The sequence below is a fragment of the Delftia sp. PX-1 genome (assembly GCF_055797465.1).
Window position 1 is genome coordinate 5,595,766 of the sequence record NZ_CP184763.1, and the last position, 112,218, is coordinate 5,707,983.

Here is a 112,218-nt window from a genome sequence, read left to right on the forward strand (position 1 = left end):
CATCGCAATGGCCTTGAGCAGCGAGCCCGAAGCCAGCACCACGGCGCCGATCAGGCCCAGGGTCATCAGCGAGAAGTACTCGGCAGGGCCGAACTTGAAGGCCACTTCCGTCAGCGGAGGCGCGAAGGCGGCCAGGATCACGGTGCCCACGCAGCCTGCGAAGAACGAGCCGAGTCCTGCGGCAGCGAGAGCGGGTCCCGCTCGCCCCTTTCTGGCCATCTGGTAGCCGTCGATCACGGTCACCACGGACGAGGATTCACCCGGCAGGTTCACCAAAATGGCGGTGGTCGAGCCACCGTACTGCGCACCGTAGTAGATACCGGCCAGCATGATCAGCGCCGCCACCGGAGGCAGGGCGTAGGTCGCTGGCAGCAGCATGGCGATCGTTGCCACGGGGCCGATGCCTGGAAGCACGCCGATGAGCGTACCGAGCAGACAGCCGACGAAGCAGTAGATCAGGTTCTGGAAAGTGAAGGCGACGCCGAAGCCGGTCGCCAGGTTCTGAAAAAGTTCCACGGACGATGCTCCTGCTTAGCCGGTGATGAAGCTGGGCCAGACGGGGAACTGCAGATTCAGTGCCCACACGAAGGCCACATAGCTGCCTACGGCAAGGACGGTGGCCAGAATTGCCACTTCCTTGAAGTTGAAGCTATGGCCGCCCAGGCTGGCGATGAACACCAGCGCGTAGATGGCGACGATCAGACCGAACTGGGGAATGCCCAGATTGGGAACGCCGACCAGCAGGATGCCGAAGGCAAAGTTCGCGGCCAGGATGAAGAACACCTGCTTCCACGCCCACTTGCCGATTTTGTCACCGCCGGAGGGTCCCTTGGTCAGGCCGGAGAAGCAGATGGCCGTGCCCAGAATGGACATCAGCACACCCAGGATCAGCGGGAAGTAGCCCGGGCCCATGCGGGCACCGGTGCCGACGGTGTAGTTGGTTGCGCCGATCGCAAAAGCGAGGCCGACAACCAAAAACATCACGCCGGAAAAAAAGTCTTTCTGACTCTTGATTTTCACGAGAATGTCTCCTTACGGAATCACGACCCGGCGATTTTGCGTTCAGAAAAACTGTGTCCGAATGTGGATTCCACCTACAAAGGGCATACCCTCATGTCCTACCCGCATGAGGAAAAAAGGGTGCCCATGCCAGGCACCCCATCCATCATTGGCAACGGCCTGCGCAAGAGCAGGCACTTACGTTTTTATCCGCCAGTCAGCCCAGCAGGGGCGTGCTGGCCATGACCTCTTGCAGCGTGGTCACGCCTTCGGCCACGCGCAGGGCTCCGGCCAGGCGCAGCGGACGCATGCCGTCCTGCACGGCCTGGCGGCGCAGCGCATCCATGGACGGCGAGGTGTGGATCTGCTGCTTGAGCGCCTCGCTCACGGTCAGCAGCTCGTACAGGCCCATGCGCCCGCGAAAGCCCGTCATGCGGCAATCCACGCAGCCCACGGGCTTGTAGGGCTGGTAGCTGCCTGACAGTTTCCAGGGCCGCACGGCCTCGGCCAGCGTGGCGGCCGAAGTCTCCTCGTCGCGCTGCTTGCATTGCGGGCACAGCGTGCGCACCAGGCGCTGGGCCAGCACGCCCAGCAGCGTGGCGTTGATCAGGTAGGGCGGCACGCCCAGCTCCATCAGCCGGCTCACGGCGCTGGGCGCATCGTTGGTGTGCAGCGTGGAGAACACCAGGTGGCCGGTCAGCGCGGCCTGCACGGCCATCTCGGCCGTGGCCAGGTCACGGATTTCGCCCACCATGATGATGTCCGGGTCCTGGCGCATCAGCGAACGCAGTCCCTCGGTGAAGCCGAAGTCCAGCTGCGTCTGCACCTGGGTCTGGTTGAAGCTGGGCTCGATCATTTCGATCGGGTCCTCCACGGTGCTGACGTTGACCTCCTCCGTGGCCACGCGCTTGAGCGTGGAGTACAGCGTGGTGGTCTTGCCCGAGCCCGTGGGACCGGTCACGAGGATGATGCCGTGCGGGCGGCGCACCAGCTCGTTCCAGCGCTGGGCGTCATGGCTGGTGAAGCCCAGGGCGTCCAGGTCCTTGACCGTGTTGTCGGGGTCGAAGATCCGCATCACCAGCTTTTCGCCAAAGGCCGTGGGCAGCGTGGACAGGCGCATTTCCACCTCGTCGCCGCGCGGGTTGCGGGTCTTGATGCGCCCATCCTGGGGACGGCGCTTTTCCACCACGTCCATGCGCCCTAGCAGCTTCACGCGCGAGACCATGGCGTTGAGCACGCCCATGGGCACCTGGTAGACCGGATGCAGCACGCCGTCGATGCGAAAGCGGATCACGCCCTGGTCGCGCCGGGGCTCCATGTGGATGTCGCTGGCGCGCTGGTCGAAGGCGTATTGCCACAGCCAGTCCACCACGCGCACCACGCCCTGGTCGTTGGCATCGAGCTGCTTGCTGCTGTTGCCCAGCTCCACCAGTTGCTCGAAGCTGGCCGCGCTGGCCGCACCGCCGGCCTTCTCGGCAGCGCGCACCGACTTGGCCAAGGCGAAGAACTCGCCCGTGTAGCGCTTGAGGTCCACCGGACTGGCCAGCACGCGGCGCACCTTGCGGCGCGCCTGGCGCTCGACCTCGGCCACCCAGTCGTCAATGAAGGGCTCGGCCGTGGCCACCACCACTTCCTGCGGCGACACCTGCACGGGCAGCACCTTGTGGCGCTCGGCATAGCTGGCGCTCATGATTTCGCCCACGCGGCCCGCATCCACGCGCAGCGGGTCGATGCGCAGGTAGGCCAGGCCGCTGCGGCTCGCCAGGTACTGGGTCAGCTCCTCGATGTCCAGCGCGCGCCCGTCACCGGCCCGGGCCACGCCCACGTTGGCCAGCCGGACCAGCGGGTGCTGAGTGCTCTCGGCCTGCGAGCAGCGCGCCACGGTGCGCTGGGCCTCTTCGGCCGTGATCACGCCGTCGGCCTGCAGCCACTGCACCAGCCTGCGCCAGTCCAGGGGCCCCGAAGGATTGCGCGGAGCGACGGCGGTTGTGGGCTGTGCGGTGGAGGTCGGGTCGGACATGGCGTTGGGCCGGAAGCTGAACTGCGCCCTATGGTAAGCCTGCCGGCCTCCCTGCCCGGCCAGCCCGCTCTACCAGGGCCGCACGAAGATCTTGGGCCAGCGCGTGGTGGGCAGGTCCCAGCGGGCCTGCACCTGGGCGCTGGCGGCCTGCAGCGCTGCGGGGTCGAGCGCGCGCGGGGTGCGCTGGGCCAGCACCACGGTGTTGCCTTCGCGCGTGGGGCGGAAGGCCCACATGGCCTCTTCGCCAAAGGCTTCGGCCATGCGTGCCAGGCTGCGCTCGTAGCTGGAGGTGCGGCCGAACAGGTTGACGGTCATGATGCCGTCCTCGGTCAGCAGATTGCGGCAATCGGCATAGAACTCGGCGCTGTCCAGCACGGGCGCGGCCGCATCGTGGTCATAGAGATCCACGGCCAGCGCATCGACCGTGCCCAGCCACTGGCTCTTGCGGATTTCCTGGGCCGCATCGGCCAGCACCACGCGCAGCGTGTCGCTGTCGGGCGGCAGCTTGAACCAGCTGCGGCACACGGCCAGCACCTGCGGGTTCAGCTCGATGGCCGTGGTGCGCATGCGCAGCTTCTTGTGGCAGAACTTGGTGATGGCCGCGGCGCCCAGGCCCAGCTGCATGGCATGGCGGCCGGCCACGCTGGCGGGTTCCATGAACAGCAGCCAGCCCATCATGCGCTGCACGTACTCCAGCTCGATCTCGAAGGGCTCGCGTATGCGCATGGAGCCCTGTATCCAGGGCGTGCCCAGGTGCAGGTGGCGCACATCGCCATCGTCGGAGACGCTGACTTCGGGCAGCTCGGCGTCTGCGGCGTTGGCGGGAGAGGAAGGGGCGGCCTTGGCGGCGCCACGGGTCTTGCGTATCACGTCGGGAAAAATGGAAAGATTCAGAGCAGTTGATGGAGAGCCAGCGCCTCGCGCCAGGCCTGGACCTTGCGTTCGAAACGCCAGCTCGCGTTGGCCGGGCTGGTCGATGGCAGCTTCACGGCAGCCAGGCCCAGGGCCTGCGTGCGGCCGGCGTGCTTGTAGCTCTCGCCACCGTTGTGCAAGGCCAGCGTCAACTGCGGGCAGTGCGTGCGCAGCCCAGCGAAGTCGTTCACCTCGGCAGCGCGGATGGCGCTGTCCAGGCTGCCTTCGCGCTCGCAGCTGGCGTACACATCCCACAGCCCCAGGCCCCGGGCCAGCAGCCATTCGCAGCGGCCCGCATAGTCGTCGCGGCCGGGCTGCGGATACTCGGGCCACAAGGCCTGGAGCAGGGGCCAGAACTGGTTTTGCGGATGGGCATAGTACTGCTGCAATTGCAGCGATCGCAGGCCCGGAAAGCTACCCAGCACCAGGGCCCGGGTCCGCGCATCGGCCACCGGCGCCAGGCCCTGCCAGCGCAGGGTGCCGGGGGGCGGCAGGTCGGGAACGGTCAAGGACATGGCCGGCATTGTCGCCCAGCGGTCGCCGGGCTGCTGGCAGCGGGCGGCAAGACCGCTCAGGTTCAGGTTCCGCTCAAGCCTGGTTCAGGCCATGGCGGGCAGGCCTCGCAGCGCGGCACGCGCGTTGCGGCCCGTGGCCTCGGCCAGGGCCTGGGGCGTAATGCCGCGCAGTTGCGCAATCACATCCGCAATGCGTGCCAGCTCGGCCGGCGTGTTGCGGCCCTGGGCCTGGCCCTGGGCACGCTGCCCGGCCGTGGTGTAGAGCCAGTGCGGCGGAATGTCGGGAGCGTCGGTTTCCAGCACCAGCGCGTCCAGCGGCAAGCTGGCTGCCAGCTCGCGCAGCCTGAGCGCGCGGTCATAGGTCACGGCGCCGCCGAAGCCCAGCTTGAAACCCAGGTCGATGAAGGCCTGGGCCTGCTGCACGCTGCCGTTGAAGGCATGGGCAATGCCACCCGCCACAGGCCGCGCGCGCAGGGTCTTGAGCAGCCGGTCGCTGGACTTGCGCACATGCAGGATGACCGGGAGATCGAACTCGCGCGCCAGCGCGATCTGCTGCTCGTAGAACCAGACCTGCCGCTGTGCGTCCAGCCCCGGCACGAAGAAGTCCAGCCCGATCTCGCCCACGGCCACCAGTTGGGGATCGCCACGCAGCCGGTCCAGCGTCTCGCGCAATGCGGCAATGTCCTGCTCGCGGGCATTGGGCGTGTACAGCGGATGGATGCCCAGCGCATAGCTGTCGCCATGGCGCCGCGCCAGCGCCACCACGGTGTCCCAGTGCTCGCGCGCCACGGCCGGAATCACCAGATGCGCAACGCCTGTCTCGGCCGCCTGCGCGCGCACGGCATCGCGGTCGGCGTCGAATTCGGGGGCATCGAGGTGGCAGTGGGTGTCTATCCAGGCGGGCATGGCCGCATCATGCCACCGGCCCGGGCGGCGCCCGTCCAAGGGGCAGACGAGGCCCGGAGCAAGGGCAAACCCTTGGCTTATTGCGAGTCGGCTCCGTTTGACAAAATCAATACACGAATGGCTTGCGCCTCCATAAAAATACATAAAGTAACACTTGCACCCCGCATCGGGCTCCCGCATCACCGGCCGGCATGCTTTGGAGAGAGGAATTCCCATGAAGCGCTCAGCATGGAGTCGAATCCTGGACCTCGGTGGCGCACGCCGCAAGGCGGAGCTTGACGGGCAATTGGCCGCCATACACAAGTCCCAGGCGGTGATCGAGTTCGACCTGCAAGGCCATGTGCTGGCTGCCAACCAGAACTTCCTGGACACCATGGGCTACGAGGAGCACGAGGTCATCGGCCAGCACCACCGCATGTTCGTGGACAGCCAGGTCAGCGAATCCCCCGAATACGCCCGGTTCTGGCAGCGCCTGGGCAGCGGCATCCACGATGCGGGGCGCTACCGGCGCATCGCCAGGGATGGGCGCGATGTCTGGCTGCAGGCCAGCTACAACCCCATCTTCGACCGGCATGGCCGGCCCTTCAAGGTGGTGAAGTACGCCACCGACATCACCGAGCAGCAGCGCCGCAACGCCGATGCCGAAGGCCAGCTGGCGGCCATCTCCAAGGTGCAGGCCATCATCGAGTTCGACCTGGACGGCAACATCCTCCATGCCAACCGCCTGTTCCTGCAGGCCATGGGCTACACGCTGGACGAGGTCGTCGGGCGGCACCACAGCATGTTCGTCCAGCCCCATGAGCGCCAAAGCGCCGAATACGCGCAGTTCTGGCGCAAGCTGGGCAGCGGCCAGCACGATGCAGGCCAGTACCTGCGCATCGGCAAGCACGGCCGCCAGGTCTGGATCGAGGCCAGCTACAACCCCATCCTCGACGCCGATGGCCGGCCCTTCAAGGTGGTCAAGTACGCCCGCGATATCACGCGCCGCTTCACGGCCGCGCAGACCCTGGGCGAGGCCATGCAGGGCCTGAGCGAAAGCGCCGAGCACGCAGGCCAGGCCAATGAACTGGCCCGCCAGGCCTGCCGGGTGGCCGAGCAGGGCGGGCGCACGGTGCACGAGGTCATGGGCACCATGGAGTCCATCAGCGCCAGCTCGCGCAAGATCAACGACATCATCGGCGTGATGGACGGCATCGCCTTCCAGACCAATATCCTGGCGCTGAACGCCGCCGTGGAGGCGGCCCGCGCCGGCGAGCAGGGCCGGGGCTTTGCCGTGGTGGCCGGCGAGGTGCGGGCACTGGCGCAGAACAGTGCCGCCGCCGCCAAGGAGATCAAGCAGCTCATCCACACCTCGGTGGAGCAGGTGGCTCTGGGCGCCGAGCAGGTGCGACAGGCCGGCGGGACCATGCAGGAAATCGTGGATTCCTCCCACCAGGTCACGGCCATCATGGGCGACGTGGTGCAGGCCTCCATGGCGCAGTCTGCGCGGCTGCGCGAGGTCACGGCCGACCTGACGGCCCAGAGCGTAAACATCGGCGACACGCCCCGCGCGCAACCCGTGCGCAAGTCGCTGCCGGCGGCCATGGTTCCCGAGGCCCCGCAGATCAAGGCGGCGCCAGCGCCCACCGTGGTGCCTGTGCGCACGCCGCACATGGGCGGCAAGCTGCTGCGCATGGCCTGACGCCGGAGCGCGCAGGACGGCGCACGCAGGACCCAGTACAGGGTCAGGCCAGCTGTCCCTGCACCAGGCGCACCATGCGGTCGCAGCGCGCCGCGAGCTGCTCGTCGTGCGTGACCATCACAAAGGCCGTGCCATGGCTGCGCGCCAGCTCCAGCATCAGGCGGAACACGGTGTCGGCCGTGCTGCGGTCCAGGTTGCCGGTGGGCTCGTCGGCCAGCACGCAGGCAGGCTGCGTGACCAGGGCGCGGGCAATGGCCACGCGCTGGCGCTCGCCCCCCGACAGCTCGGCCGGCCGGTGCAGCATGCGTTCGCCCAGGCCCACGGCCGCCAGCATGCGTGCGGCGCGCTCCATGCACTCGGCCCTGTCGTCGCGGCGTATGCGCAGCGGCATGGCCACGTTGTCCTGGGCGCTGAATTCGGGCAGCAGATGGTGGAACTGGTAGATGAATCCCAGGTGCCTGTTGCGCAGCGCACCCTGCTTCTGGGCGCTGAGTTCATGCAGGGGCTCGCCCTTGAGGGTGACGCTGCCGCTGGTGGGGGCATCCAGCCCGCCCAGCAGGTGCAGCAGCGTGCTCTTGCCCGAGCCCGAGGCGCCGACAATGGCCAGCGTCTCGCCCGCACGCACCTGCAGGTCGACACCTGCCAGCACCTGCACGTTGAGCCGTCCTTCGGCGAAGCGCTTGGTCAGGCCGCGCGCATCGAGGACCACGGCGCCCTGCTGGGACACTTCGAAACCGGGCATCACATTCACTTCATTCATAGCGCAGCGCCTCGGCGGGGTTCACGCGGCTGGCGCGCCAGCTGGGATAGATGGTGGCGACAAAGGCCAGGACCAGGGAGATCACGGCGATGGGCATGATGTCGCTGTACTGCGGATCGCTGGGCATCTTGCTGATCAGGTAGATGTCCTTGGGCAGGAAGTTGGCATGCAGCAGGCGCTCGATGGCCGGCACGATGACATCGATGTTGAAGGCGATGCCCAGGCCCAGCAGCAAGCCCGCGAAGGTGCCGATGACGCCGACCATGGCGCCCTGCACCATGAAGATTCCCATGATGCTGGACGGCGAGGCGCCCAGCGTGCGCAGGATGGCGATGTCGGCGCGCTTGTCGGTCACCGTCATCACCAGCGTGGACACGAGGTTGAACGCAGCCACGGCCACGATGAGCGTGAGGATGATGAACATCATGCGTTTTTCCAGCTGCACGGCCGCGAACCAGGTGCGGTTCTGCTGGGTCCAGTCGCGGATCAGCAGGCGGTCGGTGATGGTGTGGGCCAGTTCCATGGCCACGCGCGGTGCCTCATGCAGGTCCTTGAGCTTCAGGCGGATGCCGGTCGGCCCTTCCAGGCGGAACAGGCGCTGCGCGTCCTCGTAATGCATCATCACCAGGGCCGAGTCGTATTCGTAGTGGCCGGAGTCGAAGGTGCCGGCCACATGCATCTGCTTGAGGCGGGGCACCACGCCGGCCGGCGTGACCTGGCCGCCCGGGGCGATCAGCGTGACCATGTCGCCCTGGCGCACGCCCAGCGAGCGCGCCAGCTCCACGCCCAGCACCACGTTGAACTCGCCAGGCACCAGGCGCTGGAGCACCTCGGCATTGGTGGCGGCCACGTCGGTGACCTCCCCCTCGCGCGCCGGATCGATGCCGCGCACCAGCGTGCCCTTCATGTCCTCGCCGCGTGCCAGCAGCGCCTGGGCCGCGACGAAGGGTGCGGCGCCCAGCACGTCGGGGTTGGCGCGCGCCTCGCGCATGGTGCGCTCCAGATCGGGCAGCGCCGCACCCTGGGGCGCGAAGATCTCGATGTGCGAGACCACGCTGAGCATGCGGTCGCGCACTTCCTTCTGGAAGCCGTTCATCACGCTGAGCACGATGATCAGCGCCGCGACACCGAGGGCGATGCCCAGCATGGAGACGCCGGAGATGAACGAGATGAAGCCGTTGCGGCGCGTGGCGCGCCCGGCCCGGGTGTAGCGCCAGCCGACGGCCAGTTCGTAGGGAAATTGCATGGGCATGCATTGTGTCATCGCCCGCAGGCCCTGCATGGCGGCAGGCTTTGCCGTCGGCGTGTCAGCGCCGGTGCCGTCCGCGGTCCACGCGCGGCAGGGCGTCGTAGCGACCCTCTGCCTCCAGCGTCAGCGCATGGCGCTGCAGCCTGGCCAGCAAGGTGTCGAATTGTTCAAGTTCCTCGTCGCTGAGCACGGACACCAGGTCCAGGTGGATCTGGGCCATGCGCGGCAGGATCAGGCCGTACATGCGCCGCCCCTCGGCGGTCAGCGACACGGCCACGCGGCGGCGGTCGCCGGGCAGGGGGCTGCGCTGCACCCAGCCCTTTTCCTCCAGCCCGCTGAGGGCGCGCGAGGTGCGTGCGCGGTCCAGCTGCGCGCGTTCAGCCAGCTCCGACGACAGCAGGCCCTCGTTGGCAGCCACCGTGGCCATCACGCCCCACTCGCGGCGCGTGATGCCGAAATGCGCCTCGCACATGCGCATGGCCACGCCGCCGGCCGCACCAAAGTAGCGGTTGATGCGAAACAGCAGCATCTGCTGGATGGACGTGGGGGCTGGACGGGTATTCACGGGGAACAGTTGATTAGATCAATTGCTGCAGGGACTTCTACAGTGGCCCCGTCCGGAAAGGAGACAACGGGAGCCACCGTCCGGAGCCGGCCTGGGGATTCTCGCAAAGCCCGGCGCCCCCGCAGCGCAGAAAGTTCGCCACCATGTTTTCCCTGTTCCAAGCCACCCATGCCACCCATGCCTTGCGCGGCCCGCTGCTGCGGGCCGGCCTGGCCCTTCTGCTGGGCCTGGGCTCCGGCGCTGGCGCCCGGGCCGATGCGGCCGCCGATGCTGCCGCCTGGCCCGCCAAACCCGTGCGCATCGTCGTCGCCTTCGCGCCCGCTGGCGCCGCCGACATTCTTGCGCGCAGCCTGGGCGAGGTACTGCAGCGTGAACTCAAACAGCCCTTCGTCGTGGACAACCGGCCCGGCGCGGGCGGCAACATCGGCACCGACAACGCGGCCAAGGCGCCCGGCGACGGCTACACGCTGCTGGTCGGCATCGACACGACCTTCACCGTCAATCCCTTCATCTACAAGAGCATGCCGTTCAAGGGCACGGACCTGCGTCCCGTGATGATGATCGCCTCGCAGGGAATGATGGTGGCCGTGAATCCCCGCACCGGCCTCAGGACGCTGGACCAGTTCATCGCCCAGGGCAAGAAAAGCGGCCTGACGCTGGGCTCGGCCGGCTACGGCACGCCGGGCCACCTGGCCTCGGCCATCCTCACCCATGCCACGGGCGCCAAGGTCAGCCACGTGCCCTACAAGGGCAACGCCCCGGCCAGCACGGCCGTGCTGGCCGGCGAGGTGGAGGGCGGCATCATCAGCTCCTCGGCCATGCTGGGCCAAGTGGCGGCCGGCAAGGTCGTGCCGCTGGCCGTGACCACGCGCCAGCGCAACCCGCTGGTGCCCGGCGTGCCCACCGTGGGCGAGCTGGGCCACAAGGACCTGGAGCAGGAAGTGCTGTTCGCCCTGTGGGTGCCGGCCGCCACGCCCGAGCCGCTGGTCGCCAGGATCCAGTCCGCGCTGGAAAAGGCCATGAAGGATGCGGCGCTGCGCGAGCGCATGCGCGCCAACGACCTGTTCTACGAAGGCCTGACCGGCCCGGCCGCCGCCGAACGCATACAGGCGCTGGCCGACCGCTACCGGACCGTGATCCAGTCCACCGGAATGAAGATGGAATGAGCGCCGCCGCTTCCCGTCCACAACCCTGCACAGAGCGCATGTCCATGTCCCGTCCCAATATCCTCTTCATCGTGGCCGACGACCTCGGCTATGCCGACCTCGGCTGCTACGGCGGCCGGGCGGCCGACTTCGGCCCGGTATCGCCCGTGCTCGACCGACTGGCCGCCGGTGGCCTCAGGCTCACCCAGGGCTATGCCAACTCGCCCGTGTGCTCTCCCACGCGCTTTGCCCTGGCCACGGCGCGCTACCAGTACCGCCTGCGCGGTGCGGCCGAGGAACCCATCAACAGCAAGACACGCGGCACGCCGCTGGGCGAGAAGCTGGGCCTGCCGCCGGACATGCCCACCGTGGCCTCCATGCTCAGGGATGCGGGCTACCGCACGGCGCTGATCGGCAAATGGCACCTGGGCTACCCGCCGCACTTCGGCCCGCTGCGCTCGGGCTACGAGGAATACTTCGGCCCCATGTCGGGCGGCGTGGACTACTTCACCCACCTGAGCAGCTCGGGCCAGCACGACTTGTGGGTGGGCGAGGAGGAACACCATGACGAGGGCTACCTGACCGACCTGCTGTCGCAGCGCAGCGTGGACTTCGTCCACCGCATGGCCCAAGGCGATGCGCCCTTCTTCCTGAGCCTGCACTACACGGCGCCGCACTGGCCCTGGGAAACGCGCGAGGACCGCAGCACGGCCGAGGCACTGGGCGCAGGCATTGCCCACCTGGACGGCGGCAACATCCACCAGTACCGCCGCATGATCCACCACATGGACGAAGGCATAGGCTGGATCGTCGAGGCGCTGCGCGCCAACGGGCAGCTGGACAACACCCTCATCGTCTTCACCAGCGACAACGGCGGCGAACGCTTCTCCGACAACTGGCCCCTGGTCGGCGGCAAGATGGACCTGACCGAGGGCGGCATACGCGTGCCCTGGATCGCGCACTGGCCGGCCGTGATCGCGCCGGGCCGCAGCAGCCCCCAGCACTGCATGAGCATGGACTGGTCGGCCACGGTGCTGGATGCCGCCGGCGTGCAGGCGCCAGAGGGCCATGCGCTGGACGGCATCTCGCTGCTGCCCGTGCTGCGCGCCGAAGATGCCGAATTCCCACGCACCCTGCACTGGCGCATGAAGCACCGCGGCCAACGTGCCCTGCGCGATGGCGACTGGAAGTACCTGCGCGTGGACGGCATCGACTACCTGTTCGACCTTGCCGCCGACGAGCGCGAGCGCGCCAACCAGGCAGTGCGCGCGCCCGAGAGACTGGCCGCCATGCGCAGCGCCTGGGAAGACTGGAACCAGGGCATGCCACCCATCCCCGAGGACGCCACGGTCAGCCTGGTCTCTTCGGCCCGCGACATGCCCCAGCGCTGAACCGCGCTCCAAGGGGAAAAACGAAGGCGCCGGCATTGCGGCAACCCATGCCCGACAATAGCGGCCATGCTTTTGACTGCGCCCCTGGTGTCCTCCACCCAAGCCCCGCTGGAGGAAACGACCGAATGGATCATTCCCTATGCCGGCGGTCCGTCCTCGGATGCAGCGGATGACGCTGCCGTCGCGGCCGTCTGGGGCGGCCTGGAGCTGCCCCATCTCCAATCGCTGCTGGCGCTGATGCAGCCCGCGCCCGCACAGACCGGCACGGAGATGGATTTTTCTCCCCCCCACGAACGCGCCCTGGCGCACTCGCTGGGCCTGCCCGATACACCGGGCCTGATTGCCTGGGCCGCCTGGCAGGCCGGTGAGACGGCACAGGCCTGCGCCTATGTCACGCCCTGCCACTGGCACATAGGCGCAGACCAGGTGCACCAGAGCGATCCCGCCACCACACCCCTCAGCGATGAGGAATCCCGCCAGCTGCTGGCCCTGCTGGCGCCCTGGTTCGCCGACGACGGCATCGTGCTGGAGTACCAGCAGCCGCAGCGCTGGCTGGCGCGCGGTGCGCTGTTCGATGACCTGGCCACGGCCTCCATGGACCGCGTCATCGGCCGCGACGTGCGGCCCTGGCTGCCCGATGCGCAGCAGGCGCGCGCCCTGCACCGCCTGCAAAGCGAGGTGCAGATGCTGCTCTACACCCATGTCTTCAACGACGCCCGCGCCGCGCGCGGCCAGGTGCCCATCAACGCCTTCTGGGTCCACGGCGCCGGGCGCCTGCAGCCCGGCACGGCCACCGGCGCCAAGGCCGCCGTGCAATGCCTGGACGACCTTCACGCCGCAGCCCTGCAGGGCAACCCCGCTGCGTGGCGCGAGGCCTGGAAGGCGCTGGACGCCGGGCTCATCGCCCGCCTGCTGGAGCGCGTGCGCGCAGGCCACCCGCTCACGCTGACGCTGTGCGGCGAACGCCATGCCATCGCATGGAGCAGCCGCCCGCCGCGCTGGCTGGACAGGCTGACGGGCCTTTTCGGCCCCCGCGCCCTGCCCGACCTGGGCCGCATGCTCTGACACACTGCCCATGAAAATCATTCCCCGCGAGATCCCTGCGCAGCAGGCCTGGGCACTGCGCCAGGCCGGTGTCCACCCGCTGCTGGCCCAGCTCTACGCCGCACGCGGCGTGTGCTCCGCCGACGAACTGGACGACACGCCCGCGCGCCTGCTGGCCCCCTCGGGCCTGCTGGGCATGGACGCCGCCGTGCGGCTGCTGGCCGATGCCATAGAGCGCGGCCTGCGCCTGTGCATCGTGGCCGACTACGACTGCGACGGTGCCACCGCCTGCGCCGTGGGCTGGCGCGGCCTGCGCATGCTGGGCGCGACCGAGGTCGGCTACCTGGTGCCCGACCGCGTGGTGGACGGCTACGGCCTGACACCCCCCATCGCGCGCCGTGTCAAGGAAACCGGCGCCGACGTGATGGTCACCGTGGACAACGGCATTGCCAGCGTCGAAGGCGTGGCCGAGGCCAAGTCCCTGGGCCTGCAGGTGGTCGTCACCGACCACCACCTGCCCGGCAACCACCTGCCGCTGGCCGATGCCATCGTCAACCCCAACCAGCCCGGCTGCAGCTTCGAGAGCAAGTCCATGGCCGGTGTCGGCGTGATGTTCTACGTGCTGCTGGCCCTGCGAGCCGAACTGCGCGCGCGCGGCCGCTTCGACAAGGCCAGCCAACCCCGGCTGGAGGCCCTGCTGCCCCTGGTCGCCCTGGGCACGGTGGCCGACGTGGTCCGGCTGGACGCCAACAACCGCCGCCTGGTCGCCCTGGGCCTCAAGCAGATACGCCGGGGCCAGATGCAGCCGGGCCTGCAGGCCTTGTTCGACGCGGCCGGCCGCAAGGCCTTTGCGGCCACCACGTTCGACTTCGGCTTTGCCCTGGGCCCGCGCATCAATGCAGCAGGCCGGCTGTCCGACATGACCATCGGCATCGAGTGCCTGACCACAGACGATGCGGGCCGCGCCGCCAACCTGGCCCAGATGCTGGACGCCATCAACCGCGAGCGCCGCGAGCTGGAAGGCGGCATGCGCGAGCAGGCCCTGCTCATGGCCGAGGGCCTGTGCACGGACGGCATGACGCCGCCGGCCGCCATCAGCGTGTTCGACCCCGATTTCCACGAAGGCGTGGTCGGCATCGTGGCCTCGCGCATCAAGGACCGCATGCACCGGCCCAGCTTCGTCTTCGCAGCCAGCGGCGCGCCGGGGCACGAGCATGAACTCAAGGGCTCGGGCCGCTCCATTCCCGGCTTTCACCTGCGCGACGCGCTGGACCTGGTATCCAAGCGCCACCCTGGCCTGCTGCTGCGCTTCGGCGGCCACGCCATGGCGGCCGGCTGCACCATTGCCGAAGCCGGATTCGCCGTGTTCGAGAAGGCCCTGGCCCAGGTGGCCCAGGAATGGCTGGACGCGGCCACGCTGACGCGGCGCATAGAAACCGACGGGCCTCTGGACCCGGATTTCCGCAAGCCGGAAATGGTCGAGCAGCTCAATCTCGCGGTCTGGGGCCAGGGCTTTGCGCCTCCCACCTTCAGTGAACAGCTGGAAGTGCTGTCACAGCGCCTGGTCGGGGAAAAGCACCTGAAACTGCAATTGCGCCATCAGGGCGAAACCGTGGACGGCATCTGGTTCGGCCATACCGACCCGCTGCCGTCATCGGCCTGCATTGCATTTCGCATGGACATCAATGAATGGCGCGGAGAGCGCAAGGTGCAATTCCTGATCGAGGGCGTTCATTCGGACGTTTCCTAGAGATTCCACCGGCCCTTCACGGCGCCGCTCGGTTAATATCCCCGGTTTTTTGCAACAATTTATTGCAAATTCATTCCAAGAAAACCGGGGAAAAACTCATGACTTCTCGCCTGTGGCCTTGCACGGCCATTGCCATCACCCTGGCCGCCGGCCTTTCCGGCTGCGCCACCACCGAGCAATCGCGCACGCTTGAAACGGCCAAACCCGCTTCTGCATACAGCGCCTATCAAGGCCCGCGCAGCCCCATTTCCGTGGGCAAGTTCGACAACCGCTCCAGCTTCCAGCGCGGCATTTTCTCGGACGGAGTCGACCGCCTCGGTGGCCAGGCCAGAACCATCTTGGTAACCCACCTGCAGCAAAGCGGCCGATTCAGCGTGCTGGACCGCGACAACATGTCCGAGACCCGCCAGGAAGCGGGCTTCAACCGGCAGGAGCAGGCGATCAAGGGCGCCACCTACGTCGTGACCGGCGACGTGAGCGAGTTCGGCCGCAAGGTGGTCGGGGACCGCCAGTTCTTCGGCGTGCTCGGCCGTGGCAAGGAGCAGGTGGCCTATGCCAAGGTCAGCCTGAACATCGTCCGGGTGCAGACCTCCGAAGTCGTCTATTCGGTACAGGGTGCGGGCGAATACAGCCTGTCGAACCGCGAAATCGTGGGATTCGGCAGCACGGCCGGCTATGACTCCACACTCAATGGCAAGGTGCTGGATCTGGCCATCCGCGAAGCCGTGGACAAGCTGGCGGCCGGCATGGACAGTGGTGCATGGAAGCCCGCCCAATGAAGCAGATTCCCCATTCGGCCGCAACCCTGGCTGCACTGGCCATTTGCGCCTCGTTGGCCGGCTGCGCCGCACCGCGCCAGCCGCTGTATGCCTGGAACGATTACCAGCCCCAGGTCTATCAATACCTCAAGGATGACGGAAGCACAGGCGCCGAGGACCAATTGCTCAAGCTGGAAGAAACCCGCCTGAAGGTGCAGGCCGAGGGAAAGGCTTTGCCCCCCGGCTATCGCGCCCATATGGCCATGCTGTATTCCCGGACCGGCAACAACGAAAAGACGGTGCAGCAATTGGCAGAGGAAAAGCAGCATTTCCCCGAATCCGCCAAGTTCATGGACACGCTGCTGCAAACCTTCACGGCCCGCAAGGATTGAGATGCGCCTGAGCACACACATCAAGACCCTGGCCCTGGCCATGACCGTCGCACTGACCGGGTGCGCCACCACTGCGCCCTATGACTATTCGGCACTGCGGGCATCCAAGCCTGCATCCATCCTGGTCATGCCCGCGCTGAACCAGTCGCCGGAAGTGAATGCGCCGGCCGGCGTGCTGTCGCAGATCACGCTGCCGCTGGCAGAGGCTGGCTACTACGTCCTGCCCGTGGCGGTCACCGAGGAAATGTTCCGCCAGAACGGCATCGTCAGCGCCGACGATGCGCAGGAACTGCCCGTGGCCAAGCTCCGTGAAATCTTTGGCGCCGATGCGGCCCTGTACCTGAACATCCGCAACTACGGCACCAGCTATGCGGTGATCAGCAGCGCCTCGGTGGTCACGCTGGACGCCAAACTGGTGGACCTGCGTACCGGCACACAGCTGTGGGACGGCAGCGCCACGGCCTCCAGTGCCGAAGGCCAAAGCTCGGGCGGCGGACTGGTCGGCATTCTGGTGACGGCACTGCTCAACCAGATCCTGGACACCATGAACGACCGCAGCGTGCAGATCGCCTCCATCGCCAACCAGCGCCTGCTGTCGCCCATGGCGCAGCGCGGACTGCTGCCGGGCCCGCGCTCGCCCGACTACGGCAAACCGCGCAACTGACGAAGGCCTGCAGGCCGGCGCACATGCACGCGCCGGCCTGCATCCCCGCTCCTCCCGCTAGAAGGTCTCCCAGTCGTCGTCCGCGCCGGCCTTGGCAGGTGCCCGGGCGGGCGCCTTGGCCACAGGAGGCTGGATCTGGGGCGCCGGTGCATTGCGCACGGCGGCAGCCGGGCGTGCCGCGGGCGCGGGACGTGCCGCCGCTGCAGGGGCTGCTGCCGGTCGGCGCGCCACGGCGGCTGAACTGGCGGGCGCCTGCGCCCGGGCCGGTGCCAGCGCACTGCCTTCCTGCCCCAGCTTGAACACCGCCACCACCTCGGACAGGCGCCGCGCCTGGTCCTGCATGGCCAGCGCAGCCGCGCTGGATTCCTCGACCAGGGCCGCATTCTGCTGCGTCATCTGGTCGAGCTGGCTCACGGCCTGGTTGACCTGGCCAATGCCGTCGCGCTGCTCGGTGGACGAGGCGGTGATCTCGCCGATGAGGTCGCTGACGCGGCGCACGCTGGAGACGATTTCCTCCATGGAGCGCCCCGCCTGCTCCACCTGCTGCGAGCCCGACTGCACGTTGTCCACGCTGGTGGTGATCAGCAGCTTGATCTCCTTGGCGGCCTCGGCACTGCGCTGCGCCAGCGAACGCACCTCGCCGGCCACCACGGCAAAGCCCCGGCCCTGCTCGCCTGCGCGGGCCGCTTCCACGGCGGCGTTGAGCGCCAGGATGTTGGTCTGGAAGGCAATGCCGTCGATCACGCCGATGATGTCGGCGATCTTGCGGCTGCTGTCCGTGATCTGCTGCATGCTGGTGACCACCTGGGCCACCACGGCGCCACCCTGCTCGGCCGCCTGCGCGGCCGTGGCGGCCAGCTGGTTGGCCTGGCGCGCCGTATCGGCCGACTGGGTGACGGTGGCCGTCAGCTCCTCCATGCTGGCCGCCGTCTCCTCCAGATTCGCCGCCGTCTGCTCGGTACGCGAGGACAGGTCCTGGTTGCCGCTGGCGATCTGGTTGGAGGCCGTGGACACGGACTCCACGCCCGAACGCACCTCGCCCACCACGCCGCGCAGCCGCTGGGCCATGCCGTTGAGCGCCTGCAGCAGATGGCCCAGCTCATCGCCCCGGTTGCTTTGCACCGACCCCGTGAGGTCGCCTGCGGCAATGCCGTCGGCCAGCGCCACGGCCTGGTCCAGCGGCCGTGTGATGGAACGCATGATGGCCATGCCCATGAACAGGCCCAGGGCCACGATGAGCGCGCTGGCCAGGGCGCCGATCCAGTAGGCCCGGGTGCGGTGGGCGACGCCCTCCTCGCGCGCCAGCTCGCTTTGGCGCTCCTGCTGCTGCACAAAGGCTTCCTGCGCCGTGTTGTAGCGCTCGGCCGCCGGGCGCAGCTGCTTTTCCACGATGTCGAAGGTGGAGGCGAAGTCGCTGGCCTTGCGCGCATCCTGGGCCGCCGAGTTGGCCTTGAGCGTTTCCCGGCGCTCGGCCGCCACGGCCTCCAGCGCCTGCTTGCCCTTGGCATCGAGCTGCAGCTCGCCCACCTGCTTTTGCAGCACGTTGATGCGTTCTATGCCCTTGCTCATCAGCGCGCGCTGCTGCGCGGCCAGCGTCTCGTCGGGCGACATGGCCGCGACGATGGAGCGCTCCACGCTCATCTGGGTCAGATGCCGCCACTCGCGCGCCAGCGTGGCGCCGCGCTGCGCGGTCATCACGTCGGTGTTGATCTTCTCGTTGACTCCGTGCAGATAGAACAGGATGCCGCCGTTGACCGCCAGCATACTCACCAGCAGTCCCAGCACCAGGGCCCAGAGTTTCTGGGCGACGGTGATTTGATTCAGATTCATGGAAAAACCGATCTTTTTTCTAACAATGCCGGAGCCTGGCCATGGCGCCCCGCCGACCTTCGCTCCGGGCAATCATTCTTGTCCACCCTTGACGGCGCCTGGCTGATCATCGTCATGCCGCTGTCACTATTGAGGGCGGTAAACCCGCACTCAGGGAAGTCCCCAGCCGCAGCGCCAGGCTCGGAAAAGGACCGACACCTACAATGGGCCGGTGCCCAAGTCCTATCTGAATGCCGATCTGCACAGCCACTCCGTGGTCTCGGATGGAACGCTGACGCCTGAACAACTGGCCGAACGTGCCGCGGCCCGCGGCGTACAGCTGTGGGCGCTGACCGACCACGACGAGGTCGGCGGCCAGCACCGCGCAGCCGCCGCAGCGCGCGCCTGCGGCCTGGACTACCTGACGGGCGCAGAGATCTCGGTGAGCTTTGCAGGCACCACGGTGCACATCGTGGGCCTGGGCTTTGACGCAGACGACCCGGCCCTGGTCGAAGGCCTGCATGCCACGCGCGACGGACGCGGTCCCCGCGCCCGCGAGATGGCCCGCCAGCTGGAGCTGGCCGGCATTGAAGGCAGCTACGAAGGCGCGCTGCGCTTTGCCGGCAATCCCGCGCTGATCTCGCGCACGCATTTCGCGCGCTTTCTCGTGGAATCCGGCCGCTGCCGCGACACCGGCGAGGTGTTCCGCCACTACCTGACCGAAGGCCATCCCGGCTACGTGCCCCATACCTGGGCGCGCCTGGCCGACGCCGTGCGCTGGATCACGCAGGCCGGCGGCGTGGCGGTGATCGCCCACCCGGCCCGCTATGCGCTGACGGCCAACGAGGAGTACGCGCTGTTTTCCGAATTCAAGGCCCATGGGGGCCAGGGCGTGGAGGTCGTCACCGGCAGCCACCGCCCCAGCGAGTACGCCGTCTATGCCGACATGGCCCGCGAGTTCGGCCTGGCCGCCTCGCGCGGCAGCGACTTCCACAGCCCCGAGGAGTCGCATACCGACCTGGGCGACCTGCCCTACCTGCCGGGCCAGCTGACGCCGGTATGGGAACTGCTGGGCGAGCGCATTCAGCCGGCCTGAGCCCTTCCCGCAAACAACGCACACCATGGTCCTACGCTTCGAAGCCCACCCCGACAATCCCCAGCCCCGTCTCATCAAGCAGGCCGCCGACATGCTGCGCCAGGGCGCCATCCTGGCCATTCCCACGGACTCCAGCTATGCCCTGGTCTGCCATCTGGACGACCGCCCTGCGGTGGAGCGGCTTCGCCGCATCCGCCAGATCAACGACAAGCACCACCTCACGCTGCTGTGCCGCGACCTGTCGGAGCTGTCCAGCCATGCGCGCGTGGACAACCGCCAGTACCGGCTGTTGAAGCTGGCCACGCCGGGCCCCTACACCTTCATCCTGGAAGCCTCCAAGGAAGTGCCCAAGCGCCTGAGCCACCCCTCGCGCAAGACCATCGGCCTGCGCGTGCCGGACCGCAAGGGCACGCAGCTGCTGCTGGAGCAGCTGGGCGAGCCGCTGATCGCCACCACGCTGATCCCGCCCGGAGAGACCGAGGCCCTGCATGACGCGGATGCCATCCTGGAGCGCTTTCCCCACGAGCTCGATGCCATCGTCGATGCAGGTGCCTGCCCCTCGGAGCCGACCACGGTGATCGACCTGGTGCCCATGGCCCTGGGCAATCCGCCCACCGTGGTGCGGCAAGGCCGGGGCAGCCTGGAGGCCCTGGGCCTGGAAATGACCTGAATCACCCCACCCCCCGCACAAGCATCAACGCCGGGCATGCCCGGCGTCTGTTTTTGCAGCTTGATCCTGAAAGGCGTTCAGTGCTGCGCCCACTCCAGGGGCCGGGGTGCAGCAGCCGGCACGCGCTGCAACGGCCTCGTCACAGCGGCGGACAAGACTGCGGCGGGAGCCATCGACGGCTTCTGCGGCTGCACCCGCACGCCAGCGCCAGCATCCTGCGGCTCGTCATCGAGCTTGAAGGCGCCCACGGCCTGCTCCAGCTCCTGGGCGCGCTCGCTCAGCGCCGAGGCCGCACGCGAGGCCTGATGCACCAGGGCCGCGTTCTCCTGGGTGGCGCTGTCCATGTGGCCCACGGCGGCGTTGACCTGGGCAATGCCTTCGCTTTGCTCGCGCAGGGCCTGCGACATTTCGCCGAGCAGGCCCGAGACCTGGCCCACGGCGCCGACAATCTCCTGCATGGTGGCCCCCGCCTGGTTGACCAGGCCCGCGCCGCTTTCCACCTGGCGCACGCTGGTGGTGATCAGTTCCTTGATCTGCTTGGCAGCCTCGGCCGAACGGCCGGCCAGGCTGCGCACCTCGCTGGCCACCACGGCGAAGCCCCGGCCCTGTTCGCCCGCGCGTGCCGCCTCCACGGCCGCGTTCAGCGCAAGGATATTGGTCTGGAAGGCAATGCCTTCGATGACCTGGATGATGTCCACGATCTTGCGCGAGCTGCCGCTGATGGCCTCCATGGTCTGCACCACCTCGCCCACCACGGCCCCCCCGCGTCTGGCCGTGGACGATGCATCGACGGCCAGGCCGCTGGCCGAATGCGCGCGCTCCGCGTTCTGGCGCACGGTGGCCGTGAGCTGCTCCATGCTGGCCGCCGTCTGGGCCAGCGCCGAGACCTGGGCCTCGGTGCGGCGCGACAGGTCGGTGTTGCCGGCGTCGATCTCACCGGCCGACAGGCCGATGGAATCCGTGGACTGCTTGATGCGGCCGACCAGCTCGGTCAGCGTGTCTTCCATGGTGCCCAGCGCGCCCAGCAGGCGGCCGAAGTCGCCCTGCAGCTCGGTCGAAAACTCCTGGCTCAGGTCGCCGGCGGCCACCGTTTCGGCAATCAGGATGGCCTGGCCCAGCGGCTGCACGATGCCGCGCCGCAGGCTGAACCAGGCCACCAGGGCCAGTGTGCAGACGGCCGCCCCCAGGCCCAGCACCCACCAGCGCGTGTGCACCAGCGCCTGCTCGGCCACCGTGGTCGCCCCGCCGGCCGCCAGCGCCTGCTCGGCCTGCCCCAGCGAGAGCACCGTGACCGCCATCATCGTGAACACCAGCAGATTGATACCGCCGAACGCAATCACCAGCCGCCAGCCTATCGGCAGCCTGCCCAAGCCCAGTACGCCCACGTGCCACCTCTTGTCCATATGGCCCGAGGGCCTTGGTGAAAAACCTGTTGATTCGCCCATCGCATTGCTGTTTCATTTTGCAACACAGAGGCGGCTGTTGCCAATCCGCGGGAAACCACCATATCCGGTCGGCCGCAGCGCTGCGCACGGGCTCTGGCGGTGCCCAGCGGCAAGGGTGGCCGCCGTCTGAGACAATGCCCGCCGTGGACATCTCCAACCTCATCCAGACCGTACTCATCTATGCCCTGCCCGTGCTCTTCGCGATCACGGTGCACGAGGCTGCCCACGGCTATGCCGCACGCCACTTCGGCGACAACACGGCCGCCATGATGGGACGCATCACGCTCAACCCCATCAAGCACATCGACCCCATCGGCACCATCCTGATGCCGCTGCTGCTGTATTTCGCCACCTCGGGCGCCTTCCTGTTCGGCTACGCCAAGCCCGTGCCCGTGCGCTTCGACCAGTTGCGCAACCCCAAGCGCGACATGATCTGGGTGGCCCTGGCGGGCCCGGCCTCCAATTTCGTGCAGGCGCTGATGTGGGGCGTGCTGCTCGTGGTTCTGGTCGGATCGGGAGTGGGCGAGCGCTTCTTCATTGAAATGTGCCGCGCTGGCATCCTGGTCAATCTGGTGATGTGGGCCTTCAACCTCTTCCCGCTGCCGCCGCTGGACGGCGGGCGCATCCTCGTCGGCCTGCTGCCCTGGCGCCAGGCGCAATGGGTGGCGCGAATCGAACCCTGGGGATTCTTCATCGTCATGGGACTGGTCATCGCCGGCGTGGTCGGCAGCCTGTGGCTACGGCCGCTGATGGATCTCGGCTATGCCGTGATCGATCTCGCGTTGACGCCGCTGATCGCGCTGCTGCGCTGAACGCGCGGCAGACCCGCCCAGCCTGCCCGTCAGATTCCCTTCTTTTCTCTCTATTGCCTGTCGCAGTCTCCCGTCATGAGCACCATCCGTTTCCTCACCGGCATCACTCCCAGCGGAACCCCGCACCTCGGCAACTATGCCGGCATGCTGCGCCCGGCCATCGCGGCCAGCCGCTCGCGCGAGGTGGAGAACTTCTACTTCCTGGCCGACTACCACGCACTGATCAAGTGCCAGGACCCGGCGCGCGTGCAGCGCTCCACCATCGAGATCGCGGCCAGCTGGCTGGCGGCGGGGCTGGACCCCGAGCATGTGACCTTCTACCGCCAGTCCGACATCCCCGAGATCCCCGAGCTGTGCTGGCTGCTGACCTGCGTGACCGGCAAGGGCCTGCTCAACCGCGCCCACGCCTACAAGGCGGCCGTGGACAAGAACCACGCGGACGGCGCCGAGACCGATGACGGCGTGACTGCCGGCCTGTTCATGTACCCCGTGCTGATGGCTGCCGACATCCTGGCCTTCAACGCCCACAAGGTGCCCGTGGGCCGCGACCAGGTCCAGCACATCGAGATGGCGCGCGACATGGCCTCCAGCTTCAACCACATCTATGGCGGCGAGTTCTTCACGCTGCCCGAGGCACAGGTCGAGGACAACGTGGCCACGCTGCCCGGCCTGGACGGCCGCAAGATGAGCAAGAGCTACAACAACACCATCCCGCTGTTCTCCACGCGCGAGCAGCTGCGCAAGCTCATCGGCAGCATCACCACCGATTCGCGCACGCCCGGCGAGCCCAAGGAAGTCGAGGGCTCGGCCCTGTTCCAGATCTACCAGGGCTTTGCCAGCGAGGAAGAAACCGAGGCGCTGCGCCACCAGTACGCCGAAGGCATTGCCTGGGGCGACGCCAAGCAGCAGCTGTTCGAGCGCATCGACCGCGAGCTGGGCCCCATGCGCGAGCGCTACGAGCACCTGGTGGCCCATCCGGGCGAACTGGAGGACATCCTGCAGGCCGGCGCCACCAAGGCCCGCCGCGAGACCCTGCCCCTGATCCGCGAACTGCGCTCGGCCGTCGGCCTGCGCAGCCTGGCCCAGGCCCCCGTGGCCGCCAAGGCCAAGGCCGCGAAGCAGGCCCTGCCCCAGTTCAAGCAATACCGCGAAGCCGACGGCAAGTTCTACTTCAAGCTCGTGGCTGCCGACGGCCAGCTGCTGCTGCAAAGCCTGGGCTTCGACGCCCCCAAGGAAGCCGGCCAGGCCATCGGCCAACTGCAAAGGGAAGGCGAGGCGGCCCTGTCCGCACTGCAGTCCCGGCTGCAGCCCGCCGACGCGCAGTTGGTGCTGGCCGCCCTGCAGCAACTGCGCGATGCTTCGGAGTAAGGGTAAGCTTCGCTTGAGAAACCGCATATTCGCGGGCAGTCTTGCCCGCAAGCCCTGCGCCCGGGATTCTGGCGCTTGCGTGAAAGGACATTGGGATGCGTATCGCTGCTCTGGACGATGATCCGCTGCAACTGGAGATGCTGCGTCAGGTTGCGCTGGAGACGGGCCACAGCTGCCACACCTACCAGACGGGCTCGGCCCTGCAGTTGGAACTGCGCCGCGAGAGCTTCGACCTTCTGATCGTGGACTGGCACCTTCCGGACATGGAAGGAACGGACCTGGTGCGGTGGACGCGCGGCCATGTGAGCCGCGAGCTGCCCATCCTCATCATCACCCACCGCAGCGAAGAGGCCGACATCGTCGAAGGCCTGTCCTGCGGCGCAGACGATTTCATGGTCAAGCCCGTGCGCCACGGCGAGCTGCGCGCGCGCATGGCCGCCCTGCTGCGCCGCGCCTATCCGGTGAATACGCAAAGCGTGCTGGAGTTCGGCCCCTTCCGGTTCCTCACCACCACCAACAGCCTGGAAATGAATGGCCAGCCCATCGAGGTGACGCACCGCGAGTACACGCTGGCCCTGACGCTGTTCCAGAACCAGGGCCGCCTGCTGTCGCGCGAACACCTGCGCGAAGCCGTGTGGGGCCACAACGCCGAAGTGCAGTCGCGCTCGCTGGACACACATATCTCGCGCCTGCGCGCGCTGCTGAACCTGCGCGCCGGTCAGCCCTACGCCATCAGCGCCGTGTACGGCTACGGCTACCGCCTGGACGTGCCTGACGAGGCATTGCAGGCGGCACCTCAAACACCATGAACAGACTCTTGCTCGCCGCCAGCCTGCGCGGGCCCGTCGCGCGGGCCTGCCTGCTGGCAAGCCTGGCCCTGCTGGGCGCTGCCGCCACACAGGCCCAGATCAAACCCGCCGCCAGCGGCGGCGACATGCTCGCCCACCGCGTGGCCACAGGCGACACCCTGGAACAGCTGGCCAGCCGCTACCTGGGCGATGCACGCCAGTGGACCCAGCTGCAGCAGCACAACGGCGTGGCCAACCCGTACCGCCTGCGGCCCGGCTCCGTGCTGGAGATTCCCGTGCGCCTGCTGCGCGCCGCCGTGGCCTCCGTGGAATTCGTGCAGGGCGATGCGCGCAGCACACGCGCGCTCGACCATCTGGCCGACACGCAAAGCGGCTCGGCCGAAGACGCAGGCCAGGTCCTGCGCAGGGGACAGACGTTGCAGGAAGGCGATCGACTGCAGCTTGCGCCGGACGCCTTTGTGGCCGTGCGCCTGGCCGATGGCTCTTTGGTGCGCGTGCAGTCGCAGTCCGATGTCCTGCTGCGCCAGATGCGCCGCAAGGGCCGGGCCGGCAGCCTGCAGTCCGTGATCGACCTGCGAGAAGGCAGCGTGGAGGCCTCGGTCCCCCCCGAGCAGGGCAATGCCCAGCGCCGCTTCGAAGTGCGCACGCCTGTGGCATCGACCAGCGTGCGGGGCACGCGTTTCCTGGTGCAGACCGATGCGGCAGGCAGGACAGCGGCCGCCGTCGATGAAGGCACGGTCGCCGTGGGCTCGGACGCCTCTGGCGCACCTTCCGGCGATGCGCTGCTGCACCCCGGCCAGGGCGTGGCCGTGGCGGCAGACGGCCGCGTCGGCCAACCCCGCCCCATGCTGGGCGCACCCGACATCACCGCCTGGCCCGCCTTGGCGGAAGACGCCAACTGGATCAGCCTGCCCCTGCCGGCCTTGCCCGGCGCCGTGCGTTACCAGCTGCAGCTGTCGCGCGACGCGGACATGACCCAGGTGCTGCGCAGCGCCAGCTTCCAGGCCACGGCCTCACCGCTGCGCCTGGCAGGCGTGGACGATGGCGACTATGTACTGTCCCTGCGCGGCATCGACGCCCAGGGCATTCCGGGTGCAGCCAGCCGGCGCGCCCTGCGCGTCAAGGCCCATCCCGTGCCGCCGCTGTACGAATCACCGCAGGCCGACGCCACCGTGGGCCTGGGCCGCGCCGGCCTGCAGTGCACCAAGGTGGTGGGCGCCGTGCGCTACCGCATCCAGGTCGTTTCTGCCGATGCCCAGGCCGGCTTTGCCGAACCCGCCATCGACGCGCGCGACCTGAACGACTGCACATTGCACGCAGCCGCGCTGGCCCGGCTGCCGGCCGGCCGCTATCTTTGGCGCGCCGCCAGCATCCGCACGCTGGCCGACGGCAAGCCCGACCAGGGCCCGTTCGCCGCAGCCCAGGCCATGCAGCTGGCGGCCGTGCCGCCCCAGCCCTCGGCCAGCGCGCTGCAGATGGGCGACGGCCCCGCCGAGGGCAGCCGCCAGATCCGCTGGAGTGGCGAGCCCGGCCAGCGCTACCACGTGATGGTGGCGCGCGACCAGGAGTTCACCGCGCCGCTGGTTGACCTCTGGACCGACCAGCCGCAATGGAGCACCGAGGACCTGCCCGCAGGCAGCTACTACCTACGGCTGCAGATCGAGGACGCCAACGGCCTGCGCAGCGATTTCTCGGCCGCACGCCAGTTCCGCACCGGCAGCTGGATCGTCGATGCCAGCGGCGAGATGATGCAATCGGGCAGCGGAGAGCGCCTGCAGCGCCAGTAACCGCACCCGTTCAATCCTTGACCACGCTTGTCCACCCTGCCGCCTTCGCCTGACAGTCCCGCCACGCCGGCGCAGCAGGTGCAGCCGGCGCCCGCGCGTGGCCGGGGGCTGCGGCGGGACTGGCTGCTGCTGGCGGCGGGACTGCTGTCCCTGGTGTTCTGGCTCAGCGGTGACGGGCAGCTGGAGCGCATCAACGGACTGGTGCAGGACACGGCCAGCTGGCTGCACCGCCCCAAGGCATCTCAGGACATCGTCATCGTGGCCATCGACGATGCCAGCATCGACGCCATAGGCCGCTGGCCCTGGAGGCGTGCCTTGCACGCGGGCCTGCTGGAGCGCATCAGCCAGGCCCCGCCGCGCGCCATCGGCCTGGACGTGATGCTCAGCGAAGAAGATCTGGACTATCCAGGCGATGATCTGCTGCTGGCGCGCGTCCTGCAGCGCAGCGGCCGCACCGCCTTGCCCGTGGCGCCGGGCACGGATCCGCTGCCGGCCTTTGCACAGGCTGCGGCAGCGCTGGGCCACACCCAGCTGCCCGTGGATTCCGACGGCGCCGTGCGCAGCTTCCATGCCATTGAAGGCAGCGCGCAGCAGCCCTGGTGGCACATGGCGCTGGCCCTGCACTGCGTGGGCCAGCACGGCCGCCCATGCGCCCGCCCCGAACCCGTGCCGCCGCTGGACCCCGGCACACCCGCATGGCAGCGCCGCCAGCGGGAGATCATTGCCTTCGCACAGGCCAGGCCCGAGCAGGGCGCGCGTGACCGCTCGCCCTTCACCACCTATTCGTACATCGACGTGCTGCGCGGCCGCATTCCTGCTGCGGCATTTCGCGGCAAATACGTGCTCATAGGAACGACGGCCGCCGGACTGGGAGCGCAGTTCACCGCACCGCTGGGTGCCAGCGCGCGCCCCATCTCCAGCGTGGAAATGCTGGCCCATGTGCTCAACGGCAGCCTGCAGGGCTCGCACGTACACCGCGCTTCGGCGGGGCTGGACCGTGCGCTCAACACCGCAGCCGTGCTGCTGGCCCTGCTGGCCCTGGCCTGGCTGGGCCCTTCGGGCGGCATGCTGGCCTGCGCGCTGCTGGCCCTGGCCTGCCTGTCGCTGGCCGGGCTGGCACCACGCATCTGGCAGGTGCAGACGGCCCCTGCCGCAGCCCTGCTGGGCCTGGCCCTGGCCTATCCGCTGTGGAGCTGGCTGCGCCTGCGCGCCGCCGCCCGCTTTCTGGCGCTGGAACTGCGAGACCTGCAGGGCCAGGGCCTGCCCACCGCGCTGCGCCTGGGCGGCGACCTGCTGGACCAGCGCATTGCCGCCGTCGAGCAGGCTTCGCGGCAACTGCGCGCCCTGCACCATTTCGTCAGCGAAAGCCTGCGCCAGCTGCCCTCGCCCACCTTTGTCTGCGACCGCCAGGGCCATGTGCTGCTGGCCAATGCCGCGGCCCATGCCTATGCGCGCAGCCTGGATCACGACCTGCGCGCTGGCGACTCCCTTCCCAGGCTGCTCGATGGCCTGCAGGCGCTGGACACGGCGCCCGGCCCGCAAGCCGGCAGCCCGCTGCTCACGGCCAGGGCGCTTGCCGCCGGCGGCCTGCCGCTCAGCAGCGAGGGGCGCGACGGTCGCGGCCGCAGCCTGATGCTGCTGGTCCAGGCCTTCGAGGCTCCGCCCACCGCAGGCTGGCTGATCACCCTGGTCGATATCAGCGATCTGCGCAGCGCCCAGGCCCAGCGCGACCAGGCCATGCAGTTCATCTCGCACGACATCCGGGCGCCCGTGGCATCCATCATCACCTTGCTGGAGATGCAGCGTGGTTCCGTACAAGCGCCCGACCTGGGCATGCTGCTCCCGCGCATCGAAGGCTATGCCCAGGCCTCCCTGCAGCTGGCCGACGATTTCGTGCACCTGGCTCGTGCCCAGCAGCAGGCGCTGCGCCAGCAGCAGCTGGACCTGGGCCTGGTGCTGGACCAGGCCGTGGAAAGCTGCTGGGCCCAGGCCAGCGCCGCCCATGTGCAGCTGGAATTCAGCCTGCCCGAGCAGGAATGCCCCGTGCTGGGCGACCCGGGCATGCTCCACCGCGCAGCCGTCAACCTGATCGGCAACGCCATCAAGTACGGAGCGCACGGGCAACCGGCAAGCGGCGCCACGGTGCAATGCCTGCTGCTGCAGGACGCCGGCCATTGCCGCATCGCCATCCGGGACCACGGACCCGGCATGGATGCGCAGGCCGTCGCCCGCCTGAGCCAGCCCTTCGAGCGCCTGGACCACCATCAGCACCTGGACGGCGCAGGCCTTGGGCTGGCCTTTGTCCGCACCGTGGCTGCCCGCCATGGCGGGCAGCTGCAGATAGAAAGCGCGCCAGGCCAGGGAAGCACCTTCAGCATCGTGCTGCCGAAGGCGCAGCAAGCCTGACCGGGGGTGTCATCCCAGCGGATCCCAGCGGATGGCCCGTGAAAACGAAAAAGCCCTGAAGTCTTTCAACTTCAGGGCTTTGCGTTTTTTGGTGCGGCTGGCAGGAATCGAACCCACGACCCCTTGGTTCGTAGCCAAGTACTCTATCCAGCTGAGCTACAGCCGCAACGCTTCGCATTGTAGCAGCGGGTTTTGGAGCTTCCAGGCAAAAGCGCCATATTTCTGCAAAAAACCTGGAAGTCGCATTCAATGGCAGCCAGGCGCAGCCATGCCAGCCGGCAGCGTCGCTCCCAGCAAAAAAGCCTGCCGCCCGGAAAGGCGGCAGGCTTTTTCATACCAATGGATGGTAGGGCCTCCCAGAGTCGAACTGGGCACCAACGGATTATGAGTCCGCTGCTCTAACCAAGCATGAGCTAAGGCCCCTGATTCACCAAGGCAGCACGGATGCAGTCCATGGCAAACAACTATTGTAGAGCCTAACCCGCAGGACTCAGCGCTTGTGACTCAGCGCATTGCTGACGAGCTTGGAGGTGATGTCCACGATCTGGATCATGCGGTCATAGTGCATGCGGGTGGGCCCGATCACGCCCAGCGTGCCCACCACCTTGCCATCGAGCTCGTAGGGCGCGCTGACCACGGACAGCTCCTCGAAGGGCACGACCTGGCTTTCGCCCCCGATGTAGATGCGCACACCTTCGGCCTGGCTGGAGAAATCCAGCAGTCTGAGGATCTGGGTCTTTTGCTCGAACAGGTCGAAGGCGCGGCGCAGATTGCCCATGTCGCTGGAGAAATCGCTGACCGACAGCAGGTTGCGCTCGCCCGCGATGACCACGTCCTCCTGGGCACTGGTCATGGCCTCCGTGCCCACGTTGACGGCTGCCTGCATGAGGGTGGCCACCTCGCCGCGCAAAAGCTCGACCTCGCCCTTGAGGCGCTCGCGCACCTCTTCCATGGCCAGGCCTGCGTAGTGGCTGTTGAGAAAGTTCGATGCCTCGATCAGCTGAGAGGCCGAGTAATCCACGTCGGTGAAGATGACGCGGTTTTGCACGTCACCGTCGGGCGAGACGATGATGACCAGAAAGCGCCGCTCCGACAGTCGCACGAATTCGATGTGCTTGAACACCGAGGTGCGGCGAGGCACCAGCACCACGCCCACGAACTGGGAAAGGCTGGACAGCAGATTGGCGGCGTTGGCGATGACTTTCTGCGGCTGCTCGGGCACGAGCTCGGGCGTCACGATATCTGCACGGTCCGCCGTGAGCATGGTGTCCACGAACAGCCGGTAGCCCCGGGCGGTCGGAATGCGGCCGGCCGAGGTGTGCGGACTGATGATCAACCCCAGGTCTTCGAGGTCAGCCATCACATTGCGTATCGTGGCAGGCGACAATTCAAGCCCCGACGCACGCGACAGGGTCCGCGAGCCCACAGGCTGGCCGTCAGCGATGTAACGCTCGATCAGCGCTTTGAGCAACAACTTGGCACGTTCGTCGAGCATGTGATGATTTTAATGATGTAATTTCCAGAAATGACGTCCACGTTTCGCCACGTTGCCTTGATCGGGAAGTACCACGCTCCCAGCGCAAGCGCCCCGTCCGAGAATGCCAGCAACGCGCTCGAGCGCATTGCGGACTTCCTCAGGCGCCAGGGCTGCGAAGTCGTGCTTGATACCCAATCGGCCCTGCACGCAGGGCTCACAGACTACCCCACCCTCGATGTCGATGGCCTGGGCAGGCATTGCGACCTGGGCCTGGTCGTCGGCGGCGACGGCACCATGCTCGGCGTGAGCCGGCACCTGGCGCAATACGGAACGCCCCTGATCGGGGTGAACCAGGGCCGCCTGGGCTTTGTCACCGACATCGCGCTGGAGGACTTCGAGGCCACGCTCACCCCCATGCTGCAGGGCGAGTACGAAGAGGACCTGCGTCCCCTGATGTGCGCCCGCGTGATCCGCGAGGGCGAATGCGTGTTCGAGGCCCTGGCCATGAACGACGTGGTGGTCAACCGCGGCGGCACCTCCGGCATGGTGGAGTTGCGCATCGAGGTCGGCGGCCGCTTTGTCTCCAACCAGCGCGCCGACGGCCTGATCGTGGCAACGCCCACGGGCTCCACGGCCTATGCGCTGTCCGCCGGCGGGCCGATGATGCATCCGTCCATCCCCGCCTGGGTGATGGCACCCATTGCGCCGCACAACCTGTCCAATCGCCCCATCGTGCTGTCCGATGCCAACGAGGTCACGATCGAAGTCGTGGCCGGGCGCGATGTCAGCGCCAATTTCGACATGCAGTCGCTGGCCTCGCTGCAGCACGGCGACCGCATCCTCGTGAGCCGCGCCCACCACAGCGTGCGCTTTCTGCACCCCAAGGGCTGGAACTACTTCGCCACGCTGCGCAAGAAACTGGGCTGGAACGAGGGAGGCGCCTGACCATGGCGCTCAAGCGCATCGTGCTGCGCGACTTCGTGATCGTGCAGGCCCTGGATCTGGACTGGCATGCGGGCTTCACCGTGCTGACCGGCGAGACCGGCGCCGGCAAATCCATCCTGATCGATGCATTGCAGCTGGCCCTGGGCGCCCGCGCCGACGCCGACGTGGTGCGCGAAGGCTGCCCCCAGGCCGATATCTGCGTGGAGTTCGACGGCTGCGCGCGGCTGCGCCCCTGGCTGGAGGCGGCAGGCCTGGCCTGCGAGGACAACAGCCTGCTGCTGCGGCGCACGGTGGACACCCAGGGCCGCAGCCGCGCCTGGATCAACGGCACGCCGGCCACGGCCACGCAGCTGCGCGCCCTGGGCGAGCAGCTGATCGACATCCACGGCCAGCATGCCTGGCAAAGCCTCACGCGACCCGACGCAGCACGCGCGCTGCTGGACGCCTATGCAGGCATAGACAGCCGCGAGGTCCAGGCCTGCTGGAGCCGCTGGAGCCAGGCACGACAAGCCCTGCAGCATGCGCAATCCGCCCAGGACAGCCTGCAGCGCGAACGCGAACGGCTGCAGTGGCAGATCACCGAACTCGACAAGCTGGCCCCGCAGGCCGACGAGTGGGACGAGCTCAATGCCCAGCACACGCGCCTGTCGCATGCCCAGACCCTGATAGACACCGCCCAGACCACGCTGCAGATGCTGGAGGACGACGAGGCCGGCGTGATCACTCCGCTGGGCCGCGCCAGCCATCTGATACAGAACCAGGAACACCTGGAGCCCGAGTTCCAGAACATCGCCGACGTGCTGGCCTCGTGCACGGCCCAGGTGCAGGATGCGCGCCATTCGCTGCAGGCCTATCTGCGCCGCGCCGACCTGGACCCCGAACGCCTGGCCGAGCTGGATGCACGCCTGTCGCTGTGGATGCAGCTGGCGCGCCGCTACCGCCGCACGCCCGATGAGCTGCCGGCACTGCTGGCCGGCTGGCGCCAGGAGCTGCAGCAGCTGGACGCCGCCGTGGACATCGAGGCCCTGCACGCTGCAGAGCAATCCGCGCAGCAGCACTACCAGGCCAGCGCCCGGGTGCTGTCGCAGCAACGCGCCCTGGCTGCGCCGCGCCTGTCGCGCGCCATCACCCAGGCCATGCAGGGCCTGGGCATGGAAGGCGGCCTGTTCGAGGCCGCCCTGTCCACGGCCGACTCCCCTGGTGCCTTTGGCGTGGACAGCGTGGCCTTCCTGGTCGCCGGCCATCCTGGAGCCAGCCCCAAGCCGATTGCCAAGGTGGCGTCGGGCGGCGAGCTGTCGCGCATTTCGCTGGCCATTGCCGTGACCACCAGCGAGCTGGGCGAGGCCGGCACGCTGATCTTCGACGAGGTGGACTCGGGCGTGGGCGGCGCCGTCGCCGAGACCGTGGGCCGCCTCATGCACGCACTGGGCCGATCGCGGCAGGTGCTGTCCGTCACCCATCTGCCGCAGGTTGCCGCCTGCGCCGACCAGCACTACCTGGTGGCCAAGCAGCGCGCCAGGCAAGGCACGCTCAGCACCGTGCAGCCGCTGGACAGCGCCGCACGCGAGGCCGAGCTGGCGCGCATGCTCGGTGGCGAGCGCCAGTCCGAAACCACGATGGCCCATGCCCGCGAAATGCTGGCCATGGCGCGCCAGGCACCCCCGCCCCGCCCGGCGCCGCGCAGGCCCGGCCGGCAGCGGCCGCAGGCCGACGCGCAGCGTACCCGGCCCAAGCCGGGCCGTGCGGCCAACGGCGCGCGCAACACCAATGGAGGCTGATGCCATGTCGCTTGAGATCGTGCTGATCACCGGGATGTCCGGATCGGGCAAATCCGTCGCCCTGCATGCGCTGGAGGATGCCGGCTACTACTGCGTGGACAACCTGCCTCCCGAGTTGCTGTCCGCCTTCGTCGAACTGGAGCACGGCCGCCACAGCAACAAGGTGGCCATCGCCATGGATGCGCGCAGCGCCGGGGGATTGCCCCACCTGCCCGGGCAGCTGGAGCGGCTGCAGCGCCAGGGTGTCGTGCCCCACCTGGTCTTTCTGGACGCCACCACGGGCACCCTGGTGCGGCGCTTCTCCGAAACGCGGCGCCGCCATCCTCTGTCGCAAGGGCCTGTCGCCGAGGGCCGCCGCGCCCTGGTGCAGGACATAGAAACCGAGCGCGAACTGCTGGGCGAATTGCGCGAGAAATCGCATGTCATCGACACCAGCCACCTGCGCTCGTCCCAGCTGCAAAGCTATATCAAGGAGCTGATTGCGGCCCCGGTGGGCCAGATGACCCTGGTCTTCCAGTCCTTCGGCTTCAAGCACGGCCTGCCCTCGGATTCCGACTATGTATTCGATGTGCGCATGCTGCCCAATCCGCACTACGAACCCCAGCTGCGCCCTCTGACCGGCATGGATGCGCCCGTGGCCGAGTTCCTGCGCCAGCAGCCCGGCGTGGACCAGATGCGCCGAGACATCCAGCAGTTCCTGGAATCCTGGCTGGACATGATGGCCAGCAACCACCGCAGCTATGTCACCGTGGCCATCGGCTGCACGGGGGGCCAGCACCGCTCGGTCTTCCTGGTCGAGGAACTGGCGCGGCACTTCGCCCCGCGCTGGCCCACGCTGTGCCGGCACCGCTCGCTGGACAGCCGGCCCACGCTCAAGCCTGCCGACCTGCTTGCGCACGACATCTGAAGCGCCAGGGTCCGCTCCCGGAGTACTGCGATGCAAGGCATGCCGATGACGAACGCCCCGCGCGTGTTGCTGGTGGAGGACGATCCCGCCATCGCGCGCACCGTCTGCTATGCGCTGGAGCGTGACGGCATCGCCGTGCGCCACTGCCTGCAGCTGGCCGATGCACGCGCGCAATGGCAGGCGCAGCCGCCCGATGCCCTGCTGCTGGACGTGGGCCTGCCCGATGGCAACGGCCTGGACTGGTGCCGCGAGCTGCGCCAGGCAGGCGCCGCCGTGCCGCTGCTGGTGCTCAGCGCACGCGGCGAGGAAATGGACCGCGTGCTGGGCCTGGAGCTGGGCGCCGACGACTACCTGACCAAGCCCTTCAGCCCGCGCGAGCTGGTGGCCCGCACCCGCGCCCTGCTGCGCCGTGCGCAGCGCCTGCAGCCCGCGCCCACAGCCAGCACAGCGCCGCCGGCAGATGCCCTGTTCAGCATCGATACGCAAGGCCAGCGCGTGCGCATGCAGGGCGTGCCCCTGGAGCTGACGCGGCGCGAGTACCAGCTGCTGCGCTGCCTGCTGGAGCGCCCCGGACGCATCCTGAGCCGCGAGTTCCTGCTCGACAGCATCTGGGGCCAGGACAGCGACAGCACGGACCGCACCGTGGACACCCACGTCAAGACCCTGCGCGCCAAGCTGCGTGCCCAGGTGCCGCAGCAGGACTTCATCATCACCCACCGCGGCATGGGCTACAGCCTGACGCTGCCGGACTGACACGCCGCCGCACGCCATGCGCCTCGGACTGCGGCTGTTCTTCGCCTTTTTCGTCATCAACGGCCTGGCCGCATTCTTCGTGCTGCGCGTCTTCATGGTCGAGGTCAAGCCCAGCGTGCGCAAGGTGACCGAGGACACGCTGGTCGAAACCGCCTACGCCCTGGCCGCGCTGGCCAGCGACGACATGGCCAGCGGCGTGCTGCAGCAAAGCCCCGCGGACAGCCGCTTCGCGCACCACATGCAGGCCTATGCCAACCAGACCGTCAAGGTCTGGATCTGGGACACGCGCAAGACCAGCCTGGACATGCGCGTCACCATCACCGACCAGCAAGGCCTGGTGCTGTTCGACTCGGCCGGCCTGGACCAGGGCGCCGACTACTCGCGCTGGCGCGACGTGTACCGCACGCTGCGCGGCGAATACGGCGCACGCACCACGCGCGAGGTGCAGAACGACGAGGCCAGCAGCGTCATGTATGTGTCGGCACCCATCATGGTGGAAGGCCGCATTGCGGGCGTGCTCACGGCCTCCAAGCCCGCGCACTCGGTGCAGAAGATCGTGGACAGCGCGGAAAGCAAGATGCTGCGCGGCGGCCTGCTGTTCCTCGTGCTGTCGGCCGGGGTGGGCTTTGCCGTGACCTGGTGGCTGGTCATCCATGTGCGGCGCCTGCGCAGCTATGCCCAGCAGGTACAGGCGCCCACGCTCAACGAGGCCGCCTCCCCCACCACCGCCCCGCCCATGCCCGAGGCGCCACGCATGCCCGGCGAGCTGGGCGAACTGGCCCGTGCCATGGAGAACATGCGCAGCCGCCTGGAGGGGCGCGACTACATCGAGGGCTATGTGCGCGCCCTCACGCACGAACTCAAGAGCCCCGTGGCCGCCATCCGTGGCGCAGGCGAGCTGCTGCAGGAAGACCTGCCCGCCGCCGACCGCGAGCTGTTCGCGCGCCAGGTGGTGGACCAGTGCCAGCGCCTGCAAAACCTCGTGGACCAGTTGCTGCGCCTGAGCCAGCTGGAGCAGCGCCGCGCCCTGCACGCGCACACGGCCTGCAGCCTGCAGGCCTGTGCCGAACAGGCCATGGCGCAAGTGCACAGCGCTGCGCACCAGCGCCGCATCCAGCTGGTGCTGCAAGGCCAAGACAGCAGCGGCCCCTGGGAGCAGGACCTGGTGGTGCTGGCCCTCAGCAACCTGCTGAGCAACGCCATCGACTTCGCCCCCGAAGGCAGCAGCATCCACGTGGACCTGGAGCCCGGCCGCGTCAGCGTGCGCGACCACGGCCCCGGTGTGCCCGAGGCGCTACTCGGCCGGCTGGGCGAACGCTTTTTCACCACCCCCCGCCCCAACGGGGAGCGCAGCGGCACGGGACTGGGCCTGTCCATCGTGCTGCGCATCATGCTGCTACACGGCGGCAGCATGCAGGCCACCAACGCCCAGCCCGGGCTGCGTGTCACGCTGAACTGGCCACTGCGGGCACCCTGACCGCCAGGGCCTGCTCACTCGGATTTGGAGGCGCGAATCCGACTTCACCTTCACTTCACAGACTTCATTCCGGCCACACAGCCCCCGCCCAGACTGCGTCCACGATCAACGAACGGGATGTGGAATGAAGAACCGACTTCTTGCCAAAGGCGTGGCCCTGCTGGTCATGCTGGGCCTTTTGATGCTGGGCCTGGGCCTGGTACATGACGTGGTGCGCGACCGCATACGCAACCGCGACAACGCCGTGCAGGGCGTGGTCGCCAGCCTGGCCGGACGCCAGACGCTGATGGGACCGGTGCTGGTGCAAAACTGCACCGAGACCACCGGCATAGAAAAGGGCAGCAAGACGGAATGGACCACGCGCCAGTTCCAGCGCATGCTGCTGCCCGACCAACTGCGCCATGAGGCAACGGCACGCATGGAAGAGCGCTCGCGCGGCCTGCACCAGGTCAGCACCTACGCCATGCAGGACAGCATCAGCGCCAGCTTCACCCATGCCGCACAGTACCTGGAAAAGCCGTCCATCGAAGCGACAGCCAACCAGGCCGTGCGCTGCGGCGCACTGCGCGTGGCGCTGTCGCTGACCGATCCGCGCGGCATACGCTCGGCCACCATCGAGGCCGGCGGCAAGAGCCTGGACGTGGGACCCGGCACCTCGCTGGAACGCTACTCGCAAGGCCTGCAGGCGGAGCTGGCGCCTGCCCTGCTCAAGAAGGACGAGCCCCTTGAGCTGAAGATTGCCCTGGAACTGGTGGGCACCGAAAAGCTGGCCTTCGTGCCGCTGGGCAGCCACAGCCAGGTCCAGCTGTCGGCCGATTGGCCCCACCCCTCATTCGGCGGCAGCTTCCTGCCCAACCGGCGTGAAGTCAGCGACAAGGGATTCAACGCCAGCTGGAATCTCTCGGCACTGGCCTCTTCGGCGCGCCAGGCCTTCACCGACCAGCAGCCGCTGTGCCAGCCAGGCCGCCGCGACATGGAGGAATACGCCGCCACGGCGCACGCGCCCAGCAGCGGCCCCTGCCTGGAGTCGCTGGACACCGACTTCGTGGACCCCATCAACGCCTACTCGCTGAGCGACCGGGCCACCAAGTACGGCCTGCTCTTCGTGGTGCTGACCTTTGTGGCCGTCGGCCTGTTCGAGGTGCTCAAGCAATTGCGCGTGCACCCCATCCAGTACCTGCTGGTGGGATCGGCGCTGTGCAGCTTCTTCCTGCTGCTGATCAGCCTGTCGGAGCACATGGGATTTGCCAGCGCCTACGGCATTGCTGCCTCGGCCTGCGTGCTGCTGCTGGCCTACTACGCCAGCCACATCCTGGGCAGCCTGCAGCGCGGCCTGCCGTTTGCTGCGGGAATCGCCTCGCTCTACGGCCTGCTGTATGTGCTGCTGCAGCTGGAGCAAAGCGCGCTCATCGTGGGCTCCATCGCGCTGTTCGCCGTGCTGGCCCTGATCATGGTCTGCACACGGCATGTGGACTGGTATGCCTTTGGCCGGCAGGATGGCGACCGCGGCGATGCAGACGCAGGCACCCGCCCAACCGTGGGAGCGCTGCAGCCATGAACGTCCTCACCGACACCCCTGGCACGGCCGATGTGCCCGGCGTGCGCAGCCCGCTCGATCAGGCGCTGGAACGCCAGCGCTGCGAGCAGGCCTGGCACCAGGCGGTGCAAAGGGGCGACCGCCAGGCCCTGTTCAGCCTGCGTCTGCACATTGCCGAGGCCGCCGCACGCGCACGGCGCAAGCCGGGCGCACGTGAACAATGGCTGGCGTGGATGCTGCTGCGCTGCGCCCTGCTCCTGCCGCGCCGCACGTTCTAGGAAGACGCGGCGGCCTTGGGCTTCAGCCCGCAAACTGCGCATCCAGCAGCTTGCGCACCGGGGCCGGCAGGCCCATGTCGGCCCAGGCCCTGGCATCGGCCCAGCAGCCCTGGCCGTCTGCCATGGCAGCATCCGGGCCACTGCCATGGACAGGCACGCGCACCGGATGCAGATGCAAATCACGGTGGGTGAGCACATGCAGGAAAGCCGGCAGCTCGGTCCAGTCGGCGGATCGTGCGGCGGGCCAGTGCCGTGCGGCGGCCTGCTCCAGCGCCTCGCGTTCATTGAACACGGGAGGCGCATAAAGGCCCGCCCAGATGCCCTGCTGCGGGCGGCGCTCCAGCCAGACGCGGCCTTGCCCGTCCACGGCGATCAGCAGCCACCAGGCCTCGGAACTGCGCTTGAGCTTGCGCGTGCGCACGGGGTAGTTTTCGGGATTGCCGAAGCGGGCCGCCCGGCACTGCGGCTGCAGCGGACAGACCAGGCAGCTGGGCTTGCGCGGCGTGCAGATGGTGGCACCCAGGTCCATCAGGCCCTGGGTATAGCGGGGCATGGCCTGCTGCAGGTCCTCGGTGGGGCACAGCTGCTGGGCCAGGTCCCACAGTTCGCGCTCGTTCCTGGCCAGGGCCAGATCGGCATCGAAGGCCAGCACGCGCGTGAGCACGCGCCGCACATTGGCATCGAGGATGGGCACGCGCTCGGAAAAGCAAAAGGACGCGATGGCGCCCGCCGTGGACCGGCCTATGCCGGGCAGCGTGGCCAGATCCTCGGCCCTGCGTGGAAAGGCACCACCCCACTCCTGGACCACAGCCTGGGCGCAGCGGTGCAGGTTGCGCGCGCGGCTGTAGTAGCCCAGGCCGCTCCACAGCGCCAGCACGGCATCCTGCGGCGCGGCCGCGAGGCTGGCGACATCGGGAAAGGCATCAAGGAAGCGCTGGTAGTAGCCCAGTACGGTGCTCACCTGGGTCTGCTGCAGCATGATTTCAGAGAGCCAGACGCGGTAGGGATCGCGCGTCTGCTGCCAGGGCAGGTGATTGCGTCCATGCGACGCCTGCCACTGCACGACGGGCGTGGCAATCGAGGGAAAGGTCAAGATATCAAGCAGTCAGTGAAGTTTCCTGTGCAGCCTTTGCCAGGCCGGGGAAGGCGGGCGTGGGCGACAGGGGTTGCAGCAGTTCCATGGTGGCCTGTCCCAGCTGCAGCTGCAAGGCCGTGAGCTGTTCGTCGGCGGCCTCGATTTCGGCAATGCGCTCGACCAGGCCCGAAGCCGCATTCTGGATGCGGTCCACCGCTTCGATGCGGCGGGCAAAGCTGCGCTTGCGCTCTTTCAATTGGGCATCCAGCTGGGCCGTGGCGGACTTGCTCCACATGTCCACGTCGTTGGCCGCAGACTCGAAGACCGTGCGCAGACGCATGGCAAGGGCCTTGATCAGCCGCTGGGCAAACGCGGGATTGCTGCGCCTGAGCGCGTGGCCCAGGCCCAGGTACTGGGTGTAGCTGGCCTCGATGCGCTGCAGGTCGCCACCGAACTCGGTCAGCTCCAGCTGCGCAGGAGCCTGCAGCGAGAAGCCGAACTCGGCATTGAGTTCCTTGAAGGTCGCGCCCAGCATGGACTGGATCTCGCCGGCCTGCGCCTGGGCCCGGGTCGCCACGGTGCGCAGGCGTTCGAAGGTTTCCGCGTAGACCTTGCGCGCGCCCAGCTTCAGGCCGCGCTGCTCCAGCGCCTCCTTGAGATCGACCAGTTCCTGCTTGAGCGCGCTGGAACCGAGCTGCCGGAAGATGTCGCGCAGCATGCGCATGTGCACCAGGCGCACGGCCTGGATCCTGGCGGCGCTGGCATCGAAATCGCGCTGCTCGCTCTCGATGCGGTTGCGCATGGAGGCAATCACGCTGGCGTTCTTGCCGCGCAGGCTGCGCAGCTCGGCCATCTGGTCGTCCAGGTCGCGGCGGCGGATATTGAGCACGCGCTCCACCTCGACCTGCAACTGCTGCACATTGGCCCTGACAGCCGTCTGCAGCACCTTCTGGCGCTGGCCCATGATGCCCTCGGCCAGCATGTTCTCGAACATGGGCAGCCCGCTGGCCTGCAGCAGCGCCTCGTTGCCGGACACCTTGGCCACCAGGCCCTTTTGTGCCGACACGGGCAACACCCGCTCCACAGGCAGGCCCAGCATCTGGGCCGATTCCTGGCGCTGGCGCTGCAGCTGGGCCTGCACCTGCGTCGCGGAGCTGAGGCTATCCCACAGCGTATCTATCTTGTTGAGCACCACCAGACGCGAATCGGCCAGTGCCTGCTGGCCCGACGCCGCATCGGGCGGCAGCACATGGTCGCGCCAGATGGCCAGGTCGGACTTGGTCACGCCGGTATCGGCCGCCAGCACGAAGACCACGGCGTGGGCCTGGGGGATGAGGTTGACGGTCAGCTCGGGCTCGGCACCCACGGCATTCAGGCCGGGCGTATCCAGAATGACCAGCCCCTGCTTGAGCAGGGGATGGGGCATGTTGATCAGCGCGTGGCGCCACATGGGCACCTCCACCAGGCCCTGCTCATCCACGAAGGGATTGCCGCCCTGGTCATCGTCATGCCAGAAGCCCCAGGTTCGCGCCAGATCCACCGACACCTTGCGCACCTCGGCCACCTTGGCCAGCGTGTCGGCAATCTGCTGGGCATTGTTCACATCCAGCGGCAGCTGCAGCCAGGCCTCCGGCCGGGCGCGCCACTGGCCCAGGCTTTCCAGCGATTCGCGCGTATCGATGGGCAGCAGGCGCAGGCTGGGCTGCAGTTCGGCTTCCCAGCCCAGCTCGGCCGGGCACATGGTGGTGCGACCTGCGCTGGCCGGCATGAGGCGGCGGCCGTAGTGGGCGAAGAAGACTGCGTTGATCAGCTCGGACTTGCCGCGGGAGAACTCGGCCACGAAGGCCACCATGACCTTGTCGCCGCGCACCTGGGCTTCCAGCCGCTGCAGCCGCTCCTGCACAGCGACATCCAGCAGCTCCTGGGACTGCAACCATTCGCGCAGCGCATGCAATTGCTGCGCAAAGCCACGGCGCCATGCACCGTGCTGGTCGAATTGCTCGTTGAATGATGGTCCCACGTGTTTCCCCCGCCATTGCATCGCCAATGCCTGCCGATGCTTAGTGATCGCCTCGACATTGCGCCGCAAGCGTGATGCCTTTTCTCATCAAAATATAGCACCGTCGCCCCGTTTTGCCCGCAGCAGCGCCCCAAGGCCGGCCCCTGGAACGGGGGGATTCAGGGCAAAACATCGTTTATTTACAAATGAAACAATATTTCACCATCAATCCAGCGCGGCTGAGGGGTGATTTTTCAGAAATGTGAGCCTCCCGCACAGACCCGATATGAATCTCGCGCAGATTGGCCTCCACAAGCGTTACGAGACGTTGAGAATCCGCTCCTCTTTTTGAGGCCATCTCACGCTTTCTGACACCGCGCGCAAAAGTAGGTGCTGCGCTGGCCCTGGCGCAGCAGCTGTATGGGCGAGCCGCAATGCGTGCAGGGCTGGCCCTCGCGGCCATACACCTTGGCCTGCAGCTGGAAGTGGCCTGCCATGCCGTCGGGCGCCGAGAAATCACGCAGCGTCGTGCCCCCTTGCTCCACCGCCAGTTCCAGCACGCGGCGAATCTCCTCGAACAGCCGGCGCACCTTGCGCGGCCCCACCTCGCAGGCCGGCTGCGTGGGCGCAATGCGTGCCATGAACAGCACTTCGGACGCATAGATATTGCCCACGCCCACCACCACGCTGCCGCTCAGCAGCAATTGCTTGATGGGCGTACGGCTGGCCTTCAGACCGGCCTTGAAGGTCTCGAACAGGAAGCTGTCATCCAGCGGCTCCATTCCCAGATGGTCCAGCAGCCTGCGCGCCCAGGGATCGTTCTCGGCCGGCACATACATCACCGCACCGAACCGGCGCGGATCGTGCAGGCGCAGCTGGCCCTTGCTGGTGTGCAGATCGAAATGGTCATGCGCGCCCGCCGGACCCAGCGGCAGCTCGTGCGGCGCCACGAAACGCAGGCTGCCCGACATGCCCAGATGCAGCATGAGCAGGCCTTCGCTCAGCTGCATCAGCAGGTACTTGCCGCGCCGGCGCACGCTGTGCACCTCGCGCCCGGTCAGAAGCTCGGGGGCAATGCCCAGAGGCCAGCGCAATGGCTTGCCCAGCGCCACGGATTCAATGCGCGCTCCGGCGATCTGCGAGGCGAACGCACGCCGCGTGACTTCTACTTCTGGCAATTCGGGCATGCGATCCGGGTTGTACTGAGGTTGTGCGAAATGCGGGCCGAGGCTTCGATTATTATGATTCGATGGATCATCGCCTTCGCCTTCAGGGACTCGCCGTGGCAGCAGCCCTGGCCATGGGTTCCGCCACTGCCTGGGCTCTGCCTGGCAAGACCGCAGCCACCATCGAGACGGAATCCCCGGAACCTCCATCGTCCGCCGCCGCGTCTGCCGAAGAGGAGCGCGCAGCACTCAACGCCGAACTGTTCTACGAGATCCTGGTCGGCGAAATCGCTGCCAGCGAAGGCGCGCTGGGCGATGCCCAGGCCATGATGATGGAGGCTGCGCGCACCAGCGGCAGCGAGCAGCTGTACCGCCGTGGCACGGAACTGGCGCTGCAGTCGCGCTCCGGTGAGCGCGCACTGGCCAATGCCCGCGCCTGGCTGGACGCCTTTCCCCAGTCACGCGATGCCAACCGCTTCGTGCTCCAGATCCTCGTTGCGCTGAACCGCATCGCCGATACCGGCAGCTATCTCAAGCGCGAGATCGAGGCCACGCCCGCTCCGTCCAAGCCCGCCACCTATCTGGGCATCACCCAGCTCTACAACAACGCCAGCGACAAGGCCCTTGCTGCCGATGTGGTCGAGCAGGCTATGGCCGGCGAAACCGATAATCCGGCCAGCGGCCCGCTGGCCTGGGCCACCATCGGCCACATGCGCCTGGGCGCCGGGCAAAAGGCCGCAGCCATGCAGGCCGTGCAAAAGGCCCAGGCGCTGACACCCGACACAGGCCCCGTGGCCCTGCTGTCCATGGAGCTGCTGGAAGCCGGCATGCCGGAGGCGGAACCCATCGTCAAGCGCTACCTGGCCAAGAACCCGTCAGCCCAGATGCGCATGGCCTATGCCCGCGTGCTGCTGGGTCAGCAGCGCCTGGACGAGGCCCGGCAGCAACTGGTCTCCATCACCATGGATTCGCCCGACTACGCCGAAGCCTGGGCCACGCTGGCCGCCCTGCAGCTGCAAACGAACGATGTGGGTGCGGCGCAGGCGTCCACCGAGCGCTTCGGCAAGCTCGTGCCGCAGATTCCTGCCGGCGTGGCGCGCAGCGCCGGCCAGTCCCAGTACTACCTGCTGCAATCACAGATCGCTGAAAAGCAAGGCAGGTTCGACGAGGCCGACGCCCTGCTGCGCCGCATCGACGATGCCCCCAACCTGCTGAGCGTGCAGGCGCGCCGAGCGAGCCTGCTTGCACGCCAGGGCAAGCTCAAGGAAGCGCGCGCCCTGATCGAAGCCGTGCCTGCCAGCGGCCCCAGCCAGCAACGGCTCAAGCGCCTGGCCGAAGTGCAGTTGTTGCGCGACGCCAATCAGAATGCCCAGGCCTATGCGCTGCAGGCCGAGCTGCAAAAACAGGACCCCGAAGACGCCGAACTGGCCTACGACACGGCCCTGCTCGCGGAGCGCATCGGCAAGCATGACGAAATGGAGCGGCTGCTGCGCGGCATCATCGCGCGCCGGCCCGACTTCCAGCATGCCTACAACGCGCTGGGCTACTCCTTCGCCGAGCGCGGCATCCATCTGGACGAAGCAGAAAAGCTCGTGGGCAAGGCGCTGGAGATGTCGCCAGGCGACCCCTTCATCACCGACAGCCTGGCCTGGGTGAAATTCCGCCAAGGCAACCTGGACGAAGCGCTCAAGCTGCTTGAAAGCGCCTACGCCTCCCGCCCCGACGTGGAGATCGCGGCGCACCTGGGCGAGGTGCTCTGGGTCAAGGGCGATCGCGAACGCGCGCAGAAGATCTGGCGCCAGGGCCTGGCCTCCAGCCCCGACAACACCACGCTGCGCGACACCCTGCGCCGCCTGGGCGTCTCGCTTTGAGCCGCCGCGCCGTGCCCCACCCCGTGTCCCATCGTTTGCGCCCCATGCTCATCCGCCGGCAGCTGTGCGCCACGGCTGCTGCCACGGCGCTGCTGACTCTGGCCGGCTGCGCCCTGCCACCCCGCCAGCTCCAGGCCGATGCAGCAGCACCGGCCGCCGCCGGGCACTGGTCGGGCCGACTGGCGCTGCAGGTGGAAGATGCGCAGAACCAATCCTTCAGCGCAGGCTTCGAGCTGCTGGGCACCCCCCAGCGCGGCGAGTTGCTGCTGTTCACCCCCCTGGGATCGACGCTGGCGCGCCTGCTCTGGGCGCCAGGACAGGCCAGCCTGCAGCAAGGCGAGGACCGCAAGACCTCGGACTCGCTGCCCACGCTGGTGCAAGAGCTGACGGGCAGCGACCTGCCCATCGCCGCCCTGTTCGACTGGCTGCAGGGCCGGGCCACCGCAGCCGCAGGCTGGCAGGTCGACCTCTCCCGCATGGAGCAGGGCCGCCTGTCCGCCCGGCGCCATGACCCGCAGCCGCCGGCAGCGCTGCGCATCGTGCTCGACACACCCTGATTTGCGCCGGGCGCGCCCTCTGCCCCGCATCCCGCCGCACCCGCCTCCACCCCTCTCATCCTCTCCAGCCCATGCGCTCGCTCCACGACGTGCCGGCTCCGGCCAAGCTCAACCTGTTCCTCCATATCACCGGCCGCCGAGACGATGGCTACCACCTGCTGCAATCGGTCTTCATGCTGCTGGACTGGCACGACACGCTGCACTTCGACAAGCGCGGCGACGGCAACGTCAGCCGCGAGGACCTCTCGGGCATGCCCCTTCCTGCCGACGACCTCATCATGCGGGCCGCACGCGCGCTGCAACAGGCCACCGGCTGCAGCCAGGGCGTGCACATAGGCGTGGAAAAGCGCCTGCCGGCACAGGCCGGGATGGGCGGAGGATCGTCGGATGCGGCATCCACCCTCATGGCGCTGAACCGCCTGTGGCAACTGAACCTGACCCGGCGCGAACTGCAACGCATTGGACTGGGTCTGGGCGCAGATGTGCCCTTCTTTCTGTGCGGCAGCTCCGCCTGGGTGGAGGGCATAGGCGAGCACATCACGCCGCTGGAGCACAGCCATGCCCTGCCGCCCCAGCGGTTCGTGGTGGTCAAGCCCGAGGCGGGACTGGAAACCCTGTCCATCTTCCGCGCCCCCGACCTCAAGCGCGATCATGCCCATGCTACAATCGCCGACTTTGCTGCAGATCACTATGGCTTTGGCCAGAACGACTTGCAGCCCGTCGCCGAAAGGCTGCAGCCTGAAGTGAAAAAAGCCATTGATTGGCTCAAGTCCTTCAAACTGCGTGCTAGAATGACGGGCTCGGGAAGTGCAGTATTTGCACCACTGACGCAAACAATCGACTTCCAGAATGCCCCAGGCGTCTGGAATGTCAGAGTTTGCAGGAATCTGCAGGCCCATCCCCTCAAGGATTGGCTCAAAGATGAGAGTTTATAGGCTGTCTGCCTGCGGCAGAGGGCCTGTGTAGGGGAGTCGCCAAGTTGGTAAAGGCACCGGATTTTGATTCCGGCATGCGAGGGTTCGAGTCCTTCCTCCCCTGCCAAACGTCTTTCGCGTCAAGGCAAACCCATCGTACTGGGGCGCTCAATGCATTCACATCATCCTGACATCATGGTCTTCACCGGCAATGCCAATCCTGGCATGGCCGCTGAAATCGTTCAGCACCTCGGCACCACGCTGGGTGCAGCCGACGTGGGTCGCTTCTCCGATGGAGAAGTCGCCGTCGAGATCAAGCAGAACGTGCGTACGCGCGACGTCTTCGTCGTGCAATCGACCTGCGCACCGACCAACGACAACCTGATGGAACTGCTGGTCATGGTGGACGCCCTCAAGCGTGCATCGGCCGAGCGCATCTGCGCGGTGATTCCCTACTTCGGCTATGCCCGCCAGGACCGCCGCCCGCGCTCCACCCGCGTGCCGATCACGGCCAAGGTCGTGGCCAACATGCTGCAGGCCGTGGGTGTCGAGCGCGTGCTGACCATGGACTTGCACGCAGACCAGATCCAGGGTTTCTTCGACATCCCCGTGGACAACATCTATGCCACGCCGGTGCTGCTGGGCGATCTGCGCCAGAAGAACTACGAAGACCTGATCGTTGTCTCGCCCGACGTGGGTGGCGTGGTCCGTGCCCGTGCGCTGGCCAAGCAGCTGGGCTGCGACCTGGCCATCATCGACAAGCGCCGCCCCAAGGCCAACGTCTCCGAAGTCATGCACGTGATCGGCGACATCGACGGCCGCAACTGCGTGATCATGGATGACATGATCGACACCGCCGGCACCCTGGTGAAGGCAGCCGAAGTGCTCAAGCAGCGTGGTGCCAAGAGCGTCTACGCCTATTGCACGCACCCGATCTTCTCGGGTCCGGCCATCGAGCGCATCGGCAACGGCAGTGCACTGGACGAGGTCGTGGTGACCAACACCATTCCTCTGAGCGCCGAAGCCCAGGCTTGCGGCAAGATCCGCCAACTGTCCGTGGCCCCCCTGATTGCCCAGACAATCCAGCGGATTTCCACCGGCGATTCGGTGCTGAGCCTGTTCTCCGAATAAAATATCGGCCCCTGTGGTCTGAACCAGCAAACCTCCTTCGGGAGGTTTGCGCGTTCCGGGATGGTTTCAGGACCATCCCGGGACACCGCAAGAGCAGCCTGTTCCGCACGGGGCAGGCGTTCTTTTATCAACGGATGAGGCTGGTCGCGGTCCATCCATCTAGGAGTTAGTTATGCAATTCGTCGCTTTTGAGCGCGCCAAGCAAGGTACGGGTGCGAGCCGCCGTCTGCGCAATTCGGGCAAGGCCCCTGGCATCGTCTACGGCGGTGCTGCCGAAGCCCAACTGATCGAGATCGATCACAACGCCCTGTGGCACGCCCTGAAGAAGGAAGTGTTCCATTCCAGCGTTCTGGACATGGAAGTCAACGGCCAGACCTCCAAGGTCGTGCTGCGCGACGTGCAATTCCACCCCTACAAGCAGCTGATCCTGCACGTGGACTTCCAGCGCGTTGACGACAAGACCAAGGTTCACCTGAAGGTGCCGCTGCACTTCGAAGGCATGGAACAGTCCCAGGCCGTCAAGGTCGAGAACTGCACCATCACTCCCCTGATCCATGAACTGGACGTGGTGTGCATGCCCGCTCAACTGCCCGAGTTCATCAAGGTGGACCTGAGCGGCCTGACCTCCAAGTCGACCCTGGGCCTGCAGAACGTCAAGCTGCCCAACGGCGTGAAGGCTGTGGTGCGCGGCTCCAACAAGAACCCGGCCCTGATCTCCATCAAGCTGCCCGAAGTGGCTCCTGATGCATCCGCAGCTCCCGCAGCGGCTCCGGCCGCTCCGGCAAAGAAGGGCAAGAAGTAATTCTTGGCTTTCCCTTGCGGCGGCTGCGGCTGCCGCAACCTGCAAAAGGCCCACCTCGCGTGGGCCTTTTGCATGGTGAACACCATCGCCTGCCTGCTGAGGCCGCCATGGAGATAATCGCCCGATGATCAAATTGTTTGTCGGCCTGGGCAATCCCGGGCCGGAGTATGAGGACACCCGCCACAACGCGGGTTTTTGGTGGATAGATGCGCTGGCGCGCGAACTCAAGGTCCACCTGGTGCCCGAGCGCAGCTACTTCGGCCTCATGGCCCGCGCCAGCGTGCGTGGCGAGAGTGTCTGGCTGCTCGAGCCGCAGACCTTCATGAACCTGTCCGGCAAATCGGTGGGCGCGCTGGCGCGCTTTTTCAAGATCCAGCCCGAGGAGGTCCTCGTGGTCCATGACGAACTGGACTTCGCCCCAGGCCAGGTCAAGCTCAAGCGCGGCGGCAGCCACGGCGGCCACAACGGCCTGCGCGATATCCATGCCCAGCTGGGCTCGGCCGACTACTGGCGGCTGCGCATCGGCATAGGCCACCCGGGGCACAAGGCCGAAGTCGCCAACTGGGTGCTCAAGAAGCCCGCGCCCGACCAGCGCCAGCTGATCGAGGACAGCATTGCCCATTCGCTCAAGGCCTGGCCCGAGCTGCAGGCGGGCGACATGGACAAGGCGACCTTGCTGATCCACACCACCAAGCCTCCACGCCCCAAGCCCGTGCGCCCGGCCACAGCCGAGAGCGACAAGGGCTGAGCGATCAGGAAGCGGCGGGAGCCTGGGATTGCAGACGCAGGTATTTCTGCATCAGCGTCTCGCGGTCTTCCACGTGGGCGGGATTCACGGGAATGCAGGCCACGGGGCAGATCTGCACGCACTGGGGTTCATCGAAATGCCCCACGCATTCCGTGCACTTGCTGTGCTCGATCTCGTAGTACTCCTCGCCCATGGAGATTGCATCGTTGGGGCACTCAGGTTCGCAGACATCGCAGTTGATGCATTCGTCGGTGATCATCAAAGCCATGGCAGGTCCCTCGCAAGCGCACGCCACGCTCCGGGCCGGGCAGGCCCTTGCATCCCGAACGGGCCTTGCAGCAAGGTGGCATCAGTCATTGCGCCATTATCCTGCCCCCTTCATACGCATGAAGGCTGCACGGGCAAGCATACGCGCCGGATCGGCACGGAGCGATGCACCTTCAAAGGCCGCTATGCTGCGCGCATGGGCCGTGCGCAGTACCATTCGGGCCCGCCAAGAACCACCCACACACATTCCGCCGACGTGACAGCCCAACACCGTGCCAAGGCCGACTGCCCATGAGCGTCTTCCTGCTCAAGCGCCTGCTGATGCTGGCAGCCACGCTGCTGGGCGCCTCGGCCGTGGTGTTCGGCGTGCTGGAAGTGCTGCCCGGCAATGCGGCCCAGACGCTGATGGGGCCCGATGCCGCCCCCGAGGCCGTGCAGGCGCTGGCCGAGCAGCTGGGACTGGACCAGCCAGCCTGGCAGCGCTACCTGCAGTGGCTGCAGGGGCTGCTGCATGGCGACATGGGACTGAGCTACGCCTACAGCACACCGGTCAGCGATCTGGTGCTGGAGCGCCTGGCAGTGACCGCCCCGCTGGCCGTGATGGCCATGCTCATCACCACCGTGCTGGCCCTGGCAGCGGGCATCTATGCCGCCTCGCGCCACAACCGATGGGGCGACCTGGGCGTCATGGGCCTGGCGCAGATCGGCATTGCCATCCCGAATTTCTGGTTCGCCATCCTGCTGATCCTGGTGTTCTCGGTGAAGCTGCAATGGTTTTCCGCAGGCGGCTTTCCAGGCTGGAGCGAGGCCGATGGCGGCGGCGTCCTGCCCGCACTGCAGGCCCTGCTGCTGCCGGCGATCTCGCTGGCCGTGGTGCAGGCGGCCATCCTGGCGCGCATCACGCGCTCGGCCGTGCTGGAAGTGCTGCGCGAGGACTTCGTTCGCACGGCCCGCGCCAAGGGCCTGCCGCGCCGCGCCGTGCTCTGGGGCCACGTGCTGCGCAATGCCATGATTCCCGTGCTCACGGTCATGGGGCTGCAGTTTGCCCAGTTGCTGGCCGGCACCATCGTGGTGGAGAACGTGTTCTACCTGCCGGGCCTGGGCCGGCTGATCTTCCAGTCCATCGCCAACCGCGACCTCATCGTCGTGCGCAACTGCGTGCTGCTGCTGGCGGCCATGGTGGTGGTCATCAACTTCATCGTGGATGTGCTGTATGCAGCCATTGATCCACGCATCGAGGCCAGCGACATATGAGCCAGCCAGGCAACCCTGTTTCGCCGACCGCTGCGCCACCGGGCCATCGGCCCACGCGGGCGGTCACCCTCAGCAGGCCGGCCAGCCTGGGCCGGCGCATGCTGGGCCACCGCAGCTTCATGCTGGGTGCCATGCTGACCGCGCTGCTGCTGCTCACCGCGCTGCTGTCCTTGTGGTGGACGCCGGGCTCGGCCTACGACATGGACCTGGATGCCAAGCTGGCCGCACCCGGCAGCCTGCACTGGCTGGGCACCGATGCCTATGGGCGCGATGTGGCCTCGCTGCTGTTCCTGGGCGCGCGCAGTTCCATCCTGGTCGGCGTGATCGCCGTGGGCATCGGGCTGTCGATGGGCGTGGTGCTGGGACTGGTCGCCGCGGCCTGCCGGGGCTGGGTGGAAGAGGCCATCATGCGGCTGGCCGATTTCAGTTTCGCCTTTCCTGCGCTGCTATCGGCCATCATGCTCACGGCCGTGTTCGGCGCGGGCATCGTCAACGCCATCATTGCCATCGGCATCTTCAACATTCCCACCTTTGCGCGCATCACGCGGGCATCGGCCAAGGCGGTCTGGGCACGTGAATACGTGCTGGCTGCACGCGCCTGCGGCCATGGCCGCGCCAGCATCACCTGGCGCCATGTGCTGCCCAACATCCTGCCCGTGCTGGTGGTGCAGGCCACCATACAGTTCGCGCTGGCCATTCTGGCGGAGGCCGCCCTGTCCTATCTGGGCCTGGGCACGCAGCCGCCGCAGGCCTCCTGGGGCCGCATGCTCAGCGAGGCCCAGACCCTCATGTTCCAGGCCCCGCTGCTGGCCGTGTGGCCGGGCCTGGCCATTGCACTGTCCGTGCTCGGGCTCAACCTGCTGGGCGACGGGCTGCGCGATCTGCTCGACCCGCGCCTGTCGCGCCAGCGCTGAGGAAGGCACGCGCCCATGCCCCTGCTCGAAGTCTCCGGCCTCACCATCACCTTGCAAACCCCGCGCGGCCGCGCGCGTGCCGTGCAGAACCTGGAATTCATCCTGGAGCGCGGCGCCACGCTGGGCCTGATCGGCGAGTCGGGCTGCGGCAAGTCGCTGACCGCCCTGGCGCTGATGGGCCTGCTGCCGGAGCATGCGCAGGTGGACGGCAGCATCCGGCTCAACGGCCAGGAGCTGCTGGACATGGACGAGCGCGCGCTGTGCCGCCTGCGCGGCAACCGCATGGCCATGGTGTTTCAGGAGCCCATGACGGCCCTCAACCCCGTGCACGGCATCGGCCGCCAGGTGGCCGAGCCGCTGCGCCACCACCAGCGCCTGGGCCGCCAGGCCGCGCGCGAGCGCGCAGTGGCCCTGTTGGAGCGCGTGGGCATTGCCCGCGCAGCCCAGCGCTTTGATGACTATCCGCACCAGTTCTCGGGCGGCCAGCGCCAGCGCATCACCATCGCCATGGCCCTGGCCTGCGGGCCCGACCTGCTGATCGCCGACGAACCTACCACGGCGCTGGACGTGACCGTGCAGCAGCAAATCCTGGATCTGCTGCAGGAACTGGTGGCCGAGCACTCCATGGCCTTGCTGCTGATCTCGCACGATCTGGGAGTGATCGCGCAAAACGTGGAGCAGCTTCAGGTGATGTACGGCGGCACCGTGGTCGAAAGCGGCATGACCGAGGCCATCTTCGCGCGCCGCGCCCATCCCTACACGCGCGGCCTGTTCGCCGCCAGGCCACAGCTGGAGCTTTCGGGGCCAGGCCACCAGCCGCCGGCGCGGTTGCCCACCATTGCCGGCACCGTGCCCGAGCTGGTGGACCTGCCAGCCGGCTGCGCCTTCGCGGGCCGCTGCAGCTATACCGAGCCCACCTGCCACAGCGAGCGCCCGCGCGCCCTGGTGCTGGAGCGCCCGCAGCGGCCCATGCCCACTGCCCTGCAGGCCTGGGCACAGCCGCATGTGGTGCGCTGCCTGCGCTCCGAGGCCATTGCGCCGGGCATGCATACGCAGGGCCGTAGCACATGACGGAGCACGACCGCCAGGCACCGGCCGCTGCCGAGCCGCCCCTGCTGCAGGTGACGGACCTGGCCCGCAGCTACCGGCTGCCACGCCGCTCGTTGTGGCGTGCGCCGGAGCAGGTGCATGCGCTGCGCGGCGTGGATTTCACGCTGACGGCGGGGCGCAGCCTGGGCGTGGTGGGCGAGTCGGGTTCCGGCAAGTCCACGCTGGCACGCCTGGTCATGGCGCTGGACACTCCCAGCGCCGGCAGCGTGCAGCTGCTGGGCCAGGATCTGCACCGGCTCGGCAACCAGGCACTGCGCATGGCGCGCCGCGATTTCCAGATGGTGTTCCAGGATCCTTACGGTTCGCTGGACCCGCGCATGACGGTGGAACACATCGTCTGCGAGCCCCTGACCGCCCAGCCTGCACCGCCCGAGCGCGCAGCCCGGCGCGACCTGGCCCGCGCCACGCTGGAGCAGGTCGGGCTGCGCGTGCAGGACCTGGACAAGTACCCGCATGAATTCTCGGGCGGCCAGCGCCAGCGCATCGCCATTGCACGCGCCCTGGTCACGCGACCCCGCCTCATCGTGGCCGATGAGCCCGTGAGCGCCCTCGACGTCTCGGTGCAGGCCCAGGTACTGAACCTGCTGCGCGATCTGCAGCAGCAGCTGGGCCTGTCCTACCTGTTCATCAGCCACGACCTGGCCGTGGTCCAGCACCTGTGCGACGACGCCATCGTGCTGAGCGAAGGCCGCATCGTCGAGCGCGGGGCTCCGCAGCAACTGTTCCACGCCCCGCAGCATCCCTACACCCAGGCCCTGGTACGGGCCGTGCCACGCATCGCCCTGCAGCACCGAGCCTGAAAGCCGAAAGCTGACAACCACCGGAGCGGACCGGGCCCTCATGGCCACGCGCACGCGCGCGCTGGTGTAAAAACACTGCTGCAGGCCGCAGCCAGCGGCCCATGACCCATCTGCAAGAATTTCCGGAGACCTGTTCATGTTCAATCGCCGTTCCCTGCTGGCCAGCTCCGCTGCTGCCGGCCTGCCCCTGCTGATGCCCTGGCCTGCGCTGGCCCAGGGCCGCAAGGACAGTGTCACGCTGGCGATGACGCTGGAGCCGCCGGGGCTGGACCCCACGGCCGGCGCCGCATCGTCCATTGGCGAGATCGTGCTCTACAACCTGTTCGAGACGCTGACCAAGATCAATCCGGACGGCAGCGTCTCCCCGCTGCTGGCCGAAAGCTGGGAGGTCTCGCCCGACCTCAAGACCTACACCTTCCGCCTGCGCAAGGGTGTGAGTTTCCAGAACGGCGAGCCCTGCAACGCCCACAGCGTGAAGTACTCCTTCGACCGCGCGGGCGACGACAAGAGCACCAACAAGGACAAGCGCACCTTCGCCGCCCTGTCCACGCGCGTGGTGGATGACCACACGGTGGTCGTCACCAACAAGGACATCGACCCCGACTTCCTCTTCGTGCTGGGGCAGGCGACCTCCATCATCGTGGAGCCCAAGAGCGCTGCCACCAACGCCACGCGCCCCGTGGGCACGGGCCCCTACCAGCTGGGCAACTGGAACAAGGGCGCCTCGGTCACGCTCACGGCCTGGCCCCGGTACCGCACGGCCCCCGGCCTGCGCATTCGCCGTGCCACCTTCCGCTTCATCTCCGACCCTGCAGCCCAGGTGGCCGCACTGCTGGCCGGCGATGTCGACGCCTTCCCGCGCGTCACGCCGCGCAGCGTGGCCCAGTTCAAGGCCAACGGGCGCTTCCAGGTCGTGGTCAGCGGCTCGCGGGCCAAGACCATCCTGGCCATGAACAACGCGCGCAAGCCCTTGAACGATGCGCGGGTGCGCCGCGCCATCGCCGCCGCCATCGACCGCAAGGCCGTCATCGACGGCGCGGGCGACGGCTACGGCCTGCCCATTGGCAGCTACTACGTGCCCACGGCCTTCGGCTACGTGGACACCACGGGCATCAACCCCTTCGACGTGGAAAAGGCCAAGGCGCTGCTGGCCGAGGCCGGCGTCAAGACGCCGCTGGAGCTGACCATGACCCTGCCGCCCACGCCCTACGCGCGCCAGGGCGGCGAGGTGATTGCCGCGCAGCTGGCCAAGATCGGCATCCGCGCCAAGCTGCAGAACGTCGAATGGGCGCAGTGGCTGTCGGGCACCTACACGCTCAAGAACTACGACCTGACGCTGATCTCCCATGTCGAGCCCTTCGACCTGGGCAACTTCGCCAAGCCCGACTACTACTGGGGCTACCAGTCGTCCCAGTTCAACGAGCTGTACGACAAGATCAAGAACGCCTCGCGCCCCGCCGACCGCTCGCGCCTGCTGGGCGATGCGCAGCGCCTGCTGGCCCAGGATTGCGTGCACGCCTTCCTCTACACGCCGCAATGGGTCACCGTGGCCAACAAGAATCTGCGCGGACTGTGGAAGGACATGCCCGTCTTCGTCAACGATCTCTCCGCACTGTCCTGGGCCACCTGAACCGCGCACAGGCTGAGCCACAGGCGACAGGCGCGCCGGTGGCACCGGGCCACACTGCGCCAGATCTGCCGCAAGAACCGCCATCTTCGAGGACGCCGCGATGACTGGAACAACACAGGCCCTGCACGACCTGCCCGCCCATGCGCTGCTGCGCGCCTACCGGGACCGCAGCCTCTCGCCCGTCGAGGTCATGCACGACCTGCTGGCCCATGTGCAGCGCTGGGAGCCGGCCCTGCACGCCACCTACCTGCTGCGCCCCGAGGCCGCCCTGGCCCGGGCCCGCGAGAGCGAGGCCCGCTGGCTGCGTGGCGAGCCGGCCGGCCTGCTCGACGGCGTTCCCGCCACGGTCAAGGACAACATCGCCACGCGCGGCGATCCCACGCCCGTGGGCACGGCCGCCATGCCGCAGGTCGCGGCCCCGCTGGATGCCCCACCCGCTGCACGCCTGCGCGAGGCAGGCGCCATCCTTTTCGCCAAGACCACCATGCCCGACTACGGCATGCTGTCGTCCGGCCTGTCCTCGCTGCACGGCAACACCTTCAACCCCTGGGATCCGGACAAGACGCCGGGCGGCTCCAGCGCCGGTGCGGGCGCCGCTGCGGCGGCCGGCTACGGGCCGTTGCACGTGGGCACGGACATCGGCGGCTCCATCCGCCTGCCGGCGGGCTGGTGCGGCATCTTCGGCCTCAAGCCCAGCCTGGGCCGCGTGCCCATCGACCCGCCCTACACCGGCCGCTGCGCAGGTCCCATGACCCGCAGCGTGGCCGACGCCGCGCTGATGATGCAGGTGCTGTCCCTGCCCGATGCACGCGACAGCATGGGCCTGCCGCACCAGGAGATTGCATGGGACAGCTTCGACATGGACCCTGCCCAGGTGCGCGGCCTGCGCATAGGCCTGCTGCTGGATGCCGGCTGCGGCCTTCCCCTGCAGCCCCGCGTGCGCGCCGTGGTGGAGCAGGCTGCGGCCTGGCTGGAATCGGCCGGCGCGCACATCGAGCGCATCGAGCCCTGGCTCACCCGCGACATGCTCGACGGCCTCGACCATTTCTGGCGCATGCGATCACATGTGGAAATGCAGTCGCTGACGGACGCGCAGCGCCGCGTGATCCTGCCCTTCATCCGCGAATGGGCCGACAGTGCCGCGCCACTGACAGCCACGCAGCTGTTCGTGGCCAGCCAGCAGTCGCACCTTCTGCGCACGGCCACGGTGCGGGCCACGGCGGCCTACGACTATGTGCTGTCGCCCGTGGCGCCGATCACGGCTTTCCCGGCCCACCTGCCCAGCCCCACCAACGACCCGCTGCGGCCGCTGGAGCACATTGCCTTTACCGTGCCCTACAACATGTCCGAACAGCCCGCCGCATCCGTGCCCTGCGGGCATGACGGGCAGCTGCCCATAGGCGTGCAGATCGCAGGCCGCCGGTTCGACGACCTGGGCGTGCTCCGGCTCAGCCGGGTGCTGGAGCAGTTGCGCCCACCCCAGCCCGCCTGGCCACAGCCCGTTCAGTCGGGCCAGGACCGGGCGCAGACTGCATCGGCTACTCCAGCCTGATTCCCGCCTCCTTCACGATGCGCGCCCAGCGCGGCATGTCGCGCGCCATGACGGAGGCCAATTCCTCGGGCGTGCCGCCCACCGGGCGCAGGCCCATGGAGGCCAGGCGGCCGCTGAGTTCGGGCGTGGCCACGATGCGCCGCACCTCCGCCGAGAGCCGGTCCACGATGGGCCGCGGCGTTCCCGCCGCCACGAAGGTGGCGAACCAGCCATTGGCCTCGAAGCCGGCCAGGCCCAGCTCGGCAAACGTGGGCACCTCGGGCAGCGCCGGGTGGCGCTGCATGCCGGTGATGGCCAGGATGCGGATCTTGTCCGACTTCAGGTGCGCATTGGCCGAGGACACATCGATGAAGCCCGACGACAGCTGCCCGCCCAGCACGTCGTTGACCAGCGGCGCCGCGCCCTTGTAGGGAATCAGCGCCAGGTCCAGCCCGGCCCTGGCGCGCAGCAGCTCGCCATGCATGTGCGAGGAGGTGCCGTTGCCGTAGTTGCCGTTGCTGTACTTGCCCGGATGGGCCTTGACCAGGGCGATGAACTCCTGCAGCGTCGTGGCCGGCACGTCGCGCGGCACCACGAACAGGTCCGAGGACAGGGCCACCTGCGATACGGGGGCAAAGTCGTTGAGCACGTCATAGGGCATCCTGGCGTACAGCGCAGGCGACTGGATCATGGCAGTGATCCCCAGCAGCAGCGTGTAGCCGTCTGGCGGCGACTTGGCCACCACGTCGCCGCCGATGATGCCGCTGGAGCCCGGCCGGTTCTCCACCACCACGGGCTGGCCCCAGGCCTGGCTCAGTTGCTGGGCAATGATGCGCCCGATGATGTCGGTGCCGCCGCCTGCCGGGTAGGGAATCACCATGCGCAGCGGCTTGGACGGGTAGGCACCGCCTGCCGGCTGTGCAAAGGCGATCGGCGATGCCGTTCCCAGGGCGGCACCCAGTGAGGCGCTGGCAGCGCATGCCAGCGCCGCCCGCAGGCAGCCGCGTCGGCTCGATTCCATGGCTTGTCTCCTTGTCCTTCGGTGCTCCGCCCTCGTTGGCGGGGCGGTGTGCCCTGCCGCAGTGGCAGGGTCCATGGACAGTGTGGCCACCAGGCCTTCAGCCACCAATCGCCGATCGTCTCAAAATGATTGGCAAAAAAGATCAGCGGCCGCGATGCTGGGCCTGCCGGTAGGCGCCCGGCGGCAGGCCGGTCCAGCCCTTGAAGGCGCGGTGGAAGGTGCTGGCCTCGGCAAACCCCACGCGCGCGGCGATATCGGCCAGCGTCAGCTCCGGCCGGTTCAGCAGCTCGATGGCCGCGTCGCGGCGCAGGTCGTCCTTGAGGGATTGGAAACCCAGGCCTTCGTCGCGCAGGCGGCGGCGCAGCGTCTGCGGCGTCATGGACAGCGCGGCGCCGACCTGCTCCAGCGAAGGCAGCTCGCCCGCCAGATCGCGGCGCAGCAGGCGGCGGATGCGCTCGCCCAGGCGCGTGCGGTCGCGGTAGCGGATGACCAGACCCATGGCCGCCTGGTCCAGGAATTCGGCCAGGCTCTCAGGGGTCTGCACCACGGGCAGCTCCAGCCAGCGCGCATCGAACTCCAGCCCCGTGAAGTCGCGGTCGCGCTGCAGCGGCGCCAGGAACAGGCGCTGCGCCTCCGTGCCATACGGCATGCTGGCGCCGGCCGGCGCGCACACGCCCGTCAGCTCTATCCTGCGCGACACCAGCCACGACATGACGCCATAGCCCAGAAAGCAGAAGGACCGCTCGGCATAGGCCAGCGGCGCATCGCGCTCGCGCAGCGACACCATGGCGATGCGGGCCACGCCGTCCACGACCTGCAGCCGGGGCGCGAAGTCGCGCAGCACCAGGCGGTAGAAACGCAGCCCGGCCTGCAATGCCTCGCCCAGCGTGCGGCAAGGCAGCATGGTGCGGCAGGCCTGGGCAAAACTGCCCACGGGCAGCGGATGGCGGCACAGGCCCCACAGCTCGTCGCGGCAGACGCGGCGCAGCACGCGGATCAGCGCCGCGTACTGCGCCTGGGTCACGCGCGACAGCGGCGCATCCAGCAGAGCAGGCGCAATGCCGGCGCGGCGCAGGATGGCTGGCACATCCATGCCATTGCGCTGCACGCCCTGCACGATCTGCAGGACCTGGGCAATGGCAATGGTGTGGGCCGTGGTCTGTGGCATGGGTTGGATGAGGACGCCGCTGCTCATGGCACCAAGGGGCGTGAGCGAAAAAGCATGGAGGGACTGTGCCACGGCCCCGCACTAGTGTGAACAGGCCCTAGCGCTGCACCAGCGCCAGACGCACCGCCATGCCCAGGAACACCAGCCCGGCCACGCGGTTGAGCCAGTTCTGCGCACGCACGGATCGCTGCAGCAGCACGCCGAACCAGCCCGAGCAGCATGCGATGGCACCGAACACCAGCAGCGCCGCCAGCATGAACACGCAGCCCAGCACCATCACCTGCGTGGCCACGCCGCCGCGCGCGGGGTCCGCGAACTGCGGCAGAAAGGCCAGGAAGAAGATCAGCACCTTGGGGTTGGTGAGGTTCATCACCACGCCACGCCCCACCCAGCGCAGCGCCCGTGCGGGGGTCAGCGGGTCGGCTGCGCCGGCCTGCGGCATCTCGCCCGGCCGGGCCACGGCGCGCAGCGCACCCCAGGCCAGCCAGGCCAGGTAGGCGGCGCCGCACAGCTTGATGGCGGTGAACAGCAGGGGAGACGCAGCCACCAGTGCCGCCAAACCCAGCGCAACCGCCGCCGTATGCACCACCAGCCCCAGGCACAGACCCAGTACCACGCACAGGCCCACGCGCCAGCCGCGCTGGGCCGATTGCATGAGCACGAACAGGTTGTCAGGCCCCGGGCTCAGGCCCAGCAGCACGGCCACGCCGAAAAAGGCCAGCAAGGTTTCAAAGGTGGGCATCGCTTGTCTCTTCCCGATTCGAGTATTTCAGTGCGGCGCAGATCAGGCCTGGGCCGTGACGATCCAGCCTTCCAGCGGGTCCAGGTCGTGCGGCAACCCGTAGAGCGCATCGCCCTGCGCATGGCGGGCCGCAGCCCAGGCGGCCTGCAGCATGCAGATTGCGGCGTCCAGCCGGTCTCCGCTGCCGTCCGCCAGCAACTGGTTGCGGGTTTCTTCGGCGTCGATACGCAGGCGCAACGCCAGCGGGTTGTCGCCGCGCTCCAGCGCCGCCAGCAATTGCACGCGCGCCTGATGGCGTTCGGGCGTTTGCCGTGCGGGTTCGTCGCTTTTGTAGCTGAGGCGGCCGATCACGGCGCGCGCCAGCATGCCCGGGTAGGCTTCCAGCGCCACGCGGCGCGCATCGCCTTTGCCGGGAGGCTGCAGGCCCGGCAGGTGCACGCCGGCCGCGCGCAGCAAGGGCAGCCCGGCATGCAGCATGTAGGCCACGGGCGGGTTCACCCATTTCATGGAAGGGCTGGCACCGGCAGGCCCGTCCGTGGCCCGGTGCGCGAACTTTCCGCCTGCGGGCCGCGCCGCGCAAAAGGCCTTGAACTGCTCGCGTATGGCCTGGCGCGTGAGGCCGGCGTAGTGGTCCATGCAGGCCGCCCATTCCGTGGGCCAGCACAGCTGCTCCACCAGTTCGCGCGGCAGGGCAAAAGGCAGGTCGAAACCGCCCACCCAGGCTGACTGCGCCGAATCGGCAGGCCGGGCCAGCCAGGCGGCCCAGGCGTCCAGCGAGGCGAACTCCAGCAAATCCTGCAGGACCACCGTGTCCCCAGCCAGCAGGCGGCCCAGGGCCATGGTGATGGGCTTGCGCGCCGTAGGTCGGCTGCTGAAATCGCAGCCCAGTACCCGCATTGCCGCCATGGTGCTCAGCCCAGGCCCAGCGCCGTCACACCGACGGCAATGCACACGGCGCCCGCAATGCGTGCCAGGCGATCGCCTTCACGCAGCATGTGCCCGCCGATCAGCGCCGCGAACAGCATGGAGACTTCGCGCGCAGGCGCCACGTGCGACATGGGCGCATCCTGCATGGCGTAGAGCACGAGCACGTAGGCGATGGGGCTGATCAGCGCCACCAGGGCCGCGAAGCGCCACTGCGCGCGCCACAGATGCCGGGCCGTGGGCAGGTCGCGCAGCACCACGGGCGCCAGCAGGAACACGCGCACGAAGTTGCCCATGTAGTCGATGAGGATGGGCGACATCAGCAGCAGCTTCACGCCATAGCCGTCCACCACGGTGTAGCTGGCGATGAAGGCGCCCGTCAGCAGGCCGTACCACAGGCCCATCCTGAGCCGTTCGCGGGCTTCGGGATCATGGCGCGCGCGCAGCAGGCCGGGGCCTCCCGCGATCAGGAAGACGCCGACCACCACGCCGGCAATGCCCAGCACGCCCAACGAGGAAATCCGCTCACCCAGAAAGAGGATGGCCACCATGGACGACAGCAGCGGCCCCGAGCCGCGCGCCAGCGGATAGACCACGGTGAGGTCCGCGCTGCGGTAGCCACGCAGCAAGGTCACGTAGTAGGCCACGTGCAGCAGGCCGCTGGCCAGCACCACCAGCCATTCGTTGCGGCCCCATGTGGGCACCACATCGCGCCCCACCCACCAGCCCAGCGGCGCCCAGATCACCATCATGATGACCGAGGTGAAGAAGGCAAAGCGCGAATCACCGCCCGCCTTCTTGGCCACGATGTTCCAGCCGGCATGGATGAGGCCGGCAATGATGATCAGGGCAAAGGCTTGCAGCGACATGGGCAGGTCCGGGGAAAGCGGGGCGGGGCGCGGGAAAGAAAAAAGGCCGCGCACTGCGCAGCCTGGGGTGTTGTGTGAGGCGTCCGGGGACGCCACCCCGGGGATTTACTTGCGGCTGGACACCAGCGAGAGGAACTCGCGGCGCAGTTCCGGGTTGGTGAGGAAGGCGCCGCGCATGACGGAGTTCAGCATCTTGCTGTCCATCTCGCGCACACCGCGCCAGGACATGCAAAAGTGCGAAGCCTCCATGACCACGGCCAGGCCGTCGGGGCGGGTCTTGTCGAGGATCAGGTCGGCCAGCTGGATGATGGCCTCTTCCTGGATCTGGGGGCGGCCCATGATCCAGTCCACCAGCCGCGCGTACTTCGACAGGCCGATGACATTGGTGTTCTTGTTGGGCAGCACGCCGATCCAGATCTTGCCGATCACCGGGCACAGATGGTGGCTGCAGGCGCTGCGCACCGTGATCGGGCCGACGATCATCAGCTCGTTGAGGTGCTCGGCGTTGGGGAACTCGGTGATGGCGGGCTGCGCCACGTAGCGGCCCCGGAACACCTCGTTGACATACATCTTGGCCACGCGGCGCGCCGTGGCGCGCGTGTTGTGGTCGTGCGTGGTGTCGATGACCATGCTGTCGAGCACGCCCTGCATCTTTTCCTGGACTTCGTCGAGCAGCTGCTCGAGTTCACCGGGCTCGATGAATTCGGAGATGTTGTCGTTCGCATGAAAGCGCTTTTGCGCCTGCTTCAGTCGTTCGCGGATCTTGACCGAGACGGGGGTGCCCTCGGCCTGGCTGTCTTGTTTCATGTCGACGAGTTCTCTGAACATGGCTGGCATGGTAACAGCGAAACCCGCAGCATGGCACGCAAGGGATTTTCCACCCAAACGCAGGTTCTGCCCGCCCCGAAAGCTATCAATTCAATAGCAAAAGAGTGGCGTGTGTCAGAGCGGCCAGGGCTAGAGGCGGAATTCCGCAATCAGCGGCAGATGGTCCGACATGCGCCACCAGATACGCCCCTTGGGCACATGCAGGCCCAGCGGCGTGAGGCCGCGCACATAGACGTGGTCCAGCTGGGCCAGCGGCAGGCGCGAAGGATAGGTGGGCACGCTGGGCAATTCGTCGTATTCGTACAGGCCGAAACCGCCCAGCATGCGCTTGATCTGGCCACCCCAGTCGTTGAAGTCGCCAGCCACCACCACGGGCGCGCCCGGCGGCACCTCTCGCTCGATGAAGCGCTTGAGCTGTGAGACCTGGCGCACGCGGCTGCCGGGGATCAGCCCCAGGTGCACCACGATGGTGTGCACGCGCCGGTTCTGCACTTCCACCTCCACATGCAGCAGGCCACGCTGCTCGAAGCGGTGGTCGGAGATGTCCTCGTGCTGGTGGCCCACCACGGGCCAGCGGGTCAGAAGCGCGTTGCCGTGCTCGCCGTGGCGGGTGTAGGCGTTGGTGCGGTAGACGGCCTCATAGCCCAGGGGAGCCAGATACTCCGCCTGCGAGACCTGGGGCCAGCGCTCGAAGTACGCGGCCTCCTTGTGGTTCATCTTGCGCACTTCCTGCAGGCAGACGATGTCGGCATCGAGCTGCTCCACGGCGTGGCCCAGGTTGTGGATTTCAAGGCGGCGCGCGGGACCCATGCCCTGCACGCCCTTGTGGATGTTGTAGGTCGCGACGCGCAGTATCGACGGGCCGGGGTCCACCTGATGGGAATTCGCGTTTTCAGTCATGGCGGTTCGGGAACGCAGGTGAGGGGTTCAGTCCGGCTTCGTTGGGGAAAAACGTGGAAGCAGCAAGATGGCCTCCGCATTGGACGGTGAATAGCAGCGCTGGGCAGCCTCACGCCAATGATGCCAAGCAGATGCGGTATGTTCCCTCGGATTCAAGAACACAGGGGTGTAGGACGGAATCCGCAGCCCGAAAACCCTCTCGCGGTTGTGCCATACACCGGGCGCATAGCGGTGCTGCCAGGCAGGGTAGATGGTGTAGATGTTCTCCAGCGCCCAGTCCTGCAGCAGGCAGCCGGGCGCCTCGGCATCGATGCCGGTTTCTTCCCGCACCTCGCGCACCGCGGTCTCGCGCCAGGACTCGCCCTCATGGCCCTTGCTGCCCGTCACCGACTGCCAGAACTCCCCGCCCTCAGGCGCCGGTGCCGTGCGACGCATCAGCAGCACCTGCCCGTCATCACGGTGGATGACGACCAGCACCGACTCGGGGATCTTGTGGCCGGCCATGGCTGGCCTCAGCTCCTGCCCTGCCCGGCCTTGGTGGCCACCGGCGGTGGCAGCTCCTTGGCCTGCAGCGCGCGCACCTGGAAGACCAGCTGGTTGTGCGCATCCAGAAAGGCAGCGGCGATGACCTTGCCCTCGTTGGTATTGCTCCAGCCCGCGCCCGCCGCGCCCAGGCGGCCCAGCACCATGCCGCCCACGCCCAGATCGGTGGTGCGGGCTGCGCCCGTGGCAGCGGCCACCTGCTCGGTGGTTTCGTTGTCCGACAGCAGCAGCGCGGTCTGCGCCTCCTTGAACTTGACCTGCTCGACCAGGCCGGCCAGCCCTGCAATGTCTCGCAGCACCGGAATCATGGCGACCACGCCGGCCAGCCCGCGGCCCGCGTCCTGCTCGCTGAAGGTCAGGCTGGGCGTCAGCGTGTACTGGGCCTCGTAGCCCCGGCCCTTGCGCACCGTGGAGTTCTCGCGCAGCACGCCGGCATTCTTCAGGTCCTGCTCCTGCACCGTGCCGCGCAGGCCCGCTCCCCGGTCCACCACGCGAAAGCAGCCGCTTTGCTGGGCCAGCAGCTTGACCAGCGGAACGGGCGAGGCCGGCAGCTGATAGCCCGAGCCCATGACGTAGCCGTTGGGATTCTCGGCCAGGGCCAGCGTGGCCACGGGCGCATCGCAGCGCACGAGTTCGCGCGACCCGTTGTTCGCCCCCAGCGGCCCGGCAGAGCCCGTGATCTCCGAACCGCCCTGCCCCAGCTCGGTCTTCTTCTCGCCGCAACCGGACAGGCCCAGCCCTGCCGACACCGCCAACGCCAGCGCCACCGATGCAATGCCTTGAAAACGCATGAAAGCTCTCCGCAAAAAGAAAAACGGCAGAAGCTGCGCCAGCTCCTGCCGTTCCTGTCAAGCCGTGAAGCCTGCTCCTCAGCCCTGCGTGGCCGCCAGCGGATTGCGCAGGCGGATGTGCAGCTCGCGCAGCTGCTTTTCGTCCACGGGCGAAGGTGCCTGCGTCAGCAGGTCCTGGGCGCGCTGGGTCTTGGGGAAGGCGATCACGTCGCGGATGGAGTCGGCGCCCGTCATCAGCGTGATCAGGCGGTCCAGGCCGAAGGCCAGGCCGCCGTGCGGGGGGGCGCCGTACTGCAGCGCGTCCAGCAGGTAGCCGAACTTGGCGCGAGCGTCTTCGGGCGAGATCTTGAGCGCGTCAAACACCTTGCTCTGCACGTCGGCGCGGTGGATACGCACCGAGCCGCCGCCCAGCTCCCAGCCGTTCAGGACCATGTCGTAGGCCTTGGCCAGGCAGTTGCCCGGATCGGTGACCATGAGTTCCTCGTGGCCGTCCTTGGGCGAGGTGAACGGGTGGTGCACGGCCGCCCAGCGGTCGTTTTCCTCGTCGTGCTCGAACATGGGGAAGTCCACCACCCACAGCGGCGCCCAGCGGTCCTCGAACAGGCCGTTGGCCTTGCCGAAATCGCTGTGGCCCACCTTCAGGCGCAGCGCGCCGATGGAGTCGTTGACGATCTTTTCCTTGTCGGCGCCGAAGAAGATGAGGTCGCCGTCCTGTGCACCCGTGCGCTTGAGGATTTCGGCAAGGGCCGCGTCATGCAGGTTCTTGACGATGGGCGACTGCAGGCCATCGCGGCCCTTGGCCACTTCGTTGACCTTGATCCAGGCCAGGCCCTTGGCGCCGTAGATCTTGACGAATTCGGTGTACTGGTCGATCTCGCCGCGCGAGATCTGCGAGCCGCCGGGCACGCGCAGTGCCACCACGCGGCCGCCCTTGGTCGTGGCGGGCGTGGAGAACACCTTGAAGTCCACGTCCTTCATGACCTCGGTCAGTTCGGTGAACTCGAGCTTGACGCGCAGGTCGGGCTTGTCCGAGCCGAAGCGGAAGGCCGCTTCCTGGTACGTCATCATCGGGAACTCGCCCAGATCCACGTTCAGCTGGGTCTTGAAGACCTCGGTGATCATGCGCTGGAAGATGGCGCGGATTTCCTCTTCGCCCAGGAACGAGGTCTCGCAGTCGATCTGCGTGAACTCGGGCTGGCGGTCGGCGCGCAGGTCTTCGTCGCGGAAGCACTTGGTGATCTGGTAGTAGCGGTCGTAGCCGGCCACCATCAGCATCTGCTTGTACAGCTGGGGCGACTGCGGAAGGGCGAAGAACTCGCCGTCGTGCACGCGGCTGGGCACCAGGTAGTCGCGCGCGCCTTCGGGCGTGCTCTTGCCCAGCATGGGCGTTTCGATATCGATGAAGCCTTCCTTGTCCAGGAAGTTGCGCACCTGGATGGCCGTGCGATAGCGCAGCATCATGTTGCGCTGCATGTAGGGGCGGCGCAGGTCCAGCACGCGGTTGGTCAGGCGCACGGTCTCGGACAGGTTCTCGTCGTCCAGCTGGAACGGCGGGGTGACCGAGGCGTTGAGCACGTTCAGCTCATGGCACAGCACTTCGATCTGGCCGCTCTTGAGCTTGTCGTTGGTCGTGCCTTCGGGACGTGCGCGCACCAGGCCCTTGACCTGCACGCAGAACTCGTTGCGCAGGCCTTCGGCGGTCTTGAACATCTCGGCGCGATCGGGATCGCAGACCACCTGCACATAGCCTTCGCGGTCGCGCAGGTCGATGAAGATCACACCGCCATGGTCGCGGCGACGGTTCACCCAGCCGCACAGGGTAACGGTTTCGCCCATCAGGGCTTCGGTCACGAGACCGCAGTAGTGGGAGCGCATGGCCATGATGAAAAGCTTCCTGCGCCCGGCAAGGGCGCGACAGTTTGTTATTTGGGTTCCGCGGGCACTGCGAGATCCGGTGGAGTCACCACGCCCATGGAAACAATGTACTTGAGCGCGGCATCCACGCTCATTTCCAGTTCGATGCAATCGCTCTTGCGAACGATGACGAAATAGCCGCCCGTCGGGTTGGGCGTGGTCGGCACGAAGACGCTCAGGTATTCGTCGCGCAGGTAGGCGGCAACCTCCCCGCTGGGCGAGCCGGTGACGAAGGCCACGGTCCAGACGCCTTCACGAGGCCACTGCACCAGCACGGCGGTGCGAAACGCATTGCCGCTGTCCGAGAACACGGTATCGGACACCTGCTTGACGCTGGAATAGATGGAGCGCACCACAGGAATGCGGCTGACCACCGCATCGCCCCAGGACACGAGCTTGCGGCCGATGAAGTTGCTGGCCGCCGCACCGACCACGAGCAGGATCAGCAGCGTCAGCACGACACCGAAGCCGGGGATATGGAAGCCCAGCAACCGATCCGGATGCCAGGCCTCGGGCAGGATGGTCAGCGTCTGGTCGAGCGTGCCGATGATCCAGTTGAGCACGCCCAGCGTGATCACCAGCGGAACGATCACCAGCAGGCCGGCGAACAGCCATTTGCGCAGAGCGGACATGAAATGCAAGCCTTGATCAATGGGCCGTTGCGGGCGCGGAGGCAGATGCAGGGGCCGCAGCGGGCGCGGACGCAGTTGCCGCTGGTGCGGCAGAAGTATCCGAGGCAGGAGCATCGGCTGCGGGAGCCGGTGCGGCGGCGCTCTTGCCACCGCTGTTCTTGAAGTCGGTCGCATACCAGCCCGAGCCCTTGAGCTGGAAGCCGGCAGCTGTCAGCTGCTTGGAGAAGGTCTCGGCCCCGCAGGCCGGACAGGTCGTCAGCGGGGCATCCGAGATTTTCCGCAGCACGTCCTTGGCATGACCGCAGGAGCCACACTTGTATGCATAAATAGGCATGGCGCTAATGCTAATACGAGGGAAGATGCAAAACTTTCGATTATAGGCATCCGTCCGATACTGCGGCTGTCTCAAGCCCAATGGCCCAGGCGGGGCAGGCCACAAGGCGCGCGTACAGGGCCGGCAACTGGTGGCCTCCAATGAGAAATGCCAGTCGCGGAGACTGGCATTCCATCAGGCCCGACCGCCCCCGCTGCCGGGGGCTTGCCGCATCCGTGCTCAGCGCCGTACCCGGCCTCGCTGCGTTCCCAGGCCCGCCAGCATGACGGCCAGGCCCATCAGCACCAGGGCAGGCACCCCGGTGGCGGGGACCGGCTCCGGCGCCAACGCGGCAGCAACCACCAACTCCTGGTCACGCGAATTGTTGGCCGGCTCCGGGTCCGTGGTTCCACTGACCGCCGTCACGGTGGCTGTGAGGCTGCCCTGCGTGGTGGGCGTGAAGCTCACCGTGCAGGCAATGCTTGCGCCAGAGGCCAGCGGCGTGCCTGTCGGCACCGCAGGCGTGCATGAGGTGCTGGCATCTGCCGGCAGCCCTGCGATGGAACAATTGGCAAAGGCCGCCGCATTGGGGCCGGCATTCGTGCAGACGAAAGAACCCTTCACGGGAACACCCACGTTGGCGGTGGCCGGCAGCGTGACGCTGGTGGCCTGCATGTCGGCCCGCTCCACGGGATTGAAGGGGTGTGCCTTGGTGTTGTTGGCCGGCACCGGATCCACGGTGCTGCTGCTCGCCGTCACCAAGGCCGCGATGGTGCCCGTTGTGGTGGGCGTGAACTGCACCGTGCAGGCAATGCTGCCGCCCGATGCCAATGGCGAGGCCGTGGGAACGCTGGGTGTGCAGGACGTGGTCGCCCCGGCGGGCAGGCCGGAGATCACGCACGAGGCCGCCGTGGCCTCACTGGGGCCGGCATTGGTGCAGCTGAAGCTGCCGGACACCGGCGCGCCCACCGTCATGGTCGTGGGAAGCGTGATGGAGGTGGCCTGCATGTCGGCCGTTGGCTCAACCGCCAGCACAACCAGTGTGGCCGGCTGGTTCAGGCCGATCAGGGAGAGGTTGGAAGGACCGTTGGTGAAGCTGCCTGTCGCGGTCGGACGCACGTCGAGGCTCACTTCGCAAAAGGCGGCACCCTGGGCCAGGTCTCCGTTGGACACGGTCACGGTACTACCCCCTGCTGCTGCCTGCACGTTCGTGCCGGGGCAGGTGGTGCTGGCATTGCCCTCGACAACCAGTCCTGCAGGCAGGTTGTCGGTAAACGACCAGCCTTGCTTGCGCAGCAGATCGGTCGTATTGGTGATGGTCATGGTCAACCGGGAGACCTGCCCGAGTTGGATGCTGGCAGGCGAGAAGGCCTTGTCCAGCTGCGGCGTCACGTCGATGATCTGCGCGTTGTCGATCGACGAATCGTTGCCCATGAAACTGGTCTGGTCGTTGTGCAGGACAAACCCGACAGAAGCTCCGCTGAAGAGCAGGGCTCCGGGAGAGGTCACTGTCTGGGCCACAGCGGTCTGGGGGCCGGAAACACCGATAGAGGTTGTATTGAATGACTGTCCACCCACGCATGGATTGATCGCGGTCGTGGAGATGGGCAGTTCCGTACCAGCGTCATTGATCAGAGAAAAACGCAGCAGCGGGGCTGTAAATCCCGACGAGCAGAAGGTCGCCACCACATCGGTACGGGCCGTGAGAAATCTGCTGCTGGCACTTTGTGCAATATTGGTGGCGGTGCGAAAGGCAATTGCGCCAGCAGGAAAGGTCCCATTCGCTGTAAGCATTGCCATGACGTGATTGTTGCGTGCAGCCGCCGCACTCTGGCCCTGATAGCGCCCGACGACCTCGGCCATCTGCTGCAGGCTGTTCCAATTGCCCTGGACAGCGCACGCCGCAATCATGGCCGCCGAATTCGGATCCTGGCTGAAGGACGTGACTATGCCATTGCACTGGTTGGCGCTCATCCGGTACAGGGGGTCGGCGGTGTACGTCTGCCCCGCAGGGTCCGCGCCCTTGTAGGCCAGCAGATCCCGCCCCTCCGTGGCGATGGGGGGTGTCTGCGGGTTTTCGAAATCCTCGCTCCAGACAATGACCGGCGCGACCGGGATCCTCGGTGCAGCCATTGCCACCTGGCCGCACAGGGCTGGCACAAGCAAGGCGCCTCCAAGCCCTCCCCATCGCAATCGGACGCCGGCAGCAGTCCGCAGCCTCAGCCGGCAAGTCTTCGCAATCAGTTCCAGTGTTCTCATGACAGTGCTTCCTCCCAAGCGTTTGATTTCGGAGGTCCGCCGTACTGTCAGGATCTGTGCTTCATACCGCACATGTCAGCATCTTGGGACCTCCATGATCCCAAGCGCCAACTTTATAGAAAATAACTATCGATAATTGTGATCAATTGTTTTCCAGGTCACATTCAGGCATGCGTTTACCTTTCGGGCCTGAACTCAAGAATGTCTGCGCTGCGATTGGCCAGCCACTGGGGTGCCAGTGACCCGGCCAACATCCCCGTCACAGCCGCCAGCAGTCCCGCCAATTGCTGCGGAAATGCCTCGTGCAAAGCCGGCGTGGCCATGAAGACCACCCACACGCCAATGCCCAGTGCCACGGCGCAAATGGCGCCCTGCGTGGTGGCGCGCTTCCAGTACAGCCCGAAGACCAGCGGCACGAAGGCGCCGACCAGCGGCACCTGGTAGGCGCTGGAGACCAACTCATAGATGGGCGTTCCTTCCATCTTGATCGAGTAGGCCAGCACGCAGATGCTGAAGACGAGCACGCTGGTGCGCATGGCCAGCAGCATTTCCCGGTCGCTGGCCTGGGTGCGGAACTGGCGCCAGATGTTCTCGGTGAAAGTCACGCTGGGTGCCAGCAACGTGGCCGAGGCACAGGACTTGATGGCCGACAGCAGCGCGCCAAAGAACAGCACCTGCATGACGAAGGGCATCTTGTCCATGACCAGGGTGGGCAACACCTTCTGCGGGTCCTGCCCGAGCAGTTCCGCCGCCTCCTGCGGCATGATGATCAGCGCGCTGGTCACCAGGAACATGGGAACGAAGGCAAAGAAGATATAGGCCGTGCCGCCGATGACGGTACCGCGCGTGGCGGCCTTTTCGCTGTTGGCCGACATCACGCGCTGGAACACGTCCTGCTGGGGGATGGAGCCCAGCATCATGGTGATGGCTGCGCCAAAGAAGAAGAGGATGTCATGCCAGCTGGGTTCGGGCCAGAACTGGAACAGGTCGCGGCTCACGGCCAAGTCGATGACCTTGTCGGCACCACCGGCCATGTCGCCCGCAAACCAGGCCAGCACCACGAGTCCGACCACGAGGATGATCATCTGCAGGAAATCGGTCACGGCCACCGACCACATGCCGCCGAACAGCGTGTAGGCCAGGATGGACACCACGCCGATGGCCATGCCCACGGGAATGCTGACCGTACCGCCCGACAGCAGGTTGAAAACCAGGCCCAGCGCCGTGACCTGGGCCGAGACCCAGCCCAGGTAGCTGAGCATGATGATCAGCGAGCAGACGATCTCGATGGAGCGCCCATAGCGGTGGCGGTAGTAGTCGCTGATGGTCAGCAGCGTCATGCGGTACAGCTTGCCCGCGAAGAACAGGCCCACCAGGATCAGGCACATGCCCGCGCCGAACGGGTCCTCGACCACGCCGCGCAGGCCGCCCTCGATGAACTTGGCGGGCACGCCCAGCACGATCTCCGAGCCGAACCACGTGGCAAACGTGGTGGTGATGATCATGTACATGGGCAGATGGCGCCCGGCAATTGCAAAGTCGGCCGTGTTCTTGACCCGCCTGGCCGCCCACAGGCCAATGGCTATGGTCACGAACAGGTAGGCGATCACCATTGAGAGCAGCACGCTGGCACTCCTGATTCAAAGTGGGAAAAGTCAGAGGGCTTGAAACCCGTCGGTGTTCTCAGTACCAGCGCAGGCGCACCACCAGTTGCAGCAGGATCAGCGCGATCACAAAGCCTATGCCCGCGCTGACGATGGCCTGAAGCAGGCGGTTGGTGAGCTTTTGCTGCTGCAGCAGTTCCTTGAGCAGTTCGTCGTGCTCGCCGGAGTTGCGCGTGAGCCGGCGATGGATCAGGCGCGGCAGCTCGGGAATGAGCTTGGCGTAGCGCGGCGCCTCGGCCTGCAGCTCGCGCCACAGCCGCTGCGGGCCCATCTGGTCCAGCATCCATTTTTCGAGGAAGGGCTTGGCGGTGCTCCACAGGTCCAGATTGGGGTCCAGCTGGCGGCCCAGGCCTTCGATGTTGAGCAGCGTCTTTTGCAGCAGCACCAGCTGCGGCTGGATCTCGACATGGAAGCGGCGCGAGGTCTGGAACAGGCGCATCAGCACCATGCCCAGCGAGATCTCTGCCAACGGACGGTCGAAATACGGCTCGCACACCGCGCGGATGGCGGCTTCCAGCTCGTCCACGCGCGTGCTCGGCGGCACCCAGCCGCTTTCGATGTGCAGCTCGGCAACGCGCTTGTAGTCCCGACGGAAGAACGCCGTGAAGTTCTGCGCCAGGTATTCCTTGTCGTACTCGGTCAGCGTGCCGACGATGCCGAAGTCCAGCGAGATATAGCGCCCGAAGGTCTCGGGCTCCAGGCTGACCATGATGTTGCCCGGGTGCATGTCGGCGTGAAAGAAACCGTCGCGGAACACCTGGGTGAAGAAGATGGTCACGCCGTCGCGTGCGAGCTTGGGGATGTCGACCCCGGCCTCGCGCAGGCGCTCGACCTGGCTGATGGGCACGCCCTTCATGCGCTGCATGACCATCACGTCGTTGCGGCAGAAATCCCAGTACACCTCGGGGATCAGCACCAGGTCCAGGCCTTCCATGTTGCGGCGCAGCTGCGCGGCGTTGGAGGCTTCGCGGATCAGGTCCAGCTCGTCGTGCAGGTAGTTGTCGAATTCGGCCACGACCTGGCGGGGCTTGAGGCGCTTGCCGTCGGCCGACAGGCGCTCGACCCAGCGCGCCATCATGTGCATGAGCGCCAGGTCCTTGTCGATCACGGCCTTCATGCCCGGGCGCAGCACCTTGACGGCCACATCGCGCTGCACGCCGTTGCGGTCGCTGATCACGGCAAAGTGCACCTGCGCGATGGAGGCACTGGCCACCGGCTCGCGCTCGAAGCTCACGAAGATCTGGTCCAGCTTCTTGCGGAAAGCACGCTCTATGGTGTCCACCGCAATCTGCGAATCGAAGGGCGGCACGCGGTCCTGCAACCGGGCCAGCTCCTCGGCCACGTCGGGCGGCATCAGGTCGCTGCGCGTGGACAGCACCTGACCGAACTTCACGAAGATGGGGCCCAGCTCCTCCAGCGCCTCGCGCAGGCGCTGGCCGCGCGGCTTGTCCAGCCGGCGGCCCAGGGTGAGCACCGCGCGTGCGCGGCGCATCCAGGGATGCTCGAAGCTCGACAGCACCAGCTCGTCGAGTCCGTAGCGGAACACCACCCAGAGGATGGTCAGCCCGCGAAGAAACCGGCTCATGGCTTGTCGTTCTCGAAACCGGGCAGGGACACCACGGGGGAACCAACGGGCGCGCTGGCGGGCGCTGCCGAACGTGCGGCTTCAGGGGCGGGGGCATCGGCATCGGGCTTGCCGGCCATGCGGGCGCCCACGAACTGGCGCAGTGCCTGGGCAGCGCTGCGGCCCACCTTGGCCACGGTGTGCGCGGGCGCATCGCCGATGATGCGGGCGAGGTCTTCCTCCACATCCCATTCGACGTGGTCCACCAGCCAGTTGATGTCGGCGGCCAGTTGCACGTCGCCTTCGATGCGGATGGAGGGCTTGTCGCCGCGCAGGGCCACCTGGGCCAGGGCCAGTGCGGAGGTCTCGGTCACTTCGAGCAGCAGATCGGGCTGCGCGTCTTCAGGCGCCACGTTGAACAGGCCGGCCGGCGTGATCTGCAGGGCCATGGAGTAGCCGCGCCACTGCACGCGCGCCACGCGGCCCTTTTGCCGCACCAGGCGCTCGGTGGCCTCCTTTTCCTGCATCAGCACATGGTTGAGGAACAGCACGATGCGCTGATGCACCTCGCTGACCAGCCATTGCGGCGGTTGCGGGCCGGCCATCACGCGTTCCATGAGGCCGTTCAGGAAAGAAAAAGGGGACTGTGTTGCCATAGTCCCCGATTATTCCCGAAGTGAGAGGAATTACTGCAATGCCTGGACTCCGGCGACCAGCCATCCGCTGCTGCCGCTCTTGGGCTTGGTCATGTTCCAGACTTCGCGGAAGGGTGTGGGACCTGCCGAGGCGTCCTCGCGGATCATGCCCGAGAATTCCACGCTGGCCATGTAGTCATTGCCCAGGTCCTCGATGCCCAGCAGCTGGGCGTCGATCATGACCACGTCGGTCTGGTTGGGCTGGCCGGGACGCTGGGCCTCGCGTTCGCTGAGCTGGCCACGGATCTCGGTCAGCATCTCGTCGGTCATCATGGCGCGCAGCGACGCGATGTCGGAGCGGTCCCAGGCCGATTGCAGCGTGACGAAGTTGCGCTTGGCAGCGGTGAGGAAGCCCTCGGTATCAAAGCCTTCAGGCACACCCCAGTTCTGCGAGCCTGCCAGGGCCGAGCCGATCTGCACGCCGGAGCCCGAGCCTGCAGCCAGGGCGGCCGGCTGATGGTTCTGCTCCCAGGGACGGGCCGATGCGTCGTTGCCGACCTTCTCGGGGTTGTACTGGCGTGCCAGCGGTGCGCTGTCCACGTTGCCACCGATATTGCCGGCACCGGCAGGCGCTGCGTTCTGGAAGGCAAAGGGGCTGGACGATGCCTGCTGCGCGCCAGCCGCTGCACGGCGCGAACGCATGACCATGCCCACCACCACCATGATGACCAGGGCCAGCAGGCCGATCAGCAGGAACTGGCCGAAGGCGGCGCCCAGGCCCAGCGAGCTCGCCAGCCAGGCCAGGCCCAGGCCAGCGGCCAGGCCGCCAAGCATGGCGCCCCAGGGCTTCTTGGCGGGAGCAGCTGCCGGTGCAGTGGCCGGCTTGCCTGCAGCGTTCTGTGTGGCGGCGTTCTGCGGCGGCGTGTTCTGTGTCGGCGCGCGCGCGGCTTCACGCTGCGTCACGTTGCTCGACTGCTTGCCCACCGATCCGCCACCGCCCATGCGCTTGGCGTCGGCCGTGCCGTGGACCACCACCAGCATCGCGACCAAGACCATAGACCATAGCTTTTTCATGTCATCTCCTCGAATAATCGTGTTGCCGTCACCTCACCGAGCACCTCACGCGCTCAGCACTTGATTCCCACATGCAGCGCGGCAATGCCGCCCGTCATGTTGTGATAGTCCACATGGCCGAAGCCGCATTCCTGCATCAGGCGCTTGAGATCTTCCTGGCCGGGGTGCATGCGGATGGACTCGGCCAGATAGCGGTAGCTGGCGTCATCGCCCGCCACGAGCTTGCCCATGGCCGGAAGAATCTTGAAGGAGTACCAGTCGTAGGCTTTCTCCAGGGGCTTGGCCACCTTGGAGAATTCCAGCACCAGCAGCTTGCCGCCGGGGCGCAGGACGCGGTTCATTTCCTTGAGCGCCGCATCCTTGTGCGTCATGTTGCGCAGGCCGAAGGCCACGCTGACCAGATCGAAATGGTTGTCCGGAAACGGCAGGGCCTCGGCATCGCAGACCATGGTGGGCAGGATCACGCCCTTGTTGATCAGCCGGTCCCGGCCCACGCGCAGCATGGCTTCGTTGATGTCGGTGTGCACCACTTGGCCCGTGGAGCCGACCTTCTTGGCGAAGGCCAGGGCCAGATCACCCGTGCCGCCCGCGATGTCCAGCGCCTTGTCGCCTTCCTTGAGATTGGCCACCATCACCGTATAGGCCTTCCAGGCACGGTGCAGACCACCCGACATCAGGTCGTTCATGACGTCGTAGCGCGAAGCGACCGAGTCGAACACGCCGCGCACGCGGCTGGCCTTCTCGCGCTCGTCCACCGACTGGAATCCGAAATGTGTGGTGCTCATAACAACGATGCTAAGCAAGCAGTAGTAATGCGTACAGCGACAACCCCGTGTGGCCACGGGCTTTGCCGGGCAAGGGTTATCAAGAACAAACAGCCTGAAACGCCTTCAAACAAAGACTTTCAAGCTATTTTTAATATAGCACCACCCCAAATAACCCTGTGCTGTGCAAAGGTCCTGAATGTGGCGCTGTGGGAACGGCGCGGCAGACGCCGCGCCCCGGCCCCTGCGTGCGTACTGCGTCAGTGGCTGCCGCAGCCGTGCCCGCCGCCGCCGGCCTTGCCGGGCATGGGGGTGTCGCGGTCCATGCCGGATTCCTGCAGGCGGTCCAGGTACTGGGTCCAGAACTCGTCCTGGCGGCGGCCCAGTTCGTAGAGGTATTCCCAGGTGTACAGGCCGCTTTCATGCCCGTCGCTGAAGAAGGGCTTGATGGCGTAGTTGCCCACGGGCTCGATGGCCGTGATGGCCACGTCGCGCTTGCCGGTCTGCAGCACTTCCTGGCCCGGGCCATGGCCTTGCACCTCGGCCGAGGGGGAGTACACGCGCAGCAGCTCGAAGGGAATGCGAAAGCTTGCGCCATCGGAATAGGCCACTTCCAGCACGCGCGATGCGCCGTGCACGGTCAGGGCTTCGGGAGTTGGGGTGTCAGGGGTCAGGCCGGCCATGCGGTGCTCCTCATTCAGTGGCGGGGTGCTGCTGCCAGGCATCGAGTGCCTGCGACAGCGCCGTGTCTATGGCTGGCAAGCGCGCTGCCACCTCGGCCTCGCGCTCGCCATTGCGCGGGCGCTGGGCAGCAGCCCAGACCGAGCCCGGGAAATGGCTGTCCCATTCGAAACGCGCAACCACATGCCAGTGCAGGTGCGGCACCATGTTGCCCAGCGCCGCCAGGTTGATCTTGGCCGGCGCAAGGCGCTCACGCAAGACGCGCTCGACCACGACCACGGCATCCATGCAGTGCTGGCGGTCGGCGGCATCCAGGTCGGAGAACTCGGCCACATGCGCATTCCAGACCACGCGGTAGAAGGCCGGGAAGCCCTCTTCCTGGGCGCGAATCACTCGCAGGCGCCGGCCGCGCCAGACGGGCAGGCCGCCTTCTGTGGCGCACAGGGGGCAGGAAGCGGAAGCAGCCATCAGACCAAAACCCGTTCGATGCCGCCGGCGTTGGCGCGCTGAACATATTCGGCCATCCAGTTCTCGCCCAGGATCTGGCGCGCCATCTCGACCACGATGTAGTCGGCCTCCAGCAGGCCGTTGTTCATGTCGCCGCCGTAGCGCGACAGGCCCTGCAGGCAGCTGGGGCAGCTGGTGAGGATCTTCACGTTGTCCTTCTCGGCCAGGGCGCCGCTGGCGCGCAGCGCGGCCTCGCCCTTCTTGAGTTCCTCTTCCTTGCGGAAGCGGATCTGCGTGGAGATGTCGGGGCGCGTGACGCCCAGCGTGCCCGATTCGCCGCAGCAGCGCTCGCTCTTGATCACGCCGTCGCCGACCAGGGCCTTGACGGTCTTCATGGGGTCCTGCAGCTTCATGGGCGAGTGGCAGGGGTCGTGGTAGAGGTAGCCCTCCTTGCCCTGCAGCGTCACGCCCTTTTCCAGCAGGTACTCGTGGATGTCGATGATGCGGCTGCCCGGGAAAATCTTGCCGAACTCGTAGCCCTGCAATTGGTCGTAGCAGGTGCCGCAGCTGACCACCACGGTCTTGATGTCCAGGTAGTTGAGCGTGGTGGCGACGCGGTGGAAGAGCACGCGGTTGTCCGTGATCATCTTCTCGGCCTTGTCGAACTGGCCGCTGCCGCGCTGGGGATAGCCGCAGCACAGGTAGCCCGGTGGCAGCACGGTCTGCACGCCGGCATGCCAGAGCATGGCCTGGGTGGCCAGGCCCACCTGGCTGAACAGGCGCTCGGAGCCGCAGCCGGGGAAGTAGAACACCGCCTCTGTGTCCGCGTTCGTGGTCTGCGGGCTGCGGATGATGGGCACGTAGTCCTTGTCCTCGATGTCCAGCAGGGCACGCGCCGTCTTGTTGGGCAGGCCGCCCGGCAGCTTCTTGTTGACGAAGTGGATCACCTGCTCCTTGAGCGGCGCACGCCCCACCGAGGCCGGCGGATGCTGGGTCTGCTTCCTGGCCAGGCTGTGGAGCACGTCGGAGGCCAGGCGCTGGGCCTTGAAGCCCACGCCGACCATGGCCGAACGCATGAACTTGATGGTGTCCGGATTGGTGGCGTTGAGCATGGCCATGGCCAGCTTGTTGCCGGGCCGGAAGCTCTTCTTGTCCATCTTGCGCAGCAGATTGCGCATGTTCATGGTCACGTCGCCGAAGTCGATCTTCACCGGGCAGGGGTTGAAGCACTTGTGGCAGACCGTGCAGTGGTCCGACACGTCCTCGAACTCCTGCCAGTGGCGCAGCGACACGCCGCGGCGCGTCTGCTCCTCGTACAGAAAGGCCTCGACCAGCAGCGAGGTCGCCAGGATCTTGTTGCGCGGGCTGTACAGCAGGTTGGCGCGCGGCACATGGGTGGCGCACACGGGCTTGCACTTGCCGCAGCGCAGGCAGTCCTTGACCGAGTCGGCAATGGCGCCGATGTCGCTTTGCTGCATGATCAGCGACTCGTGCCCCATCAGGCCGAAGCTGGGCGTGTAGGCGTTGGTCAGGTCGGCGAACATCAGCGATTCGCGCGGCGAGCGGCCGTCATGACTCTGGCCCACCACGGCCTGCAGCTTCTCGTTGCGGATCAGCTTGCCCTTGTTGAAGCGGCCTTCGGGGTCCACGCGCTGCTTGTAGGCGGCAAAGGGCGCCAGTTCGTCGTCGCTGAGGAATTCCAGCTTGGTGATGCCGATGCCGTGCTCGCCCGAGATCACCCCGTCCAGATGGCGGGCCAGCACCATGATGCGCGCCACGGCCTCATGGGCGGTCTGCAGCATCTCGTAGTCGTCGCTGTTGACCGGAATGTTGGTGTGCACGTTGCCGTCGCCGGCGTGCATGTGCAGCGCCACCCAGACACGGCCCTTGAGCACGCGCTGGTGAATGGCATTGACTTCGGCCAGCAGCGGCTGGAAGGCCGCGCCCGCGAAGATCTGGGCCATGGGCGCCTTCAGCTGGGTCTTCCAGCTCGCGCGCAGCGTGTGATCCTGCAGTTGCTGGAAGAGGTTTTCCACGTTGTCCAGCCAGCCCTGCCACAGCGTGCGCACGTCGGCCACCAGGGCCAGGGCCTGCTGCACGCGGTCCTCCAGCAGTTCGGCCGAAGGGATGTCGCCCGCATCGTCCTGCTTGCCCAGGGGCAGGTCGCCGTGCTGGAAGAAGTCCGTCAACGCGTCGCACAGCTTGAGCTTGTTGCGCAGCGACAGTTCGATGTTGATGCGCTCGATGCCGTCCGTGTACTCCCACATGCGGGGCAGCGGGATCACCACGTCTTCGTTGATCTTGAAGGCGTTGGTGTGGCGCGAGATGGCGGCCGTGCGCTTGCGGTCCAGCCAGAATTTCTTGCGCGCCTCGGCGCTGACGGCGGTGAAGCCTTCACCGTTGCGCGAGTTGGCGATGCGCACCACCTCGGCGGCCACGCGGGCCACATCGTCGGCGTTGTCGCCGGCAATGTCGCCCAGCAGCACCATCTTGGGCAGATGGCCGTTGCCCTTCTTGCTCTTGGTGGCGTAGCCCACGGCCTTCAGGTAGCGGTCGTCCAGGTGCTCCAGGCCGGCCAGCAGCACGCCCGAGCGCTTTTGCTCGGCGAACATGAAGTCCTTGATCTCGACGATGCTGGGCACGGCGTCCTTGGCGTTGCCGAAGAACTCCATGCAGACCGTGCGCGTGTGCTCGGGCATGCGGTGCACCACCCAGCGCGCGCTGGTGATCAGGCCGTCGCAGCCTTCCTTCTGGATGCCGGGCAGGCCCGACAGGAACTTGTCGGTCACGTCCTTGCCCAGGCCTTCCTTGCGGAATTTCTGGCCGGGAATGTCCAGCCGCTCGCTGCGGATGGGGGTCTTGCCGTCGGCCTCGAAGTACTGCAGCTCGAAGCTGGCCATCTCGGCGTCATGGATCTTGCCGAGGTTGTGGCCCACGCGCGTGACTTCCAGCCACTGCGCATCGGGCGTGACCATGCGCCAGGACACCAGGTTGTCCAGCGCCGTGCCCCAGAGCACGGCCTTCTTGCCGCCCGCATTCATGGCGACGTTGCCGCCGATGCACGAGGCCTCGGCCGATGTGGGGTCCACGGCGAAGACGAAGCCCGCGCGCTCGGCCGCATCGGCCACGCGCTGCGTGACCACTCCGGCCTCGGTGAAGATGGTGGGCACCTCGTGGTCCACGCCGGGGATGCGGCGCATCTCCACCTCCGTCATGGCCTCGAGCTTTTCGGTGTTGATCACCACGCTGCGCCAGGTCAGCGGGATCGCGCCGCCCGTGTAGCCCGTGCCGCCGCCGCGCGGAATGATGGTCAGGCGCAGCTCGATGCAGGCACGCACCAGGGCGGCCATCTCGGCTTCGGTATCGGGGGTGAGCACGACGAAGGGATACTCGACGCGCCAGTCGGTGGCGTCCGTCACATGGGCCACGCGCGACAGGCCGTCGAACTTGATGTTGTCCTTGGCCGTGTGGCGGCCCAGGCTCTTTTGCACCCGGCGGCGCAGTTGCTCGGCCTCAACGAAGGTGGCGTTGAACTCATGCACGGCGCGGCGCGCCGCATCGACCAGTTGGCCCACCAGCGCATCGCGCACGAGGTCCTGCTGCGGAGCACGGCGCTTGTCGATCTCGCCCAGGCGGTGCTCCAGTGCTTCCACCAGCGCCTTGCGGCGATCGGGGCTGTGCAGCAGGTCGTCCTGCAGGTAGGGATTGCGCTGGACGACCCAGATGTCCCCCAGCACCTCGTAGAGCATGCGGGCTGAGCGGCCCGTGCGCCGCTCCTGGCGCAGCTGGTTGAGCACATCCCACATGGAAGTACCCAGCAGGCGGATCACGATCTCGCGATCGGAAAACGAGGTGTAGTTGTAGGGAATCTCTCGCAGACGTGCAGGTTCGGCTGCCTGTGCCTGCAGGGCCGCCAACGCAATCGGTACATTCATGGGGGTAGACCGTGTCTGGCGCTCTAGGGGCGCCGCTAAGCCAAGTGGGAGCGCAATTTTAAGCGAGCCCCTCGAAGGCCCGCTTCCTACGGGGCTCTGGGCTGCTCGCCGTCTTGCCCTGAGACGCCAGCCCTCGCCAACACCACGGGGCAGACACGCCCCGGCGAACAGGCCTTATACAGAAAGAGCACAAACGAGCCAATACGAACAACCCGTGCTTTTGAAACGAAATGGTATTGACCTAAAATAGCGCCGCTTCGCGTGTCATTTTTTGTCACACGACTGACATACGGGACCAGCGGCTCACCGGGTTTGGCCTGTAGTGCGGTAAGAAGCATCCGAAAACAATGACACAGACATGTCATGCCCCTGCCTTACCGTGGCAGCGGTCTGAAACCGTCACCGAACTAGAGGAGTCCTCATGCAACTGAAGCAACTGGCCATGGCGGCCGCGATCGCGGCCACCACCATCTCGGCACAAGCCCAAACCGAAATCCAGTGGTGGCACTCGATGAGCGCGGCCCTGGGCGACTGGGTGAACGACCTGGCCAAGGAGTACAACGCCAGCCAGACCCAGTACAAGATCGTGCCGACCTACAAGGGCCAGTATGACGAGTCCATGACAGCTGCCATCGCCGCGTTCCGCGCCGGCAATGCACCTGACATCCTGCAGGTCTTCGAAGTGGGCACGGCCACCATGATGGCCTCCAAGGGTGCCGTGGTTCCGGTCACCAAGGTCATGAACGACGGCGGCTTCAAGTTCGACCAGGGCGAGTACATCTCCGCCGTGGCCGGCTACTACACCGCCCCCAACGGCCAGATGATGAGCTACCCGCTCAACAGCTCGACCACCATCTTCTACTACAACAAGGACGCCTTCAAGAAGGCGGGCCTGGACGAGAACAAGCCGCCCAAGACCTGGCCCGAAGTGTTCGCCGCCGCTGAAAAGCTCAAGGCCTCGGGCCACCGCTGCGCACTGACCACGAGCTGGATGAGCTGGACCCAGCTGGAGAGCTTCTCGCTGTGGCACAACACCCTGTACGCGACCAAGAACAACGGCTTTGACGGCACCGATGCCAAGCTGGTGTTCAACTCGCCGCTGCACGTCAAGCACTTCGAGAACCTGGCCAAGGCCGCCAAGGACGGCAGCTTCGTCTACAAGGGCCGCGGCAACGTGCCCGACGCCGCCTTCGCTTCCGGCGAGTGCGCGATGATCACGGGCTCCTCCGGCCTGTACGCCCGCGTGGTCAAGGAAGGCAAGTTCGCCTTCGGCCAGTCGCAGCTGCCCTACTACGCCGATGTGAAGGGCGCCCCCCAGAACACGGCCATCGGCGGTGCTTCCCTGTGGGTGATGGCTGGCAAGAGCGCCGAACGCTACAAGGGCGTGGCTGACTTCTTCAACTTCCTGAACAACACCAAGATCCAGGCCGCCAGCCACCAGCGCACCGGCTACCTGCCCGTGACCACCGCTGCGTACAAGCTGACCGAGGCTTCGGGCTTCTACGAAAAGCATCCCGGCACCGACACCGCCGTGACGCAGATGATCCGCAAGACCACCGACAAGTCGCGCGGCATCCGCCTGGGCAACTTCGTTCAGATCCGCACCATCATCGATGAGGAAACCGAACAGATCTGGACCGGCAAGAAGACTCCCCAGCAGGCACTGGACACCGCTGTCACCCGTGGCAACGAGCAACTGGGCCGCTTCGCCCGGGCCAACAAGTAATCCTCCCATGTGATCTGCGGTGTGGCCGCTGCGCAGGCAGCCCGCACCGTGCATCACAGGCCCGCAACCGGCGGCCCCACGGCCATCCGGTTTGCGGGCTGTTTTGTTCTACCGAGTTCCGTCATGGAAAAACGCGTTCTTTTTCGATCCGCCTGGCTGCCGTGGCTGCTGATAGCACCACAGATGGTCATCGTGCTGGTCTTCTTTTTCTGGCCCGCAGGCCAGGCCATCGTGCAGTCTTTCCAGGCGCAGGATACGTTTGGCTTTTCCACCGAATGGGTGGGCTTCGCCAACTTCCAGCATCTGCTGGATGACCCTGCCTACCTGGCCTCGTTCAAGACCACGGCCATCTTTTCCCTGCTGGTGGCGGTGTTCGGCATCGCGCTGTCGCTGATGCTGGCCATTTTTGCGGACCGCGTGATCAAGGGTGCGCTCGCCTACAAGACCGCCTTGCTGCTGCCCTATGCGGTGGCGCCCGCCGTGGCAGGCGTGCTGTGGGTGTTCATGTTCTCGCCGTCCATCGGCGTCGTGGCCTATGCGCTGCGCATGATCGGCTATGACTGGAACCACCTGCTGAACTCCGGCAACGCCATGACGCTGATCGTCATCGCCGCGATCTGGAAGCAGATCTCCTACAACTTCCTGTTCTTCCTTGCGGGCCTGCAGTCCATCCCCAAGTCGCTGATCGAGGCCGCCGCCATCGACGGCGCGGGCCCCATGCGCCGCTTCTGGGACATCCAGTTCCCGCTGCTGTCGCCCACCACTTTCTTCCTGCTGGTGATGAACGTGGTCTATGCCTTCTTCGACACCTTCGGCATCGTGGACGCCACGACCCAGGGCGGTCCGGGCCAGGACACCTCCATCCTGGTCTACAAGGTCTATCACGATGGCTTCAAGGCCATGGACATGAGCGGCTCGGCTGCCCAATCCGTCGTGCTGATGGTGATCGTGGTTGCACTCACCGTGATCCAGTTCCGCTATGTTGAGAAGAAAGTGCAGTACTGATCATGGTTGAACGCAGTCCTCTTCTGACCTTTTTCTCGCACCTGATCATGGTGCTGGGCGTGTTGATCGTCGGCTTTCCGCTGTACCTGGCCTTCGTGGCCTCCACGCACACGCCGCAGGACATCATCCAGGTGCCCATGCCCCTGGTGCCCGGCAGCAACTTCTGGGAAACCTACAAGGCCGCGCTGTTCGGCGGCTCGGGCCCTGGCTCCAGCGCGCCCGTGGCACGCATGATGTGGATCAGCTTCGTCTCGGCCATGGTGATCACCGTGGGCAAGATCGCGATCTCGCTGCTGTCGGCCTTCGCACTGGTGTACTTCCGCTTCCCGTTCAAGAAGATCTGCTTCTGGCTGATCTTCGTGACCCTGATGCTGCCCGTGGAAGTGCGCATCGGCCCCACCTACGAAGTCGTCTCCACGCTGGGCATGCTCAACAGCTACGCCGGCCTGACGATTCCGCTGATCGCCTCGGCCACGGCCACCTTCCTGTTCCGCCAGTTCTTCCTGACGGTGCCGGACGAGCTGGTGGAGGCCGCCCGCATCGATGGCGCCGGCCCCATGCGCTTCTTCAAGGATGTGCTGGTGCCGCTGTCCAAGACCTCGATCGCGGCGCTGTTCGTGATCCAGTTCATCTACGGCTGGAACCAGTACCTGTGGCCGCTGCTCGTGACCACCTCGGAAGACATGTACCCCGTGGTCATCGGCATCAAGCGCATGGTGGCCAGCGGCGATACCGGCAACGACTGGAACGTGGTGATGGCGACGGCCCTGCTGGCCATGCTGCCGCCCGCTGCCGTGGTGATCCTGATGCAGCGCTGGTTCGTCAAGGGCCTGGTGGACACCGAAAAGTAAGCCGTCCACCGCCCCCACCCACCGTATAGAACCCCGCAGAGCAAGCGCCAGCGCCCTTCGCTCTGCGACTCAACCAGAATCTTCGTATGGCATCCATTTCCTTTCGCAACCTGATCAAGCGCTACGGCCACGGCCCGTCGGCCAACCAGGTACTGCACGGCGTCAACGCCGAAATCCAGGACGGCGAGTTCGTCGTCATCGTCGGCCCTTCGGGCTGCGGCAAGTCCACCCTGCTGCGCATGGTGGCGGGCCTGGAAGAGATCTCCGACGGCCAGTTGCTGATCGGCGACAAGGTCGTCAACGACGTGGAACCGGCCAAGCGCGACATCGCCATGGTGTTCCAGAACTATGCGCTGTACCCGCATATGTCGAACTACGAGAACATGGCCTACGGCCTGAAGATCGCCAAGGTGCCGCCCGAGGAGATCAAGCGCCGCGTGGACAAGGCCGCCAAGATCCTGGAGCTGTCGCACCTGCTGGACCGCAAGCCGCGCCAGCTGTCGGGCGGCCAGCGCCAGCGCGTGGCCATGGGCCGTGCCATCGTGCGCCAGCCCAAGGTCTTCCTGTTCGACGAGCCGCTGTCCAACCTGGACGCCAAGCTGCGCGGCCAGACCCGCATCGAGATCCAGAAGCTGCACGCCGAGCTGGGCATCACCAGCCTGTTCGTGACCCACGACCAGGTCGAGGCCATGACCCTGGCCCAGCGCATGATCGTCATGAACGGCGGCGTGATGGAGCAGTTCGGCACGCCCGAAGAGGTCTACCACACGCCCGCCTCCACCTTCGTGGCCAGCTTCATCGGCTCGCCCCCGATGAACCTGCTCAAGAACGCGCCCGGCGGCACGACCGGCCGCATCCTGGGCATCCGCCCCGAGCACCTGGTCGTCGTCAACGAAGGCGGCTGGGAAATCAAGGTGGACACCGTGGAAATGCTGGGCGCCGAGCGCCTGGTCTATGGTTCGCTCAATGGCGAGACGATGACGGTACGCATCGACGAAGGCGCGCCCTTCCCCAAGTCCGGCGAGACCATGCGCGTGCGTCCTTCCGAAGAGCGTCGCCTGCACTGGTTCGACGCAGAAAGCGGCAAGCGGATCTGATCCCCTGAAGGCCGGCTCTCCGACCTTTTCCAAGAGAGCCCCAGAGGCTCTCTTTTTCCATCCAAGCTCCCTTCTTTTGACGGACTCGCCATGACCGAGAACCTGAAATCCTGGCCCTACCCCCTGTGGGTGGCCCACCGTGGCGCCGGCAAGCTGGCGCCCGAAAACACCATGGCCGCTTTCCGCCTGGGCGCCGCGCACGGCTATCGCATGTTCGAGTGCGATGCCAAGCTGTCTGCCGACGGCGTGCTGTTCCTGATGCACGACGCCACGCTGGAGCGCACCACCAACGGCCACGGCACGGGTGGCGACCTGTCCATGGGCGAGATCGCCCAGCTCGACGCCGGCAGCTGGCATTCGCGCGCCTACGGGGGCGAGGCCCTGCCCACGCTGGAAGCCCTGGCGCGCTGGTGCCTGGCCAACCACTTTTTCCTGAACGTGGAGATCAAGCCCACGCCCGGCCAGGAAGAGGCCACGGGCCGCGCCACGGGCGAGCTGATGAACCGCATCTGGCCCAGGGACCGCATCCAGCCGCTGTTCACCTCGTTCAAGACCGATGCGCTCAAGGGCGCACGCGACACGGCACCGCACATTCCGCGGGGCCTGCTGGTGGACAAGCTGGCCGATGCCACGGGCGACGCCGACCTGCGCACCGCGCTGGACCTGGGCTGCGCGGCCATGGTGCTCAACCATGCGCTGTGGGATGCCGCTCTGGTCGCCAAGGTGCATGGCGCGGGCCTGCGCTGCAGCAGCTATACGGTCAACGATGAATGGGCCGCGCAGCGCCTGATCGACCTGGGCACGGACGGCGTCATCACCGACCGTGTCGATATGTTCAGTCCCGCATCGCGCTGAGACGGCTGCCGGCTGGCGGGGCCGGACCTTTGGAAACAACCGTCGCGGCGGCCCGCCGCACAATGTGCGTCCATGACACCGCCCCGCCCGTGCCCTCTCCCGCTGCGCCCTAGGTGGGCGCAGGCCCTGCGCCAATGCCTGGCCACCGGTCTGATGGTCCTGGCCATGCTGGTCCTCACCGTGCCCGCTCCGGCCCATGCGCAGGACCGCACGGCAGCGGCGGCCACGGCGGCGCCCGACGGCCGGCCCGCCCTGCCCAGCGTGGACGATCTGCGCAAGCAGCTGGACGCCATTCCCCGCAAGCTGGCCGAGGACGATGACGGCCGCAAGCTGCTGGACGAGGCTGCGGCCATTGGCACGGCGGCCGACCAGGTGGCGGCCCGCCGCACCGAGGAACTGGCCGACATCGATTCACGCCTGGCCGGCCTGGGCCCCGCGCCCGAAAAAGGCGCCCCTGCCGATGCGCCCGATGTGGCCGAGCAGCGCGCCAGCCTGGCCAGGCAGCGCAGTGCCGTGGATTCCGAACTCAAGCTCGCGCGGCTGGTGTCGGTCGATGCCGACCAGCGCGGCAACGAGCTCATACGCCAGCGCCGCGAACAATTCCAGGCCGCACTGACGGCCCGCACCGACTCGCCGCTGGGCCGACCTTTCTGGCGCAACCTGCGCGCTGCCGCGCCTTTGGACGCGGCGCGCCTGCAGGGCCTGGGGCGCGAGCTGCGCCAGGCCGTCGCTTCCACCATGGCGTCCGATCGCCGGGGCGGCTTCATCGCCAGCCTGGCCGCCGCCTTGCTGATCGTCCTGCTCGGCCCCTGGCTGGCCGAGCGTCTGCTGGTGCGCGCCGCGCCCGCACGCCTGCCCAGCGGCCGCCTGCGCCGTTCGTTGCGCGCGGCGGCCACCGTGCTGATCAACACGCTGCTGATCGGCCTGGCAGCGCAACTGGCCTGGAGCGTGCTCAAGGCCGGCGATGGCTTCAGCGAATCGCTGGATGCGCTGGCCAAGGCCAGTGTGCAGGTCACGCTGTTCGGCGCCTTCGTGGTGTCGCTGGGCCAGACCCTGCTGTCGCGCAGGCGCAGTTCCTGGCGCCTGCCCGGCGTGTCGGACGAGCTGGCCGAGCGGCTCAGCCCCTATCCCTGGTGGATTGCCGCCGGAGCCGCGCTCAACGGCCTGGTGACCGAAGTCAACGCCATCATCGGCGCCAGCCTGGCCGCCGAGGTCACGGTGCACGCCCTGTCGGCCCTGCTGATTTCGGCCGTGGTCATGCTGGCCCTGCGGCATCTGCGCGCGCCGGCGCCGGTCGCGCAGGAAGACGGCGCCCAGGCAGAGCCTGCGCCGCCCCGGCCCTTGTGGGTGGGGCTGCTTGTGGCCTGCGCGGCGGTGGCCAGCATTGCCACCATTGCGCTGGCCGTGACCGGCTACGTGGCGCTGGCCGGAACGCTGGCGCGCCAGATGGTGTGGACCGGCGTGGTGTTCGCCACCACCTACCTGCTGTTCCAGCTGGGCGACGATCTGTGCGAGGCCCTGCTGTCGTCCAAGGGCAGCTTCGGCACCCGGCTGAACCAGAGCCTGGGCATCGAGGGCCGGCTGCTGGACCAGGCCTCGGTCCTGGTCTCCGGCCTGCTGCGCGTGGCCCTGTTGTTCTACATGGTGATCGCTTTGCTGGCGCCGCTGGGCACGGGGCCGGACGAGGTGTTTCGCCGCGGCAGCACGGTGAACCACAGCCTCAAGGTGGGCGACTTCACCATGGCGCCGCAGGCCCTGTTCACCGCATTCGCCGTGATCGTCACCGGCCTGATCGTGATCCGCGTGATCAAGCGCTGGCTGACGGACCGCTACTTCCCCAACACCTCGCTGGAGCCTGGCATGCGCAGCTCCATCACCACGCTGCTGGGCTATGTGGGCGGCATCTTCGTGGTGGCCGTGGCGCTGGCGGGGCTGGGCATCAGCGTGGAGCGCATCGCCTGGGTGGCCAGCGCGCTGTCGGTGGGCATTGGCTTCGGCCTGCAGGCCATCGTGCAGAACTTCATCTCGGGCCTGATCCTGCTGGCCGAGCGGCCCGTCAAGGTGGGCGACTGGGTGGTGCTGGGCGATACCGAGGGCGACGTGCGCCGCGTCAACGTGCGCGCGACCGAGATCCAGCTGGGCGACCGCTCCACCGTCATCGTGCCCAACTCGGAATTCATCACCAAGACCGTGCGCAACATGACGCTGGCCGGCGCGCCCGGGCGGGTGCTGCTGCGCCTTCCCGCACCGCTGGACACCGATGCCGAGCGCATGCGCACCCTGATCCTGGAAGCCTTTCGCGCGCATGAAGGCATCCTGGACACGCCCGAGCCCCTGGTGCAGCTCGAAGGCATCGCCAACGGCACGCTGACCTTCCTGGCCATCGGCTACGTCGGCAATCCGCGCAATGCGGGTGGCGTGCGCAGCGATGTGCTGTTCAGCATCCTGGCCTCGCTCAAGGGCGCAGGCCTGTACCTGTCACCACCGGCCACCACCTCGGTGGCGGCACCCGTGGTGACAGGTACGCCGGGCACGCCGGGCACGCCGGGCACGCCGGGCACGCCGACCATGCCCGGTGATCCGGCCAGCCCGGGCTAGCCGCGCCTTGCCATTTCCGATCGCACATGCGCCGCGACCACGGCCATCAGCTCACGCAGATGGCCGCGCAGCGGCTCGAATCCCGCATTGGGCTCGCGCGTGTCCTCGTCCATGTAGACCGGGCGGCGGATCTCGATCTGCAGGCTGTGCCGGCCCAGGTGCGGCTGGCCTATGCGCCCGATCAGCTCCACGCCCTTGTAGGGCTCGTTGTAGGCCACGCTGTAGCCAAAGCCCGCCAGCGTCTCGCCCACCAGCTGGATGAACTCGGGCGCGCAGGTCGTGCCGTCGCGGTCGCCCAGCACGAAGTCGGCCAGCGGCGGCGCGTCGGTACGGCCCAGGCGCTTGTAGACATCGTTGGGCATGGAGTGCAGGTTCAGGTGCCAGACGCCGCCAAAGCGCTGCACGCTGCCATCGATGGCCTGCGCCAGCGCCGCATGGTAGGGGCGCCAGTAGCGCGCGATGCGGTGCTCCACCTCGGCCACCGTGCGCGGACGGTCATACAGCGGCGTTGCCACGCCGTCGCGGCTGATGCGCTGCCAGATCAGGCCCAGGCCCTGGCGCGTCTTGACGCTGGGCGCCAGGGGCACGGGCCACTGGCCGTCGATCTGGGCCGGGTCCAGGTCGGCCTCGCTGCGGTTGGGGTCGATGTAGGTGCGCGGAAAGGTGGCCTCGATCAGCGTCGCGCCATGCGCGGGCCACCGGTCCCAGAGCGCGGCCACATGCGTGTCCTCGCCACGGCGCAGCAGGGACATGGGCACGGCATGGCCGAAATCCTCGGGATAGGACGTGCCGCTGTGCGGCGAGTCGCAGACGATGGGCAGCACCTCGCCGGTGGCGGGATGCACCACGACCGGGGTGTCCGGCCGGGGGCGCAGGAAATCGGTCTGTGCCATGCGGTCCATCAGTCGAGCTTGATGTTGGCGCGCTTGGCCACGGCCGTGTAGCGCTCGATGGCGGCCTTGATCTGCTTGGCAAATTCCTCGGGCGTGTTGCCCATGGACTCGCCCGAGATGGATTTTTGCTTTTCCAGGTAGTCAGGCATGGCCATGGCCTTGTGCGCAGCCGCATTGAGCTTGTCGATGATGGGGCGCGGCGTGCCGGCAGGTGCGACCAGGCCGAACCAGCCGCCGTCGCCCATCTGCGGGAAGCCCAGCTCGGTGTAGGTGGGCACGTCGGGCAGCACGTCGGCGCGCTTGAAGGCCAGCACGGCCAGCGGGCGCAGCTTGCCGTCCTTGATATGGGGCAGCGTGGAGGGCAGGTTGTCCGTCATGGCATTGACCTGGCCGCCCAGCGCGTCGGTGATGGCCTGGCCCGCACCCTTGTAGGGGATGTGCAGCAGGTCGATACCGGCCAGGTTCATGAAATTCTCGATGTTGGCGTGGCCCAGGGAACCTGTGCCCGGCGAGGCAAAGCTGTACTTGCCCGGGTTGGCCTTGGCCAGGGCGATGAACTCCTTCATGGTCTTGGCGGGCACGCTGGCGTTGATCACGAACACGCTGGGCACGGACATCACATTGGTGATGGGCGCGAAATCCTTGATCGGGTCGTAGGGCAGCTTGCGGAAGATGGCCGGGTTGGAGCCATGCGTGCTCACCGTGGCCATGCCGATGGTGTAGCCATCGGCCGCAGCACGCGCAATTTCGGAGGCGCCAATGGAGCCGCCCGCCCCGCCCCGGTTGTCCACCACCACGGACTTGCCCAGGATCACGCTCATCTTCTCGGCCAGCAGACGCGCCACCATGTCGGTGGAGCCGCCCGCACCAAACGGCACGACCAGGCGGATCGGCCGGCTGGGATAGTCGGCAGCCGGGCCCTGGGCCCAGGCGACGGGAGCCAAAAGAGCAGTGGCGGCGCAGGCGGCCAGGCTGGACAACAGGGTGCGGCGCATTGCCATGGTGTGTTTCCTCTCGTGATGGATGAAAGAGCGGCCTGCGGCAGGGCAGGGCTTCGCGGAACAGGCGCCGATTCTGGACAGCCGCCGCACGCGCGAAAAGAGACAAGACGGCAAGCAACTATGACAAACCGTCATAATTGCGCCCGTCATGCGCATGCACTCTCCCTCGCTTTCCGAGCTGCACGCCTTTGCGGCGGCGGCGCGCCTGGGCAGCTACTCGCTGGCAGCCCAGGAGCTGTATGTCACCCAGGGCGGCATCAGCCGCGCCATCGCCCGGCTGGAAGAGCACCTGGGCTTTGCCCTTTTCGAGCGCCAGGGCCGGCGCAGCGTGCTGACCGAGGCTGGCCGTGAATATCTGCAGGCCGTCGAGCCTGCCGTCCAGTCCATCGAATCGGCCTCGGCCGCCGCACGCAGGCGCCACTTCGGCCCGCAACTGCGGTTGTCGGTGGTGCCCACGCTGTTCAGCCACTGGCTGATTCCACGCCTGCCGCGATTCAATGCCCTGCATCCGGGCATCGTCCTTTCGTTTGCCCCCTATCGGCGCGATGACCCGCTGTCCGCCGCCGAGATAGACGGCTGGCTGCGCGTGGGCAGCGAGCCCTGGCCCGCCCATGTGGTGGCCGACTATGTAGTGGGCCGCGATCTGGTGCCCATCTGCCATCCGCGCGAATTGCAGGGCCCGCAAGCCATTCGCAGCGCAGCGGATGTGCTTGCGCGCCCCTTGCTGTTTCACACCAACTATCCGGGCAACTGGGCGCGCTGGATGAGCCACCTCGGCCTGCCCGGGCCCTGCCCCGCGCCTGCAGCGGACTTCGAACTGGTGGCCCTGCTGGTCCAGGCCGTGGCCGCAGGCATGGGCGTGGCCCTGGTGCAGCGCTGCCTGGTGGAGGAAGACCTGGCCGCCGGCCGCGTGGCCCTTGCCTTGCCTGCACCCGTCCACATCGAACGCGGCTACTTTCTGTGCCGGCCGGCCGCGCGGGCGCCTTCCGAAGCCTTTGTGCAGTTCCGCGCATGGCTGCTGGAGCAGGCCGCGCCGGGTGCCGTGCCTCCAGCCGCAGTCTCAGGCCCCTGATCGCCGGGAGAAACGCCCTCTTCCGTTGATCTGCATCAATCTTTGCTGTCGGCCATCAGCGCCAGCCGCGCGAAAGCACCCACTGGCAAAGCGCCATCACGAGGACCAGGGCGGTGTAGGTGGCCATCTTTGCATCGCGCCCGAACCACCACAAACCGGCCAGCAGCACCAGCGCACCAACAACCAAATTGATAGCAACCTGCAACCACCAGGCAAGAGATTGCTGCGATTTTCCATAGATCAAAAGCGCGCAGAACATCAGGGCCGGCGACAGGAAAAGTGCAGGCGCCAGGAAGTTCAGCCAATGATTCGTACTCGCAATCCATCCCATCTGCGGGCTCCGATTCCAGGGTGTTGTGATCAGGGATGCCTGAAACTGCGCGAAATTTTATAATCCCGGGTTATGGCAGTCTGGGCACTCGGCATCAACCACCACACGGCTCCGCTTGATATGCGGGGACGTTTCGCGTTCGCGCTTGACCAGATCGTGCCCACGCTGCAGGGCCTGCGCGAATCGCTGACCGGCCCCGGCCGCCAGCACAGCGCCGTCGAGACCGCCATTCTCTCCACCTGCAACCGTACCGAGATCTACTGCGCGGCCGAAATGCCGGCCATGGACCATACGCTGCACTGGCTGGCCAACAGCGGCGGCATCTCGTCCGAACTGCTGCGCTCGCACTCCTATCTGCTGGAAGACGGCCATGTGGCGCGCCATGCCTTCCGCGTGGCCAGCGGGCTCGATTCCATGGTGCTGGGCGAGGCCCAGATCCTGGGCCAGATGAAGAATGCCGTGCGCGCCGCAGAGAACGCAGGCGCCCTGGGCAGCACGCTGAACCAGCTGTTCCAGCGCAGCTTCGCGGTGGCCAAGGAAGTGCGCAGCTCCACCGAAATCGGTGCCCACAGCATCAGCATGGCCGCTGCCGCCGTGCGGCTGGCCGGCCAGCTGTTCGAAGACCTCTCCCAGATCCGCGTGCTGTTCGTGGGCGCGGGCGAGATGATCGAGCTGGTCTCCACCCATTTCGCGGCCCGCCACCCCAAGCAGATCATGATCGCCAACCGCACGCTGGAGCGCGGCGAAAAGCTGGCCGCCCAGTTCGGCGCCGGCACCATGCGGCTGGCCGACTTGCCCGAGCATCTGCATGAATACGATGCCGTGATCAGTTGCACGGCCTCCAGCCTGCCCATCATCGGCCTGGGCGCCGTGGAAAGCGCGCTCAAGAAGCGCAAGCACCGCCCCATGTTCATGGTCGATCTGGCCGTGCCCCGCGATATCGAATCCGAGGTCAAGGACCTGCGCGACGTCTACCTCTACACCGTGGACGATCTGGCCACCGTGGTGCGCACGGGCCAGGCCCAGCGCCAGGCAGCGGTCGAGCAGGCAGAAGTCATCATCGACCACGGCGTGCAAAGCTTCATGCACTGGCTGGACCAGCGCCGCCCGCAGGCCGGTGTGGTGCCGCTGATCCGCCAGCTCAACACCCAGACCGACGAATGGCGTGCGCTGGAGATTGCACGGGCCAAGAAGCTGCTGGCCAAGGGCGAGGACATAGACACCGTGCTGGAGGCCCTGTCGCGCGGCCTCACGCAGAAAATGCTGCACGGCACCCTGGCCGAGCTGCACAAGGGTGACGCCGACCAGCGCACCCAGACCATGGACACGGTCTCGCGCCTGTTCCTGCGCTCCGCGCCAGGCGGTCCGCGCGGCACAACTCCCGACAAGGCGCTCTAGCGGCGCTCGCCCCCTTCAGAGAGCCGCGCGCCCGCGGGTCTCTGGCGCCTCGGCCCACTTCCGGCCACCTCGTTCCCCCGCCGCAGCGCTGCCCCGCGCAGCCCTTCGCACCATCGCCTCACACCATGCAAGACTTTCTGCGCCAACAACTGGAGCGCTACGCCCAGCGCCTTGAAGAACTCGACTTCCTGCTCTCGCGCGAAGACATCATGGGCGACATGAAGCAGTACCGTGCCATCTCGCGCGAGCATGCCGATGTGACGGCCATTGCCGGCCGCTATGCACGCTACCGCCAGCGCGAGGCCGATCTGGCCTCTGCCAGGGACATGCTGGATGATCCCGACATGGAGGAAATGGCGCGCGAGGAAATCTCCGGCGCAGAGATCGAGCTGGTGCAGCTGGAAGATGAACTGCAGCGCCTGCTCCTGCCCAAGGACCCCGATGACGCGCGCAACGCCTACCTGGAAATCCGCGCGGGCACGGGTGGCGATGAATCTGCCCTGTTCGCAGGCGATCTGGCACGCATGTACACGCGCCACTGCGACGCCGTGGGCTGGAAGGTCGAGATCATGAGCGCCAACGAAAGCGAGCTGGGCGGCTACAAGGAAGTGGTGCTGCGCGTGGAAGGCACCGACGTCTATGGCCGCCTGCGCTTCGAATCCGGTGGCCACCGCGTGCAGCGCGTGCCTGCCACCGAGACCCAGGGCCGCATCCACACCAGTGCCTGCACCGTGGCCGTCATGCCCGAGCCCGACGAAACCCAGGCCATCACGCTCAACCCGGCCGACCTGCGCATCGACACCTTCCGTGCCAGCGGCGCCGGAGGCCAGCACATCAACAAGACCGACTCGGCCGTGCGCGTGGTCCACCTGCCCACGGGCATCGTCGCCGAGTGCCAGGACGGCCGCAGTCAGCACAGCAACAAGGCCAAGGCCCTGCAGGTGCTGCAGGCGCGCCTGCAGGAAAAGGAGCGCAGCGAGCGCGAGGCCAAGGAGGCCGCGCTGCGCAAGGGCCTGATCGGCAGCGGCGACCGCAGCGACCGCATCCGCACCTACAACTTCCCCCAGGGCCGGCTCACCGACCACCGCATCAACCTCACCATCTACAAGCTGCTGGCCGTGATGGAAGGCGACCTGGGCGACGTGCTCGACGCGCTGCAGGCCGCACGCGAGGCCGAACTGCTGGCCGAGCTGCAGGTCAACAGCTGAGGCGCGGGCCATGGCCAACCTACCCACCATCAAAGAGGCTCTGCAGCACTCCCAGGCCCAGGGGCTTGCGCGCATCGACGCGCAAATGCTGCTGCTGCATGTGCTCGGACGCCAGGCCGGCGGCCGCGCCTGGCTGCTCACCCACGACGGGGACGCGCTGACCGCGCCCCAGGCCGGCGTCTATGCCGCGCTGTGCACACGCCGACTGAGCGGGGAGCCCGTCGCCTACCTGGTGGGCCACAAGGAGTTCTACGGGCTGGATCTGGCCGTGGACGCACGCGTGCTCGACCCTCGCCCCGATACCGAAACCCTGGTGGACTGGGCGCTGGAGCTGATACCCGCCCAGGCCCCGAGCGGCCCCGCATGCCGTGTGGCGGATCTGGGCACCGGCAGCGGAGCGATTGCCCTGGCCCTGCAGAGCCAGCGCCCCGGCGCCACCGTGTGGGCCGTGGATGCCAGTGCCGACGCGCTGGCCGTGGCCAGCGCCAATGCCACGCGCCTGCAGCTGGGCGTGCGGTTTGCGCATGGCAGCTGGCTGGAGCCGCTGGCAGGCCAGGCGCCGTTCAACCTCATCGTCAGCAATCCGCCCTATATCCGCGACGACGATCCGCACTTGCTGGCGTTGGAGCATGAGCCGCTGTCGGCTCTGGCCAGCGGCGCCGATGGCCTGTCCGACATCCGCGCCATCGTCGCGCAGGCGCCTGCGCTGCTGGCCAGCGGCGGCTGGCTGCTGCTCGAGCATGGCTGGGACCAGGCCGATGCCGTGGCCACCCTGCTGCGCAGCGCCGGCTTTGAGAGCGTGCAACACCGCCACGACCTGGGCGGCATCGCCCGCTGCACGGGCGGGCAATGGACAGCGCAAGCCTGAGCTCGGGTCCGGGCGCAGCATTCCCGCATGCTTTCAAAGTCCGCGCCGAGAGTGAAATAATCCCAACCATGCCGCCGCGCCTGCGGCGCCCACCACGACCCCGGAGCACCACACAGATGAGCGACACCCAGCAACGCATCGACCAACTGGTCAAAAGCAACAACATCCTGCTGTTCATGAAGGGCAGCGCCAGCTTTCCCATGTGCGGTTTCTCGGGCCGCGCCATCCAGATTCTCAAGGCCTGCGGCGTGGAGACCAAGGACATCTCCACCGTCAACGTGCTCGAGGACCAGGAAATCCGCCAGGGCATCAAGGACTACAGCAACTGGCCCACGATCCCCCAGCTCTACGTGCAGGGCGAGTTCATCGGCGGCTCGGACATCATGATGGAGATGTACGAATCCGGCGAGTTGCAGCAGCTGCTGGCACCCAAGGCCTGAGTTCGCAGGCTTGCGACTCGCGCGCAGCAACCCGCCTGCGCCCGCTGCTGCGCAGAATCAAGCCACCCTTGGGTGGCTTTTTTTCGCCCGTGCCGGACTGCCAGCGCACTGCCCGGGCATGCCACAAGGCCAGGGGCATGTGATGTGTGGTCGAATGGACACATCTTTCACATCCGGAAAACCGCGCCTGCGCCCGCTTCTCCGCCTTGCCTATGAGTCTGTCCCAAAGTCTGCTGTTGATCGTCGCACTGATACTGACCAGTGCCTTCTTCTCCGTGGCCGAGATCTCGCTGGCCGCCTCGCGGCGCCTGCGGCTTCGGCAGATGGCGGAGGACGGGGAGCCACGCGCCGAACAGGTCATGAAGATGCAGGCCCAACCGGGCGAGTACTTCACGGTCACGCAGATTGGGCTGAATGCCGTCGCCATCCTGGGCGGCGTGGTGGGCGAAGGGGCATTGACGCCCTATCTGGCCGAATTGCTCATGCTCTGGCTGCCCGAGAGCCGGGCACAGACCGTGGGCTTTCTGCTCTCGTTCGCCACCGTCACCTCGCTGTTCATCCTCTTTGCCGACCTGCTGCCCAAGCGCCTGAGCATGGCCGAGCCCGAAGCCCTGGCCATCCGCGTGCTGCGCCCCATGCTCTGGTGCATGGCCGTGCTCAAGCCGCTGGTCTGGTGCTTCAACCACCTGGCGGACGCCGTTGCCAAGCTCTTAGGCCTGCCCACGGTGCGCGACGACCGCATCACGCACGAAGACATCCTGGCCATGACCGAAGCTGGCGCGCGCGCCGGCGTGCTGGCCGCGAAGGAGCAGCAGGTGATCGCCAACCTGTTCGAGCTGGACTCGCGCACCATCGGCTCGGCCATGACGCAGCGCGACCGCATCGCCTACTTCCACCGTGACGACCCCGACGAACTGATCCGGGTCCGCATTGCCGAAGAACCTTTTTCCACCTACCCCGTCTGCGATGGCGACATCGACCACATCGTCGGCTATGTCGATGCCAAGGACCTGTTCCAGCGCGCGCTGAACAACCAGCCCCTGTCGCTCATGGACGACTCCCTGGTGCACAAGGTGCTGGTCGTGCCGGACCGCCTGACGCTGGCCGAGGTGCTGGAGCAGTTTCGCCAGGTGCATGAGGACTTTGCCGTCATCGTCAACGAATACAGCCTGGTGGTCGGCGTGGTCACGCTCAATGACGTGATGAGCACGGTGATGGGCGGCCTGGTCAGCCCGGGCGACGAGGAGCAGATCCTGCGCCGCGACGAGAACTCCTGGCTGATCGACGGCGTCACGCCGGTCGAGGATGTGATGCAGGCCCTGGAACTCGACGAGCTGCCCCACGCCGAGGACTACGAGACCCTGGGCGGCTTCCTCATGGTGATGCTGCGCCGCATTCCCAGGCGCACCGACACCGTGCAATGGGGCGGCTACCGTTTCGAGGTCATGGACGTGGACAGCTACCGCATCGACCAGGTGCTGGTCACGCGCATGTCCGCCAGCAGCCCGGCCGCGCCGCCCAACGCCGGCGACACGGCAGCGGCCGTGGCCAAGGTATCCAGCATGTCGTCGGAGACGTCGTCCTGACGGGCAACGCAGAACAGCAGCCGCGCAGCCGCTCGGCGGCGCTGCGCGGCCCTCAAGCCGAGCGCGAGGGCTCTATCTCCCAGCGCCGCTGCGCAGCGAACACCGCATTCGGGTACTGGGGCTGTCCCCGGCTGCCGTTGTAGCGGCCCAGCGCCATGTAGGCATCGCCTTTTTCGCGGTCCAGATAGTGGCGCAGGATCACGCAGCCAAAGCGCAGATTGGTCTGCATGTGAAACAGCTTGCCGATGTCTCCATCGCCGATCAGCCGCATCCAGAACGGCATGATCTGCATGTAGCCGCGTGCACCCACGCTGGAGATGGCGAACTTGCGGAACGCGCTCTCCACCTGCACCAGCCCCATCACCAGAGAGACTTCCAGGCCGGCACGCTTGGACTCGTACCAGACGGTTTGCAGGAACTCCAGCCTCGTCGCCAGCTCCGGCTTGCGCGAACGCAGGCGCTCGCTGCTGGCCGTGAGCCAGCGAAGGTAGTCCAGCCGGGCCTCGGTGGAGGCAAAGCGCAGCTCGGGCGGCGCCGATCCAGTGACGGCGGAACTCAGCGCAGTGCGCACCGAATCGGCCAGCGGCTCCTCCAGCTGGCCACCGGCCCAGGCGGGCGCGGCCAGCCCGCCGAGCAGCGGTGCCGAGCCCAGCGAAGCCGCCAGGCGCAGGCAATCGCGTCGCGTCACCACGGGCGCCTGGCTCACAGGCCCAGCCTTTGCTTGAGATGGCCCAGCACATCGGCGGCGGCCAGCTTGGTCGCTTCCGTGTCGCGGCGATGCTGGTACTCGAGCTGTCCTTCCTTGAGGCCCCGGTCGGACAGCACCACGCGGTGCGGCACGCCAATCAGCTCCCAGTCGGCAAACATGGCGCCCGGACGTTCGCCACGATCGTCCAGGATCACGTCCACACCCAGTGCCAGCAGCTCGGCATGCAGCTTCTCGGCAGCTTCCTTCACGGGTTCGCTGCGGTCCATGCCGATGGGGCAGACCACCACGGTGAAGGGCGCAATCGCGTCGGGCCAGATGATGCCGCGCTCGTCATGGTTCTGCTCGATGGCTGCAGCGGGCAGGCGCGTCACGCCAATGCCGTAGCAGCCCATTTCAAACAGCGAGGGCTTGCCATTCTCGGCCAGGAAGGTGGCGTTCATGGCCTGGGAGTACTTGGTACCCAGGTAGAACACATGGCCCACTTCGATGCCACGCTCGATGGCCAGCTCGCCCGCACCATCAGGAGACTTGTCGCCAGCCACCACGTTGCGCAGGTCGGCCACCACATCAGGCTCGGGCAGGTCGCGGCCGAAGTTCACGCCGGTGATGTGGAAGTCGGCCTCGTTCGCGCCGCAGACCCAGTCGGCCATCACGGCCACCTCGCGGTCAACGACCAGCTTCACGGGCTTCTTCAGGCCGATGGGCCCCAGATAGCCGGGCTGGCAGCCGAAGTGCTCCTCGATTTCGGCCACAGTGGCAAAGCGGAAGCCCACGTCCAGGCCCGGCACCTTGGCCACCTTGATCTCGTTCATTTCATGATCACCGCGCAGCAGCAGCAGCCAGATCTGGCTGCCTGCCACCTCGCCCTTGTCGTCGAGCTTGTCGGTGGCCAGCACCAGGGACTTCACCGTCTGCGACAGCGGCAGGCCCAGCTGGGATGCGACAGATTCGCAGGTGCTGTTGCCGGGCGTCGCCACCTTGGTCATCGCCTGGGCCGCAGCGGGACGGGGACCCGCAGGCGCCAGGGCCTCGGCCTTTTCGATATTGGCGGCGTAGTCGCTGCTGGGGCAGTAGACGATGGCGTCCTCGCCCGTGGAAGCGATGACCTGGAATTCCTCGCTCAGATCGCCGCCGATGGCACCGCTGTCTGCACGCACGGCACGGTACTGCAGGCCGAAGCGGTCGAAGATGCGCTTGTAGGCCGCGCGCATGGTCTGGTAGCTGACCTGGGCCGCATCACGGTCCTTGTCGAAGGAATAGGCGTCCTTCATGATGAACTCGCGGCCACGCATCAGGCCAAAGCGCGGGCGGCGCTCATCGCGGAACTTGGTCTGGATCTGGTAGAAATTCTTGGGCAGCTGCTTGTAGCTCTTGAGCTCCTGGCGCGCGATGTCCGTCACCACCTCTTCGCTGGTGGGCTGGATCACGAAGTCGCGGCCATGGCGGTCCTTGATGCGCAGCAGCTCGGGGCCCATCTTCTCGAAGCGGCCGGTCTCCTCCCACATCTCTGCAGGCTGGACCACGGGCATGGTCACCTCCACGGCACCGGCACGGTTCATTTCCTCGCGCACGATGGCCTCGACCTTGCGGATCACCCGCAGCCCCATGGGCATGTAGTTGTAGATGCCTGCACCCAGCTTCTTGATCAGGCCGGCCCGCATCATGAGCTTGTGGCTGACCACTTCGGCGTCGGCCGGAGCTTCCTTGAGGGTGGAGATGAAAAATTGGGAGGCTTTCATGGATCAGGGGCTTCGCGGGAATCGGGGCAGCGTGCTTGCCGCTGGCAAGGCACCGTGCATAATGGACACAATTCAGAAAATTGGGGTTCGATTATGCTTGACCGGGACGGATTTCGCCCGAACGTCGGCATCATCCTGCTCAACCAAAAGAACCAGGTGTTCTGGGGCAAACGCATCCGCACCCACAGCTGGCAGTTTCCACAGGGCGGCATTGACCGGGGGGAGACACCCGAACAGGCCATGTTCCGGGAACTGCATGAGGAAGTGGGGTTGATGCCCAACCACGTTCGCGTGGTCGCCCGCACCCGGGACTGGTTGCGCTACGAGGTGCCAGACCGGTACATCCGCCGCGATGCGCGCGGACACTACAAAGGCCAGAAGCAGATCTGGTATTTGCTGCAGCTCATGGGTCACGACTGGGATTTGAACCTGCGTGCCACCGACCACCCCGAATTCGACGCCTGGCGCTGGAATGACTACTGGGTGCCATTGGACGTGGTGGTGGAGTTCAAGCGCGGCGTCTATGAGATGGCCCTGACCGAGCTGGCCCGGTTCCTGCCCCGCGGCGAACAGCAACGCAACCGTTATCTGCGCAGCGGCATGCGCCCCAGGGAAGCCCATGAACAGGGTCCTGAGACATACACTGCGCCGGGTTTGCATCCAGCACGCTCAGGCAGCTTTCGCGTCAATCCCGGCATGGAGTTGCCGCCTGGCGCCTGTTTCGATCCTGATCCACAGTCGGGGCAGCAAGCCCTGCAACCCGATCCAGGCAAGGCCTGAAACCGGGCCAGAGCCATACGCAAAAGCGCACCCGAGGGTGCGCTTTTTCTTGGCCTTGAGGGTCTGGCGCCTCAGTGCCCCGCAATCACCATGTTGTCGCGGTGCACCATCTCCGGGCCTGCGGAATAGCCCAGCAGGCGCTCGATCTCCACCGAGCTTTTGCGACACAGCAGCCGCGCCTCGGCACTTGCATAGTTGGCCAGCCCACGCGCCACCTCAATACCCAGGGCATCGCGCACCGCGATCACATCGCCACGGGCGAACTCGCCATCCACATTCACCATGCCGATGGGCAGCAGGCTCTTGCCTTCGTCGCGCAGCTTGGCCACGGCGCCAGCATCCACGGACACGGAGCCGCGCAGTTGCAGATGGTCTGCAATCCACTGTTTGCGCGCCTGGTTCTTGTGCGTCTGCGCCAGGAGCAGCGTGCCGATGGACTCGCCTGCCGCCAGACGCACCAGCACGTCCTGCTCACGCCCCCAGGCGATGACGGTTGAAGCACCCGAGCCCGCCGCGCGCTTGGCCGCGAGGATCTTGGTGATCATCCCGCCCTTGCCAATGGACGAGCCCGCGCCTCCGGCCATCTCCTCCAGCGCCGGGTCGCCGGCATTGGCCACATCGATGAAACGCGCATCGGGATTGCTGCGCGGGTCGGCGCTGTAAAGGCCTCGCTGATCGGTCAGGATGACCAGGGCATCGGCCTCGATCAGATTGGCAACCAAAGCGCCCAAGGTATCGTTGTCACCGAACTTGATCTCGTCGTTGACCACGGTGTCGTTCTCGTTGATCACCGGCACGATGCCCAGCTCCAGCAGCGTCAGCAAAGTGTTGCGCGCGTTGAGATAGCGCTCGCGGTCCGCGAGGTCGGCATGCGTGAGCAGCACCTGCGCACTGCCCATGCCCTGTTCGCGCAACTTGGACTCGTACATCTGTATCAGGCCCATCTGCCCCACGGCCGCAGCGGCCTGCAGTTCATGAATCTCCTTGGGCCGTGCAATCCAGCCCAGACGCTTCATGCCTTCGGCCACCGCGCCGCTGGAGACCATGATTACCTCGCGCCGCCGGCCTCCATGGCTTTCATCCCCGCGCACCAGGGCCGCCAGCTGGCGGCTCCATTCCTGGATCGCGGCCTCATCAAGACCGCGACCTTCATTGGTCACCAGGCTGGAGCCGACCTTGACCACGATGCGATGGGCATCACGCAACAAGTTGGAAGACATGGATGGATAGTGATTCTTGCAGCGCAGGTCGAGGCAGACCCCGCCGCTGTTGTGATCAAGGCAATGGGTGGGACAGGCCGCTCTTACTCGGAATCGCGGGGAGCAAAACGCGGGTCGGTGAGATCCACGCCATCACCCTCGACTTCGACGAAGCGTGGGTCGATTTCCTTGGGACCGGCCTCGATCTGCTGCTGTTCATGCACATGCTTGTAGATGGTGCGGATCAGCACTTCGCAGCCTTCGCGCGTCAGGGCGGAAATCTCGAACACCGGACCCTTCCACTTGAAGCGCTTGACGAAGTCCTTGACGCGTGCGGCGCGCTCCTCGGCCGGCACCATGTCCAGCTTGTTGAGCACCAGCCAGCGCGGCTTGTTGTACAGCTCGGCATCGTACTTCTGCAACTCGCCCACGATGGCCTTGGCCTGGGCCACAGGATCCACGCTGTCATCGAACGGCGCCAGGTCCACCACATGCAGCAGCAATCGGGTGCGCTGCAGGTGACGCAGGAACTGGTGGCCCAGGCCGGCACCTTCCGACGCGCCTTCGATCAGCCCGGGGATATCGGCCACCACAAAGCTTTGCTCGGCGGCAACACGAACCACGCCCAGATTGGGATGCAGCGTGGTGAACGGATAGTCGGCAATCTTGGGACGCGCATTGGAGACTGCGGCGATGAAGGTGGATTTGCCCGCATTGGGCATGCCCAGCAGACCCACGTCGGCCAGAACCTTGAGCTCCAGCTTGAGGTTCTTGCGCTCACCGGGCCAGCCAGGCGTCTTTTGCCGTGGCGCGCGGTTGATGGCGCTCTTGAAGCGCAGGTTGCCGTAGCCGCCATCCCCGCCCTTGGCAATGGTCACCACCTCGCCGGGCGTCAACAGTTCGTAGAGCACCTCCCCGGTTTCGGCATCGCTGATGATGGTGCCAACCGGCATGCGCAGCGTGATGTCGTTGCCTGCGGCACCGAACATGTCCGAGCCCTTGCCGTGCTCGCCGCGCGTGGCATCGTGGCGACGCGAGAAGCGGTAGTCCACCAGGGTGTTGAGATTGACGTCGGCCACCGCGTAGACATGGCCTCCACGGCCGCCATCTCCTCCATCGGGACCACCGAATTCCTTGTATTTTTCGTGCCGGAATGACACGCAGCCATTGCCGCCATCACCGGCAGCAATGTCGATATAAGCTTCGTCGACGAACTTCATGAGGCATCCAGTTTACAAAAAGCAGTGTGCACCAGACAGCCCCAGGCCACACCTCAGAGACGGAAAAGGGGACGAGCGCACGATGCACCGCCCTCCTGAAACGACAAAGCCCCGACAGGTCGGGGCTTCGAGCGTCGAAGTGACAGAGCTTAGGCAGCCGTCACGTTGACCGTGTGCTTGGACAGTGCACCCTTGACAGCAAACGACACGTGGCCGTCCACCAGAGCGTACAGGGTGTGGTCCTTGCCCACGCCGACGTTGTCGCCGGGGTGGAACTTGGTGCCACGTTGGCGCACGATGATCGAGCCGGCGGTGATCAACTCACCACCAAAAGCCTTCACGCCGAGCATTTTGGGCTTGGAATCGCGCCCGTTTCGCGTAGAGCCGCCGCCTTTTTTCTGTGCCATGACTCAGCTCCTGGATTAAGCAGCGATCGCCACGATCTGCAGCTCGGTGAACTGCTGGCGATGGCCTTGGCGCTTCTGATAATGCTTACGACGGCGCATCTTGAAGATGTGCACTTTGTCGTGCTTGCCGTGAGCAACCACGGTTGCCTTGACAGACGCACCGGACACCAGAGGTGTGCCGACCTTGATTTCAGCGCCGTTGCCGACTGCCAGAACCTGATCGATCACAACTTCTTGGCCTACGTCCGCAGCAATCTGTTCTACCTTGATCTTTTCGCCAGCTGCAACGCGATACTGCTTGCCGCCGGTTTTTATGACTGCGTACATTTAAACCTCTTGAATTTGAGAGTTCCGCGAACGAATTTCCACGGAAGCCGGAGATTCTAGCACGCACTCACATTCCTTGCATGAAGCGCTCCCCTCCTTCGCCCAAACAACCGCCAGAGCGGGTCGCAGGCAGGGTCGCTCTTCCTATAATTGACGATCCACTTGGCGCCCGCAGTACCTTGACCACAGCTCTCTCCACCCCCAATCCGCTTGCCCTGATCACTGACGACATGCGCGAGGTGGATCATGTGATTGCCCAGCGCCTGACGACCACCGTCCCGCTGATTGCCCAGATCTCCCAGTACATCATCGCTGCAGGCGGCAAGCGCCTGCGGCCCGCCCTGCTGCTCATGGTCTGCAATGCATTGGGATACGAAGGCAAGGACAGGCATGTCCTGGCTGCCGTGGTCGAACTGATTCATACGGCCACCCTGCTGCACGACGACGTCGTGGATGAATCCACGCTGCGTCGCGGCCGCCCGACGGCCAACGAGACCTTCGGCAATCCGGCCAGCGTGCTGGTCGGCGACTTCCTGCACTCGCGCTCCTTCCAGATGATGGTGGAAGTCGGCAGCATGCGTGTGCTCAAGATCCTCTCGGACGCCACCAACGTGATCGCCGAGGGCGAGGTCCAGCAACTCATCAACACGCATGATGCCTCGCTGGATGAAGCCGGCTACCTGCACGTCATCCGCTCCAAGACCGCCCAGTTGTTCGAAGCCAGCGCCCAGCTGGGCGCCGTGCTGGCCGACGCGCCCCACGAAATCGAGCAGGCCTGCGCCAGCTATGGCCAGGCGCTGGGCACGGCCTTCCAGATCATTGACGATGTACTCGACTATGCAGGCGATGCCCAGGAAATGGGCAAGAACCTGGGCGATGACCTGCGCGAAGGCAAATGCACCCTCCCCCTGATTGCCGCCATGCAACGCGGCACGCCTGAGCAGGCCGCCATCGTGCGCGCCGCCATCGAACAGGGCTCCACCGAGCAACTGACCGCTGTAGTGGATATCGTGCGCAGCACAGGTGCGCTGGACGTGGCACGCGAGGCCGCACATGCCGAGGCACGCCGCGCCATCGACGCAATAAATGTGCTCCCAAGCAATTTGCATACGGCAAGTTTGCTACAATTGGCGTCTCAGCTTTTGGAGCGACGCACCTGATTCAGGCTGCTTGCTTTTTCTACAAAAGCAACGGGGTGTAGCTTAGCCTGGTAGAGCGCTACGTTCGGGACGTAGAGGCCGGAGGTTCGAATCCTCTCACCCCGACCATCTGGTCATTCCATCTCCATCACACCCTTGCGCCAGGTTCAAGACCCAGGCGTGTAACAGTGTGTCTGGCATTCCAAGTGCTCAGTGATGATAGGATAAATGTCCTTTCCTCTCACACGTCTTGCTACATGGCTGTTGCTGACTCCTCGCTCAAGAATGCATCCGCTGTCGCATCGCTTCCCGGCATCGGGCGGGCCCTGATTTCAGCAGGCAAGGTATCGCAACAGGCAGCGGAAGCGGCTGCCGGCAAGGCCGCCACCAATCGCACCTCGTTCATTGCAGAACTGAGCGTCGCCGGCACCCTCTCTGCCCTGGAAGTGGCGGAGACGGTTTCCACCATGTTCAGCGCGCCGCTGCTCGATCTTGATGCGGTCGACGCCATGCGCCTGCCGCAGGATCTGCTGGACTCCAAGATCATCAGCACATATCGCGTCCTGCCTCTGAGCAAGCGCGGCAACCGCCTCACGGTGGCCACCGCCGACCCGACGCAGCAGGAAGCCGCCGAGCAGATCAAGTTCACCACCCAGTTGGGCGTGGACTGGATCATCGTCGAAGCCGACAAGCTGGAGCGACTGATCGCGCAGCAGAACAAAAGCGCCAGCGAGGCCATGGACAGCTATGGCGGCAGCGGCGACTTCGAGTTCGGCGACCTCAAGCCTGATGAGGTTGCAGAGGAAAAGGACAACTCGGCCGCAGCAGACGTCGAAGATGCGCCCATCGTCAAGTTCCTGCACAAAATGCTGCTCGACGCCTTCAACATGCGCGCGTCGGACTTGCATTTCGAACCCTACGAGCACCAGTACCGCGTGCGCTTTCGCATTGACGGCGAGCTGCGTGAAATTGCATCGCCGCCCATTGCCATCAAGGAGAAGCTGGCCTCGCGCATCAAGGTGATCTCGCGCATGGACATCTCGGAAAAGCGTGTCCCGCAGGACGGGCGCATGAAGCTCAAGGTCGGCCCGGACCGCGTCATCGACTTTCGCGTCAGCACGCTGCCCACGCTTTTCGGCGAGAAGATCGTGATCCGTATCCTGGACCCGAGCTCGGCCAGGATGGGCATCGACGCCCTGGGCTATGAACCCGAGGAGAAGGCACGCCTGCTTGAAGCCATCAGCCGCCCTTACGGAATGATTCTGGTCACAGGCCCCACCGGCTCGGGCAAGACAGTGTCGCTGTACACCTGCCTGAACCTGCTGAACAAGGCCGGCGTGAACATCGCCACGGCGGAAGATCCTTCGGAAATCAACCTGCCCGGCGTCAACCAGGTCAATGTGAACGAAAAGGCCGGCCTCACCTTTGCCACTGCGCTCAAGGCTTTTCTGCGCCAGGATCCCGACATCATCATGGTCGGTGAAATCCGCGATCTGGAAACGGCCGACATCTCGATCAAGGCAGCGCAAACCGGCCACTTGGTGCTGTCCACCCTGCACACCAATGACGCACCGACCACGTTGACGCGCATGCGCAACATGGGCATTGCGCCCTTCAACATCGCATCGAGCGTGATCCTGATCACCGCCCAGCGCCTGGCCAGGCGCCTGTGCCCTCAATGCAAGGAGCCGGCTGACATTCCGCGGGAGGCCCTGATCGATGCAGGCTACGACGATGCGGACATTGACGGCAGCTGGGTCACCTACAGGCCCGTCGGCTGTCCGGCATGCAACAACGGCTACAAGGGCCGCGTAGGCATCTATCAGGTGATGCCTATCAGCGAGGAAATCCAGCGCATCATCCTGCAGGACGGCAGTGCACTGGAGATCGCCGCACAGGCCAAGCGCGAAGGCGTGCGGTCGCTGCGTGGATCGGGTTTGCACAAGGCCAGACAGGGACTGACCTCGCTCGAAGAAGTGCTGGCAGTCACCAATGAGTAAATAGCGCGGACAGCGCAGACAACAAACGAGGGAGCACGATGGCCACAGCCGCGTCCAAGGGAATCAAGGAATTTGTCTTCGAATGGGAAGGCAAGGATCGCAACGGCAAGATCATCCGAGGCGAGACCCGGGCCGGGGGCATCAACCAGGTCCAGGCCATGCTGCGCCGCCAGGGCGTGCTGCCCAGCAAGATCAAGAAGCGCCGCACACGCGGCGGCAAGAGGATCAAGCCCAAGGACATTGCGCTGTTCACCCGCCAGATGGCAACGATGATGAAGGCGGGCGTCCCGCTGCTTCAGGCCTTCGACATTGTCGGACGGGGCAACACCAACCCCAGCGTGACGCGCCTTCTGGCCGATATTCGCGCCGACGTGGAGACCGGCACCTCGCTGAACGCGGCCTATCGCAAGCACCCCATGTACTTCGATAGCCTCTACTGCAATCTGGTGGAGGCGGGCGAAGCGGCCGGTATCCTGGAAGCCCTGCTGGACCGCCTGGCCACGTACATGGAGAAGACCGAGGCCATCAAGTCCAAGATCAAATCGGCGCTGATGTACCCGATCTCGGTCATCGTCGTGGCCTTCATCGTCGTGACCATCATCATGATCTTCGTGATCCCGGCCTTCAAGGAAGTGTTCACCTCGTTCGGCGCCGACCTGCCGGCACCGACGCTGTTCGTGATGGGCATCAGCGATGTCTTTGTCCAATGGTGGTGGTTGATCTTCGGCGTGATTGGCGGCGGTCTCTACTTCTTCATGCAGGCCTGGAAGCGCAACGAGCGCATGCAGCAATTCATGGACCGTACGCTGCTGAAGGTGCCGGTCTTTGGCGTGCTGATCGAGAAATCCTGCGTCGCACGCTGGACGCGCACGCTGTCGACCATGTTTGCCGCGGGCGTCCCATTGGTCGAGGCACTGGATTCTGTCGGCGGCGCATCCGGCAATGCCGTGTATGCCAATGCCACGGAAAAGATCCAGCAGGAAGTCTCCACCGGCACCAGTCTCACCGTGGCCATGACCAATGCCAATGTCTTTCCGTCCATGGTGCTGCAGATGTGCGCCATCGGCGAGGAATCCGGCTCCATCGACCATATGCTGGGCAAGGCGGCCGATTTCTATGAAGAAGAGGTCGATGACATGGTGGCTGGCCTGTCCAGCCTGATGGAGCCCATCATCATTGTTTTCCTGGGCACCCTCATCGGCGGCATCGTGGTTTCGATGTATCTGCCCATCTTCAAGCTGGGCCAGGTGGTCTGATGGTTTTGGAACTCTGGATGCAGGCTGCATTGGGCGGCCTGCTGGGCCTGTTGGTTGGCAGCTTTCTCAACGTGGTGGTGCATAGGCTGCCCCGCATGATGGAACAGCAATGGAATGCGGAATGCGCCCAATGGGCGCAAGAGCAATCTTCATCCTCCGCCACGCCATCGCCCGCCACAGCGCCGCCGCCTGCCGAGGCGCCCCTGAGCCTGAGCCGCCCCCGCTCGCGCTGCCCGCATTGCGGCCATGCCATCCACTGGTACGAGAATATTCCCGTGCTCAGTTATCTGGCGCTGCGAGGCCGGTGCTCCGAATGCAAGGCGTCGATCAGCATCCGCTATCCGCTGGTGGAATTGGCCTGCGCCGCGCTGTTTGCCTACTGTGCGGCGCAATGGGGCATCACGCCCACAGGCGCTGCCTGGTGCCTTTTCAGTGCGGCCTTGCTGAGCCTGGCATTGATCGACTGGGACACCACACTGCTTCCCGACGACATCACCCTGCCCTTGCTGTGGGCCGGACTGCTGTCGTCGGCGCTGCACTGGACCGCCGTGCCTCTGGCCGACGCGGTATGGGGCGCTGCAGCGGGCTATCTCTCGCTGTGGCTGGTTTACTGGGCCTTCAAGCTGGCCACCGGCAAGGAAGGCATGGGCTACGGCGACTTCAAGCTGTTTGCCGCGCTGGGCGCCTGGTTCGGCTGGCAGGCACTCGTGCCCATCATCCTGATCTCGTCGGTGATTGGCGCCATCGTGGGCATCGCGTTGAAGATCAACAGCCGCCTGCGTGAGGGCGGCTATGTTCCCTTCGGCCCCTTTCTGGCGGGCGCCGGCTTTGCAGCCATGGTGTTCGGACCGCAGCAGATGCTGCAATCCCTATTGGCGGCCTTGGGCCTTTGATTCAACACTGCGGCATGGCCCCCAGCATCGCCCCGCCCTTGCTTGCACGCCCGTTTCGGCTGGGCCTGACGGGCGGCATTGGCAGCGGCAAGAGCACCGTCGCAGCGCAACTGGGCTTGCGCGGAGCGGCCGTGATCGATGCCGACCAGATCTCTCGCAGCCTCACCGCCCCCGAAGGTGCTGCTCTGCCCGAGATAGCGCGCGTCTTCGGGCCCGAACTGATTGATGCCAGCGGCGCCCTGGACCGCACGCGCATGCGCGAACTGGTCTTTCAGCAGCCCTCGGCACGACAGCAGCTGGAGGCCATCGTCCATCCCCTCGTGGCGCAGCAGACGGCCCGGCAAGTGGAGCAGGCCACAGTGGCTGGGTGCCGACTCATCGTGCATGACATTCCCTTGCTCGTGGAGTCCAGCCGCTGGCCTGCCATGCTTGATGCGGTGCTGGTCGTTGACTGCCGCACCGAAACGCAGATCGCTCGCGTGATCGCGCGCAACGGATTGCCACGCGAGGCGGTGCAGGCCATCATCTCGGCCCAGGCCACACGTGCGGCACGGCTGGCAGCCGCCGACTGGGTGCTCTACAACGACGAGGCCATGACGATAGAGGCTTTGCGCGCATGCACCGATCGAATCTCTGCATGGTTCGGGCTATGATGCACGCCATGGCTTGGCCTGTGCGTGTAATTCAGCATGTGCACGACGTAGACAGCTGATTCCTGTGCACCCCGAGGAGCCCAGCAAGCGTGATCCTGTACGAATATCCTTTCAATGAGCGCCTGAGGACCTACCTCCGGTTGGAACAGCTATATCGCCGCCTGAGCGAGTTGCTGTCGCGCGCTCATTCCATCGATCACCATTTTGCGCTGGTCACCATCTTCGAGATCATGGACGTGGCGGCACGTACCGACCTGAAGACGGACGTGCTCAAGGACCTTGAGCGCCACAAAAGCCTGCTCGACAGCCTGCGCGGCAATCCCGACATTGCCGAGCACATGCTTGACCAGGTCTCACGCCATGTGGAGCAGTGCTTTGCCCAGCTCAATGCCCAGAACGGCAAGGCCGGCCAGACCCTGACTGAAAACGAGTGGCTGATGGCCGTGCGCAGCCGCATCGGCATCCCCGGCGGCACCTGCGGCTTCGACCTTCCGGCCTATCACGCCTGGCAGTTCCATGATCCCCAGATACGCCTGCGCGATCTGGAGGACTGGGCCAGCACCCTGACCCCGCTGGGTCAGTCGCTGCAATTGCTGCTCAAGCTGCTGCGCGAAACCGGCGTGCCGCAATGGGTGGCTGCCGAAAAAGGCGTGTTCCAGCAGGCCATGCCGCCCGGCCGCAGCTTTCAGCTGCTGCGCCTGCGCATAGACCCGTCGTTGAATCTGGTTCCGGAGATCAGCGGCAACCGCCTACTGGTTTCGGTGCGCCTGCTCCGCCCCGAGAACGGCGCCAAGCCTCAACCCTGCAGCGAAGATGCCTCGTTCGAGGTCACGCTTTGCAGCTGATGGACAAGACGGCCGACATGCCCTCGAGCGCCCCCGCCCCCCAGCCCGCCAGCCTCTCTTCTGCCGGCCCCACGGTGCGCTGCCCGACCTGTGCAGGCCCCAGCCTGTTCGCACCAGCCAACCGTTTCCGCCCCTTCTGCAGCGAACGCTGCCGCCAGATCGACCTGGGCGCATGGGCCAATGAGGAATTCCGCGTGCCTGCACCGATGCCGCCCGAGGATGCGCCCTTCGGCGATCCTCGCACCGAGCCTTGATCAGGCCCGATCAGGCTTTCGGCTGGCCTGCCTCGTAGAACCCGGCATCGAAAGGCAGCCCGCGTTCCTCGCTCAGCCACTGCAGCACCGGATAGGCACCTGGCAGCACCGGATGCACCTGCAGCGGAAGTTGCTGCCAGGCCATCTGCTGGCCTTCACGCATCTCGAACTCCCCGCTCCAGCGCGTGACCTTGCACCAGTGCAGGCGCACCAGGGCATGCGGATAGTCATGCTCGGTCACCTTCCAGACTTCAGCGGCCGCGATCTCTACGCCCAGTTCCTCTTGCATCTCGCGGCGCAAGGCCTGCTCCACGGTCTCACCGGCTTCGATCTTGCCGCCCGGAAACTCCCAGTAGCCTGCATACGGCTTGCCCGGCGGACGGCTGGTGATCAGCAACGCGCCATCGGACTCGCGAAGCAGCACGCCAACGGCGACTTCGGTGTGCTTGCGCCGCACTGGCGCCTGCGACTCGGCCGCCTCAGCGCGGGCCTTGGGGGAGATTTCTTTTTCAGTCACTTGATCTTTCGCAAAAAAGTCTGCCCAGCCCAGGGCCAGGCAGCAGGTGCTCAGAGTTCAGCCTCTTCAGCCAACCCCTGGACATCGGCGATGCCGGTCTGGCGCTGACTCGGGCGCTCGGCACGGCCCGCATAGTCGCGCGCAAACTGGTGGGCCACGCGACCGCTGCGTGAACCGCGCTCCAGCGCCCAGACCAGGGCCTCCGGGCGTGCCGCCTCGATCGTGGCCTGATCCAGGCCCAGGGCCTCCAGCCACTGTGCCACCACGCGCAGGTACTCGTCCTGGCTGAACGGGTAGAAGCTCACCCACAGGCCGAAACGCTCGGACAGCGAGATCTTTTCCTCAATCACCTCGCCGGGATGCAGCTCCCCATCCTCGCCGCGCTGGTAGGTCAGATTCTCGGACTGGTACTCCGGCAGCAGGTGGCGGCGATTGCTGGTCGCATAGACCAGCACGTTCGGGCTGGCGGCGCTGACCGATCCATCCAGAATGGACTTCATGGCCTTGTAGCCAGGCTCGCCTTCCTCAAAGCTCAGATCGTCGCAATAGATGATGAACTTCTCGGGCCGGCCGGCCACCACATCGACGATGTCGGGCAGGTCGGTCAGATCGGCCTTGTCCACCTCGATCAGGCGCAGGCCCTGCGAAGCAAAAGCATGCAGGCAGGCACGGATCAGCGAGGATTTGCCCGTGCCGCGCGCGCCGGTGAGCAGCACGTTGTTGGCCGTGCGGCCGGTCACGAACTGCTCGGTGTTGCGCGCGATCTTGTCCTTTTGCACATCGATGTTCTGCAGGTCGGACAGCTGCATGGCGCCGACATGGCGCACGGGCTCCAGCAAACCGCAGCCGTTGGCGCGCTTGCGATAGCGCCAGGCGATGGAGGCACTCCAGTCGGCGGGGGATTGCAGCGGCTGGGGCAGGATGGCCTCGATGCGCTGCATCAGCTGCTCGGCGCGCTGCACGAGTTGCAGCAAGGGGGCGGCGACGGCTTCTGTGGGCAATGTCATGGATGTCTCTCGAATACGGATCTCACGGCCACCGACGCTGGATATGCCCGGGAATCGAGATGGATCTCATGCCAACGCCAGAGCTTTTGCGCGCCGGCCGCCATTGAAAGCTGGCAGCAGCCAGGCACAAGGCCTGCGGCTGCCGGCGGCACGGTGGGTGGAGAGTCAGGAGCGGTAGTCGGCGTTGATGCTCACGTAGTCGTGGCTCAGATCGCAGGTCCACACGGTCTGCTCGGCCTGCCCTCGGCCCAGTAGCACGCGCACGATGATCTCCTGCTGCTTCATCACGCGCTGGCCGTCTTCCTCCTGATAGGCAGGGTTGCGGCCGCCATTGACTGCGACATGCACATCGTTCAGGTACAGGTCGATCTTGGTCTGGTCCAGATCGTCGATGCTAGCATAGCCCACCGCCGCAAGGATGCGGCCCAGGTTCGGATCGCTGGCAAAGAACGCCGTCTTGACCAGGGGTGAATGCGCGATGGAATAGGCCACGAGGCGGCACTCAGCCTCGGTCTTGCCGCCCTCCACCTTGACGGTGATGAACTTGGTGGCGCCTTCGCCGTCGCGCACGATGGCCTGGGCCAGCAGGCGCGACACATCCAGCAATGCAGCCTTCAGGGCCAGGCCTTCGGCGCTGGTCAGCGAAGTGATCTGCGCATTGCCGGCCTTGTGCGTGGCGACCAGCACGAAGGAGTCGTTGGTCGACGTGTCGCCGTCGATGGTCACGCGGTTGAAAGATCCGTCGGCCAGCTCCTTGACCAGAGGCTGCAGCAGCTCAGGTGCGATGGCGGCGTCGGTGGCC

General features: G+C 66.6%; 103 protein-coding genes and 4 tRNA genes (2 of these 107 cut by a window edge). 56 read left to right on the forward strand and 51 right to left on the reverse strand.

All coding sequences use genetic code 11. The features are described 5' to 3' along the window. The 6 genes from ACN20X_RS25550 to ACN20X_RS25575 form a co-directional block, all read right to left on the reverse strand. On the reverse strand, positions 1-516 hold the beginning of the coding sequence (locus ACN20X_RS25550; protein ID WP_016445736.1) for a tripartite tricarboxylate transporter permease. It extends 996 nt beyond the left edge of the window; the window shows 516 of its 1,512 coding nt (coding positions 1-516); the start codon lies at positions 514-516; its stop codon lies off the left edge, out of view. Between the two features lie 15 nt (positions 517-531). Further along, positions 532-1,020 carry a tripartite tricarboxylate transporter TctB family protein gene (locus ACN20X_RS25555; protein ID WP_016445735.1) on the reverse strand — a complete coding sequence of 163 codons (489 nt, stop codon included), beginning with the start codon at positions 1,018-1,020 and terminating at the stop codon, positions 532-534. A gap of 196 nt (positions 1,021-1,216) precedes the next feature. Beyond that, positions 1,217-3,019 carry a type IV pilus assembly ATPase TfpB gene (gene tfpB, locus ACN20X_RS25560; protein WP_016445734.1) on the reverse strand — a complete coding sequence of 601 codons (1,803 nt, stop codon included), beginning with the start codon at positions 3,017-3,019 and terminating at the stop codon, positions 1,217-1,219. A gap of 69 nt (positions 3,020-3,088) precedes the next feature. Then, positions 3,089-3,889, reverse strand: a complete 801-nt coding sequence (locus ACN20X_RS25565; RefSeq protein ID WP_016445733.1) for a class I SAM-dependent methyltransferase — start codon at positions 3,887-3,889, stop codon at positions 3,089-3,091. Between the two features lie 20 nt (positions 3,890-3,909). Next, entirely contained in the window at positions 3,910-4,455 is a 546-nt protein-coding gene (locus tag ACN20X_RS25570; RefSeq protein ID WP_133072222.1) for a DNA-deoxyinosine glycosylase, read from the reverse strand. 75 nt (positions 4,456-4,530) lie between these two features. Next, the gene (locus tag ACN20X_RS25575; RefSeq protein WP_016451088.1) at positions 4,531-5,352 is read right to left on the reverse strand and encodes a TatD family hydrolase; all 822 of its coding nucleotides are present in this window, start codon (positions 5,350-5,352) and stop codon (positions 4,531-4,533) included. A 214-nt stretch (positions 5,353-5,566) separates the two neighbouring features. Between ACN20X_RS25575 and ACN20X_RS25580 the strand changes: the two genes are divergently transcribed. After that, on the forward strand, positions 5,567-7,033 hold the full coding sequence (locus ACN20X_RS25580; RefSeq protein WP_133072223.1) for a methyl-accepting chemotaxis protein: 1,467 nt from the start codon (positions 5,567-5,569) through the stop codon (positions 7,031-7,033). 43 nt (positions 7,034-7,076) lie between these two features. Here ACN20X_RS25580 and lolD read toward each other — a convergent pair whose 3' ends face one another. From lolD to ACN20X_RS25595, 3 genes are all read right to left on the reverse strand, one after another. Next, complete coding sequence (gene lolD, locus ACN20X_RS25585) at positions 7,077-7,793, reverse strand: lipoprotein-releasing ABC transporter ATP-binding protein LolD (RefSeq protein ID WP_013800885.1); 717 nt, start codon at positions 7,791-7,793, stop codon at positions 7,077-7,079. Further along, complete coding sequence (locus ACN20X_RS25590; RefSeq protein ID WP_034347641.1) at positions 7,786-9,039, reverse strand: lipoprotein-releasing ABC transporter permease subunit; 1,254 nt, start codon at positions 9,037-9,039, stop codon at positions 7,786-7,788. The genes lolD and ACN20X_RS25590 overlap by 8 nt, the downstream gene beginning before the upstream one ends. Positions 9,040-9,100: 61 nt before the next feature. Further along, complete coding sequence (locus tag ACN20X_RS25595) at positions 9,101-9,571, reverse strand: MarR family winged helix-turn-helix transcriptional regulator (RefSeq protein WP_016445728.1); 471 nt, start codon at positions 9,569-9,571, stop codon at positions 9,101-9,103. A 179-nt stretch (positions 9,572-9,750) separates the two neighbouring features. Between ACN20X_RS25595 and ACN20X_RS25600 the strand changes: the two genes are divergently transcribed. From ACN20X_RS25600 to ACN20X_RS25630, 7 genes are all read left to right on the forward strand, one after another. After that, the gene (locus ACN20X_RS25600) at positions 9,751-10,773 is read left to right on the forward strand and encodes a tripartite tricarboxylate transporter substrate binding protein (RefSeq protein ID WP_133072224.1); all 1,023 of its coding nucleotides are present in this window, start codon (positions 9,751-9,753) and stop codon (positions 10,771-10,773) included. A gap of 44 nt (positions 10,774-10,817) precedes the next feature. Next, entirely contained in the window at positions 10,818-12,143 is a 1,326-nt protein-coding gene (locus ACN20X_RS25605) for a sulfatase family protein (RefSeq protein WP_133072225.1), read from the forward strand. A gap of 66 nt (positions 12,144-12,209) precedes the next feature. Continuing rightward, the gene (locus tag ACN20X_RS25610) at positions 12,210-13,208 is read left to right on the forward strand and encodes a hypothetical protein (RefSeq protein WP_017406863.1); all 999 of its coding nucleotides are present in this window, start codon (positions 12,210-12,212) and stop codon (positions 13,206-13,208) included. A gap of 10 nt (positions 13,209-13,218) precedes the next feature. Continuing rightward, positions 13,219-14,937, forward strand: a complete 1,719-nt coding sequence (gene recJ, locus ACN20X_RS25615) for a single-stranded-DNA-specific exonuclease RecJ (RefSeq protein WP_016445724.1) — start codon at positions 13,219-13,221, stop codon at positions 14,935-14,937. Positions 14,938-15,035: 98 nt separating this feature from the next. Next, on the forward strand, positions 15,036-15,716 hold the full coding sequence (locus tag ACN20X_RS25620; RefSeq protein WP_016445723.1) for a CsgG/HfaB family protein: 681 nt from the start codon (positions 15,036-15,038) through the stop codon (positions 15,714-15,716). After that, complete coding sequence (locus ACN20X_RS25625; RefSeq protein WP_016445722.1) at positions 15,713-16,087, forward strand: DUF4810 domain-containing protein; 375 nt, start codon at positions 15,713-15,715, stop codon at positions 16,085-16,087. Before ACN20X_RS25620 ends, ACN20X_RS25625 begins: the two co-directional genes overlap by 4 nt. A 1-nt stretch (position 16,088) precedes the next feature. Further along, positions 16,089-16,751 (forward strand): DUF799 domain-containing protein, encoded by a 663-nt coding sequence (locus ACN20X_RS25630; RefSeq protein WP_017407772.1) that lies wholly within the window; start codon positions 16,089-16,091, stop codon positions 16,749-16,751. A gap of 57 nt (positions 16,752-16,808) precedes the next feature. On the opposite strand, the gene ACN20X_RS25635 is transcribed toward ACN20X_RS25630, so the two are convergent. Beyond that, complete coding sequence (locus ACN20X_RS25635; RefSeq protein ID WP_046984442.1) at positions 16,809-18,581, reverse strand: methyl-accepting chemotaxis protein; 1,773 nt, start codon at positions 18,579-18,581, stop codon at positions 16,809-16,811. A 211-nt stretch (positions 18,582-18,792) separates the two neighbouring features. On the opposite strand from ACN20X_RS25635, the gene ACN20X_RS25640 reads away from it, so the two are divergent. Together ACN20X_RS25640 and ACN20X_RS25645 are read left to right on the forward strand one after the other, a co-directional pair. Continuing rightward, positions 18,793-19,656: a 3',5'-nucleoside bisphosphate phosphatase gene (locus ACN20X_RS25640; RefSeq protein ID WP_016445719.1), complete on the forward strand. Its 864-nt coding sequence runs from the start codon at positions 18,793-18,795 to the stop codon at positions 19,654-19,656. A 25-nt stretch (positions 19,657-19,681) separates the two neighbouring features. Further along, positions 19,682-20,326 carry an L-threonylcarbamoyladenylate synthase gene (locus ACN20X_RS25645; RefSeq protein WP_016445718.1) on the forward strand — a complete coding sequence of 215 codons (645 nt, stop codon included), beginning with the start codon at positions 19,682-19,684 and terminating at the stop codon, positions 20,324-20,326. 77 nt (positions 20,327-20,403) lie between these two features. Here ACN20X_RS25645 and ACN20X_RS25650 read toward each other — a convergent pair whose 3' ends face one another. Next, positions 20,404-21,729, reverse strand: a complete 1,326-nt coding sequence (locus tag ACN20X_RS25650; protein ID WP_313280311.1) for a methyl-accepting chemotaxis protein — start codon at positions 21,727-21,729, stop codon at positions 20,404-20,406. 176 nt (positions 21,730-21,905) lie between these two features. On the opposite strand from ACN20X_RS25650, the gene ACN20X_RS25655 reads away from it, so the two are divergent. The 5 genes from ACN20X_RS25655 (at position 21,906) to ACN20X_RS25675 (ending at position 28,953) form a co-directional block, all read left to right on the forward strand. After that, positions 21,906-22,583, forward strand: a complete 678-nt coding sequence (locus ACN20X_RS25655; protein ID WP_016445716.1) for a site-2 protease family protein — start codon at positions 21,906-21,908, stop codon at positions 22,581-22,583. 75 nt (positions 22,584-22,658) lie between these two features. Then, positions 22,659-23,951 (forward strand): tryptophan--tRNA ligase, encoded by a 1,293-nt coding sequence (locus tag ACN20X_RS25660; protein WP_016451078.1) that lies wholly within the window; start codon positions 22,659-22,661, stop codon positions 23,949-23,951. Between the two features lie 95 nt (positions 23,952-24,046). Further along, positions 24,047-24,760: a response regulator transcription factor gene (locus tag ACN20X_RS25665; protein ID WP_016445714.1), complete on the forward strand. Its 714-nt coding sequence runs from the start codon at positions 24,047-24,049 to the stop codon at positions 24,758-24,760. Then, on the forward strand, positions 24,757-26,547 hold the full coding sequence (locus ACN20X_RS25670) for a FecR family protein (RefSeq protein ID WP_016451077.1): 1,791 nt from the start codon (positions 24,757-24,759) through the stop codon (positions 26,545-26,547). Before ACN20X_RS25665 ends, ACN20X_RS25670 begins: the two co-directional genes overlap by 4 nt. Before the next feature lie 27 nt (positions 26,548-26,574). Further along, positions 26,575-28,953 (forward strand): CHASE2 domain-containing protein, encoded by a 2,379-nt coding sequence (locus ACN20X_RS25675; RefSeq protein ID WP_016451076.1) that lies wholly within the window; start codon positions 26,575-26,577, stop codon positions 28,951-28,953. A gap of 89 nt (positions 28,954-29,042) precedes the next feature. Here ACN20X_RS25675 and ACN20X_RS25680 read toward each other — a convergent pair. The 3 genes from ACN20X_RS25680 to hrcA all read right to left on the reverse strand — a co-directional run bounded on the left by ACN20X_RS25680 (position 29,043) and on the right by hrcA (position 30,448). Further along, positions 29,043-29,119 (reverse strand) — tRNA-Arg (locus tag ACN20X_RS25680). Positions 29,120-29,297: 178 nt separating this feature from the next. Next, a tRNA-Ile gene (locus tag ACN20X_RS25685) sits at positions 29,298-29,376 on the reverse strand. A 67-nt stretch (positions 29,377-29,443) separates the two neighbouring features. Beyond that, complete coding sequence (gene hrcA, locus ACN20X_RS25690) at positions 29,444-30,448, reverse strand: heat-inducible transcriptional repressor HrcA (protein WP_016445711.1); 1,005 nt, start codon at positions 30,446-30,448, stop codon at positions 29,444-29,446. Between the two features lie 30 nt (positions 30,449-30,478). Here hrcA and ACN20X_RS25695 point away from each other — a divergent pair, with 30 nt between their 5' ends. The 7 genes from ACN20X_RS25695 (at position 30,479) to ACN20X_RS25725 (ending at position 38,105) form a co-directional block, all read left to right on the forward strand. Then, positions 30,479-31,375, forward strand: coding sequence for an NAD kinase (locus ACN20X_RS25695; RefSeq protein WP_016451050.1), 897 nt, complete (start codon positions 30,479-30,481; stop codon positions 31,373-31,375). A gap of 2 nt (positions 31,376-31,377) precedes the next feature. After that, complete coding sequence (gene recN, locus ACN20X_RS25700) at positions 31,378-33,153, forward strand: DNA repair protein RecN (RefSeq protein WP_016451049.1); 1,776 nt, start codon at positions 31,378-31,380, stop codon at positions 33,151-33,153. Between the two features lie 4 nt (positions 33,154-33,157). Then, entirely contained in the window at positions 33,158-34,060 is a 903-nt protein-coding gene (gene rapZ / locus ACN20X_RS25705) for an RNase adapter RapZ (protein WP_016451048.1), read from the forward strand. Positions 34,061-34,090: 30 nt separating this feature from the next. Further along, on the forward strand, positions 34,091-34,813 hold the full coding sequence (creB, locus tag ACN20X_RS25710; RefSeq protein WP_016451047.1) for a two-component system response regulator CreB: 723 nt from the start codon (positions 34,091-34,093) through the stop codon (positions 34,811-34,813). Positions 34,814-34,829: 16 nt separating this feature from the next. Continuing rightward, positions 34,830-36,290 (forward strand): two-component system sensor histidine kinase CreC, encoded by a 1,461-nt coding sequence (gene creC, locus ACN20X_RS25715; RefSeq protein WP_016451046.1) that lies wholly within the window; start codon positions 34,830-34,832, stop codon positions 36,288-36,290. Between the two features lie 124 nt (positions 36,291-36,414). Further along, on the forward strand, positions 36,415-37,848 hold the full coding sequence (gene creD / locus ACN20X_RS25720) for a cell envelope integrity protein CreD (RefSeq protein WP_016445706.1): 1,434 nt from the start codon (positions 36,415-36,417) through the stop codon (positions 37,846-37,848). Continuing rightward, positions 37,845-38,105 carry a hypothetical protein gene (locus tag ACN20X_RS25725; RefSeq protein WP_016445705.1) on the forward strand — a complete coding sequence of 87 codons (261 nt, stop codon included), beginning with the start codon at positions 37,845-37,847 and terminating at the stop codon, positions 38,103-38,105. The genes creD and ACN20X_RS25725 overlap by 4 nt, the downstream gene beginning before the upstream one ends. Positions 38,106-38,127: 22 nt before the next feature. On the opposite strand, the gene mutY is transcribed toward ACN20X_RS25725, so the two are convergent. From mutY to mutM, 3 genes are all read right to left on the reverse strand, one after another. Continuing rightward, a complete protein-coding gene (gene mutY, locus ACN20X_RS25730; RefSeq protein WP_016445704.1) occupies positions 38,128-39,198 on the reverse strand; it encodes an A/G-specific adenine glycosylase in 1,071 nt (356 codons plus the stop codon). A gap of 4 nt (positions 39,199-39,202) precedes the next feature. Beyond that, on the reverse strand, positions 39,203-41,200 hold the full coding sequence (locus ACN20X_RS25735; protein ID WP_017405122.1) for a dynamin family protein: 1,998 nt from the start codon (positions 41,198-41,200) through the stop codon (positions 39,203-39,205). Positions 41,201-41,538: 338 nt separating this feature from the next. Continuing rightward, positions 41,539-42,366, reverse strand: a complete 828-nt coding sequence (mutM, locus tag ACN20X_RS25740) for a bifunctional DNA-formamidopyrimidine glycosylase/DNA-(apurinic or apyrimidinic site) lyase (RefSeq protein ID WP_016445702.1) — start codon at positions 42,364-42,366, stop codon at positions 41,539-41,541. A gap of 62 nt (positions 42,367-42,428) precedes the next feature. On the opposite strand from mutM, the gene ACN20X_RS25745 reads away from it, so the two are divergent. The 7 genes from ACN20X_RS25745 to pth all read left to right on the forward strand — a co-directional run bounded on the left by ACN20X_RS25745 (position 42,429) and on the right by pth (position 48,368). Continuing rightward, complete coding sequence (locus ACN20X_RS25745) at positions 42,429-44,216, forward strand: tetratricopeptide repeat protein (protein ID WP_026062311.1); 1,788 nt, start codon at positions 42,429-42,431, stop codon at positions 44,214-44,216. A 44-nt stretch (positions 44,217-44,260) separates the two neighbouring features. Continuing rightward, on the forward strand, positions 44,261-44,773 hold the full coding sequence (locus tag ACN20X_RS25750) for an outer membrane lipoprotein LolB (RefSeq protein WP_047326560.1): 513 nt from the start codon (positions 44,261-44,263) through the stop codon (positions 44,771-44,773). A gap of 71 nt (positions 44,774-44,844) precedes the next feature. Further along, positions 44,845-45,708: a 4-(cytidine 5'-diphospho)-2-C-methyl-D-erythritol kinase gene (gene ispE, locus ACN20X_RS25755; protein ID WP_016451043.1), complete on the forward strand. Its 864-nt coding sequence runs from the start codon at positions 44,845-44,847 to the stop codon at positions 45,706-45,708. Positions 45,709-45,737: 29 nt separating this feature from the next. Then, a tRNA-Gln gene (locus ACN20X_RS25760) sits at positions 45,738-45,814 on the forward strand. Positions 45,815-45,858: 44 nt separating this feature from the next. After that, positions 45,859-46,818, forward strand: coding sequence for a ribose-phosphate pyrophosphokinase (locus ACN20X_RS25765; RefSeq protein ID WP_026063011.1), 960 nt, complete (start codon positions 45,859-45,861; stop codon positions 46,816-46,818). Positions 46,819-46,990: 172 nt separating this feature from the next. Beyond that, positions 46,991-47,620, forward strand: a complete 630-nt coding sequence (locus tag ACN20X_RS25770) for a 50S ribosomal protein L25/general stress protein Ctc (RefSeq protein ID WP_016445697.1) — start codon at positions 46,991-46,993, stop codon at positions 47,618-47,620. 124 nt (positions 47,621-47,744) lie between these two features. Then, positions 47,745-48,368, forward strand: a complete 624-nt coding sequence (gene pth, locus ACN20X_RS25775; RefSeq protein ID WP_016445696.1) for an aminoacyl-tRNA hydrolase — start codon at positions 47,745-47,747, stop codon at positions 48,366-48,368. A gap of 4 nt (positions 48,369-48,372) precedes the next feature. Here the strand turns inward: pth and ACN20X_RS25780 are convergent, their stop codons facing one another. Continuing rightward, a complete protein-coding gene (locus tag ACN20X_RS25780; protein WP_016445695.1) occupies positions 48,373-48,636 on the reverse strand; it encodes a YfhL family 4Fe-4S dicluster ferredoxin in 264 nt (87 codons plus the stop codon). 290 nt (positions 48,637-48,926) lie between these two features. Here ACN20X_RS25780 and ACN20X_RS25785 point away from each other — a divergent pair, with 290 nt between their 5' ends. The 6 genes from ACN20X_RS25785 (at position 48,927) to ACN20X_RS25810 (ending at position 55,895) form a co-directional block, all read left to right on the forward strand. Beyond that, the gene (locus ACN20X_RS25785; protein WP_016445694.1) at positions 48,927-49,889 is read left to right on the forward strand and encodes an ABC transporter permease; all 963 of its coding nucleotides are present in this window, start codon (positions 48,927-48,929) and stop codon (positions 49,887-49,889) included. After that, entirely contained in the window at positions 49,886-50,803 is a 918-nt protein-coding gene (locus ACN20X_RS25790; RefSeq protein ID WP_016445693.1) for an ABC transporter permease, read from the forward strand. The genes ACN20X_RS25785 and ACN20X_RS25790 overlap by 4 nt, the downstream gene beginning before the upstream one ends. A 15-nt stretch (positions 50,804-50,818) precedes the next feature. Beyond that, on the forward strand, positions 50,819-51,874 hold the full coding sequence (locus ACN20X_RS25795) for an ABC transporter ATP-binding protein (RefSeq protein ID WP_203400454.1): 1,056 nt from the start codon (positions 50,819-50,821) through the stop codon (positions 51,872-51,874). Then, positions 51,871-52,713 carry an ATP-binding cassette domain-containing protein gene (locus ACN20X_RS25800; protein WP_034364074.1) on the forward strand — a complete coding sequence of 281 codons (843 nt, stop codon included), beginning with the start codon at positions 51,871-51,873 and terminating at the stop codon, positions 52,711-52,713. Before ACN20X_RS25795 ends, ACN20X_RS25800 begins: the two co-directional genes overlap by 4 nt. Positions 52,714-52,849: 136 nt before the next feature. Continuing rightward, positions 52,850-54,343 (forward strand): ABC transporter substrate-binding protein, encoded by a 1,494-nt coding sequence (locus ACN20X_RS25805; protein ID WP_034364072.1) that lies wholly within the window; start codon positions 52,850-52,852, stop codon positions 54,341-54,343. Positions 54,344-54,443: 100 nt separating this feature from the next. Continuing rightward, complete coding sequence (locus ACN20X_RS25810) at positions 54,444-55,895, forward strand: amidase (protein ID WP_034364069.1); 1,452 nt, start codon at positions 54,444-54,446, stop codon at positions 55,893-55,895. On the opposite strand, the gene ACN20X_RS25815 is transcribed toward ACN20X_RS25810, so the two are convergent. The 21 genes from ACN20X_RS25815 to ACN20X_RS25915 all read right to left on the reverse strand — a co-directional run bounded on the left by ACN20X_RS25815 (position 55,882) and on the right by ACN20X_RS25915 (position 79,542). Next, positions 55,882-56,895: a Bug family tripartite tricarboxylate transporter substrate binding protein gene (locus ACN20X_RS25815; RefSeq protein WP_473210016.1), complete on the reverse strand. Its 1,014-nt coding sequence runs from the start codon at positions 56,893-56,895 to the stop codon at positions 55,882-55,884. The two genes, ACN20X_RS25810 and ACN20X_RS25815, sit on opposite strands and share 14 nt — an antisense overlap. 142 nt (positions 56,896-57,037) lie before the next feature. Then, positions 57,038-58,063 carry an AraC family transcriptional regulator gene (locus ACN20X_RS25820; RefSeq protein WP_223275108.1) on the reverse strand — a complete coding sequence of 342 codons (1,026 nt, stop codon included), beginning with the start codon at positions 58,061-58,063 and terminating at the stop codon, positions 57,038-57,040. 97 nt (positions 58,064-58,160) lie between these two features. Continuing rightward, entirely contained in the window at positions 58,161-58,805 is a 645-nt protein-coding gene (locus ACN20X_RS25825; RefSeq protein WP_016445686.1) for a LysE family translocator, read from the reverse strand. A gap of 42 nt (positions 58,806-58,847) precedes the next feature. Continuing rightward, positions 58,848-59,702: a DUF429 domain-containing protein gene (locus tag ACN20X_RS25830; RefSeq protein ID WP_034347629.1), complete on the reverse strand. Its 855-nt coding sequence runs from the start codon at positions 59,700-59,702 to the stop codon at positions 58,848-58,850. A gap of 14 nt (positions 59,703-59,716) precedes the next feature. Further along, positions 59,717-60,598: an EamA family transporter gene (locus ACN20X_RS25835; RefSeq protein WP_016451038.1), complete on the reverse strand. Its 882-nt coding sequence runs from the start codon at positions 60,596-60,598 to the stop codon at positions 59,717-59,719. Between the two features lie 105 nt (positions 60,599-60,703). After that, positions 60,704-61,426 (reverse strand): GTP cyclohydrolase I, encoded by a 723-nt coding sequence (gene folE, locus ACN20X_RS25840; RefSeq protein ID WP_016445683.1) that lies wholly within the window; start codon positions 61,424-61,426, stop codon positions 60,704-60,706. Positions 61,427-61,555: 129 nt separating this feature from the next. Continuing rightward, positions 61,556-62,326, reverse strand: a complete 771-nt coding sequence (locus ACN20X_RS25845) for an endonuclease/exonuclease/phosphatase family protein (RefSeq protein WP_016445682.1) — start codon at positions 62,324-62,326, stop codon at positions 61,556-61,558. 27 nt (positions 62,327-62,353) lie between these two features. Then, entirely contained in the window at positions 62,354-62,830 is a 477-nt protein-coding gene (nudB, locus tag ACN20X_RS25850; protein WP_473210017.1) for a dihydroneopterin triphosphate diphosphatase, read from the reverse strand. Positions 62,831-62,838: 8 nt separating this feature from the next. Next, positions 62,839-63,660, reverse strand: a complete 822-nt coding sequence (locus ACN20X_RS25855) for a CsgG/HfaB family protein (RefSeq protein WP_046241038.1) — start codon at positions 63,658-63,660, stop codon at positions 62,839-62,841. A gap of 78 nt (positions 63,661-63,738) precedes the next feature. After that, on the reverse strand, positions 63,739-65,541 hold the full coding sequence (gene aspS, locus ACN20X_RS25860; RefSeq protein ID WP_016445679.1) for an aspartate--tRNA ligase: 1,803 nt from the start codon (positions 65,539-65,541) through the stop codon (positions 63,739-63,741). 41 nt (positions 65,542-65,582) lie between these two features. Next, the gene (locus tag ACN20X_RS25865) at positions 65,583-66,206 is read right to left on the reverse strand and encodes a DUF502 domain-containing protein (protein ID WP_016445678.1); all 624 of its coding nucleotides are present in this window, start codon (positions 66,204-66,206) and stop codon (positions 65,583-65,585) included. Between the two features lie 16 nt (positions 66,207-66,222). Continuing rightward, positions 66,223-66,540 carry an FmdB family zinc ribbon protein gene (locus tag ACN20X_RS25870; protein WP_016445677.1) on the reverse strand — a complete coding sequence of 106 codons (318 nt, stop codon included), beginning with the start codon at positions 66,538-66,540 and terminating at the stop codon, positions 66,223-66,225. A gap of 219 nt (positions 66,541-66,759) precedes the next feature. Next, positions 66,760-68,778 carry a DUF7933 domain-containing protein gene (locus ACN20X_RS25875; protein WP_473210018.1) on the reverse strand — a complete coding sequence of 673 codons (2,019 nt, stop codon included), beginning with the start codon at positions 68,776-68,778 and terminating at the stop codon, positions 66,760-66,762. 176 nt (positions 68,779-68,954) lie between these two features. Next, complete coding sequence (locus tag ACN20X_RS25880) at positions 68,955-70,403, reverse strand: high affinity choline transporter 1 (protein ID WP_043789767.1); 1,449 nt, start codon at positions 70,401-70,403, stop codon at positions 68,955-68,957. 58 nt (positions 70,404-70,461) lie between these two features. After that, positions 70,462-72,027 carry a ubiquinone biosynthesis regulatory protein kinase UbiB gene (gene ubiB / locus ACN20X_RS25885; RefSeq protein ID WP_016445674.1) on the reverse strand — a complete coding sequence of 522 codons (1,566 nt, stop codon included), beginning with the start codon at positions 72,025-72,027 and terminating at the stop codon, positions 70,462-70,464. Further along, complete coding sequence (locus tag ACN20X_RS25890; protein WP_016451035.1) at positions 72,024-72,662, reverse strand: ubiquinone biosynthesis accessory factor UbiJ; 639 nt, start codon at positions 72,660-72,662, stop codon at positions 72,024-72,026. The genes ubiB and ACN20X_RS25890 overlap by 4 nt, the downstream gene beginning before the upstream one ends. A gap of 30 nt (positions 72,663-72,692) precedes the next feature. Then, positions 72,693-73,715: a Tim44 domain-containing protein gene (locus tag ACN20X_RS25895; RefSeq protein WP_016445672.1), complete on the reverse strand. Its 1,023-nt coding sequence runs from the start codon at positions 73,713-73,715 to the stop codon at positions 72,693-72,695. Positions 73,716-73,768: 53 nt separating this feature from the next. Next, on the reverse strand, positions 73,769-74,500 hold the full coding sequence (ubiE, locus tag ACN20X_RS25900) for a bifunctional demethylmenaquinone methyltransferase/2-methoxy-6-polyprenyl-1,4-benzoquinol methylase UbiE (RefSeq protein ID WP_012207259.1): 732 nt from the start codon (positions 74,498-74,500) through the stop codon (positions 73,769-73,771). Between the two features lie 239 nt (positions 74,501-74,739). Then, entirely contained in the window at positions 74,740-75,162 is a 423-nt protein-coding gene (locus ACN20X_RS25905) for a gamma-butyrobetaine hydroxylase family protein (RefSeq protein WP_016445670.1), read from the reverse strand. A 10-nt stretch (positions 75,163-75,172) separates the two neighbouring features. Beyond that, entirely contained in the window at positions 75,173-75,628 is a 456-nt protein-coding gene (locus ACN20X_RS25910) for an HIT family protein (protein WP_017407144.1), read from the reverse strand. Then, positions 75,628-79,542, reverse strand: a complete 3,915-nt coding sequence (locus ACN20X_RS25915; RefSeq protein ID WP_473210019.1) for a DUF3683 domain-containing protein — start codon at positions 79,540-79,542, stop codon at positions 75,628-75,630. The genes ACN20X_RS25910 and ACN20X_RS25915 overlap by 1 nt, the downstream gene beginning before the upstream one ends. Before the next feature lie 421 nt (positions 79,543-79,963). Here ACN20X_RS25915 and ugpB point away from each other — a divergent pair, with 421 nt between their 5' ends. The 6 genes from ugpB to ACN20X_RS25945 all read left to right on the forward strand — a co-directional run bounded on the left by ugpB (position 79,964) and on the right by ACN20X_RS25945 (position 87,674). Beyond that, the gene (ugpB, locus tag ACN20X_RS25920; RefSeq protein WP_012207263.1) at positions 79,964-81,268 is read left to right on the forward strand and encodes a sn-glycerol-3-phosphate ABC transporter substrate-binding protein UgpB; all 1,305 of its coding nucleotides are present in this window, start codon (positions 79,964-79,966) and stop codon (positions 81,266-81,268) included. Positions 81,269-81,391: 123 nt separating this feature from the next. After that, positions 81,392-82,273: a sn-glycerol-3-phosphate ABC transporter permease UgpA gene (gene ugpA / locus ACN20X_RS25925; protein WP_016445667.1), complete on the forward strand. Its 882-nt coding sequence runs from the start codon at positions 81,392-81,394 to the stop codon at positions 82,271-82,273. 2 nt (positions 82,274-82,275) lie between these two features. After that, the gene (gene ugpE / locus ACN20X_RS25930) at positions 82,276-83,124 is read left to right on the forward strand and encodes a sn-glycerol-3-phosphate ABC transporter permease UgpE (protein ID WP_016445666.1); all 849 of its coding nucleotides are present in this window, start codon (positions 82,276-82,278) and stop codon (positions 83,122-83,124) included. An 86-nt stretch (positions 83,125-83,210) separates the two neighbouring features. Further along, complete coding sequence (gene ugpC, locus ACN20X_RS25935; RefSeq protein ID WP_034364052.1) at positions 83,211-84,221, forward strand: sn-glycerol-3-phosphate ABC transporter ATP-binding protein UgpC; 1,011 nt, start codon at positions 83,211-83,213, stop codon at positions 84,219-84,221. A gap of 90 nt (positions 84,222-84,311) precedes the next feature. Continuing rightward, positions 84,312-85,076 carry a glycerophosphodiester phosphodiesterase gene (gene ugpQ, locus ACN20X_RS25940; protein ID WP_473210020.1) on the forward strand — a complete coding sequence of 255 codons (765 nt, stop codon included), beginning with the start codon at positions 84,312-84,314 and terminating at the stop codon, positions 85,074-85,076. Positions 85,077-85,229: 153 nt separating this feature from the next. Further along, complete coding sequence (locus ACN20X_RS25945) at positions 85,230-87,674, forward strand: DUF3772 domain-containing protein (RefSeq protein WP_473210021.1); 2,445 nt, start codon at positions 85,230-85,232, stop codon at positions 87,672-87,674. Here ACN20X_RS25945 and ACN20X_RS25950 read toward each other — a convergent pair. Next, a complete protein-coding gene (locus ACN20X_RS25950; protein ID WP_016451031.1) occupies positions 87,671-88,576 on the reverse strand; it encodes an N-formylglutamate amidohydrolase in 906 nt (301 codons plus the stop codon). The two genes, ACN20X_RS25945 and ACN20X_RS25950, sit on opposite strands and share 4 nt — an antisense overlap. Beyond that, positions 88,576-89,568, reverse strand: coding sequence for a tripartite tricarboxylate transporter substrate binding protein BugE (locus tag ACN20X_RS25955; RefSeq protein ID WP_012207270.1), 993 nt, complete (start codon positions 89,566-89,568; stop codon positions 88,576-88,578). Before ACN20X_RS25955 ends, ACN20X_RS25950 begins: the two co-directional genes overlap by 1 nt. Positions 89,569-89,716: 148 nt before the next feature. Between ACN20X_RS25955 and ACN20X_RS25960 the strand changes: the two genes are divergently transcribed. Further along, positions 89,717-90,640, forward strand: coding sequence for a LysR substrate-binding domain-containing protein (locus tag ACN20X_RS25960; RefSeq protein WP_099732894.1), 924 nt, complete (start codon positions 89,717-89,719; stop codon positions 90,638-90,640). 55 nt (positions 90,641-90,695) lie between these two features. Here the strand turns inward: ACN20X_RS25960 and ACN20X_RS25965 are convergent, their stop codons facing one another. Next, positions 90,696-90,971 carry a hypothetical protein gene (locus ACN20X_RS25965; protein WP_310636692.1) on the reverse strand — a complete coding sequence of 92 codons (276 nt, stop codon included), beginning with the start codon at positions 90,969-90,971 and terminating at the stop codon, positions 90,696-90,698. Between the two features lie 72 nt (positions 90,972-91,043). Here ACN20X_RS25965 and hemA point away from each other — a divergent pair, with 72 nt between their 5' ends. From hemA to paeA, 5 genes are all read left to right on the forward strand, one after another. Continuing rightward, positions 91,044-92,369 (forward strand): glutamyl-tRNA reductase, encoded by a 1,326-nt coding sequence (gene hemA / locus ACN20X_RS25970; RefSeq protein ID WP_017405531.1) that lies wholly within the window; start codon positions 91,044-91,046, stop codon positions 92,367-92,369. A 125-nt stretch (positions 92,370-92,494) separates the two neighbouring features. Continuing rightward, positions 92,495-93,577, forward strand: coding sequence for a peptide chain release factor 1 (gene prfA / locus ACN20X_RS25975; RefSeq protein ID WP_016445657.1), 1,083 nt, complete (start codon positions 92,495-92,497; stop codon positions 93,575-93,577). Between the two features lie 10 nt (positions 93,578-93,587). Continuing rightward, positions 93,588-94,445: a peptide chain release factor N(5)-glutamine methyltransferase gene (gene prmC, locus ACN20X_RS25980; protein ID WP_016445656.1), complete on the forward strand. Its 858-nt coding sequence runs from the start codon at positions 93,588-93,590 to the stop codon at positions 94,443-94,445. 116 nt (positions 94,446-94,561) lie between these two features. Continuing rightward, positions 94,562-94,885: a Grx4 family monothiol glutaredoxin gene (grxD, locus tag ACN20X_RS25985; protein ID WP_012207276.1), complete on the forward strand. Its 324-nt coding sequence runs from the start codon at positions 94,562-94,564 to the stop codon at positions 94,883-94,885. Between the two features lie 212 nt (positions 94,886-95,097). Further along, positions 95,098-96,471, forward strand: a complete 1,374-nt coding sequence (paeA, locus tag ACN20X_RS25990) for a polyamine export protein PaeA (RefSeq protein ID WP_016445655.1) — start codon at positions 95,098-95,100, stop codon at positions 96,469-96,471. Between the two features lie 52 nt (positions 96,472-96,523). Here paeA and ACN20X_RS25995 read toward each other — a convergent pair whose 3' ends face one another. After that, positions 96,524-97,177 (reverse strand): lytic transglycosylase domain-containing protein, encoded by a 654-nt coding sequence (locus ACN20X_RS25995; RefSeq protein ID WP_016445654.1) that lies wholly within the window; start codon positions 97,175-97,177, stop codon positions 96,524-96,526. Next, positions 97,174-98,919, reverse strand: a complete 1,746-nt coding sequence (locus tag ACN20X_RS26000; protein WP_046238484.1) for a proline--tRNA ligase — start codon at positions 98,917-98,919, stop codon at positions 97,174-97,176. Before ACN20X_RS26000 ends, ACN20X_RS25995 begins: the two co-directional genes overlap by 4 nt. Positions 98,920-99,012: 93 nt before the next feature. Here ACN20X_RS26000 and ACN20X_RS26005 point away from each other — a divergent pair, with 93 nt between their 5' ends. Beyond that, positions 99,013-99,699, forward strand: coding sequence for an RNA pyrophosphohydrolase (locus ACN20X_RS26005; RefSeq protein WP_016445652.1), 687 nt, complete (start codon positions 99,013-99,015; stop codon positions 99,697-99,699). Between the two features lie 71 nt (positions 99,700-99,770). On the opposite strand, the gene proB is transcribed toward ACN20X_RS26005, so the two are convergent. From proB to rplU, 4 genes are all read right to left on the reverse strand, one after another. Then, positions 99,771-100,919: a glutamate 5-kinase gene (gene proB / locus ACN20X_RS26010; RefSeq protein ID WP_016445651.1), complete on the reverse strand. Its 1,149-nt coding sequence runs from the start codon at positions 100,917-100,919 to the stop codon at positions 99,771-99,773. Positions 100,920-101,002: 83 nt separating this feature from the next. After that, entirely contained in the window at positions 101,003-102,118 is a 1,116-nt protein-coding gene (cgtA, locus tag ACN20X_RS26015; protein ID WP_016451026.1) for an Obg family GTPase CgtA, read from the reverse strand. 149 nt (positions 102,119-102,267) lie between these two features. Next, the gene (gene rpmA / locus ACN20X_RS26020) at positions 102,268-102,525 is read right to left on the reverse strand and encodes a 50S ribosomal protein L27 (protein ID WP_012207283.1); all 258 of its coding nucleotides are present in this window, start codon (positions 102,523-102,525) and stop codon (positions 102,268-102,270) included. 15 nt (positions 102,526-102,540) lie between these two features. Next, positions 102,541-102,852, reverse strand: coding sequence for a 50S ribosomal protein L21 (gene rplU / locus ACN20X_RS26025; protein ID WP_012207284.1), 312 nt, complete (start codon positions 102,850-102,852; stop codon positions 102,541-102,543). Between the two features lie 230 nt (positions 102,853-103,082). Between rplU and ACN20X_RS26030 the strand changes: the two genes are divergently transcribed. The 8 genes from ACN20X_RS26030 to ACN20X_RS26065 all read left to right on the forward strand — a co-directional run bounded on the left by ACN20X_RS26030 (position 103,083) and on the right by ACN20X_RS26065 (position 109,892). Beyond that, positions 103,083-104,012: a polyprenyl synthetase family protein gene (locus ACN20X_RS26030; protein ID WP_432676076.1), complete on the forward strand. Its 930-nt coding sequence runs from the start codon at positions 103,083-103,085 to the stop codon at positions 104,010-104,012. Positions 104,013-104,043: 31 nt separating this feature from the next. After that, positions 104,044-104,120: transfer RNA gene (locus tag ACN20X_RS26035), tRNA-Pro, on the forward strand. A 128-nt stretch (positions 104,121-104,248) separates the two neighbouring features. Continuing rightward, entirely contained in the window at positions 104,249-105,991 is a 1,743-nt protein-coding gene (gene pilB / locus ACN20X_RS26040; protein ID WP_016445611.1) for a type IV-A pilus assembly ATPase PilB, read from the forward strand. Positions 105,992-106,029: 38 nt separating this feature from the next. Then, a complete protein-coding gene (locus ACN20X_RS26045) occupies positions 106,030-107,247 on the forward strand; it encodes a type II secretion system F family protein (RefSeq protein WP_016445610.1) in 1,218 nt (405 codons plus the stop codon). Continuing rightward, a complete protein-coding gene (locus tag ACN20X_RS26050) occupies positions 107,247-108,140 on the forward strand; it encodes a prepilin peptidase (protein ID WP_016445609.1) in 894 nt (297 codons plus the stop codon). Before ACN20X_RS26045 ends, ACN20X_RS26050 begins: the two co-directional genes overlap by 1 nt. A 14-nt stretch (positions 108,141-108,154) precedes the next feature. Continuing rightward, complete coding sequence (gene coaE / locus ACN20X_RS26055; RefSeq protein WP_250438418.1) at positions 108,155-108,793, forward strand: dephospho-CoA kinase; 639 nt, start codon at positions 108,155-108,157, stop codon at positions 108,791-108,793. A gap of 89 nt (positions 108,794-108,882) precedes the next feature. Continuing rightward, complete coding sequence (gene zapD, locus ACN20X_RS26060; protein ID WP_016445607.1) at positions 108,883-109,638, forward strand: cell division protein ZapD; 756 nt, start codon at positions 108,883-108,885, stop codon at positions 109,636-109,638. Beyond that, positions 109,638-109,892 carry a DNA gyrase inhibitor YacG gene (locus ACN20X_RS26065; protein WP_016451023.1) on the forward strand — a complete coding sequence of 85 codons (255 nt, stop codon included), beginning with the start codon at positions 109,638-109,640 and terminating at the stop codon, positions 109,890-109,892. Before zapD ends, ACN20X_RS26065 begins: the two co-directional genes overlap by 1 nt. Before the next feature lie 10 nt (positions 109,893-109,902). Here ACN20X_RS26065 and ACN20X_RS26070 read toward each other — a convergent pair whose 3' ends face one another. The 3 genes from ACN20X_RS26070 to argJ all read right to left on the reverse strand — a co-directional run. Continuing rightward, positions 109,903-110,409, reverse strand: a complete 507-nt coding sequence (locus tag ACN20X_RS26070; protein ID WP_016445605.1) for a (deoxy)nucleoside triphosphate pyrophosphohydrolase — start codon at positions 110,407-110,409, stop codon at positions 109,903-109,905. Positions 110,410-110,459: 50 nt separating this feature from the next. Continuing rightward, positions 110,460-111,416: an ATP-binding protein gene (locus ACN20X_RS26075; protein WP_046986120.1), complete on the reverse strand. Its 957-nt coding sequence runs from the start codon at positions 111,414-111,416 to the stop codon at positions 110,460-110,462. 165 nt (positions 111,417-111,581) lie between these two features. After that, positions 111,582-112,218: the 3' portion of a bifunctional glutamate N-acetyltransferase/amino-acid acetyltransferase ArgJ gene (gene argJ, locus ACN20X_RS26080; RefSeq protein ID WP_046986119.1), read on the reverse strand. 596 nt of this gene lie beyond the right edge of the window; 637 of the gene's 1,233 nt are visible here — the last part of the coding sequence; its start codon lies off the right edge, out of view; it ends in the stop codon at positions 111,582-111,584.

What these genes read in the sequence shown, in the direction of transcription:
- tfpB (WP_016445734.1), bottom strand. Translation starts at nt 3,019, where the DNA reads ATGTCCGACCCGACCTCCACCGCACAGCCCACAACCGCCGTCGCTCCG.
- ACN20X_RS25570 (WP_133072222.1), bottom strand. Translation starts at nt 4,455, where the DNA reads ATGCCGGCCATGTCCTTGACCGTTCCCGACCTGCCGCCCCCCGGCACC.
- ACN20X_RS25575 (WP_016451088.1), bottom strand. Translation starts at nt 5,352, where the DNA reads ATGCCCGCCTGGATAGACACCCACTGCCACCTCGATGCCCCCGAATTC.
- ACN20X_RS25580 (WP_133072223.1), top strand. Translation starts at nt 5,567, where the DNA reads ATGAAGCGCTCAGCATGGAGTCGAATCCTGGACCTCGGTGGCGCACGC.
- lolD (WP_013800885.1), bottom strand. Translation starts at nt 7,793, where the DNA reads ATGAATGAAGTGAATGTGATGCCCGGTTTCGAAGTGTCCCAGCAGGGC.
- ACN20X_RS25590 (WP_034347641.1), bottom strand. Translation starts at nt 9,039, where the DNA reads ATGCAATTTCCCTACGAACTGGCCGTCGGCTGGCGCTACACCCGGGCC.
- ACN20X_RS25595 (WP_016445728.1), bottom strand. Translation starts at nt 9,571, where the DNA reads ATGCTGCTGTTTCGCATCAACCGCTACTTTGGTGCGGCCGGCGGCGTG.
- ACN20X_RS25600 (WP_133072224.1), top strand. Translation starts at nt 9,751, where the DNA reads ATGTTTTCCCTGTTCCAAGCCACCCATGCCACCCATGCCTTGCGCGGC.
- ACN20X_RS25605 (WP_133072225.1), top strand. Translation starts at nt 10,818, where the DNA reads ATGTCCCGTCCCAATATCCTCTTCATCGTGGCCGACGACCTCGGCTAT.
- ACN20X_RS25610 (WP_017406863.1), top strand. Translation starts at nt 12,210, where the DNA reads ATGCTTTTGACTGCGCCCCTGGTGTCCTCCACCCAAGCCCCGCTGGAG.
- recJ (WP_016445724.1), top strand. Translation starts at nt 13,219, where the DNA reads ATGAAAATCATTCCCCGCGAGATCCCTGCGCAGCAGGCCTGGGCACTG.
- ACN20X_RS25620 (WP_016445723.1), top strand. Translation starts at nt 15,036, where the DNA reads ATGACTTCTCGCCTGTGGCCTTGCACGGCCATTGCCATCACCCTGGCC.
- ACN20X_RS25625 (WP_016445722.1), top strand. Translation starts at nt 15,713, where the DNA reads ATGAAGCAGATTCCCCATTCGGCCGCAACCCTGGCTGCACTGGCCATT.
- ACN20X_RS25630 (WP_017407772.1), top strand. Translation starts at nt 16,089, where the DNA reads ATGCGCCTGAGCACACACATCAAGACCCTGGCCCTGGCCATGACCGTC.
- ACN20X_RS25635 (WP_046984442.1), bottom strand. Translation starts at nt 18,581, where the DNA reads ATGAATCTGAATCAAATCACCGTCGCCCAGAAACTCTGGGCCCTGGTG.
- ACN20X_RS25645 (WP_016445718.1), top strand. Translation starts at nt 19,682, where the DNA reads ATGGTCCTACGCTTCGAAGCCCACCCCGACAATCCCCAGCCCCGTCTC.
- ACN20X_RS25650 (WP_313280311.1), bottom strand. Translation starts at nt 21,729, where the DNA reads ATGGACAAGAGGTGGCACGTGGGCGTACTGGGCTTGGGCAGGCTGCCG.
- ACN20X_RS25655 (WP_016445716.1), top strand. Translation starts at nt 21,906, where the DNA reads ATGCCCGCCGTGGACATCTCCAACCTCATCCAGACCGTACTCATCTAT.
- ACN20X_RS25660 (WP_016451078.1), top strand. Translation starts at nt 22,659, where the DNA reads ATGAGCACCATCCGTTTCCTCACCGGCATCACTCCCAGCGGAACCCCG.
- ACN20X_RS25665 (WP_016445714.1), top strand. Translation starts at nt 24,047, where the DNA reads ATGCGTATCGCTGCTCTGGACGATGATCCGCTGCAACTGGAGATGCTG.
- ACN20X_RS25670 (WP_016451077.1), top strand. Translation starts at nt 24,757, where the DNA reads ATGAACAGACTCTTGCTCGCCGCCAGCCTGCGCGGGCCCGTCGCGCGG.
- hrcA (WP_016445711.1), bottom strand. Translation starts at nt 30,448, where the DNA reads ATGCTCGACGAACGTGCCAAGTTGTTGCTCAAAGCGCTGATCGAGCGT.
- ACN20X_RS25695 (WP_016451050.1), top strand. Translation starts at nt 30,479, where the DNA reads ATGACGTCCACGTTTCGCCACGTTGCCTTGATCGGGAAGTACCACGCT.
- recN (WP_016451049.1), top strand. Translation starts at nt 31,378, where the DNA reads ATGGCGCTCAAGCGCATCGTGCTGCGCGACTTCGTGATCGTGCAGGCC.
- rapZ (WP_016451048.1), top strand. Translation starts at nt 33,158, where the DNA reads ATGTCGCTTGAGATCGTGCTGATCACCGGGATGTCCGGATCGGGCAAA.
- creB (WP_016451047.1), top strand. Translation starts at nt 34,091, where the DNA reads ATGCAAGGCATGCCGATGACGAACGCCCCGCGCGTGTTGCTGGTGGAG.
- creC (WP_016451046.1), top strand. Translation starts at nt 34,830, where the DNA reads ATGCGCCTCGGACTGCGGCTGTTCTTCGCCTTTTTCGTCATCAACGGC.
- creD (WP_016445706.1), top strand. Translation starts at nt 36,415, where the DNA reads ATGAAGAACCGACTTCTTGCCAAAGGCGTGGCCCTGCTGGTCATGCTG.
- ACN20X_RS25725 (WP_016445705.1), top strand. Translation starts at nt 37,845, where the DNA reads ATGAACGTCCTCACCGACACCCCTGGCACGGCCGATGTGCCCGGCGTG.
- mutM (WP_016445702.1), bottom strand. Translation starts at nt 42,366, where the DNA reads ATGCCCGAATTGCCAGAAGTAGAAGTCACGCGGCGTGCGTTCGCCTCG.
- ACN20X_RS25745 (WP_026062311.1), top strand. Translation starts at nt 42,429, where the DNA reads ATGGATCATCGCCTTCGCCTTCAGGGACTCGCCGTGGCAGCAGCCCTG.
- ACN20X_RS25750 (WP_047326560.1), top strand. Translation starts at nt 44,261, where the DNA reads ATGCTCATCCGCCGGCAGCTGTGCGCCACGGCTGCTGCCACGGCGCTG.
- ispE (WP_016451043.1), top strand. Translation starts at nt 44,845, where the DNA reads ATGCGCTCGCTCCACGACGTGCCGGCTCCGGCCAAGCTCAACCTGTTC.
- ACN20X_RS25765 (WP_026063011.1), top strand. Translation starts at nt 45,859, where the DNA reads ATGCATTCACATCATCCTGACATCATGGTCTTCACCGGCAATGCCAAT.
- ACN20X_RS25770 (WP_016445697.1), top strand. Translation starts at nt 46,991, where the DNA reads ATGCAATTCGTCGCTTTTGAGCGCGCCAAGCAAGGTACGGGTGCGAGC.
- pth (WP_016445696.1), top strand. Translation starts at nt 47,745, where the DNA reads ATGATCAAATTGTTTGTCGGCCTGGGCAATCCCGGGCCGGAGTATGAG.
- ACN20X_RS25780 (WP_016445695.1), bottom strand. Translation starts at nt 48,636, where the DNA reads ATGGCTTTGATGATCACCGACGAATGCATCAACTGCGATGTCTGCGAA.
- ACN20X_RS25785 (WP_016445694.1), top strand. Translation starts at nt 48,927, where the DNA reads ATGAGCGTCTTCCTGCTCAAGCGCCTGCTGATGCTGGCAGCCACGCTG.
- ACN20X_RS25790 (WP_016445693.1), top strand. Translation starts at nt 49,886, where the DNA reads ATGAGCCAGCCAGGCAACCCTGTTTCGCCGACCGCTGCGCCACCGGGC.
- ACN20X_RS25795 (WP_203400454.1), top strand. Translation starts at nt 50,819, where the DNA reads ATGCCCCTGCTCGAAGTCTCCGGCCTCACCATCACCTTGCAAACCCCG.
- ACN20X_RS25800 (WP_034364074.1), top strand. Translation starts at nt 51,871, where the DNA reads ATGACGGAGCACGACCGCCAGGCACCGGCCGCTGCCGAGCCGCCCCTG.
- ACN20X_RS25805 (WP_034364072.1), top strand. Translation starts at nt 52,850, where the DNA reads ATGTTCAATCGCCGTTCCCTGCTGGCCAGCTCCGCTGCTGCCGGCCTG.
- ACN20X_RS25810 (WP_034364069.1), top strand. Translation starts at nt 54,444, where the DNA reads ATGACTGGAACAACACAGGCCCTGCACGACCTGCCCGCCCATGCGCTG.
- ACN20X_RS25815 (WP_473210016.1), bottom strand. Translation starts at nt 56,895, where the DNA reads ATGGAATCGAGCCGACGCGGCTGCCTGCGGGCGGCGCTGGCATGCGCT.
- ACN20X_RS25820 (WP_223275108.1), bottom strand. Translation starts at nt 58,063, where the DNA reads ATGCCACAGACCACGGCCCACACCATTGCCATTGCCCAGGTCCTGCAG.
- ACN20X_RS25825 (WP_016445686.1), bottom strand. Translation starts at nt 58,805, where the DNA reads ATGCCCACCTTTGAAACCTTGCTGGCCTTTTTCGGCGTGGCCGTGCTG.
- ACN20X_RS25830 (WP_034347629.1), bottom strand. Translation starts at nt 59,702, where the DNA reads ATGCGGGTACTGGGCTGCGATTTCAGCAGCCGACCTACGGCGCGCAAG.
- ACN20X_RS25835 (WP_016451038.1), bottom strand. Translation starts at nt 60,598, where the DNA reads ATGTCGCTGCAAGCCTTTGCCCTGATCATCATTGCCGGCCTCATCCAT.
- folE (WP_016445683.1), bottom strand. Translation starts at nt 61,426, where the DNA reads ATGTTCAGAGAACTCGTCGACATGAAACAAGACAGCCAGGCCGAGGGC.
- ACN20X_RS25845 (WP_016445682.1), bottom strand. Translation starts at nt 62,326, where the DNA reads ATGACTGAAAACGCGAATTCCCATCAGGTGGACCCCGGCCCGTCGATA.
- nudB (WP_473210017.1), bottom strand. Translation starts at nt 62,830, where the DNA reads ATGGCCGGCCACAAGATCCCCGAGTCGGTGCTGGTCGTCATCCACCGT.
- ACN20X_RS25855 (WP_046241038.1), bottom strand. Translation starts at nt 63,660, where the DNA reads ATGCGTTTTCAAGGCATTGCATCGGTGGCGCTGGCGTTGGCGGTGTCG.
- aspS (WP_016445679.1), bottom strand. Translation starts at nt 65,541, where the DNA reads ATGGCCATGCGCTCCCACTACTGCGGTCTCGTGACCGAAGCCCTGATG.
- ACN20X_RS25865 (WP_016445678.1), bottom strand. Translation starts at nt 66,206, where the DNA reads ATGTCCGCTCTGCGCAAATGGCTGTTCGCCGGCCTGCTGGTGATCGTT.
- ACN20X_RS25870 (WP_016445677.1), bottom strand. Translation starts at nt 66,540, where the DNA reads ATGCCTATTTATGCATACAAGTGTGGCTCCTGCGGTCATGCCAAGGAC.
- ACN20X_RS25875 (WP_473210018.1), bottom strand. Translation starts at nt 68,778, where the DNA reads ATGAGAACACTGGAACTGATTGCGAAGACTTGCCGGCTGAGGCTGCGG.
- ubiB (WP_016445674.1), bottom strand. Translation starts at nt 72,027, where the DNA reads ATGAGCCGGTTTCTTCGCGGGCTGACCATCCTCTGGGTGGTGTTCCGC.
- ACN20X_RS25890 (WP_016451035.1), bottom strand. Translation starts at nt 72,662, where the DNA reads ATGGCAACACAGTCCCCTTTTTCTTTCCTGAACGGCCTCATGGAACGC.
- ACN20X_RS25895 (WP_016445672.1), bottom strand. Translation starts at nt 73,715, where the DNA reads ATGAAAAAGCTATGGTCTATGGTCTTGGTCGCGATGCTGGTGGTGGTC.
- ubiE (WP_012207259.1), bottom strand. Translation starts at nt 74,500, where the DNA reads ATGAGCACCACACATTTCGGATTCCAGTCGGTGGACGAGCGCGAGAAG.
- ACN20X_RS25905 (WP_016445670.1), bottom strand. Translation starts at nt 75,162, where the DNA reads ATGGCCGGCCTGACCCCTGACACCCCAACTCCCGAAGCCCTGACCGTG.
- ACN20X_RS25910 (WP_017407144.1), bottom strand. Translation starts at nt 75,628, where the DNA reads ATGGCTGCTTCCGCTTCCTGCCCCCTGTGCGCCACAGAAGGCGGCCTG.
- ACN20X_RS25915 (WP_473210019.1), bottom strand. Translation starts at nt 79,542, where the DNA reads ATGAATGTACCGATTGCGTTGGCGGCCCTGCAGGCACAGGCAGCCGAA.
- ugpB (WP_012207263.1), top strand. Translation starts at nt 79,964, where the DNA reads ATGCAACTGAAGCAACTGGCCATGGCGGCCGCGATCGCGGCCACCACC.
- ugpA (WP_016445667.1), top strand. Translation starts at nt 81,392, where the DNA reads ATGGAAAAACGCGTTCTTTTTCGATCCGCCTGGCTGCCGTGGCTGCTG.
- ugpE (WP_016445666.1), top strand. Translation starts at nt 82,276, where the DNA reads ATGGTTGAACGCAGTCCTCTTCTGACCTTTTTCTCGCACCTGATCATG.
- ugpC (WP_034364052.1), top strand. Translation starts at nt 83,211, where the DNA reads ATGGCATCCATTTCCTTTCGCAACCTGATCAAGCGCTACGGCCACGGC.
- ugpQ (WP_473210020.1), top strand. Translation starts at nt 84,312, where the DNA reads ATGACCGAGAACCTGAAATCCTGGCCCTACCCCCTGTGGGTGGCCCAC.
- ACN20X_RS25945 (WP_473210021.1), top strand. Translation starts at nt 85,230, where the DNA reads ATGGTCCTGGCCATGCTGGTCCTCACCGTGCCCGCTCCGGCCCATGCG.
- ACN20X_RS25950 (WP_016451031.1), bottom strand. Translation starts at nt 88,576, where the DNA reads ATGGACCGCATGGCACAGACCGATTTCCTGCGCCCCCGGCCGGACACC.
- ACN20X_RS25955 (WP_012207270.1), bottom strand. Translation starts at nt 89,568, where the DNA reads ATGGCAATGCGCCGCACCCTGTTGTCCAGCCTGGCCGCCTGCGCCGCC.
- ACN20X_RS25960 (WP_099732894.1), top strand. Translation starts at nt 89,717, where the DNA reads ATGCGCATGCACTCTCCCTCGCTTTCCGAGCTGCACGCCTTTGCGGCG.
- ACN20X_RS25965 (WP_310636692.1), bottom strand. Translation starts at nt 90,971, where the DNA reads ATGGGATGGATTGCGAGTACGAATCATTGGCTGAACTTCCTGGCGCCT.
- hemA (WP_017405531.1), top strand. Translation starts at nt 91,044, where the DNA reads ATGGCAGTCTGGGCACTCGGCATCAACCACCACACGGCTCCGCTTGAT.
- prfA (WP_016445657.1), top strand. Translation starts at nt 92,495, where the DNA reads ATGCAAGACTTTCTGCGCCAACAACTGGAGCGCTACGCCCAGCGCCTT.
- prmC (WP_016445656.1), top strand. Translation starts at nt 93,588, where the DNA reads ATGGCCAACCTACCCACCATCAAAGAGGCTCTGCAGCACTCCCAGGCC.
- grxD (WP_012207276.1), top strand. Translation starts at nt 94,562, where the DNA reads ATGAGCGACACCCAGCAACGCATCGACCAACTGGTCAAAAGCAACAAC.
- paeA (WP_016445655.1), top strand. Translation starts at nt 95,098, where the DNA reads ATGAGTCTGTCCCAAAGTCTGCTGTTGATCGTCGCACTGATACTGACC.
- ACN20X_RS26000 (WP_046238484.1), bottom strand. Translation starts at nt 98,919, where the DNA reads ATGAAAGCCTCCCAATTTTTCATCTCCACCCTCAAGGAAGCTCCGGCC.
- ACN20X_RS26005 (WP_016445652.1), top strand. Translation starts at nt 99,013, where the DNA reads ATGCTTGACCGGGACGGATTTCGCCCGAACGTCGGCATCATCCTGCTC.
- proB (WP_016445651.1), bottom strand. Translation starts at nt 100,919, where the DNA reads ATGTCTTCCAACTTGTTGCGTGATGCCCATCGCATCGTGGTCAAGGTC.
- cgtA (WP_016451026.1), bottom strand. Translation starts at nt 102,118, where the DNA reads ATGAAGTTCGTCGACGAAGCTTATATCGACATTGCTGCCGGTGATGGC.
- rpmA (WP_012207283.1), bottom strand. Translation starts at nt 102,525, where the DNA reads ATGGCACAGAAAAAAGGCGGCGGCTCTACGCGAAACGGGCGCGATTCC.
- rplU (WP_012207284.1), bottom strand. Translation starts at nt 102,852, where the DNA reads ATGTACGCAGTCATAAAAACCGGCGGCAAGCAGTATCGCGTTGCAGCT.
- ACN20X_RS26030 (WP_432676076.1), top strand. Translation starts at nt 103,083, where the DNA reads ATGCGCGAGGTGGATCATGTGATTGCCCAGCGCCTGACGACCACCGTC.
- pilB (WP_016445611.1), top strand. Translation starts at nt 104,249, where the DNA reads ATGGCTGTTGCTGACTCCTCGCTCAAGAATGCATCCGCTGTCGCATCG.
- ACN20X_RS26045 (WP_016445610.1), top strand. Translation starts at nt 106,030, where the DNA reads ATGGCCACAGCCGCGTCCAAGGGAATCAAGGAATTTGTCTTCGAATGG.
- ACN20X_RS26050 (WP_016445609.1), top strand. Translation starts at nt 107,247, where the DNA reads ATGGTTTTGGAACTCTGGATGCAGGCTGCATTGGGCGGCCTGCTGGGC.
- coaE (WP_250438418.1), top strand. Translation starts at nt 108,155, where the DNA reads ATGGCCCCCAGCATCGCCCCGCCCTTGCTTGCACGCCCGTTTCGGCTG.
- ACN20X_RS26065 (WP_016451023.1), top strand. Translation starts at nt 109,638, where the DNA reads ATGGACAAGACGGCCGACATGCCCTCGAGCGCCCCCGCCCCCCAGCCC.
- ACN20X_RS26075 (WP_046986120.1), bottom strand. Translation starts at nt 111,416, where the DNA reads ATGACATTGCCCACAGAAGCCGTCGCCGCCCCCTTGCTGCAACTCGTG.